Origin of the sequence: Borborobacter arsenicus (assembly GCF_003934165.1) — a bacterium.
GTDB lineage: Bacteria > Pseudomonadota > Alphaproteobacteria > Rhizobiales > Rhizobiaceae > Pseudaminobacter > Pseudaminobacter arsenicus.
Genome location: NZ_RKST01000008.1, coordinates 165,332 through 251,495, shown reverse-complemented (window position 1 = coordinate 251,495; position 86,164 = coordinate 165,332). Strand labels below are relative to the sequence as shown.

The following is an 86,164-nucleotide window of genomic DNA, read 5'->3' as shown; positions in this document are numbered from 1 at the left end:
CGCCCGCGGCGTCGGCCGGACTTGGCCGATGGTCCACATCGGCCGGCGCCGCCCTCCTGGCGGATCGCCTCGCCATCGGACAAACAGAACTGCTTTCGTATAACCATGAAAGGCTCTAGGCCGGCGCAGCCTTGCGATGAATTGAGCTGAGGGCACCGCCACAGGCTTGCTCGGTGGATACACGCCGCCTCGCTGCGAAAGGTGGGGTCAAGGCACTATTATGGACGTAGCTTCGATCCCGTCCTTAGCGGTTTGAAGTGTCGTCAAAGCCGCCCATCCCCATACCCAGGCCACCACCCACACCCATTCCCATGCCGCCACCACCACGGCCGGAGCCTCTTTCTGGACTTTTATTTTTCCCGCCAGCGCCGGACGGCCGTGTCGGGCCTTGCATGGGTATGTCCAGATCGGCGGGAATGGGAGCAAGGTCGAGCGCCTTGCGGATGAAGTCGCGAAGCGAGACGACGAGTTCGGCGGTATGCACCGGGTTGCCGGCAACCAGTTCCCGCGCTGCCCGCTCGGCCAGGCGCACCTGTTCCTCGGTACCAAGCAGAATGATGTCCGAAAGCGCTGCCTCGACTGCGTCCCTGATGCGCCGTGGGCGGTCCGATCCCGGTTCGGCAGTCATTTCGAGGCCTTCGGCCTGCTCTTCCTCGACTGCTGCCTGGTTGCCGCGCCGCAGGTCACGCAGATGGCGCGGATCGACGGTGAGATTGCCGGTAAACGAACCGCCCAGCGTCTTATACGCTGCAATCAGTGTGCGCAGGCGCTCGTTGATCTGCCGATTCATCCGTTCGCGACGTTGCTGGATCGTGAACATCATCAGCAGGCGGATTCCGATGCTGATGAGGGTGAAGAGGGCGACGCCGATCAATGTGACGAGAAGGCTGTGCCAGGATGTGAAATCAAAACCGCGCATGAGGCCTCGCTACTTCGATCTAATCGCCTTCGCTGGCAAATCACAACCGGTTCCGCAGCCGGCAGCAGGGAACGAGGCGGTGAATACCCCGGGGGACTTCGGCGAAGATTTCTTCACGAAACGCCGATATTCACAGAAGCCAATAAGCTTCTGTCCTGAAGTGTCGTTTTTGCTGTTGCTTCCTAACCCCGGAGAATATAGGGCTTCTGGCGGTTCGGAGTGTAGCGCAGCCCGGTAGCGCACTTGACTGGGGGTCAAGGGGTCGTGGGTTCGAATCCCGCCACTCCGACCAAATTTTCCCTTGAAGTCCCCTTCATTTTGGTCAGGGCGTCTGCTCCTATGGGACAGGCATGCGAGGGAGAAGTGCGATGATCAAGACCTGGTTCGAAAGCGCGCCGCGCCTGGTGGACGTGGCCATGGGGCGCACGCCGGCCGATATGGTCATCCGCAATGTGCGCTGGGTCAATGTCCATTCCGGCGAGATCATTCCGCAGACCGACATCGCCATTTCGGCGGGGCGATTCGCCTTTATCGGTCCGGATGCCAGCCATGCGGCCGCCGACACCACGCAGATCATAGAGGGTGCCGGCCGCTATGCCGTGCCGGGTCTGTGCGATGCGCATATGCATGTCGAAAGCGGCATGATCACCGTCAGCGAATTTGCGCGCGCGGTTATTCCGCATGGCACCACCTCGATGTTCATCGATCCGCACGAAATCGCCAATGTACTGGGCATGGGCGGCGTCAAGCTGATGCATGACGAGGCCGTCGGCCTGCCGGTCAATGTCTATGTCCAGATGCCGAGCTGCGTGCCAAGCGCGCCGGGGCTTGAAAATGCCGGCGCCAGTCTTGGCCCCGACGACGTACGCGAAGCCATGACATGGCCGAACATCATCGGCCTGGGCGAGATGATGAATTTCCCGGGCGTCGTGGCCGGCGACCGCAACATGCTGGACGAGATCGGTTTTACCCAGGCGGCGCACAAGACTGTCGGCGGGCATTATGCCTCGCGCGATCTCGGCCTGCCTTTCCACGCCTATGCGGCGGCAGGGCCTGCCGACGACCATGAAGGCACCAGCCTGGAGGATTGCATCGCGCGCGTTCGCCAGGGCATGCGGGCCATGCTGCGCCTCGGCTCGGCCTGGTACGATGTCGCCGCCCAGATCAAGGCAGTTACCGAACTCGGCCTTGATCCACGCAATTTCATCCTGTGCACCGACGACAGCCATTCCGGTACGCTGGTCCATGACGGGCACATGAACCGCGTGGTCCGGCACGCCATCGCTCAAGGACTGAAGCCGATCACCGCCATACAGATGGCCACGATCAACGCTGCGCAGCATTTTGGCCTCGAGCGCGAACTGGGTTCGATCACGCCTGGTCGCCGCGCCGACCTGGTGCTGACTTCCGATCTTGTCGGACTGCCGATCGAAATGGTGATCGGCAGGGGGCAGGTTCTGGCCGAGAATGGCAGGCTTGTCGCCGATATCCCCCGCTACGATTATCCGGCAAAGGCCAAGGATACGATGCGGCTCGGGAAAAAGCTTGGAGCGGCCGATTTCGATATTGCCGCTCCGCAAGGCGCCGCCGAAGTCACGGCGCGCGTCATCGGCGTCATCGAAAACCAGGCGCCGACGCGTGCTCTGGAACATCGGCTGCCGGTCAAGGCAGGTGTTGTTCAGATGGATCGCGCGGCCGATGTCTGCCAGATTGCACTGGTCGAGCGGCATCGGGCGACAGGCAACATCGCCAACGGCTTTGTCTCGGGCTTCGGCTACGACAAGCCATGCGCGATGGCGAGCACCGTTGCCCATGACAGCCATCACATGATCGTCGTGGGCACCGACAAGAAGGATATGGCGCTGGCGGCGAACCGCCTGGGCGAGGTTGGCGGCGGTGTGGTGCTGTTTTCTGGCGGACGCGAACTGGCATTGGTGAAGCTGCCGATCGCCGGCCTGATGTCCGACCAGCCGGCTGAGATCGTGGCAGATGAGGCGAACGCGCTGATAGAGGCCATGCGGCAATGCGGCTGCACGCTCAACAATGCCTATATGCAGCACTCGCTGCTGGCCTTGGTGGTGATACCGGAATTGCGGATTTCGGATATCGGCCTTGTCGACGTCACAAAATTCGTAGCCGTCGATGTGCTGGTGAGCTGAGCTGCCAAGGCCTGCGTTCGTAAGCCTTGCACGCAAAGGTGATGTCTCGCGTGCAAAGCGCCGGCAGTTAAGTTCCGGTTAGGGTCGACGCCTGATAATTCGCCGGGGCTATGCGAACGGGACTGTGGAATATGAAATCTTGTCTGCTCGCGGCATGGCTGACGCTGCTGGCGCCGATGGCGCAGTCGGGCGCGGAAACGTTTCTATGTGTGGGCGAGCGTGCGACCGGGTTCAACTGGACCGGTGCGGGCTGGCAGGTCGGCGAGGTAAACGCATCCGACAGGATCTTCGTCGTCCAGCCATCGAGCACGCTTGACGACTATACGGTGACGCGCATGGGCGACGCAGCACCCAGCCATTATTGCCCCGTGTTGCGGAGGCCCGATGCCTCGCTGCTGCTGTTTTGCGGCGGGCTTGGCAACGGCTTCACTTTTTCCTCGAAAACGCTGCGCTTTCAGGAAAATTACGGCATCGGCTACACCAATGCCGGCGACAGCAACGCCAACAGGCCGTATCTGCTGATCGGCAAATGCATCAGGCTCGAACTGCGCGGATCAGTCCGCTAAACTAGTGCCGTTCGGCCGGCGCGTGCTGCATGTTGGTGGCGGTATTCCAAGCCAATCGCGCCCCAGATCAGACCAAGCAGCAGGTAGAAATGCCGCCAGTGATCGGTATCGATGACGGTGCCGAGCGCGATATGACCGAGGAAAACCACATAGGCGCAGAGCAGATAGGGCTGCCACGGCCGATCACGAAACAGGATGCGGAAGCCGGCCGCCACGGTCCATAAGATCAGGATCAGGTAAGAAGCAAAGCCAAGCCAGCCATAGTCGAGCAAGGTCTTCAGCCAGATATTGTGGGTGTCTTCGCCATAGATCTGGCCGAAGACCAGCGGTCCGATGCCGAATGGTTTTTCCATCGCCAGCAGGAAGCCGATACCGTAGCGCGCGAAGCGACCGAGGCGGGCGCTGTCATAATCCTGGGCGAGTTGGGCGCGAACCGTAAACAGGTCGGACACGCTGGGAATCTGCAGCGCAATCAATAGAGCCAGCGCCAGGAACACGAAGGCTGCTATGCTCATGACGACGATGCGCAGACGAAATGCCCCGCTGCTGCTTTGCAGGAACAGGCCGATGGTCAGCAGCACCGACGAGGCGCCAAACAAGCCCCATGCGCCGCGCGAGAAGGAAAAGAAAATCCCGCCGACGATGATCAGAAGCGGAACGGCGTAGAGCAACATCTTGGCCGGGCGCCCTGTCAGCACTCTGTAAAGCAGGTAGATTCCCGGCAGTGTCAGGAATGGGCCGAAGACGTTGGGGTCCTGAAACGCCCCGGCTGCGCGCTCATATTTGGTGAACATCTCAGCGCCAGGAAAGGCGTGGAAATAGCCGAGGATTCCCAGCATGGAGGTCGCCACGGCGGCAGTGACATAGGCCGGGAAAATCACCCTGTAGAGGCCTGGGCGTGTCTCCGTCACGGCTGCGAAGAACACGGAGGTCAATGCCAGGAACAGCGACACCGCAAGGTAAAGCGGCGTGCTCATGAGGTCCGACATCTGGCTCATCGAGATCATGCCGCCGATGTTGAAGACGATCAGCAGCACCAGGAGCGGCGTCACCGAGCGCGACAGCCGCAGCCCGAACAACCCCCATATGGCAATCAGCCCCGCCATGTAGAGCTCGTAAGGCGCGGGCTCGTTGATGACGAAACCCGAAAGCAGGACGCCCAACGCAATTGCAGCAGCCGAGATCAGCGCGATGCGCTTGGCATTGATCGCCACGGATGGCAGGTCATGAGCAAGCGCGCTCAATAGGCGTTTTCCGTGTCGAGCAGGCGGATGGGCGTCAGTACGAGAATCTTCAGATCGACCCAAAGCGACCAGTTCTCGATATAATCGAGATCGTATTCGGTGCGCATGCGGATCTTTTCGTCGGTATCCATCTCGCCGCGCCAGCCATTGATCTGCGCCCAGCCGGTGACGCCGGGCTTGACCCGATGGCGGGCGAAATAGCCGTCGACGACTTCATTATAGAGCAGGTTGTGCGATTGCGCGGCGACGGCGTGCGGGCGCGGTCCGACCAGCGACAGGCTTCCGAACAGCGAATTGAAGAATTGCGGCAGTTCGTCGATCGAGGTCTTGCGGATGAAGCGTCCGACGCGCGTGACGCGAGGATCGTTCTTCGTTACGGCTTTCTTGGCGGTCGGGTCCGACATTTCCGTATACATCGAGCGGAACTTGTAGACTTCGATGACCTCGTTGTTGAAGCCGTGCCGCTTTTGCCGGAACAACACCGGACCCTTGCTGTCGAGCTTCACCGCAATGGCCGTCGCCAGCATGATGGGTGAGAAAATGATGATGCCAAGTAGGCTGAAGACAATGTCGAAGGCTCGCTTGGCAACCGAATCCCAATCGTTGATCGGCTTGTCGAAGATATCCAGCATCGGCACCGAACCGATGAAGGAATAGGCGCGCGGGCGAAATTGGAGCTGGTTGGAATGTGCCGACAGGCGGATATCGACCGGCAGCACCCAGAGTTTCTTGAGCAGCGATAGCACGCGCTTCTCGGCGGTGATCGGCAGCGAAACGATCAGCATGTCGATATGGGCTATGCGGGCAAACTCGATCAGCTCCGCGATATTGCCGAGCTTGGGATAGCCGGCGATGATCGGCGGGGAGCGCTTGTCGTCGCGATCATCGAAAATGCCGCAGATGCGGATATCGTTGTCGGGCTGGCGCTCAACCGCCCGAATCAAGGCCTCGGCAGCGCTGCCGCCGCCGACGATGACGGCGCGGCGTTCCATTGCACCATTGCGTGCCCAGCGGCGGATCAGGCGTGACATCAGCATCCGGCCGCTGAAAATCAGGATGAATCCGATCACATACCAGGCGCCGAACAGCAGCCGGGAAAAATCTCCGGAGATTTTCAGGAAGAACCCGGCGACAGCGAGAAACGCGAAGGTGCCCGACCATAACAGGAGCATGCGCCCTAGCTTGCCGAGCGGATGGATCAATGCGGGGATTTGATAAAGATCGCTGAGTTCGAACAGGACGACGGTCAGCAACGAGGCCCCGGCGATGATCAACGGGTATTGCCAGAACAGATGTGTCGTCAGGCCGACATGGTAAGCAAACAGACCGATGCCGAGGGCGGCAAGCAGGATGAATTCCACGATGCGCAGGATGCCGCTGACCATTACGGGCGACATCGTATCGCGCCGATATTGCGAAGCGACTTGCAGGGCGACCTTGTTGAGCCGCGCTGGTTTGCTGCCTTTTGCTGACTCGGTTTCGGATTTCCGAATGGCTTCGACCGAAAAACGGTGAGCTGGATTGATCTCGTTCATGAAAATGACCCGTACGCTTACGCGGTCATTACCAGAGATCAGCTAAGAAACTCTTGAAACAACTGATTGCTTTGAAAGGTCTTTGCTTCGGGCATGTCCTTGAAGCGCGGAATAATAAGCTGTTTCAATTTGCGCTGCCATGACATCGGCGCCGAACCGGGCCTTCATGGCGGCCAAGCTCGGCATCCTCTTGCAATAGGCTTCGGGATCAAGCAGTGCATCGCCCATCTTGCCTGCCAATTCGCTTGCAAGTGGGTGGACGAGAGCGGAAGACCCGGTATCGAAGATTTCGGGAATGCCGCCAACCGCCGTCGCAATCATCGGCATGCCTGCGGCCAGTGCCTCCAGAACGATATAAGGCATTGCTTCGGCGCGTGAGGGAACCACGATAAACCTTGCCAGAGCAAAGGCTTTTCTCGCTGGCATTGGGTCGAGAAACTGCACCCGCGCGGCAAGGCCTGCTTGCCTGATCTGTTCGTGATAGCGCGGAAGATCGTCGCCGCTGCCGACCATGACTGCGCTCACCGTGCGGCCGAGGCGATTTTCCACCAGGGCCAGCGCGGCGATGAACAGGTCAGGCCCCTTCAGGTCGCGCATCATGCCGATATAGAGGAAGTCGGCAGCGTTCTCGTCCGGGAGGACCGGGTCGAACTCCGTTGCGCGCAGGCCGTTATAGACAAGGCTGTGGGGGATGGTCGGAAGGCCGATCTTGCGCTGGAAAGTTCGCTGCTCATAGCCGGAGACGAACAACAGATGGTCGGTGAGCCGCTCCATCCATCGCTCCAGCCCGAAGAAGAACTTCCCGGTCGCGGTTGCTTCGTCATAGTGCAGGCTGCCGCCATGCGGCGAATAGAGGCGGGCTACGCGATACCTGGATACCCGCAACAGTGAGCCGAACACACGTGCATAGACGCCACCCTTGGCGCCATGCCCGTGAAGGACATCCGGCTTCAATTCCTTGATGATGCGATAACTGCGCCACGCGGCGGCGATATCGCCGGGGCCGATATGGCGCTGCATCGGCGTGCGCCAGATGCCAAGCGCAAGCAGATGCTGCATGTCGGCGAACAGACGCTCCTCATAATCGCCGCCGGTAGTCGAATCGCAAACGATCCCCACGGCGTGGCCGGCTGCGACCTGTGCTTCGGCGAGGTCACGGACATGACGGAAAATTCCACCGACCGGTGACCGGAAACAATGAACGATGCGAAGTTTTCCGGTCACGGCCTGTTCTGCCACTCAGAAGAGGCGTTCGCGAACATAGATGGTATCGCCCGGCAGCAGTGGGTCGGAGGTCAGCACCCTGCCGGTCATCACCTTGCCGTTGATGTCGCGCGTGATATCGACATTGGCCTGGTTAGCGCGGGGCGAGAAACCGCCGGCAATGGCGATGGCTTTCTGCACCGTGAGGCCGGGGACATAGGAGTATTGTCCGGCGGCGCCGACTTCACCCATCACGAAGATCGGGCGATAGCGGTCGATCTCGACCGACACGTCAGGACTGCGCAGGAAGCCTTGGCGCAGCTTGGCGGCAATGGTCGATTCCATCTGCTGGGCGGTGTTGCCGCGCGCCGGCACTGAGCCGATCAACGGCACGGCGATATAGCCGGACTGGTCCACGCTATAGGTGTTGGTCAGCCCTTCCTGCTCAAAGACGGTGACGCGGATGCGATCGCCAGCGTCGAGTCGGTAAGGCTGGTCGAGCACTTCATGGAACGCCGTCGGCGTCGGCCGGTAACTGGAGCAGCCCGCCAGTAACGTGGCTGCCAGAAGTGCGTGAAAGACAGGGCTCTTCATGACCGTGCGGCACCTTTGGCGTTTCACCGGATGTGCCGGCGAGTCTGTATGGTCGCCGTTATCATCCTGTTAGGGTTAATGGCCGGTAAAGGTGTGCGGCAAGTCCTGTGATATGGCGGGTAGAGATGCCGTGCAGCTCGGGGTTTCTTAACAACCGGTGGTGGCTGATGGGGCAATATTAACGGCTGAGTTACCATAGTTGTTTACCATGTGCCTTAGAACTGGAGCAGGGTGCATGTCGGTTACTCAATCCACTGCCAGCGATATAGATATCGATCTGGGAAAGCTGTTTTCCTCGCTTGCAAGAAACTGGCTGCGCATTCTGGTCGTGGCGCTCGCCATTGCGGGGTTGGTCTTCGTCATGGCCTGGATGGCTACGCCTCACTACAAGGCCGAAACCCGCCTGCTGATCGAAACACGCGAATCGGTATTCACCCGGCCTGATGCGACTGGCGACAACCAGCCCATCCTGGACGAGGAGGGTGTGACCAGCCAGGTGGAAGTGATTTCCTCCACGGACATACTCAAGCGGGTTGCGCGGCAGCTCAATTTGTCGAAATTGCCAGAGTTCGATTCGGCTGCAAACCTGTCGCTGCCAGCCCGGTTGCTGGTGATTGCCGGCCTGAAGAGCGACCCGACGGAAGTGCCGCCGGATGAGCGGGTGCTGAAAGCGTTCCGCGAAAAGCTCACGGTCTATCGTGTCGAGCGCTCGCGCGTCATCGTCATCGAGTTTTCGTCGGAAGATCCGAAGCTTGCCGCCGCGGTGCCCAACGCCATCGCCGATGCTTATCTTGCCGTCAGCCGCGACGCCAAGCTCGCCTCCAACTCCGACGCCACCGAATGGCTGGAGCCCGAAATCGCTGACCTTAGCAAGCGTGTGAAGGAAGCCGAGGCACGGGTGGCGGATTTCCGCGCCAAGTCGGATTTGCTTATCGGCCAGAACAATTCCGTTCTGGCCACGCAGCAACTTTCCGAGCTTTCCACCGAATTGTCGCGGGTTCGTGCGGGCAGGGCGGCTTCCGAGGCCAATGCCCAAAGCATGCGCCGCGCACTGGAAAAGGGTGGCTCGCTCGATGCGCTGCCGGAGGTGATGTCGTCGCCGCTTATCCAGCGGCTTCGCGAACGGCAGGTGCAGCTCAAATCCGACATTGCGGACCTGTCCACGACATTGCTTGAAAACCACCCGCGTATCCGCGCCCTCAAATCGCAACTTACGGATCTCGATGCGCAGATGGTCGTCGAGGCCCGGAATATATTGAAGGGCATCGTGACCGAGGTGCAGACGGCCATGCTGCGCGAGACCCAGTTGACGGCCGACCTGAATCAATTAAAGGCGGCATCGGCGCGCGCCGGCGAGCAGGAGGTGGAGCTGCGCGCGCTGGAGCGTGACGCCGCCTCGCAGCGGCAATTGCTCGAATCCTATATGACGCGCTACCGCGAAGCCGCCTCGCGCCAGGACCGCAACTATCTGCCGGTTGATGCGCGCGTCTTTTCGCGCGCCATTGCACCGTCGGAGCCATATTTTCCCAAGATCGTTCCGATGGTCGGCGCAGCTTTCATCGGCTCGCTGCTGATCATGGCCGTCATCACGCTCTTACAGGAACTGTTCTCGGGCCGGGCCATGCGGGCTGCTCCGGGGGCACGTTTCGAGCCGGTGGAGCAGGTGAAGATGCCGGTGGTGAATGCGCAGGCTGACGATGACAGCGATGCTCCGGCGCCGGTCGCGCCAGATGGCGAAAGTGTCGGGCCCGATTGGATAACCGACGAGATCGGGATCGTACGTGCCGCCGAAAAGCTGATTGCCGAAGGAACCATGCGGGCTGTTTTCGTTTCGCCGCAGGGTGACGAGGCGGCAGCCGCCGCGGTGATGGTTGCGCGCGAGGTATCGGATGCCGGCCTGCGCGTGCTGCTGCTTGACCTCACCACCGGCGGTGCCGCCTCGCAGCCGATGCTGGACAGCGTCAGGTTTCCCGGCATCACCAATCTTCTGGCAACCGGCGCGCAGTTCAACAATGTCATCCACGGCGATCTCTATTCTGATTGCCATGTGATTCCGATCGGCACCGACGATCCCGAGCAGGCGATGCGGGCTGCGGATCGGTTGCCGATCATCCTCGAATCGCTGACCACGGCCTATGATCTGGTGGTGATCGAATGCGGCATCATCGATGCCAACGGTATTCGCCGGCTGGTCGGCGAAAACACCGAGATATTCGTCAGCGTACTCGAGCCGGGCAATCAGGTGACTGCCACAGCCGAGGACCTGAAAGCAGGTGGCTATCAGGGCTTCATCATGGTGACGCCGGCCGGCTATGACGCTCCGGACTTTCCCCGGCCGAGTCGCAACGTGGCGTAACGAAAGGTGGTCAGGTCGTCAGGACATCGGCTTGCCGGGTTTCCCAGCAAGACGCTTCCTGAGTGATTTTGCCAGCCGCCAGGCAATTGGACTGTTTTTTATCGCGGCCTTGAGCCGAGCTGCCGCTTTCAGGCCGGCCGTATAGAGGCGGCCCTTGCCGGAAAGCGGCATGACGATATCGACATGGCGGGTTTCTATATCGCACCAGAGCCGCTTATAGGGCTCGTCGCCGACGCCGAAGTCGTAGATGTCATAGCCGGTTTCGCAAGCTTGCTGGATATTCTCGTAAAAAAGGAATTCGCCCGGGCTGCTTGCGGCAAGCTCATCGTCATATATGCCGCCGAATTCGCAGATGAGGCGTCGGCCGAATCGGCTTGTACCGGTAACCGCGCGCAGCTTTCCCCCGACTTCCAATCCCTCCAGGGTGAATATCGGCGCATCCGCACCAGGGGGCCTGGTGAAAAGGGCGTGGAAGAAATTCCGGATGCCGTCATCTGCGAAGACGTCGGCGACGCCCATTGCGCGAAAGCGCTTTGCCTTCATATCCAGGAAGGCGTCCATTAGCCGGCGTGTGTCGCTGGCAGATTGGGCAACGATCCGTCGGAAGCCGCCTGCGGCCTCGAATTTCCTTGTCTGCGAACGGTGCTTCTTGCGTTTGCGCCGTGCACTGCTTTGTCCGAGCACGGCATCGAAGCCATTCCGAAGGTCGACGCTGAGCGCGATATTGGGGCTTTGCGCATGAGGCAGGAACAGAAGCGGGTTGGCATGGCCATCGAGATCGGTAACGGATCGTTCGAGTACGAGCGCGTCTATGTCCGGCCTTGCCGCAGCTATCGCTTCGGCCAGAGCCTGGACGGCCGACCTGTCGCCTGATGCCAGCCACGCAGGCGAGGCGGCAGGGAAATTGCCATTGGCATGCGACCCGCCCATGAAGCGCGCAATCCGGAACGGTCCGGCTCGCGCAATCTCCAATGCGAGGGCGAAAACCGGCCGTCCTTGTTCGCAAACGCTTGCGATCAGGCTGTCGGATTGCAACTGCTCGACCCAGTTCTGCACCCAATGCGCGCTTTGCGCGGGCGCGTGGAGGGCTTCGCGGCACAGGTTCCGATAGGCTAAAAGAGCTTCGGTGGAAGCTGCGGAAACCACGATGCGAGGGAATGCTGGCATACCGCCTGCCGGTCGGCCCGAGCCGGCCGTTTCACTTTCGCCGGAAAAGGCGGCGTCAATCATACCTCAATCCTTAGCGGCTATGTCTGGCTGCCGACTGGTGATCCAAGCCGCGAACGTAGGGGCAAATGGTGAATTAATGATCGACGCAGGCGACATGATGCGCAGGCTGGCGCTGAATGCCGTGAGCTATGGCGGTCTTGCCCGGCTGGCACGCCCGCTGCTCGGTGGCGCTGGCGTGATCCTGATGCTGCATCGCGTCACCGCCGATCCTGCCAGCGCAACGGGGGCAAACCGCCACCTCGCCATCACGCCTGATTTTCTTGATGCCGTCCTGGGCGACATGAAGGAGGCTGGATTTGAGTTCGTGACGCTTGACGAGGCTCTTGATCGCCTCGCCCAAACACCCGGCAGTCAGCGTTTTGCCACCGTTACTGCCGACGACGGCTACCGCGACAATCTGCTTGAAGCACTGCCCGTGCTGGAAAAGCATCACGTGCCGATGACAATCTATATCGCGCCTGGGCTGATCGACGGGGTGGTCGATCTGTGGTGGGAGGTGGTGGAGGAGATCGTCAATGCCGGTCAGCCGGTGTCGTTGAAGACATCCGACGGGCCGATGCTCCTCGACTGTTCGGAGCCCGCCACGCGCGCTGCCACAAGCCGACGCCTGCAGACCTTCCTGACCACCGAAGTGCGTGAAGAAGATCAAAGGCACGTTCTTCGCGATTTCGCTCGATCCTGCGGCATCGATCCGGATGTGACGCGCCGGCACCTTCTGATGAACTGGGATGAGATACGTACCATCGCCTCGCATCCGCTGATCACCATCGGCGCCCATACCGTTCATCACTACAGCCTGAAGCGACTGGAGGATGAACGGGCTCGTAGCGAGATTGACGAGGCCGGTCATATTCTTGCTGCGCGGCTCGGTGCACAGCCGCGCCATATGGCCTATCCCTATGGCTATGCGGCCGCCGTTGGCGAGCGGGAGGTCGAGTTGGCCGCGGCCGCTGGCTATGCATCCGCCGTGACCACCCGCCATGGCCTGCTTCGGCCGGATCATGCCCGCCATTTGCACGCGCTGCCGCGCCTTTCGCTCAACGGCCGTTATCAGAAACTGACCTATATCCGCGCCATGCTTTCTGGTATCACGACGCCGCTGGCCAATGGTGGGAAGCTCGTGGTTTCCGTGTAACTCCAGCTTTCGCGTTGACTTTGCGCCAAACTTCGCCTAATCAGCCGCCAGCACCGGGCCACGACGCCCGGTGTTTCATTTGACGTGTCCCGTGGACTTTTTCCGCAATGCGTGCGTGGGAAGTCCTGTCAGGCCTGCCGAAAGGTGGCCAGAGGAGGGCGCGTTTCCTTCGCTCGAAACATCGGGTTTCGAGCGTATCGTTTTGAAAGGGAATGCGATGAGCAAGCGCGAATCCGCGAAATACAAGATCGACCGCCGCCTTGGTGAAAATATCTGGGGCCGTCCGAAGTCCCCGGTCAACAAGCGTGAATATGGCCCCGGCCAGCACGGCCAGCGCCGCAAGGGCAAGCTTTCGGACTTCGGGCTGCAGCTGCGCGCCAAGCAGAAGCTCAAGGGCCACTACGGCGATATCTCGGAAAAGCAGTTCCGCAAGATCTATGAGGAAGCCAACCGCCGCAAGGGCGATACCCCGGAGAACCTGATCGGCCTGCTGGAGTCGCGGCTTGACGCGATCGTTTATCGCGCAAAGTTCGTTCCGACCATCTTTGCTGCGCGCCAGTTCGTCAATCACGGCCACGTCAACGTCAATGGCCGCCGGGTCAATATCGGCTCCTATCGCTGCAAGGCCGGCGACGTGATCGAGGTGCGCGAGAAGTCGAAGCAGCTCGCGATCGTGCTGGAAGCCGTGCAGCTCGCCGAGCGTGACGTGCCGGATTACATCGAAGTCGACCACAACAAGATGGTGGCGACCTATGGCCGTGTGCCGAGCCTGTCGGACGTGCCGTTCGCCGTCCAGATGGAGCCGAATCTGGTCATCGAATTCTATTCGCGCTGATTTCGTCTCACATATGCAGAATTCGAAAAGGCCACCTTCGGGTGGCCTTTTCTTTGGCTGCTGCTTTCAGTATTCAAAAGCCGATAACGAACTGGGCGTGACATGACCTTGTTGCTGGAACCGATTGCCGAAGCTGCCGGTGATGCCTGTCATGCCATGTTTCGTGATGTCCCGACCTCGGTCGAATTCAACAAGCTGCGCAAGCGCCTGCTGCGGCTGGCACGGCAGGCCATTGAGGATTTCTCGATGGTGAAGCCAGGTGAACGCTGGCTCGTCGCGCTTTCCGGAGGCAAGGATTCCTACGGCCTTCTGGCCGTTCTGCTGGACTTGAAGTGGCGCGGCGTGCTGCCGGTCGAGCTGATCGCCTGCAATCTCGATCAGGGGCAGCCGAATTTCCCCAAGCACATATTGCCAGATTTTCTCGACCGTTACGGTATCCGGCACAGGATCGAATACCGCGATACCTATTCGATCGTCACCGACAAGATCGGGGAGGGGGCAACCTATTGCTCGCTCTGCTCGCGGCTACGGCGCGGGCATCTCTATCGCATCGCGCGGGAAGAGGGCTGCTCATCACTGGTTCTGGGCCACCATCGCGAGGATATTCTGGAGACCTTCTTCATGAACCTCTTCCATGGCGGCCGGCTCGCGGCGATGCCGCCGAAATTGTTGAATGACGAAGGCGATGTAATGGTGCTGCGGCCGCTCAGCTATTGTGCGGAGGCGGATCTGGCCAAGTTCGCCGAGGCGATGGCGTTTCCGATCATTCCCTGCGACCTGTGCGGCAGCCAGGACGGATTGCAGCGCAATATCATGAAGGCGATGCTGGACGATATCGAAAGGCGCATGCCGGGCCGCAAGGACACGATGATCCGCGCGTTGACCAATGTGCGGCCGAGCCATCTGCTCGACCGCAAGCTGTTCGATTTCGCCAATTTGAGCGCTGGCGGAAACGAGGAGCAGCCGTCTGCCGACTGAGTTATCTGGTCGGCTGGCTGTGCGGTTGGAACAGCTTTCCCTTCTCAGCGATGATCACGAAAATCAGGCCGACAAGTGAAACGCCGAGGAAGCCCGCCCCGAGCGGCGTCGTGGTGCCGTCAAAGGCCTGACCCAGCGCAGCGCCGATCAATCCGCCGCCGGCCGTGCCCATGAAGCCGAGAACCGATGACGCCGTGCCGGCGACATGGCCCAGCGGTTCCATCGCCAGCGCGTTGAAATTCGAGCCGATCAGGCCGAACTGGAACATCGCCAGTGCGAAAAGCAGCAGGAACAGCGCAAACGGGATGGTCCCGAACAGCGACAACACGAACCAGAGACCGCTGACGGTCATGAAACCGATGAGCGCACCATGCGAGATCCTGCGCATGCCGAAACGGCCGACCAGTCGTGAATTGAGATAGGACGACAGCGCCATGAAGGCGGCAACCGCGGCGAAAGCCACCGGGAACCATGCCCCGAGATTGTAAATGCCAACATAGATTTGCTGGGCCGAATTGATGAAGCCGAACAGTGCGCCGAAGATGAAGGCCGAAGCCAGCGTGTAGCACAGCGCGACACGATCACCGAGCACGATACCGAAGGCCTGAAGGATCGACTTGACCGTGAACGGCCGCTTGTCTGCCGGATCTAGCGTTTCAGGCAGGCGCATCCTCATCCACAGGGTGATGGCCAGTCCCATTATCGCCATGAACACGAAGATCAGGTGCCAATCGCCGAAAAGCATGATGACCTGGCCGGTGGCCGGCGCGATCACCGGCACGATCATGAATATCATCATGACCAGCGACATGACTTCGGCCATCTGCCGGCCGCCGAAAACGTCGCGAATAATGGAAACCGTTATCACCCGTGTCGCAGCCGAACCGATGCCGTGGATAAAGCGCATCAGGAGCAGCGTGTCGAAACTTGGCGCGAAGGCGCCGGCAAGGGCGGCGACAATATAAATGCCAAGCCCGACCATCATCGGCAGCCTGCGGCCGAACCGATCGGCCAGCGGCCCATAAAGGAGTTGCGCGATGGCAAACCCCATCAGATAGGCGGAAATGACATATTGGCGATGGTTCTCGCTCTCGACGCCGAGACTGGCGCCGATTTCCTGTAAGCCCGGCAGCATGATGTCTATTGCGAGTGCGTTCAATGCCATCAGCATGGCCATCAAGGCGATGAACTCGGGCTTGCCCATGCCTTGAAGACGTGGCGGCTTGATTGCTAGCGACGATGCATCCATTAGCTCACTCGAAAATATCTATCTCAGAAGACGGCAAAAGGCGCCGGGGCCGCCGGCGCCTTTTGAAAGAGTTCGGATAGTTAGAGAGAATCCGACCCTTGCTGGGGACTATGCGGCCTTGATGGCGACGCCTTTTCCTTCAAACAGGGATTGAAGTTCACCGGCCTGGAACATCTCGCGGACGATATCGCAGCCGCCGACAAACTCACCCTTGACGTAAAGCTGGGGGATGGTCGGCCAGTTGGAATAGTCCTTGATGCCCTGGCGCAATTCGCTCGAGGTCAGCACGTCGATGCCTTTGTAATCGACGCCGATATAGTCAAGAATCTGGACGACCTGCCCGGAAAAGCCACATTGCGGAAAGCCCGGCGTGCCCTTCATGAACAGGACGACGTCGTTGTTCTTGACTTCATTGCCGATGAACTCGCTGATTCCGCTCATTTTTCTGTCCTAGCTGTGCCCTTTGGAGCCCTATGCTCCCCAATTTGGTCTGCTCTATGTATCACTCCGGGGCGCTGGTTTGAAGGGCAAGCGCGTGGAGAGCGCCGCCCATATTGCCCTTGAGCGCGTCATAGACCATCTGGTGCTGCTGTACGCGGCTCTTGCCACGAAAGCTTTCGGCGACCACTTCGGCTGCGTAGTGGTCACCATCTCCGGCAAGGTCGCGAATGGTCACCTTGGCATCGGGGATGCCTTCCTTGATCAAACGTTCGATATCGTGCGGGTCCATTGCCATCGTGCGATTCCTGTTCAATCGCCCATGAACCGTGGAAACCATGATTCGTGGGCTTCGGTCATTGCGGCCAGAGGTATCGCACGGGCCCCGCCGAGTTTCAATTCGCGGCCGCCCGTTGTCCCGATCTGTGGCGCAAGGATGCCGCTGTCCTTGAGGCGCTCGGCATTAAACCATTCCAGGCGCTCGCGCGGGATCGTCACCAGATAGCGGCCCTGATCCTCACCAAAGAAGATAGGTATGGGCGACAAGCCGTTCAATTGGCTGACCTCAGCTCCGATGCCAGAAGCCATTGCCATTTCCGCGAGCGCCACGGCCAGGCCACCGTCGGAAAGGTCGTGAACCACAGTGACGATGCCTTCCGCGATTAGGCCGCGAACGAAGTCGCCGACCTTCTTTTCATGGGCAAGATCGACCGGCGGCGGTGTTCCGTCGGTGCGGCCGTGTATGTCGCGCATATAGACGGATTGGCCCAGATGCGTGCCCCACTCGGCCGGCGCACCGACGAGCAGGATCGCTTCGCCTTCGGCAGCAAAGCCGATCCGCGCCATTTTAGACCAGTCGTGGATGAGGCCGACGCCACCGATGGTTGGCGTGGGCAGAATGGCCTGGCCGTTGGTCTCGTTGTAGAGCGAGACATTGCCGGAGACGATCGGGAAGCCGAGCGTGCGGCAGGCTTCGCCGATGCCTTCGATTGCCTTGACCAGTTGCCCCATGATCTCCGGGCGCTCCGGATTGCCGAAATTGAGATTGTCAGTAGCGGCGAGCGGCAGCGCGCCAACGGCAGTGAGGTTGCGCCAGCACTCCGCCACCGCTTGCTTGCCGCCTTCATAGGGGTCGGCCTCGCAATAGCGCGGCGTGACATCGGAGGAGAAGGCGAGCGCCTTGGTTGCGTGGCCTTCCACACGCACGACGCCTGCGTCACCACCGGGAATTTGCAGCGAGTTGCCCTGAATCAGCGTGTCGTACTGCTCCCAGACCCAGCGGCGGCTGGAAAGATTGGCGCTGCCGAGCAACTTCAGCAAAGCATCGGCGACATCTGCCTGAGGAATATCGTCCTTGGCCAGCGGGGCAGGCTTCTTCGGCTCGATCCACGGCCGGTCATATTCAGGCGCCTGGTCGCCAAGATCCTTGATCGGCAGGTTGGCGACTTCTTCGCCCTGGTGGAGGATGCGGAAGCGCAGATCGTCGGTTGTCTTGCCGACAATGGCGAAATCCAGGCCCCATTTGCGGAAGATCGCCTCGGCTTCTTCCTCTTTTTCCGGGCGCAGCACCATCAGCATGCGCTCCTGGCTTTCCGACAGCATCATCTCATAGGCGGACATCTGCTCTTCGCGCACCGGCACGGTGTCGAGATCGAGTTCGATACCGAGATCGCCCTTGGCGCCCATTTCCACCGCCGAACAGGTGAGGCCGGCGGCCCCCATGTCCTGGATGGCGATGACGGCGCCCGACGCCATCAATTCAAGACATGCCTCCAGCAGGCACTTTTCGGTGAAGGGGTCGCCGACCTGAACGGTTGGCCGCTTCTCGTCGATTTTGTCGTCGAATTCGGCGGACGCCATGGTCGCGCCGCCGACGCCATCGCGGCCGGTCTTGGCGCCGAGATAGACGACCGGCAGGCCGACGCCCTTGGCCTCGGAAAGGAAGATTGCGTTCGTCTTGGCCAGACCCGCCGCAAACGCATTGACCAGGATGTTACCGTTGTAGCGGGCGTCGAAATCGACCTCGCCGCCGACGGTCGGCACGCCAAATGCATTGCCATAGCCGCCAATGCCGGAAACCACGCCGGAAACCAGATGCCGGGTCTTGGGGTGGTCGGGCTCGCCAAAGCGCAGCGCATTCATTGCCGCGATCGGCCGTGCGCCCATAGTGAAGACGTCGCGCAATATGCCGCCGACGCCGGTCGCCGCACCCTGATAGGGCTCGATATAGGAGGGGTGGTTGTGGCTCTCCATCTTGAAGACCACGCAATCGCCATCGCCGATATCGACGACGCCGGCATTCTCGCCCGGGCCCTGGATTACTACTTCGCCTTTGGTGGGAAGGGTGCGCAGCCACTTCTTAGACGATTTGTAGGAGCAATGCTCGTTCCACATCGCTGAGAAGATGCCAAGCTCGGTGAAGGTCGGCTCACGCCCGACCAGATCGAGGATGCGCTGGTATTCGTCCGGCTTCAGGCCGTGCGCGGCGATCAGTTCATCGGTGATCTTGACGGTATTGGAAATGGTCATGGCTCTGTCCGGCCCCAGCAACGGGAAATAGTTTCAGGGTCTAGAAAATGCAGCGACCGGCGAGGGCTGGCCGCAGGTTCATTCGGGTTATATCAGGCGCTTGTGCCGCAGTCGCTACCGCCGGCAGCCCAGCGTTTCACATCCGCGTTGACGCGCGTGCCAAGCGGCTCATCCAACAGAGGGCCGAACATATCGACGCGGCTTGAGTTTCCGCTCGCCTGAACGACGAGCAGCGGCAGGCCGCCATAGTTCCTGGCTGGCACCAGCAGGAAGCGCGGCGTGCCGGTCATCGAGTTCAGTTCATTGGCCATGCGATAGGACTTGAAGGCGGGGTCCTTGCTGGCGAACCAGCATTTATGCGCGGCGATGGCGACCGTTTCCATGCTCCTGAGCGAGGCGCTCTTGCCGGACTGCGAGGTTCCGCTGCTCTTGGAGCCGGATTGACACGCGCCAAGCATCAACAGACACGACAGGGTAGCGGCTAGCGTGGCGACGGTGGTCAGACGCAAATTCTTGATCTCTTCAGCGGCATATGGGAATTTGGCTTGAAATCAGGCCTCGGTCAAAATACGGGACTGCTCTCCCAGAACGCTCTCGAACAGGCCGCGGCCATCGCTGCCGCCATGGGCGTGCTCGATCAGGTTTTCCGGGTGCGGCATCAGGCCGAGCACATTGCCGCCCTCGTTCATGATGCCGGCAATATCGTTGATCGAGCCATTGGGATTGGTGCCTTCGGCATAGCGGAACACCACCTGGCCTTCGCCTTCGAGCCGCGCCAGCGTCTCGGGATCGGCGAAGTAGTTTCCGTCATGATGCGCGACAGGGCAGCGGATGATCTGGCCGGCGCTATAGCTGCGGGTAAAGGCCGTATTGGCATTGGCGACCTGCAGCTTCACTTCGCGGCACACGAATTTCAGCGAGGCGTTGCGCATCAGCGCGCCGGGCAGCATGCCGGCCTCGACCAGGATCTGGAAGCCGTTGCACACGCCGATGACCATGACGCCCTTGGCCGCCTTTTCAGCCACGGCCCGCATTACTGGCATGCGCGCGGCAATGGCGCCGCAACGCAGATAGTCTCCATAGGAGAAACCACCCGGAATGACGATCAGGTCAACGTCGGGGATTTCGGTATCGGTCTGCCAGATGGTGAGCGGCGGCTTGCCGCCGATCTTGGTCAGTGCCGCGATCATGTCGCGGTCACGATTGAGGCCAGGGAGGACAACGACGGCTGATTTCATGAGTTGTGATCGAAAGGTTTCTGGGCTTCGGCGAGTTCGCGCAGTTCAAGACGACGTTCAATGCGATCGAGGCGTTCGTCGTGGCGGGCAAGGATGCCATAGATATTATGAATGTCGGTTTGAATGCCGATCATATGGCCGCGGATGACGTTCAATTCCTTCTTGACCTCGGACACATCCTGTCGAAGCTCGGAAATCTCATGATGCATCCGCTTCATAAGCTCATACATCAGATCATTCGTGACTTCGGTCATTACGCCCTCGCACAACCTCAGGTAATCGTCACACTATAGTTCTCAATCACCGTATTGGCGAGGAGCTTGTCGCACATGGCCTTGAGGTCGGCTTCCGCCTTGGCCTTGTCTGTGCCTTCAAGCTCCAGGTCGAACACCTTGCCCTGGCGCACGGAACCGACGCCGCTGAAGCCCAGGCCATCGAGCGCATGTTCGATCGCCTTGCCTTGCGGGTCGAGAACGCCGTTCTTGAGGGTTACGGTGACGCGGGCCTTGATCATGCTTGCTACGCTTATTTTAGTGATGACCGACAGGTCGTTCAATGCGGCTTGCCCTTCGGCCCTTCGGCCGAAGCGACCAGGATCGGACCCGAGGGCCTTGGCGGCTCGTTCTCGTTCATGATGCCGAGACGACGCGCGACCTCCTGATAGGCCTCGACGAGGCCGCCCATGTCGCGGCGAAACCGGTCCTTGTCGAGCTTGTCCTGGGTGTTGACGTCCCAAAGCCTGCACGAATCCGGAGAAATCTCGTCGGCTACGACGATGCGCATCATGTCGCCCTCGAACAGGCGCCCGCATTCGATCTTGAAGTCGACCAGCTGGATGCCGACGCCGAGGAACAGGCCGGAGAGGAAATCGTTGACGCGGATGGCAAGCGCCATGATGTCGTCGATTTCCTGCGGGCTCGCCCAGCCGAAAGCGGTGATGTGTTCTTCCGACACCATCGGATCGTCCAGCGCATCAGCCTTGTAGTAGAACTCGATGATCGAGCGCGGCAGCACAGTGCCTTCCTCGATGCCGAGGCGCTTGGCCAGCGAGCCGGCCGCGACGTTGCGCACCACGACTTCGAGCGGGATGATCTCGACTTCCTTGATCAGCTGCTCGCGCATGTTCAGCCGCCGGATGAAGTGGGTGGGAATGCCCATGCGGTTGAGATGGTTGAAAATATGCTCGGAGATGCGGTTATTGAGCACACCCTTGCCGTCAACCACGTCATGCTTCTTCTTGTTGAAGGCGGTGGCGTCGTCCTTGAAGAACTGGATCAGCGTTCCCGGTTCCGGTCCTTCATAAAGTATCTTGGCCTTGCCTTCATAAATACGGCGGCGATTTTTCATGTCGTTTTCTCTGAATCCGGAGCAGGCCGTGCGCGGCGGCCTTTGCAACGCGCGCAAAACGCGGCGATTTAAAGTTCAAGCGGTCTCTATCCCAAACGCGCCGGTTGCTCAATCGGCAAATCTTGCCAATCAACCGGATTCCCGTGCGACATAGGCGTCCGGCGCATATTGACCACAGCGCCGCCTTTTGATTTGTGCTTGAAAAGCCACATTCATTGGCCACGAATCGCAATCTCAGCTGGAGACTACGACATGACCAACATGAAAGACCGTCAGGAAGGCTTCGAAAAGAAGTTTGCCATGGACGAGGAACAGCGGTTCAAGGCGATGGCACGTCGTAACAGGCTGCTTGGCCTTTGGGCGGCCGAAAAGCTGGGCAAGACCGGTGACGATGCCGAGGCCTATGCGAAGGAAGTGGTTGCCGCCGACTTCCAGGAGGCGGGAGACCATGATGTGTTCCGAAAGGTTCGCGGTGACTTCGATGCCGCTGGCGTCGAACAGTCCGACCACCAGATCCGCCGCACCATGGACGAATTGCTGGCGACGGCGGTAGAGCAGGTAAAGAACAGCTGAGCCTGCGGTTCGAAGGCGGAAAGCTGTCAATGTGAATGGCAGCTTATCGCGCCTTGGAAGCGGGCGACCGGGGGAACGACCATGACATTTGCATCGCGACTTGCAGCCGGTGAAACGCTGTTCACCTCATGGTCGGGCATTCCTGATGCGATCACGGTGGAAGTGGTCGCCTCCCTCGGCTTTGATGCAGTAACGCTCGACATGCAGCATGGCGGACACCATGAAGACAGCGTGCTTCGTGGAATAGCGCCAATACAGCATGCCAATCGGCATCCCGTCGTGCGCATCCCTGTCGGACGCTGGGATATGGCGAGCCGCGCACTGGATTTCGGCGCGGAGGCCGTGATCGCGCCGATGGTCAATTCCGTGGCGGATGCGCAGCGCTTTGCAGCCGCCATGAAATATCCGCCCGTGGGCGAGCGGTCCTGGGGTCCTACCTTCGCCATGCCACGGGCCGGCGGAGGTGACGCTAAGAACTGGCTACGGGAAAGCAATGCCGGAACCGTCTCCTTCGCCATGATCGAGACGAAGGCGGCGTTGGCCGCACTGGACGGCATATTGGAAACGCCGGGCATTGACGGGATTTTTGTCGGGCCGGCCGATTTCTCTATCGCCTGGACCGATGGCGCAACGGTCGACTCGACCCTTGAGGAGATGATGGAAACCATCACTTCCATTGCCTCGCGCACCAGGGCAGCCGGCAAGCATGCCGGCATGTATGTGGTGGATGCGGGTATGTGTGGGCGTTTTGTCGGGATGGGCTACAACCTGCTGGCGATAGGGGCGGAGCATCGCTACATGGCGCTCGGGGCCGAAGCCTTGCTCAGCGCGGCACGCAACTCGATACGATAGCCGTTTCCTCGCTGCGGAACGCCCGTATAGCCCCTCGGCTAAAGGTTGGTCAGGAAGTTCGCGAACGCCATAGACCCTTCCGGCCATGGCCCATAGCCGGCATCGGAATTGATATGGCCTGCCTCGCCGGCATGGATGAGGCGAGCGCCCCAAGCTTCTGCGATTTCGGCGGCAATCTCCTGCGAACAGAACGGATCGTTGCTGCTTGAGACCACCACGGTGGGAAAGGGCAGTTTCTCGCGGGGATAGGGGCCGAACGTCATCAGATGCTTAGGCCGGATATCGGAATTGGCCACGTCGGGCGGAGCCACGAAAAACGCGCCCGCGATCGGCTTTTCAAAACGCGGAATTGCGTGGATGACAGTCGGCACGCCGAGCGAGTGAGCGATAAACACCACCGGCCGTTCGGCCTCGTTGACCGCCCTGACTACCGCCTCCGTCCAATCTTCGCGCACCGGCTTGGACCATTCGGCCTGTTCCACCCGTCGCGCAGTCGACAGTTTCTGTTCCCAGCGCGTCTGCCAGTGATCCGGACCGGAATTGGTGTAACCCGGAACGATGAGGATATCTGCGTCCTTGACCTTCATGCCGCGCATGTAGCGTTCGTCGTGGCATGCCGCAATACTGAACAGCGTGTTTCCGGTTTGCATGCTTGTGTATTTGCCCTCCCGACATGATGTTAAGCTGGAAAATAACAGCATCCTTTGAGGGCAGGCCTTGCAGGTTACACGACGTCAATTCGCTGTTGCGACCGCGCTGTTGACCGTCGCAACGCCGGGCAAGGGCCGTACGGAGCCAGAGATGAGCCAAATTCCATTTGCCGCCACAAGGCCGGTCAGCGTCGCCCGTGTCGGCTTGAAGGCCTGGGATGCGGAAACCGTCGCATCCTATTATCGGCAGGTCGTCGGTCTCGAAGAACTTTCCCGAGACGCCAGCGCGATCACGCTCGGTGTGGGCAGTCGCGCTTTACTGGAGATCGAGGCGGATAAATCAGCGAAACCGGACGATCCGCGCGGCGCCGGCCTGTTCCACACCGCGTTCCTGCTGCCGTCGCGTGCCGATCTCGGCCGCTGGATCAAACATGCCATTGCCAACAAAATCGGCGTGGACGGCGCATCGGATCATCTGGTCAGCGAGGCGCTTTATCTCACCGACCCGGAAGGCAATGGCATCGAAATCTATGTCGACCGCCCGCATGAGACATGGAACTGGCAGGGCTCGCAGGTCGATATGGCGACCAATCAGCTCGACATTCAAAGTATCGTCGATTCCGTGCCGGCCGGTAGTCCTGACTGGAAAGGCGCGCCGGAAAACAGCGTCGTCGGCCATGTCCATCTGCGCGTCGGTGATCCGGCGGAAGCGGAACGCTGGTGGAATAGCGAGATGGGCTTCGACACCGTCAAGAATTATGGCGCGCAGGCCGTCTTCCTGTCCTCGGGCGGTTACCATCACCACATCGGCGCAAATTCCTGGCAGAGCCAAGGGGCAGGGCGCCGTGACGAGAGCCGCACCGGACTGACTTTCGTAGAAATGCGGTCAGCAAAAGCCACGGCCGAGGAGATTCGCGAAGACCCGTGGGGCACGGTCATCCGCACTGTGCCGGATCGGGCGTAAGTTGGAATAGAGGCTGAGGCCGGATGCCTGCCTCAGCTTTCTCCAAACACGCGCTTGAAGATCGTATCCACATGCTTGGTGTGGTAGCCAAGGTCAAACTTCTCGCGGATTTCATCCTCTGAAAGCGCCGCGGTAACTTCCTTGTCGGAAAGAAGTTCGGCAAGGAAATCAGCGCCTTGTTCCCACACCTTCATGGCGTTTCTCTGCACCAGGCGATAGGCGTCTTCCCGTGACACCCCGGCTTGGGTCAGCGCCAGCAGCACGCGCTGCGAATGCACCAGCCCGCGGAACTTGTTCAGATTCTTCAGCATGTTGTCGGGGTATATCACCAGCTTCTCGATGACGCCGGCGAGCCGGTTCAGCGCGAAGTCGAGCGTGATCGTGGTGTCGGGGCCAATGGCACGCTCGACGCTCGAATGGCTGATGTCGCGCTCGTGCCAGAGCGCCACGTTTTCCATCGCCGGCGTGACGGACATGCGCACGAGGCGGGCAAGGCCGGTGAGGTTTTCGGTCAGCACCGGGTTGCGCTTGTGCGGCATGGCCGAGGAGCCCTTCTGGCCGGGCGAGAAGAATTCTTCCGCCTCCAGCACCTCGGTGCGCTGCATGTGACGGATCTCGATAGCAATGTTCTCCATCGACGAGGCGATGACGCCCAGCGTGGCAAAGAACATGGCGTGCCGGTCACGCGGGATGACCTGCGTGGAAACCGGCTCGGGTGCGAGACCGAGCTTCGCGCAGACATATTCCTCGACGGACGGATCGATGTTGGCGAAGGTGCCGACCGCGCCGGAAATGGCGCCGGTGGCGATTTCGGCGCGCGCGGCGACCAGACGTGCGCGGCTGCGCGCCATTTCGGCATGGAAGCGGGCGAAGGTCAGTCCCATCGTGGTCGGCTCGGCATGGATGCCGTGGCTGCGGCCGATGCGGATCGTGTCCTTGTGCTCGAAGGCGCGGGTCTTCAGCGCGGCCAGCACGCGGTCCATGTCTGCCAGCAGCAGGTCGGCAGCGCGCACGAGCTGAATGTTGAGCGTGGTGTCGAGCACGTCCGAAGAGGTCATGCCCTGATGGACGAAGCGGGCGTCAGGGCCGATGAACTCGGCCAGATGGGTCAGGAAGGCGATCACGTCATGCTTGGTGACGGCCTCGATCTCGTCAATGCGTGCGACGTCGAACTTGGCCGCGCCGCCCTTTTCCCAGATGGTCTTTGCCGCTTCCTTCGGGATGACGCCGATCTCGGCCAGCGCGTCGCAGGCATAGGCCTCGATCTCGAACCAGATGCGAAATTTGGTTTCCGGCGACCAGATGGCCACCATTTCGGGGCGCGAATAGCGAGGGATCATATCGGCGTGTCCATGTCAGCGATGTCTGGCGGCGTCCTATCAGACGACAGCCCATTGCTCAACGCGCTTGGCGCGCAAACCACCAGGCCGCAACAAACAGCGAGAAAAAGCCCACCGGAAAATACAGGCGCAAACCCAGCACCGCAAATTGATAAAGCGCGGCAAGCCCGGTGAAGACGAACTGCAACAGCCAGGTGATGGTGAAGGCCTCGGCATGCCATTCGGCATAATAGGAGCGGTATTGGAGGGCATAGAATGCGCCGGTAGCCGCGATGGTCGTGGCAGCGAAGGCGAGCAGGGCGGCGGCAAATGCGGTTTCGGGCCGCCGGCCTTCAGCAAGCAGCCTGGCAAGAAATAGCCCAAGAGGAAATCCGATAGAACCACCGCCCGCAAACAGCAGGGCGACGGTTCGTATCCGGGCGGGGCTTTCCCAGGCATCTGTCGCCAGCACAATGGCGGCGCTTGTGCTCATCGCGGCCGCCCACAGCACCGCGCCGACAAATGCAATCCGTGCTGGGGGAAGGGCGCGTCGGAAGCGCCCGTGCCCTTTCATGACAAGCGTGAGTGGGGTGCTGCCGGCGCTCACAACTTGCCTGTCACGGCAATCCAGCGATAGTCCGGCCCTTCAAAACCGATGCCTTGGACGGCAACCAGGACCGCATATACGGGGCCGTCCTTTCCGTCGAAGAAGGTCTGTACGCCGCCAATCCGATAGCCGGTCGGGCAATTGCGGCTTTGTGGCAGGGCCTTATCTTCGTGCAGCAATACGGTCCTGCCATTTTCGACCGCATCGATCCGCAGCAAACGGAAACCAGCAAGGTCGCCAAGGCCCTCGCATCGTCCTTCAGCGGCAAGTGGAAATTGCTCCAGCCGGAATTCGACCGGCGCGTCTATTGGCGGAAAGACCGGGCGCGGATTGACGACGACACGATTGGGGTCGGCATTCAGCTCGGTTACTGCATTGAATGCCGCCATGTGGCCGCGATTTTCCGAAAGCTCGGAATCTTCGATGAATATCTGGCTGCCCTCGCGGACCTTGCGACGCACAGCGGCAACTGTTGCGCTTTCATCGTCAATCCGCGCACGGACCGGCGTTCCTTCCAGGAATTTATCCGTCTTCGTGTCGATGTAATAGCGGTTGGCATAGGGAAAGCCCGAACCGTCCTGAACGCCATATTCCTCGAAGGCAAAAATGCCGCCGTCATGGCTGAAGCCGAGGATTTCCAGTTCTGCCACGTCGCCACAATGGGCGGCGGTGAGCGAGGAGAGAAAGGCAATCCCGGCGATGCCGAACAGGGTGGCGAACTTCATGGTTGCTCCATCCTACGAACGATGCTGCCCCGACTATATGCCGTGCAGGTCTTTAGAGCATGTTGCAGCCAAGTGGAATCACTTGGCGTCGCATACATGTGGCAAAATCAATTAGATAGACCATGATGTCGTCCGAAAACCGCTTCACACTTTTCGGCATCATGGTCTAACGCCGTGTTGCATGCATCCAAATCGATGGCCGCGCGTTGCTTTCGCGGATCACCAGGAGGAGACAGGAAGTGGCCAACAGCAGCGAGATCAGGGAGCATATGAAAGTCATTGGCGCCGACGGAGTTCATATCGGCACCGTCGATGGCATGGAAGAACACCGCATCAAACTGACCAAGCAAGACAGTGGGCAAGGATCACATCGAGGTCACCATCACTATATTCCGATGAGCCTGGTTGCTGAAGTGGAGGGCGACACGGTGCGACTTTCGGCCAATTCCAATGTTGCGGTGACCTTCGAGGAGGAAGCCGATGGCGGAGATCCCGGCCACTCAGCGTGAAGTCCAGACCGACATGAGGTCGCCTGCCGCCGGTGTCGCGGCGTAAACGGCGCGTGCGATGGCCCGTGCCATTGTCGCGCCTGCGGCGGCATAAAGATCGGTTGCCTGATCCGAATCGAAGGCAACACTGCTTTTGCCGGTCGCCAGGGAAAACACCAGGTCGCCGTCAAACGGCGTATGCGTTGGCCAGATCGCGCGAGCGAAACCATCATGCGCGGCGATGGCCAGCCGCTTGGTTGCGGCCTTGGTGAGCGCGGCATCGGTGGCAATGACGGCGATGGTTGTGTTCATGCCGGCCTTGGGTGGCTGCCGAAACTTGAGCGAAATGTCGTTGGCCTCCTTCGGCATCGGTGAGGGAAAACCAAGTCCGCCGAACTCATTTCCGATTTCGAAAGGTGCTGCCCAGAAATGCTTGCTCTCACCCACGGTGACCGAACCCACCGGATTGGCCGCGACCAGCGCGCCCACCGTCACACCGTTGTCGAGCACCGTTGATGCCGAGCCAAGACCGCCCTTTAGACCGGCCGTAAGCGCGCCCGCTCCGGCACCAGCCGTGCCGATGGCAAAATCCAACGCGGCCTTCTGGACGGCCTCGTAGCCAAGCTCGCGGTAGGGCGGGTAGCGGCCCCAACCCTTGTCGCCGCCATTGATCAGGTCGAACAATATGGCGGCCGGGACGATCGGGATGCACTGGCCGCCAACCTCGAAGCCGATGCCTTTTTCACGCAGCGCTGCCTGCACGCCGGATGCCGCATCGAGGCCGAAGGCCGATCCGCCGGAGAGAACCACGGCGTTCACTGTCTCGACGGTATTATGCGGCTCCAGAAGATCGGTTTCCCGCGTACCGGGCGCACCACCCAGGACTTGGACACCGGCCACCGCCGGCTCGTCGCATAGCACCACCGTCACACCCGATTTCAGGGTGGCATCATCGGCATTGCCGACGCGAAGGCCGGCAACGTCGGTGATGAGATTTTTCTTGCCGGCCTTGAAGCTCATGGCGCATCCACCGGAATGAACTGCTTGCCGTCGAAACGGAACAGGCGATAGGGATTGTCCGACAGGTCGCCCTTGTCATCAAACCGTACCGGCCCGATCACCGTCTGGAATTCGCGTCCTGAGAGGGTTTTGACCGGTGGCTCGCCGGAATCCGCAGAGGCGGCGAGGGCGGTCCCGGCAATCTCGATGGCAGCATAGGCAGGCAGGACATAGCCTTCCGCGATGATGCCTTCGCCAGCCAGGCGCGCCGCCACCTCCTTGCCGGCACCGTCTGCCCATTCAGGTAGCGCGACCATCAATGTGCCCTGCGCCAACGGCACGTCGCCTGAGGCGGCGCGCAGCGTCTCACCGCCGGCAAACACCATATCCGCGCCGACCTGGCCCGCGTCGCGCGCCATGATGGCGATGTCGTCCCGATCACCCCCGACAAAGACATGCGTGGCGGATGCTTTCTTAAGCCTGCCGACAAGCCCGATCTGATTGTCGAGCTGCGGCCGGAACGTATCGACGAATACCGGCTTCAATCCGGCCTGTTCGGCTGTGGCGCGGAAGCTTTCGGCGAGTTCACGCCCATAGATGGTGCCGTCGTCAATGATGGCGAAAAGCTCTTCCCGCCAGAGCGCCGTCAGCAGGGTACCGGCGGCTTCGCGTTCGTCGTCGGCACGGGGGGCAATGCGAAAGACCGGCCACCCGGTCTTTTCACGGCGGTCAGTCATGCTGTCGGCCCGTACACCAACGGCAATTGCAGGTATGCCAGCATCCTTGAGCAATGGGAGGGCTGCTTCGATGGCTTCCGTGCACAGGAAGCCGACGACGATCTGCGCTTTCTGCGCTATAAAATCCTGTGCTGCCCTGGCACCGCCTTCGGCGCTGCAGGCGTCGTCGGTAATGGCGAGTTCGATCCCTGAAAAAGACGTTGCCGCCTGCGCGCCGGTTTTCACCTGTTCCCCAAGCAGCGATGAGGCCCCGCTCAGCGGCGCAGCCACGCCGACGCGCAGTTCCTGTGCATCGACTGCGCTGTTAAGCGTGAGTGCGGCCAATGCGCCAATGACGAGACCTGCTATTCGCATGCGTGGCAGAATTTCCGTTATGCCGACCAAATGATAAGCCCGATCCAGAGGTAAAGGCTGGATTCGTCCCGTGCAACAATGTAATCGGACCGTGGCTCAAAATGGCACTTGCTTGTGACGCCACGGTGCCCGCCATATATTCCGGACAACTTGTCGTCACGGGGCTTTCAGGTGCTGAAGAAGAACGATATCGAACCCCAGGCCTATCGCGATGCGATGAGCCATTTTGCCGGAGCCGTCCATATCGTGACGACGGACGGGCCGGCAGGCCGCCGCGGCGCAACCGTGATTGCCGCCTGTTCGGTCTCCGATGCCCCGCCGATGGTGCTGGTGTGCCTCAATCGCGAGAACCCCAACAATCGGCTTTATGTCGAAAATGGCAATTTTGCGCTGAACACGCTCTCCGCCCGCCATCAGCCCTTGGCCGCGGCTTTTTCCGGAGCCGCCGGGCTGACGCCCGATGCACGCTTTGCGCTGGGGCAGTGGGACACGCTTTCCAGCGGTGCCCCGACGCTGGCCGACGCGCTTGCCGTGTTCGACTGCGAGTTGATCGACACCAAGGATTTGGCCACGCATCGTGTGCTTTTTGGCAAGGTGACAGGCTTGCGCATTGGCGATAATTTCGAGCCGCTCCTCTACCATGCCCGCAACTACCGCGTGCTTTGAGGTAGTCGGCCAGGGAAGAGCAATGACCAAGACAGCATCGCCGGCACCGCGCAGCATCGATGAAACACTCGATATGCTGACTGCCGCCGACTATGTCGCCGACCGTTCCGTGGCGACGGTACTGTTTCTGAGCCTGCGCATGAAACGGCCACTGTTTCTCGAGGGCGAAGCCGGCGTGGGCAAGACCGAGATCGCCAAGGTACTGGCCAAGGCGCTTGGACGGCGGTTGATCCGGCTGCAATGCTATGAGGGACTTGATGTTTCCTCGGCGGTCTATGAGTGGAACTACGCCGCCCAGATGATCGAGATCCGCATGGACGAGGCTTCAGGCTCGGTCGATCGAAGCCAATTGGAGCGCAACGTCTTTTCGGAAAAATATCTGATCCGGCGACCTGTGCTGGATGCACTGACCGGCGAGGAAGGCAATGCGCCGGTGTTTCTCATCGACGAACTCGACCGCACGGACGAGGCATTTGAGGCGTTTTTGCTCGAAATCCTGTCAGATTTCCAGGTAACGGTGCCGGAATTGGGGACAATCAAGGCAAAAGAGCCGCCAATCGTCGTCATTACCACCAACCGCACCCGTGAAATCCACGACGCGCTGAAGCGGCGCTGCCTCTATCACTGGGTCGACTACCCCGATGCTGCGCGCGAACTCGAGATCGTGCGCCGCAAGGTGCCGGACGCCAATCGGCGACTGTCGGCCGAGATCGTCCGTTTCATCCAGAAGCTGCGCGAACTTGATCTTTTCAAGGTGCCCGGCGTTGCCGAAACGATCGATTGGGCAAGCGCCTTGACCGAACTCGACAAGGTCGCGCTCGATCCGGAGACAATTTCGGACACGATTGGCGTGCTCCTCAAATACCAGGACGACATAGCGCGCATCGAGCAGGGCGAAGGCCGCCGTATCCTCAAGGAGGTAAAGGCAGAGCTTTCGACGGCTGAGTAGAACCGTGGACGCCTTCCAGCCCATTCCTGAATCTGCCAACCCGGAAGGGCGCATCGCCGATAATATCGTCTATTTCGCCCGCAGCCTGCGCAAGGCCGGCATGCGCGTCGGGCCGGCGTCGGTCAAGGATGCGATCGAGGCAGTGCTTGCCGCCGGCATCGGCTCGCGCGACGACTTCTACTGGACGCTGCATGCGGTGTTGGTGTCGCGGCACGAGGACCATGCGGTGTTCGACGAAGCTTTCCGCCTGTTCTGGAAGTCGCGCGAGCTGGTCGAAAAGATGATCGCGATGTTTTCGCCGGTGGCGCCCGCCAATCGCGAGAAGCAGAAGCCGCGCGCCGCCGAAACGCGCGTCAGCCAGGCTTTGTTCGATGGGCAGGAGCAGAATAGGCCGCCGCGCGAGATGCCACCGGAATATGAAATCGACGCGCGCTTTACCACTTCGGGCAGTGAGGTTCTGCACGCCAAGGATTTCGCCCAGATGAGCGCTGCCGAGATCAGCGACGCCAAGCGCGCGATTGCTGAACTGCGATTGCCCTTCGATACGATCAGGACGCGGCGGTTCAAGCCCCATTATCGCGGCCGCATCGATCCGCGCGCCACCATGCGCGCGGCCGCACGCTCCGGCGGCGGGCTTATCCTGCCGAAATTCAGAACCCCTCGCGAAATCCATGCGCCGCTGGTGGTCCTCGCCGATATTTCCGGCTCGATGAGCCAGTACACGCGGATTTTCCTGCATTTCCTGCATGCATTGACCGAAAAGCGGCGCAGGGTTCACACATTCGTCTTCGGCACGCGGCTGACCAACCTGACCCGTCAGATGCGCCATCGCGACCCCGACGAGGCGTTGGCCGATTGCTCGGCCGCCGTTCGCGACTGGTCCGGCGGCACCCGCATCGGTGATACCCTGCATGAGTTCAACAGGCTTTGGTCGCGCCGAGTGCTGGGGCAGGGCGCTATCGTGCTGCTGATCACCGATGGGCTGGAACGCGACGAGGTCGATGACCTGGGCAAGCAGATGGAGCGGCTGCGAAAGTCATGCCGGCGGCTGATCTGGCTCAACCCGCTGTTGCGCTTCGATGGTTTCGAGCCGCGCGCACGCGGCGTCAAGGCCATGCTGCCGCATGTCGACGAGTTCCGCGCCGTGCATAATCTCAATGCGCTTGCCGATCTGTGCGCATCGCTGGACAAGGCGCATACAAGCGATGCCGATCCGCGCCGTTGGCTGCGCATGGAAGCGCTGCATGCCGCCTGAATCAGGAGGACTATCATGGAAACCAATGCCTATCTGGATGAAAGCCGCGATCCGTTGGCCATAGCCGAGCGCTGGATGAGCGACGGCAAGGAAGTGGCAATTGCCACCGTGGTGGAAACCTGGGGCTCGGCGCCCCGGCCGGTTGGCAGTCATCTGGTCATAGATGCTGACGGTAATTTTGAGGGCTCGGTGTCGGGCGGCTGCGTGGAAGGTGCGGTGATTGCCGAGGCAACCGATGTGATCGAAAGCGGCAAGCCACGGATGCTGGAATTCGGTGTTGCTGACGAAACGGCCTGGCGGGTCGGACTGTCCTGCGGTGGCCGCATCAAGGTCTATGTCGAGCGGGTGGGCTGACATGGACCCGTTGCATCTCAAGAAGCTCAATGCCGAGCGCCGTACGCGCCGCGCCGTCATGCTGGTGACTGATCTTGGCGACGGCCGCGACCGCATCGTTCGCGAGGGCGATGTCGTCGGCGGTGCGTTGGGCGAGGCGATCGGCGAGACTTTTCGCAGCGGCCGCTCCGGATCGGTGGAAGTGGAAGGGCGGACATTTTTCCTCAATGTCCATATCCCGCATCCGCGGCTTGTGGTCATCGGCGCGGTGCATATCAGCCAGGCGCTGGCGCCAATGGCGAAACTGGCCGGGTTCGACATGGAGATCATCGACCCGCGCACGGCCTTTGCCAGCAAGGAACGTTTTCCCGATGTTCCGCTGTTTGCCGAGTGGCCCGAGGTGGTGTTGAAGGACCGGCCTCTTGATACTTACACCGCCCTTGCGGCAGTGACGCATGATCCGAAGATCGATGATTTTGCGCTGAAAGCCGCGCTTGAAACCGGCTGTTTCTATGTCGGCGCGCTGGGCAGCCGCAAGACGCATGCCAGTCGGGGTGAGCGGCTTGCAGCCATGGGCGTCGGGGCAGAGGCAATTGCAAGAATCCATTCGCCGATCGGTTTGAACATCGGCGCGGCGAGTCCAGCCGAGATCGCCGTCGCCGTCCTGGCGCAGATCATCCAGGCGCTGCGTTCGCGGGGCATGGCCGAAACGAAGGGGGAAGCGGCGTGAGCGTCCATGCCATCGTTCTGGCCGCAGGGCGGTCGAGCCGCATGGGTGGACCGAACAAGCTGATGGCGCTGTTCAGCGACCGGCCGCTGATCAGGCAGACGGTGGAGCGCGCGCTTGCTGCGCATACGGCCGGAATCATTGTCGTCACCGGCCATCAGGCGGAACGTATCGAAGCGGCGCTGTCGGGGCTCAATGTGCGATTTGCCCACAACCCGGATTTTGCCTCCGGCCTGTCGTCCTCGCTGAAGGCAGGCGTCTCGGCGCTGCCGGTCGATGCCGCCGCTGCCCTGATCGTGTTGGGCGACATGCCGGGGGTCACGACGGATGACCTCAATCGCGTCATTGACGCATTTACGGCAGACTCCACCTTGCCTATTGTGCGGGCCACCCATAATGGCAAGCGTGGCAATCCGGTGCTTCTGCCGCGTTCGGTTTTCCCCGTTATATCCTTGTTGCAGGGCGACACCGGTGCCCGGCATCTGATTGAAAATGAGAGGGAAAATGTCATCGACGTCGAGATCGGTGTTGGCGCTTCCGTCGATGTCGATACCAGGGATGCGATGGCGCGTGCCGGTGGCGTGCTCCAGGAAACCTGACCGGAAATCCGCACGCAGGAAGTCGGCTTCCGTTCTGTCCCGACTGGCTGCCACCATAGTTCTGGCCACCGTCCTACCAGCGAACAGTGCAGGCCAGGCGCTTGCGCCCTACAAGGACGAGCTTTTCGCCTATCCGGACCTAATTTCGACGTCCGATGGTGGTGCCTATACGGTGGTCGATTATCGTGAGATGCGCGATATCAACGGCCGCGACGAGATTCCTGAGCGGCGCGTGCGTGCCAAATATGTTTCGACCAGTGTGCGGCGCGCCCAAAAGGATCTGGTGCTGAAGACAGATAGCGGCGAGATTCGTCACATCGCTGTCGGCACAGGCGAGAAAGCCAAGCTTATTGTCATTTACCTGCATGGGCAGGGCGGCAGCCGCAAGCAGGGCGTCGATGACTACACTTTCGGCGGCAATTTCAACCGCCTGAAGAACCTGATGGCGGCGAATGACGGCCTTTATCTCTCACCGGATTTTTCCGACTTTGGTGAAAAGGGTGCGGCCGAAATCGCGGCCTTGATCGCGCACTACGCCGAGAATTCACCCGGCGCACCGGTTTTCGTTGCCTGCGGCTCGATGGGCGGGATGTTGTGTTGGCAGCTGGCAACGGATCGTCAGGCCAGCCAGCATATTTCCGGGCTGCTGCTGCTCGGCTCGCTCTGGGATGAGAAATTCTTCTCAAGCCCGGCCTTCAAGCGGCGTGTCCCCGTGTTCTTCGGGCATGGCAGCCGCGATACGGTTTTTGCGGTAGACAAGCAGGAAGCCTTCTTCCGTTCCATCGCTGCCAAGGCACCGGGTTACCCGGCCCGCTTCGTGCGCTTCGAGACCGGCACTCACGGCACGCCGATCCGCATGACGGATTGGCGCCAGGCCTTGAATTGGATGCTTTCGGCAACTCCGTGAGTTTAGGGAGCCGTGTTGTAGTCGAGGACGGTCTGCGGATTGACCTCGCCGTCATAGGAGGCATCGACATCGTATTGGACGAGGCTGAAATCGCCGTCGCGAAATAGCCATGTCCCGCTCGATGCCGCATCACCGGTGCCTCGCCACTTGCCATGCGAGGTGATCGTCCTTGTGGTTTCGTCAAAGGATGAGTTGAGCAATTCACCGACGGCGCGATAGCCGACGACATTGATCGCCTCGACCTTGCCCTCGCTGTTGCCGCCCTCATAGTGGATGTCGAGTTCCGGCGTGGCGAAGTGCAGTTCCCGCACCTCGCCGGCATCGTTTGCCAGGTAATAGACATGCACTTCATTATAGGCGCCCGCCGCGCAGAAGAATCGGAAGAGCCGCGCCTTGCGCTCCGGCTCGCTTTCGGCATCGTGGCTGCCGTGGAAGTTGATCGTGTAATCGTCCGGCTCGGTTACGCCATCCTCCTGGCCGGGAGATAGCGAGCCACACTGGGTGGTATGGGTGGCGACGAAGGCAGCTCTTGCCTGTTCGAGCGCGGCATCCTTTGGTGCGGGCGCCGGCCCATCGCCGCAACTTGCGGGCAGGGCCTCCGCCAACGGGCCTTCCACTGGCTTAAGTACGCCTTTTTCGATGTGAAGCCCGCTGAAGGGCGGCTCCTGTACCTGCGGATTGACAAGCCGCGCCGTATAGCAGCCAGCGAACACCGCCTCGCTGCCATCCTTGTTGCGGGCGAGGATGGCGACGGGGATGTTGAAATAGGTGCTACCCGCAGCCCCTTCCACGCCGGCGTCGCCAGTTATCACCTCGACCTCACTGGTCTGTTCATAGCCCGCCACGAAACCATTGAAATCCTTGGCAGGTTTGACGTCGCCGAAATACTCCCAGGCGCGTGAATATTCCTGCCGGTTGATCGCGTTATAGAGCGAGCGGACAAGCGAGGCAGCGTCCGAACGGTCATCCAGATAGGCGGGCTCCGCCGCGGCCGCGGATTGCGCTAGGAGCATTGAGACAGTGGCGGCAAGCAGTGCTTTCATCGCGAATCTCCACGCTACGAATCTAACATGGAATGCGGCGCGGCCATGGCGCTTGCATCTCTGGCTTCGTGGGCGTTAGCTCCGGATGACCATTCCGGTCATGCAAGAGGTTGCCAATGACTTTGTCGATGTATCAGGCCTCGGTGCCTGTATTCCTGTCCATGCTTGAAAATCTGTCCAACATCCTGTCCCGTGCCGAAGCGGATGCAACCGAACGCAGGATCGACCCGAATATCTTCCTCACCGCGCGGCTGGCGCCCGACATGTTTGCGCTTGCACGCCAGGTGCAGATCGCGACCGACCACGCCAAGGGTGCGCCATCGCGGCTCGCAGGGCGTGAAGTGCCCCGATACGAGGATACGGAAGCGACCTTCGGTGAATTGCAGGCGCGTATCGAAAAGACACGGAATTACCTGAAGACGTTCGAGCAGAAAGATATCGACGGCTCGGAAGATCGTGTGATCGAAATCAAGGGCGGCGGACGGCTGTTTTCCTTCAGCGGTGCGCAATATCTGCTGCATTATGCGCTGCCGAATTTCTACTTCCACGTCACCACCGCCTACGACATTTTGCGTCACAACGGAGTGGATCTTCACAAGCGCGACTTCATCGGCGGCAGTTGAACGGCAGGGTGCCCGATGCGGCATCGATAAAATTCTCGCGCTCGCGCCAAGCCATTTTTAACGAGCTTTCCCTAGTATCCGCCTGATACGAAGTTGTCGCGATTTGACGGCAAGGGGGGCTTGATTGGGAACCGGTGCCGATCGCGATTTTGCAGCGCTGCTCGACGATCTTTTTGCCGCGCCGCCGCGCGCGGCGGAAATTGCTCCGTCACCTGTGATCCGCATGGACTATCTCTCCGTTGCTGAAGAACTCCATTCCGGCCGGATCAAGGTTTCCCCCGATCACGCCGCAGCCGAATATCGCGAGGCGGAAACGGGCCATGAAGGCAGCTTCGCAGCACTTCTGGCCAATCTCGAGCGCCTGGCCGAACTTGGTGTTGCCGAGGAGAAGCTGCCTCCTATCGATCCGGACTCAATCGCGGCCGAGCTGGGGCTTGGGACCGGCAAGCCAAGAGTGGATTTCGGTCGGTTGCGCCGGGATTTTGCTTTTGCAAATCATCCCGACCGGGTAGCTCCGCACCTGCAACAGCGCGCCATGGTCCGCATGCAGATTGCCAATATGCTGATCGATGACGCCAAGCGGCGCGCCGCACGCTCGACGAAGCGCTGAGATCGAGCGCCTAGGGCGACTTTCTGCCACTGGACCTTGGCTGATCATCCCGATAAGGTTTTTGTTCAATCGGGTGAAAGGAAAATGCATATGAGTGAAATCTGGTTCCGTACGGGCGAAGCGACTGTTCTGGCGGTGGAAGGGCAGGCGACCGACGCCATGCCGGAGGTGGTGATCGGGTCGGTCAGGGGTCCGGTTGGCCAGGCCTTTGCCTCGATGATGGGGCAGGTGAAGGGCCATACACGCATGTTCGTCGTGCGTGACCTCAACCAGGCGGTAAAGCCGGCGACGCTGATGACCACCAAGGTCACCATCAAGAGCATGGCCTATGCGGAACTGCTCGGCGGCGTGGTGCAGGCAGCCATGGGCGATGCAATCGTCGATTGCCTCGCAGAAAACATCCTGCCGAAGGACCAGGCCGACGAATTGTGCATGATCATCACCGTGTGGCTCGACCCGCGCTGTGCCGAGGACGAAAACCTCGACAAGAAGGACCTTTATCGGACCAATTACGAGGCGACCAAACTTGCCATTACGCGCGCCATGACCGGCAAGCCGACGGTTGATGAACTGATTGCCAACCGCAAGACCATCAAGCACTACGCACTCGATGGCGTAATCGACTACTAAGGTCTTCACGGCATCGCCGAGATCCGGAGCAGTTCGGAAAGGCTATGCCCTGATGTAAAAAGCCACAGCGCCGCTCACCTCAAGGTGATTGCGGCGCTGTGGTCATTGTTTCTGCCCGATATTGGCGATGTTCGCCCCAGTCTGGCCCCCTCATTGGGCTGGCTTGGTAGTGCTTCCATCGCTCGGGAGGCGCTAGAGCATTTTGCAGCCAAGTGGAATCGCTTGGCGTTGCACAAATGCGGCAAAACAAACAGATAGAGCGGCAGCCCGGATTTATCCGGGCATCCGCCGCTCTAATGAAGCGCCTCCTGACCGTTAAAGGCCTATTGCAATATGAGTACCACCGTAGTTACCGCCGCAGCGGTTTCGCGCCCGCAGCGCTGGGCGCTGGCGGCGCTGCTTCTGGGCGGCATCGCCATTGGCTGTTCGCCGATTTTCGTGCGTCTGTCGGAAGTGGGGCCGATGGCGACGGCATTCTGGCGCGTTGGCCTTGCCATGCTGCCCCTGCTGCTGTGGTACGGTTCCAATTCCGCGGGAGCGACCGGCACCGAGACCCGGCCGCGTGGTTTGGCAGACCGTCTGGCGCTTGTCCTGCCGGGTTTGATGCTGGCCGGCGATCTCGCAGCCTGGCATATCGCGCTTTACAAGACGTCGGTGGCGAACGCGACGCTGCTTGCCAATATGGCACCGATCTTCGTGACTCTGGGCGGCTGGCTGATCTTCCGCACGCCGATTACGCGGATCTTCCTGGCCGGCCTGACGCTGGCACTTGCAGGCGTCGTCATTCTGAGGGGCGGGCCGCAGGCTCTTGGCAGCGGCAACCTGGCAGGTGATGCCATCGCCATGGGAGCCTCGGTCTTCTATGCCGGCTATATCCTCTCGCTGGGACGGCTGCGTAGCCGATTCTCCACGCTCACCACGCTGTTGTGGACCACGGGCTCTGCAGCGGTGTTCATGGCCCCGCTGGCGCTTTTGCTCGAAACCGACCTTTGGCCGCTGACATTCTATGGCTGGGCGATCTTGCTGGGGCTTGCCTGGTTCACGCATGCCGGTGGGCAGGGGCTGATAATTTTTGCCTTGGCCTGGCTGCCGCCGGCCTTCTCGTCATTGACGCTCTTGATTCAGCCGGTTGTGGCCGCCATCTTGGCGTGGGTGCTGCTCAGCGAGCCGTTAGGTGCAATGCAGGCGATTGGTGGTATCGTCATCCTGGCCGGCATCATGATTGCCCGAAAAGGTTGAAGCGGGCGGCAAGGAAGGCGCTCGTCCATGAACCACCGCATCATGCTTGGTTCCTATCCCATCCCCAGGTTTGCGGGTATTCCGAACCACAATTTTCTGGTCTGGACCGATTATGACGGGACGCCGCTGTTCGAGATCAATGGCGGCGCCGTCAATCCTGACGGAACCTTCAACTATGCCGCGATTTTCGGCCGCCTGACTGCCGTCGAAACGGATTATTCGAAACGCGATCCGGTGCGTTTCCCGGAATTCCATATTCGGCCGACATCGCGCTCGACCGTGTTGTTGGAGGCTCCCCGCGACGAGATTGCCATGCGCTGGGCGGCAGGCATCGAGCTGGCCGGGCGGATTTCCATTTCCGGCTTGCGCTATTCGATACTGACACGAAACAGCAATTCGGTTGCCACCGCTGTTGCGCACGGCATGGAACTTGCGCTGCCGTCTGCCTCGCTTGGGTTGCTGCGTGCTCCCGGTGCACGGCGGCGCCTGGCGTTGGCGAGCTGATGCGCGGGCCTTCTAATCCGCAGCGCTCAGCCTTCCTCTAGTTCGCATAATTCGGCCAGCGTTGCTTCATTGCTGACGCGGATGGCGCCGCGCCGGGTCTCGATCAGCGCGTGCGCGCGCCAATCATGCAATGTTTTGTTGACCGATTCACGCGTTGCGCCGAGGAAATCGGCAAGGTCGGATTGGGAGATGGAAATCCATCCTTCCGCGTCCGCCATGAAACTCGACAGATAGAGCAGGCGCTTGGCCAGCCGGGCCTCGATCTTCAAAAGCGCCTGGTCGCCGAATTCGCTGCTTACCCAGCGCAGCCTTGCGCATAGAAGGGCGATGACTGCGCGTGCGAGGTCGGGATGCTTTCCGATACGATCGAAAAGCTGTGTCCGGCTGACGGAGACGAGTTCGCATTCGCTCAGGCATGTGGCGGTCGCGGTGCGCGGGCCGCCATCCAACGCGCCGATCTCGCCGACGAGGCTTTGCGGCCGCTCGATATTCGCGACCAGCTTGCGCCCACCAGGGGAGTAGATCGAGATTTCCACCTTGCCGCTGATAACGCCATAAACATGCGTGGCGGCATCTTCCTGCATGAACAGATGCTGGCCTGGTTCGTAGCGCTCAACCGGGCAGCCGGTGAACAGCAGTTCGAAGTTTTGTGCTTCCAGCCGTGCGAAATGCTGCGGCTTTTCGGGATCAGTATCGCCGTCCTGATATTGGAGCATATGGCCTCATAATGACCGCAAGCATAGCACGCCCCGGCGGTGCAGGCGAGACGACCGGCGCGACATGTCTGCGGCCCGCCTATTCCTTATCGTCATCCATCAGGATGCGCTCTGCCGCGCCGTCAAGATCGTCGTACTGGCCGGAGCGCAATGACCACATGAAGGCGCCGAGCCCGGCAAGACCAAGCAGGATGGCAATCGGAATGAGGAAAACCAGATAGCTCATGGCTTTGCCGCTGCTGTACGCAGGGAAACGCCGGAAACTGCGCTGGTGTCGGCGGGAGCCGGCGCTGCCTGTGGTGATCTCAAGCGCATCGCATTGGCAACGACGATTACCGATGAGAGCGACATAGCGACGGCCGCGACCAGCGGCGTGACATAGCCGAACACGGCGACCGGCACTGCGATGGCGTTGTAGCCGATGGCCAGCGCGAAATTCTGGCGAATGAGGACCTTCGCCCGATGAGCGATATCCACCGCCTCCTTCACCGCCGAGAGGTTGTCCTTCAGGAAGACGAAATCGGCGGCATTGCGGCCGATATCGGCGGCGGTCGCCGGCGCCATGGAGACATAGGCGGAAGCAAGGGCAGGGGCGTCGTTCAAGCCGTCTCCCACCATCAGCACCTTGCCACCCGATGCTCCGGCCTTGGCGATATGCGCCACTTTGTCGGCGGGAAGCAGACCGGCCCGGAAGTCATCGACCACCAGCGCAGAGGCGACAGCCTCGACAGAAGGCGCCCGGTCGCCGGAGATTATTCCAAGCGACATGCCAAGCTGCCTTAATCCGTTCACAGCCGCAAGCGAGCCCGGCCTTATGCTGTCTTCAAACGCGAAGCGGGCGAGAATCCTGCCATTCTTTGCAAGGATCGAAATGGAGACGGCATCGGTGTCCGCTTCATCGCCTCCATTATCGAGTGCCCAGCTGGCGCGCCCCAGGCGATAAAGATCGTTGCCCGAGCGAGCCTCGATTCCCAGGCCCGGATGTTCGGAGATCGCGTCGAATGACCGTTGTTCCAGCGTACTGCGGCGCGTGCTGGAAGCAATTGCTGACGCCATGGGATGCCGCGAGCCGGCGGCCATACCGGCGGCGATGGCCAATGCCTCGGGCTTGATCTCCCCGGTATTGATGAGCCTCGGTGTCCCAAGCGTCAGCGTCCCGGTCTTGTCGAAAAGGACGGTGTCGACCTCGGCCAGCCGTTCCAGCGCCGAGCCGTCCTTGACCATGATGCCGCGCTCGAACAGGCGCCGCGCCGCGACCACCTGGACGATAGGCACGGCAAGGCCGAGCGCGCAGGGGCAGGTGATGATGAGGACCGCAATGGCAATGGTGATGGAGTTGTGCCAGTCGCCGGTCAGCACCATCCAGCCGATAAGCGTGAGCAGCGCCAATGTGTGCACGACCGGCGAATAGAGAGCCGCCGCACGGTCGGCCAGCCGACGGTATCGCGCCCGCCCGCCCTCGGCTGCCTCCATCATTCGCACCATTTCGGCGAGGAACGAGTTTTCAGACCGTGTCGTGGCCTCGATCGTCAGCGGGCCGGTGAGGTTCATCAGGCCCGCCTGCACCTTGGCGCCGACGCCGATGCGAAGCGGCGCGCTTTCGCCGGTAACCAGCGAACAGTCGAGTTCGGAGGCGCCTTGCACGACCACGCCGTCGACGGGAATGCGGTCACCGGCTGCGATAAGCATCATCGCGCCCGGCTGGATCTCCGCGATGGGAACGTAGCGCCGCTCGCCGCCCTCGGCGATGATCGTTGTGCCCGCCGGTGAGAGGCGGGCGAGCCCGGCAACCGCCGACCGGGCCCGTTCACGCATGACATGGTCGAGCGTGCGGCCGATCAACAGGAAGAACAGCAGCGAGGTCGCGGCATCGAAATAGGCATGGGGGGCGTTGTAATAGGTCTCGTAGAGGCTGAGACCGACGGCCAGGGAAACACCGATCGAGATCGGCACATCCATATTGGTCCGGCCGCGCCGCAGCACCGACCACGCCGAAAGATAGAAGATGCGCCCCGAATAGGCGACCGCAGGCAAGGCCAGGGCAGCCGAAATCAGGTGGAATGCATGGCGCGTGGCTGCATCGGCTCCCGACCAGACGGATACCGACAGGAGCATGATGTTCATCGCCGAGAAGCCCGCGACCGCCAGCGCCTTGATCAGGCGCGACAGTTCGGGGTCCTTCTCGTCGGTGGCAGAAGAAAACAGATGCGCCTCATAGCCGATGGCGTCGAGTGCTCCGATCAGGTCCGGCGGGGTTTCATCCAGCGCTCGCCATTTGACGGCAACCCGCTTCATGGACAGGTTGACGCGGGCAGATTCCACACCCGGCAGCGCCGACAGGGTTTTCTCCACCGCCGCGATGCAGGCTCCGCAATGGACGCCGGGAACCGAGAGATCGGTCTGGCGGGTGCCGTCGCCGAGATCGCGGCTGGCCAGGCGAAGTTCGTCTGCCGAGACCGGCTGGATACCATCCATTTGCAGCGCCGCTTCGGCGCCGGCCGCGCAACAACTCATGATGCGGTCATCCGCTCCTTATGTTCGCCCGCCCGGATCTCAATGCAACGCCTTGTAGGCATGCCAGGTCGCATGGCCGAGCAGTGGAAACACGATGATGAGCCCGATCATACCCGTAGCCAAGCCGAGGGCGGTCAGCATGAGCACGATCGTGCCCCAGGCAAACATCACCGGCAGGTTGTTCCAGACCAGCGAAATGCTGGTGCCCATGGCGGTGAAGACATCGGTCTTTTTATCCAGCAGCATCGGCACGGAGAAGGCACTGATGGCGAAGGCGAAAGCTGCAAACAGCCCGCCGACAATGGTGCCGGTGATGAGCATTGCCCAGCCGATGCCCGTGGTGAACAGCATCTCGGCAATGTGATCGAGGCCGGGGAATGGCCGCAGGCCGAAGAACAGCGCGTAGAGGATGACGGCGGCACGCATCCACAACAGCGCCAGCCCGCAGAGGATGACACCGGTAAAGATCACCTGTGCACCCGAGGCTGCACGAACAAAGAGCATACGACCCAGGGTGACCGGTTCGCCAGCTTCGATGCGCCGGCTCTTCTCATAGAGCCCGATGGCAACGAGCGGGCCGACGACAAGGAAGGCAGCAATTGCCGGAAACAGGATGTAATCCAGCCCGAGATAGAATAGGCAGGCCACGACCCCGAGCGACACCGCAAATACCGCCACGCCATAGGCGAGGCTCGGACCCGGATGGATGGTCAGGTCATGCCATCCCGCGCGCAACCAGTCGAAGGCGGCGCTTGCCGGCAAGCCCCGGTTACGGCTTCCGACAGGTATCGGTGTGTGCGTTGCATCGACGGTTTCCATGCCGATAATCCTTTTTGTCAAATCCGCCTGTCGCGGCATGTCAACATGATGAGCGGGCGGCCCGATAGACCGTCCTTGCCGGACCGCTTCCCGTTTCCTTGGCATGAGCCACGCAATCGGGTTGGGACGTCACCGAAACATAAACCAGATGGACGTTTGCAGCCACAAACACCGCAAGCCCGACGGCGATGCACGCGCCGACGATGAGCCTGATGCGTGTCCGGCGTTGCGGCGCGGCCATCTTGATGTCGGCATCGATGGTCATTGCTTCTCCTGCGGCAGCGCGAGCACATAGAGCGTCAGGATCTTGCGGTCGGCTGCGGAAAGACGGCCTTCCCAGGCCGGCATATGTCCCTGCCGCCCGGAATAGACGGTCGTGTGCAGCGTCTGGAGATCGCCGCCATAGATCCAGCTTGCATCCGTCAGGTCCGGTGCACCGAGATCGTGCATGCCCTTGGCGTCCTCGCCGTGGCAGGAAGCGCAATTCTCGGCAAAGATCTCGCTGCCCCTGGCGGCGGCTTCCGGCGTTGGCTGTGCCTGTTCCGACGCTGTTCCGATCGACTGCACATAGGCCAGGACATCATCGATCTGGGTGCGGTCGAGCATGCCGTCACGGCCGAAGGCAAGCATCTGCGAAGTCCTCGTTTCCTCATGCGGCGAGTTGATGCCGACGCGGATCGTTTCAGCGATCGCTTCGGGATCGCCGCCCCAGAGCCATGCCTTGGCGGCAAGATCGGGAAAACCCTTGCCGCCGGTGCCGCGCGTTCCATGGCAGACCGCGCAATTGTCACCGAACAGCGTGGCGCCGGCCTCCTGCACGACCCCCATCAGCGCAGAATCCGCCTGGATGGTGGCAAAATCCATCTGTTCGATCTGGTCCATCCAGACTGCACGCTCGGCCTTGGCCTGTTCGACCTGCTGTTCTACCGTCGTGCGCTGGTCGATGCCGAGCAGGCCCTTGGTGTAGGTCCAGCCCAACGGCCAGGCCGGCATGAATATCCAGTAGCCGATGGAAAACAGGATGGTGACGACGAGGAAGAAGATCACCACCCGAGGGATGGGCGTCTCCAACTCCTCGATGCCATTCCACTCATGCCCGGTGGTCATTCGTCCGGTGACGGGATCGCGTTTTTCCAGTGCCACGGCTTTACTTCCCCGGTTTGTCATCTTTGTCGAGAATGCTCTTCTTGGCCCGATCGAACCGTTTCTTGTTCGACGGCCAGAATGTGTAGATCAATACGCCCGCAGCCATGGCCAGCAGGTAGAACAGCCCCCAGCTCTTGGAGAAGGCGACAAGCGTGTCATGGCTGAAGTCCATGTGCTCATTCCTCTGCAGACGCGGTTTTGGGCTGTGCGGCGTCGGTCAGCTTGCCGAGAATCTGGAGATAGGCGACCAGCGCGTCCATCTCGGTCAGCCGTGCGGCATCGCCGTCGAAGGCGCGCACATGGGTGGCTTCGCCGTAGCGTTCAGTGACGCCGCCGGCAAAGCTGCTGTCAGGCGATGCCTGCCCGAATGCATCATTGGTGGCGTTGTCGATCATCTCTTGCGTGTAAGGCACGCCGACCCGGCTCATGGCTTTCAGATGCAGGCCCAGATCGTCGGTGCGCAGCGCATTGCGTGCCAGCCACCCATATTTGGGCATGACCGATTCCGGCACCACGTCGCGCGGGTTGATCAGGTGGGCGACATGCCAGGCATCGGAATATTTGTCGCCGAGGCGGGCAATGTCGGGTCCGGTGCGTTTGGAGCCCCACAGCATTGGATGGTCATATTTGGATTCGACCGCAAGCGAATAGGGGCCGTAGCGTTCGACCTCGTCGCGTAGCGTGCGGATCATCTGGCTGTGGCAGGCATAGCAGCCCTCGCGGATATAGATGTTGCGGCCGGCCAGTTCGAGCGGCGTGTAGACGCGCATGTCGGGTGCATCCTCGACCGTCTCGTCGATGGTAAAGAGCGGCGCGATCTCGACCAGGCCGCCGATGCTGGCGACCGCCACGATCGCCACCACGAAGCCGATGGCGTTGCGCTCAAGTTTGCGATGGAAGAATTCAGCCATTGTTCTACTCCGCCGGCTCGGGGGAAAGCCGGGCCTCCGGCATGTCTTCGGTTGGTTTGGCAAGCGATGCCGACGCGCTGCGGATGGTCATCCAGACATTGTAGGAGCCGACCACGGCACCGGTCAGGAACAGCAGGCCGCCAAAGGCACGCGCGATGTAATAGGGATGCATCGCGACCAGCGACTCGATGAAGGAATAGGTCAGCGTGCCGCTCTCATTGTAGGTCCGCCACATCAGCCCCTGGATGATGCCCGAATTCCACATCGCAAAGACGTAGATGATGGTTCCGGCAAGGGCTAACCAGAAGTGGACTTCGACCAGGCGGGCCGAGTACATGCGCTCGCGTTTCCACAGCCACGGCACAATGCTGTAGATCGAGCCGAAGGTGATCATCGCCACCCAGCCGAGCGCGCCGGCATGGACGTGACCGACGGTCCAGTCGGTGTAATGCGACAGCGAGTTGACCGGACGGATCGCCATGAACGAGCCTTCGAAGGTCGTCAGCCCGTAGAACACTGCTGCAACCATCATGAAGCGCAGCGTGGCGTCGTCGCGCACCTTGTGCCAGGCCCCGTTAAGCGTGGCGAGCGCGTTGCCGGCCGACGCCCAGGACGGCACCAGAAGCACGACGGAAAACGTCATGCCAAGCGTCTGCACCCACTGCGGCAGGGCGGTGTAGTGAAGGTGATGGGAGCCCGCCCACATATAGAGGAAGGTAATGCCCCAGAAACTGATGATGGAAAGCCGATAGGAAAAGATCGGCCGTCCGGCACGCTTGGGCAGGTAATAATACATCATGCCCAGGAAGCCCGCGGTGAGGAAGAACGCGACCGCGTTATGGCCGTACCACCACTGCGTCATTGCATCTTGCACGCCGGAAAAGAGCGAATAGCTCTTGGCGCTTCCAAGCGAGATCGGCACGGCCAGGTTATTGACGATATGCAGGATCGCCACGACCAGGATGAAGGCCATGTAATACCAGTTGGCGACATAGATATGCGGTTCCTTGCGCCGCGCGAGCGTGCGCAGATAGATCGCGAAATAGACGACCCAGACGATGACCAGCCAGATATCGGCGTACCATTCGGGCTCGGCATATTCCTTGGACTGGGTGACACCCATGAAATAGCCGGCAGCGGCGATCACGCAGAAGATATTGTAGCCGATCAGCACGAACCACGGGCTGAACTGATCGGGCAGTCGTGCGCGCGAGGTGCGTTGGAGGACGTGAAAGGAGGTGGCGATCAGCGCGTTGCCGCCAAAGCCGAAAATGACCGCGCTGGTATGGGCAGGCCGCAACCGGCCGAAGCTCGCCCAGCCGGCATCGAAGGTCAGGTCCGGCCAGGCCAGCAGGCTTGCGACCCACACGCCGAGGAACATGCCGATCACCGCCCAGATCATGGTCAGTACGATGCCGACCTTGCTGGGGTCGTCATAATAATGGTCGAGCCGTTCGGGGGACGGCTCCGGCGCATAGAAAGAGGCCATCACCACGAAGGCCAGGCCGGCGGCGATTACCAGCACCATGAGGCCGTGGACGCCGATCGGGTCGCCCCGGCCAGCCACTCCCATGGCGAGGCCGGCAAGGCCTAAAAGGAAGAGCACGACCAGCGAGAGCTGGCGTTCGCCTGATGTGAGTTGAGCGACCATGTGTCGGTTCCTTGCGTTTAGTTCCGGGCCGAAAAGTCTATGCAGCCGATTGTTCCGCGGCGGTTTCCTGGTCGATGCCCAGGATTGTCCGCAGATCGTTGGCGTTCGTCAAAAGATCTGCGAGCGTGTATTTGTCGAAGACCGACAGATAGGCGTCCAGCGCCTCGCAAATGATGGTTTTGAGCCGGCAAGCGGGTGTGAGGATGCAGGCGCCGCCATCGGCCTTCATGCACTCCACCAGCGCAAAATCACTGCCCATGCTGCGTACCAGCATGCCGATTCCGATCTGCTGCGGCTCACACGCCAGGCGTATGCCGCCCGATCGCCCCCTTGTCGTCTTTACCAACCCTAGGTTTTTCAAATGCAATGCCACTTTCAAAAGATGATTGTGTGACAACCCGTATCGTGCCGCAACTTCGCTGACCGTGCTCGATTCTTCTTTGCGCAAGGCCAAATAAATCAGCATCCTCAGCGCATAGTCGGTCTGCAGGCTCATACGCATGGCTAGGGTCAGGACCTGCTGCGTGCGCCCAGGCCGGCAAGGGCGAGGCCGCCGAGCACGCAAAGCAGTATCGCTTTTGCTACTTCGCTGACGGCGTAGAGCATGTGGTGGTAGGTCGGCGACGACGGGTTGCCCGTGACGATCGCCTCGATGCGCGCGTCCAGGACAGGCAGGAGCCAGAGCGACTGAAGGGCAACGATGGCGAGGAGCCCGGTTGCCAGTATCAACCTCGGCCGCGTGAGACTGCCAAGCGCCAGCGAGCCGGCAAGCAGGATGACCATCAGCCATTCGACCCTTGCCAGCAGGGCAAAGGTGACGCGCCCCACTTCCAGTGCCGTCGGCAGATCGAGCGACGGGGCCTGGAACTTGACGGGAGTAGCCAGGAAGGAAACGCCGCACAGCAGCCCCAGCCAGAACAAGGCCACAAAGGCCAGTGCCGCATTGCCAAACCGCTTTTGACGGCGAGCGGAGCTGTCTGAATCAATTGCCATTTTCACCTGCCGCAAGCGCGGCACCTCGTGCGGGGAGTTGGAAGAACATTGCCAGCTTGAGGCTGCGCGCGATCCGTTCGGAACGGTCGATGAAAATCGCGGCAACTTCCGGCGGGCAAAGTTCACGCGCGGTTTCGGCGAATATGCCGAGCCAGATGGCGAAGTCGCCTTCGACCACCTCCTTGAGCTTCAGATGTGCGGGAACCGGGCGCCCCTGATAGGCGCCGGTCTTCAAGATCACCGAACACCAGAAGTCCGTCATCTTTTCCAGATGCGGTTCCCAGTCGCCGGCGATATGGCGAGCAAAGATCGGGCCAAGGCGCTCATTGCGGCGAACGCGAGCATAGAATTCACGCACCAGGCGGCCGATGAAGGCGCGATCCACACCGTCATGGATGAGCGGTTGTTCCGCCGCGGGACGCGCCCGTTCTATGCGTTCCAGATCCATTGTCCCGCTGCCGAAACCTTAATTGGTATTGCAGATACCAGTTAGGCTTCGGGCAAACACAACGGCAAGGGAATTAAATGTCGCACTGCAACACCAAGTTGTCGCAGCGCGGCATTGTGGCGTCAGCGCAAGCGCTTCGGTCGGGGGTCGGCCAGTTCGCCAGCCAGGCGCCGGTCGAGATAGTCGGAGCATTCCGCGATCAGCAATTCGGCGTCATTGGAGAAGAAATGGTTGGCGCCCGAAAGTGTCTTCTGCGTGATGGTGATGCCTTTTTGGGTATGCAGCTTGTCGACCAGCCCTTGCACGTCCTTTGCAGGGGCTACCTTGTCGGCATCGCCGTGAATGATCAGGCCCGATGACGGGCAGGGCGCCAGGAACGAGAAATCATAGGTGTTGGGCTGCGGCGCAATCGAGATGAAGCCCTCGATCTCCGGCCGCCGCATCAGAAGCTGCATGCCGATCCACGAACCGAAGGAATAGCCGGCGACCCAGCAGTTCTTGGAATCCGGGTGCAGCGACTGTATCCAGTCGAGCGCGGCAGCCGCATCCGACAATTCCCCGGTGCCATGGTCGAATTCACCCTGGCTGCGGCCGATGCCGCGGAAGTTGAAGCGCAGCGTGGTGAAGTTGCGCTTCTGGAACATGTAAAAGAGGTCGTACACGATCTTATTGTTCATCGTGCCGCCGAATTGCGGGTGCGGGTGCAGGATGATGGCAATCGGCGCGTTCTTCTCCTTCGAGGGCTGATATCGGCCCTCCAATCGACCGGCCGGTCCGGCAAAAATGACCTCGGGCATGTGTAACTCCACTCGCTGCGTAAAACTGGACTAAAACCTGCAACAATTCCGCCAACAGCCTTGACGCGGGGCCAGCGTCTTTCTAAAAGCTAGTTTAGAATTGTTCAAAACTGGGTGGCAGGCCACCTGTCCGACAAAGCGGCTAAATAGGACGTCTTGCCTTGGAAATTCAAGGAAATAACGTCCGCCCGGCTTTTGCGGCTAAAGAGGAAACCGAGAGAGTGGAAAAGGCTGCTTCACGCGCCTATCTCGACCACAATGCCAGCGCACCGCTTTTGCCAGCGGCGCGCCAGGCAATGCTTGACGCTCTCGATCTGACCGCCAATCCATCCTCTGTACATAGTGAGGGGCGCGCGGCGCGCAAGATCATCGAACAAGCCCGCCGCGATATTGCTGCATTGGTGGGCACGCGACATGATCATGTCGTCTTCACCTCTGGTGCGACGGAGGCGGCATCGACCCTGCTGACGCCTGATTGGCAGATGGGCCGTGCCGCACTTCGAATGTCACAGCTCTATGTTTGTGAGGCCGATCACCCCTGCCTGCTTAGCGGCGGACGTTTCCCGGTAAGCCAGGTTACCCGCTTCGGCGTCGATGGAAACGGCATCCTCGACCTTGAGGCGCTGACGCAAGCTCTGGACCGGCATGACAAGGCGGAAGGCCTGCCGCTGGTCGCCATTCACGCCGCCAACAACGAGACTGGCGTCATTCAGCCGCTGGCCGCAATCGGGGCAGCCGTCAAGGCTGCCGGTGGGGTGCTGATAGCGGACGCAGCGCAAGCGGCAGGCCGCATTGTGCTCGATCTCGCGGACGGCGGCATCGATTTCCTTATCCTGTCTGCTCACAAGATGGGCGGGCCCAAGGGTATCGGCGCGTTTGTCGGCGCATCCGACCTGATGATGCCGCGGCCACTGGTGACGGGCGGCGGCCAGGAGCGGGGTTTTCGCGCCGGCACGGAAAATCTCGCTGCCATTGCCGGTTTTGGCGCGGCTGCGAAGGAGTCTGCGGTGCAGCTTGGCCAGGTCGAACAACTGCGGACGTTGCGCGACAGGCTGGAAGATGCCGTCCTTGCGCTGGCACCGGATGCCACCATCTTCGGCCGGCAGGTGGAGCGGCTTGCAAATACGACTTTTTTCGCTATCCCCGGCGTCAAATCCGAAACCGCGCAGATCGCCTTCGACCTTGCCGGAGTGTCTCTGTCGGCGGGGTCGGCATGCTCTTCGGGCAAGGTGGGGCCCAGCCATGTGCTGAAGGCGATGGGGTACGACAACGCCGATGGGGCGCTGCGCGTTTCCATCGGCCGTATGACGACCGAAGCGGATCTGGCGCTGTTCAAGGCGGCGTTGTCGTCGATCCTGGCGCGGTCCGCCGAAAGAACCAAGGCCGCCTGTGCGGCATAAGGAGCCGGTGTGTCCGGGGTGAATTCGCCCGTGGACACACTATATTGAACTTACGCCGCCACGCGGTGCCATAGTTTGAAAACTGCCGGGCCTTGACCCCGGCGTGGATGGAGAACGCCTATGCCTGCTGTGCAGGAGACGATCGATCAGGTCCGCAAGATCGATGTGGACCAGTATAAATATGGCTTCGAGACCGAAATCGAGATGGACAAGGCCCCCAAGGGGCTGAACGAAGACATCATTCGCCTGATCTCGGCCAAGAAAGACGAACCGGAATGGATGCTGGAGTGGCGCCTTGGGGCTTTCCGCCGCTGGATGACGCTTGAGGAGCCGAAATGGGCTCGCGTCCAATATCCGGAAATCGACTTCCAGGACATTCATTACTATGCCGCGCCCAAGAGCACGCCGGGGCCGACCTCGCTTGACGAAGTCGATCCGGAGCTTTTGAGGACCTATGAGAAGCTGGGCATTCCGCTGCGCGAGCAGGAAATCCTCGCAGGTGTGCAGAAGCCGGCGGCCAGCGAACTCGAAGAAGCCAACGACAATGTCTACAAGTCGGGCCGCGTCGCGGTCGACGCGGTGTTCGATTCGGTTTCGGTCGTCACCACCTTCAAGAAGGAACTGGCACAGGCCGGCGTGATCTTCTGCTCCATCTCGGAGGCGATCCGCGAGCATCCCGAACTGGTGAAAAAGTATCTCGGTTCTGTCGTGCCGACGACCGACAATTATTACGCGACGCTGAATTCGGCGGTGTTCACCGACGGTTCCTTCGTGTTCGTGCCGAAGGGCGTCCGTTGCCCGATGGAACTGTCGACCTATTTCCGCATCAATGAGAAGGGCACCGGCCAGTTCGAGCGCACGCTGATCATTGCGGAGGAAGGTTCCTACGTCTCCTATCTCGAGGGCTGCACGGCCCCGCAGCGCGACGAGAACCAGCTTCATGCGGCGGTCGTCGAACTGATTGCGCTCGACGATGCCGAGATCAAATATTCGACGGTCCAGAACTGGTATCCGGGTGATGCCGAAGGCAAGGGCGGCATCTACAATTTCGTCACCAAGCGTGGCGATTGCCGCGGCGACCGCTCCAAGATTTCTTGGACGCAGGTCGAGACCGGTTCGGCCATCACCTGGAAATACCCGTCCTGCATCCTGCGCGGCGACGACAGCCAGGGCGAGTTCTATTCGATCGCAGTGTCGAACGGCTACCAGCAGATCGACAGCGGCACCAAGATGATCCATCTGGGCAAGAACACCACCAGCCGGGTGATCTCCAAGGGCATTGCCGCCGGCTTTTCGCAAAACACCTATCGTGGCCAGATTTCGGCGCATCGCAAGGCAACGAATGCCCGCAACTTCACCAATTGCGATTCGCTGCTGATCGGCGACCAGTGCGGAGCCCACACCGTTCCTTATATAGAGGCGAAGAACTCGACCGCTCAATTCGAGCATGAGGCGACGACGTCGAAGATCTCCGAGGACCAGAAGTTCTACGTCATGCAGCGCGGCATTCCCGAAGAGGAGGCGATCGCGCTGATAGTCAACGGCTTCGTCAAGGATGTCATCCAGGAACTGCCGATGGAATTTGCGGTCGAGGCGCAGAAATTGATCGGTATCTCGCTCGAAGGCTCGGTCGGCTGATCGGCTCAGCCACCGCCTTTTAAAGCCGCAAGACGAAACAGTTTTAACGGAACGAAAAATGCTTGAGATCAAGAACCTTCATGCCCGCATCGCCGAGGACGGCACCGAAATCATTCGTGGGCTCAACCTGACCGTCAAGGCTGGCGAGGTCGCCGCCATCATGGGGCCGAACGGCTCGGGAAAGTCGACGCTGTCTTACGTGCTGGCCGGTCGTGAGGACTATGAGGTCACCGAAGGCGAGATCCTCTACAACGGCGAGTCGATCCTGGAGATGGACCCTGCCGAACGTGCTGCTTCCGGCATCTTCCTCGCCTTCCAGTATCCGATGGAGATACCGGGCGTGGCGACGATGGAATTCCTGAAGGTCGCGATGAATGCGCAACGCAAGGCGCGTGGCGAAGAACCGCTGACGATCCCCGAATTCCTGAAGCGCGTGAAGGCGGCGGCCGGCACGCTCGACATGGACATGGCCATGCTCAAGCGCCCGCTCAATGTCGGTTTTTCCGGCGGCGAGAAGAAGCGCGCCGAAATCCTGCAGATGAAGCTGCTTCAGCCGAAGCTGTGCGTGCTGGACGAAACCGATTCCGGCCTCGACATCGATGCGCTCAAGATCGTGGCAGATGGCGTCAACGCGCTGCGCTCGCCTGACCGCGCGATCGTCGTCATCACCCACTATCAGCGCCTGCTCGAGCATATCGTGCCCGATACGGTGCACGTGCTCTACAAGGGTCAGGTCATCAAGTCCGGTGACAAGTCGCTGGCGATGGAGCTTGAGGCGAACGGCTATGCCGGGATCATCGAAGAGGCGGCATAGGTGACGATCATGAACATGCACGCAATCCCACAGCGGACGTCGGCCGAGACGGCGCTGATCGATGCTTTCGGCGAGCGCCTGTCGCTTTTGCCGGGCGATGGCGAAATCATGGTCAGGCGCGACGAAGCAATCGAGAGGCTGAAGGCCGGCCTGCCGACCAAGCGGGTCGAGTCGTGGCACTATACCGACCTGCGCCGGCTGCTGACGGCAGTGCCGCAATATGACGGATCGGCCAAGGCAGAAGTGCTTTCGCCTATCCTGGAAGGATCGGCCGTGCTTCCGGTGCTGAACGGTGTCGCTGCCACGAACAAGTTGCCGACGCTCGACGGCGTTACGATCCAGCCCCTGGCCGAAAAGCTCGCCGATGGCAGTTTCGCCGCGGCTGCACTCGATCTTTACGGCAATGACGACGCGGTCGGCGCGCTCAACACCGCCTTCGTGGCTGACGGTTATTTCGTCGACATCGCGGCCGGCACCGAACTTGCCACACCGCTCGAACTCCAGAACGTGCAGGCTGGCGGCCAGACGCATGTGCGTTTTCCGGTGCGCATCGGAAAAGGCGCTCGCGTCACGGTGCTGGAGCGGCAGGCCGGCGAGGGTACGGCACTTGCAAGCTCAGTCTCTCAGCTTCTGGTTGGCGACGATGCCGAGGTGCTTTGGCTGATCGAGCAGGAGCAGGCCGACACGGCGACGCATCTTGCGCAGTTCAAGGCCAGTCTCGGCAAGAACGCCAAGCTCACCCTGTTCGTGATGAATACGGGCGGCAAGCTGGTGCGCCAGGAGATCATAGTCGACGCCGCCGGCGAGGGGTCCGTGTTCACACTGCGCGGGGTCAATCTTCTGGCGGGCGATACCCATACCGACGTCACCATGGTGCTCGACCATTCCGTGCCGCACACCACCTCGACCGAGGTCGTGCGCTACGTCATCACCGACAAGGCGCAGGGCGTGTTCCAGGGGCGCATCAATGTCGCGCAGAAGGCGCAGAAGACCGATGCGAAGATGGCGTGCAACACGCTGCTTCTGTCGGATGACGGCGAGTTCTCGGTCAAGCCGGAACTCGAAATCTTCGCCGATGACGTGCAGTGCGGCCACGGCGCGACGGTGACCGAGATCAACCATGACCATCTGTTCTATCTGATGGCGCGCGGTGTCGATGAGAAGACAGCGCGCGGGCTGCTGGTCAAGGCGTTCGTTGCCGAAGTGATCGAGGAACTGGAAGACGAGGCTCTGGTGGACGCGCTGGAAGCGCGTATCGAGACCTGGTTCGCCACGCATGGGTGAGGAGCGGTCGCATTTTGCAGTCAGATAGAATCGTCTGACGTTGCATAAATGCGGGCAAGGAAACCAGCTGGAGCAGCGGGGACGCGTTCGTCTGAACGCCCGCGGCTCCAGCGACAAAAAGCCGACGATTTGGCTTTTGAGTGACGAACGCTCGGAGCCCTGGCGTAGGGCCGGGGCGATGGCTGATGGCCTCAAGGGGTGTGCCAGAGTTCGGCGCGTGCCGTGGGAAACATGATGGACCAAAAAACCTTTACCATCCCTTATGACGTCGAGGCGATACGCCGCGACTTCCCGATCCTGTCGCGCGAGGTCTATGGCAAGCCGCTGGTCTATCTCGACAACGGCGCGTCGGCCCAAAAGCCGCAAGTTGTGCTGGCCGCCATCCAGCACGCCTATTCGCAAGAATATGCCAATGTCCATCGCGGGCTGCATTTCCTGTCGAATGCGGCCACCGATGCCTATGAGAAGGCGCGCGAATCGGCGCGCCGCTTCCTCAATGCGGCAAGCATCGACGAGATCGTCTTCACCTCCAATTCGACGGCCGGCATCAACACCGTCGCTTATGGCTTCGGCATGCCGAATATCGGCGAAGGCGACGAGATCGTGCTTTCTATCATGGAGCACCATTCCAACATCGTGCCATGGCACTTCATCCGTGAGCGGCAGGGCGCGAAGCTGGTCTGGGTACCCGTTGATGATTCCGGCGCGCTTCATATCGAGGATTTCGAAAGAAGCCTGACAGACCGCACACGGCTGGTCGCGATCACCCATATGTCGAATGCGCTGGGCACCATCACGCCGATCAAGGAGATATGTCGCATTGCGCATCAGCGCGGCATACCGGTTCTGGTTGATGGCAGTCAGAGCGCGGTCCATATGCCGATAGACGTGCAGGATCTCGGCTGCGACTTCTTCGTCTTCACTGGCCACAAGGTCTATGGGCCGAGCGGTATCGGCGTGCTCTATGGCAAGAAGGAGATGCTGGAGCGCATGCGGCCCTTCATGGGCGGCGGCGAGATGATCGAGGAGGTGACCGAAGACAAGGTTACCTATAACGATCCGCCGCACCGCTTCGAGGCTGGCACGCCGCCGATCGTCCAGGCCATCGGGCTAGGTGCAGCACTGGATTATATGGAAAAGGTCGGCCGCGAGGCGATTGCTGCGCATGAGGCTGATCTCAAGATTTATGCGCATGAGCGGCTGCGCGCCATCAATTCGCTGCGCATCATCGGCGATGCGCCCGACAAGGGTGCCATCGTCTCCTTCGAGCTGCAGGGCATCCATGCCCATGACGTGTCGATGGTGATCGACCGGGCCGGCGTGGCCGTGCGGGCCGGCACACATTGCGCGCAACCGCTATTGAAGCGTTTTGGCGTGACCTCCACCTGCCGGGCTTCTTTCGGCATGTACAATACCAGGGCCGAAGTCGATGTCCTGGCTGAAGCGCTTGAAAAGGCACGTAAATTCTTCGGGTGAACATCATGGATGATACAGCGACGAAGCAAACCGCACCGGAAGGGCAAAGCGCAAGCGCACCTTCGGCATCGGCCATTCCTGCCGATGAGCTGGCGCGGCTGACCGACGACATCGTCGCTGCACTGAAAACCGTCTATGACCCGGAAATCCCGGCCGATATTTATGAACTCGGCCTTGTCTACAAGATCGACATCGAGGACGACCGCTCCGTCAAGATCGAGATGACGCTGACCGCACCCGGCTGTCCCGTGGCCGGCGAGATGCCTGGCTGGGTGCAGAATGCCGTAGGTGCGGTGGAAGGCGTTTCGGACGTCGAGGTCACCATGACCTTTGATCCGCCATGGACGCCTGATCGCATGTCCGAGGAAGCGCAGATTGCGGTCGGGTGGTATTGACGCCGACAGACGGACGACTTGCGCCCTCGGCAAATATTCACCATCTTAGGGCAGAGTCATTCCGCAGGCCTTTAACCTGCGCAGAGTGGAGCAGGATATGGGACGTTTTGCCGTCATCAGCATGACAGAAAAGGCCGCCGAGCGCGTGCGCGAGATTATGGCTGCACGCGACAATGCCGCCGGCATCCGCCTGGGCATCAAGAAGGGCGGCTGCGCGGGGATGGAATACACCGTAGACCTGGTCACCGAACCCAATCCCAAGGACGACCATATCGAGCGCGACGGCGCGCATGTCTATGTCGCGCCTGAGGCGGCGTTGTTTCTTTTCGGCACCGTCATGGATTTCGAGGCGACCCAGCTTCGCACCGGCTTTACCTTCACCAACCCCAACCAGAGCTCGGCCTGCGGCTGTGGCGAATCGGTTGAGTTGAAGCCTGCTGACCTCAAGCAGCTTGCAGAGGCGAGGGCTGCCGGCGCGGCTTGAGCAGGCGTCGGGATCAGTCCACCCACAGCCCCATACGCTTGTGCCAATCAGCAATCGATTCCGCCGGATAGAGATCGAAAGCCTTGTCGCCGGGCCTGATCTCGGGCTCGACCCACGAGGCCTTGTACTTCAGCATTAGGTGGACACGGTCGGGTGCGATAGGCAGTTCTGTATCGATTGCGGAAGCAAAGGGGTGCACGAGATCAGGCCAGGTCGGATCATAGAGCCACAGCGCGCTTCCGCATTCCCGACAAAACCGCCGCTCGCCGCTCGATATTTCGCAAACCGGCCGCTCGTCATCCTGGATGGTGGCTTGGAACAACCCAAGATGTTCTTCGCCATCGATCTGCAACGTTTCCGCATCGGCGCCAAGATTGATGGCGTAGCCACCGCCGCCCTGCTGCTTGCGGCAGATAGAGCAATAGCAAAGCTGGTACGGCACTGGCGTATGGCTCTCGACGCTGAAGTGAACGGCGCCGCAACGACATGAACCCTTGAGAAGCATTGTCATAGGTGCTTACCTTTTCATGTCCGGCAGTCACGCAAGCAACCGCGCCTCGCTTGGGAAATGCCGGATGACTAATTTGTATGAATGCAAGGGCCAGGCAATGACCGAAGCCGATATTGCCGATCTTTTTGCCGGCCTTGGGCCAGTCAGCGTTCGAAAGCTATTCGGTGGCAAGGGCATCTATTTTGACGGCGTCATCGTGGCGATCGAACTGCGCGGCGAATTGATGCTCAAGGCCGATCAGGAAAGCACACCGGATTTCCTGGCCGCCGGTTGCAGGCAATGGACCTATACGGGATCGCGGCATGGCAAGAACGTCGCCATGCCCTATTGGAGCGTCCCGGACAGTGCCCTCGACGATCCTGACGAGATGGCGGTCTGGGCCCGCAAGGCCTATGAGGCCGGGTTAAGGGCCGGAAAATAGGATTTGCCCTGTCGCTGCAGGCGGCACGGGCCTGCAAGGCCGGGGCTCGACGGGCGATTCGTTGCCTGGCGAGAAGAAAAACTCCCCCAATGATCACTGGATACATGCCCCGCACTCATTGGAATAAAAGCAGAACAAAATTTGAAAGATGTTATTTTTCAATAACTTGCTCCTCTTGTAAGGAAGGAACAAAAAGAGTACATATTGAACGATATTCCGGTGCGCCCGGCCTTCATTGACGTCCAAGGGGTAATGTATCATGGCTCAGAATTCACTGCGGCTTGTAGAGGATAAATCGGTGGACAAATCAAAGGCTCTGGATGCCGCGCTTTCCCAGATAGAGCGCGCTTTCGGCAAGGGCTCGATCATGCGCCTGGGCGCAAACGAGAAGATCGTCGAGATAGAAACCATCCCGACCGGATCGCTGGGCCTCGACATCGCGCTCGGCGTGGGCGGGTTGCCGCGCGGCCGCATCATCGAGATTTACGGCCCGGAAAGCTCGGGCAAGACCACGCTTGCCCTGCATACCGTGGCGGAAGCGCAGAAGAAGGGCGGCATCTGCGCCTTCGTCGATGCCGAACATGCGCTGGACCCGGTCTATGCCCGCAAGCTGGGGGTCGATCTCGAAAACCTCCTGATCTCGCAGCCCGACACGGGCGAGCAGGCGCTGGAGATCTGCGACACGCTGGTCCGCTCGGGCGCCGTTGATGTGCTGGTCGTCGATTCAGTTGCAGCACTGACCCCGCGTGCCGAGATCGAGGGCGAGATGGGCGATTCCCTGCCTGGCCTGCAAGCTCGCCTGATGAGCCAGGCATTGCGCAAGCTGACGGCGTCCATTTCGCGCTCCAACACCATGGTCATCTTCATCAATCAGATCCGCATGAAGATCGGCGTCATGTTCGGTTCGCCCGAAACCACGACGGGCGGCAATGCGCTGAAATTCTATGCCTCGGTGCGGTTGGACATTCGTCGCATCGGTTCGGTCAAGGATCGCGACGAGGTCGTCGGCAACCAGACCCGTGTGAAAGTGGTCAAGAACAAGCTGGCGCCCCCGTTCAAGCAGGTCGAGTTCGACATCATGTATGGCGAGGGTGTTTCCAAGACCGGTGAACTCGTCGATCTGGGCGTGAAGGCCGGCGTCGTCGAAAAGTCGGGCGCTTGGTTCTCCTACAATTCACAGCGTCTCGGCCAGGGCAGGGAGAATGCCAAGATGTTCCTGCGCGACAATCCTGACACGGCTCAGGAGATTGAACTGGCGCTGCGGCAGAATGCCGGGCTGATCGCCGAGAAGTTCCTCGAAGGCGGTCCTGACAGCGGCTTCGAGGATGAAGCCGGCGCAGTTTAGAGCATTTTGCAGTCAGACGGAGTCGTCTGACGTTGCACAAATGCGGCTAAAGAAGCCAACTGGAGCAGCGGGGCACGCGTTCGTCAGAACGCCCGCTGCTCTAGGCCTCGCTCCTTCGCGCAATTTTGACCGCCGGCCCAAGGGTCGGCGATTTTGCGTTTGAATGATGAAGAAATTCCAGCCTTTGCCGGCTTTTGCCGTTATGGACAGGGTAGGGCGCGGCGGCTAAAAGGCTCTGTCAATTTTCTGCTAGAGCGTTGGATCGAAAAGTGCGAAGCGGGTTTCAGCCCGATGCTTGAACAAGGAATGGGGCAGCCAAAAGCGATCCGTCAGAGCTTCGGCGTTCTGGCGGTATCAGCAGGTATCTCGCAAGGGCAATGATATGAGTGGCGTAAACGAAATCCGGTCGACATTCCTCGATTACTTCCGAAAGGACGGCCATGAGGTCGTGCCCTCAAGCCCGTTGGTGCCGCGCAACGATCCGACGCTGATGTTCGTCAATGCCGGAATGGTGCAATTCAAGAATGTCTTCACCGGGCTTGAAAGCCGCAGCTATTCGCGCGCCACGACCTCGCAAAAATGCGTGCGTGCCGGCGGCAAGCACAATGACCTCGACAATGTCGGCTACACAGCACGCCACCACACATTCTTTGAAATGCTCGGCAATTTCTCCTTTGGCGACTATTTCAAGGAGCATGCCATCGAGCTTGCCTGGAACCTGATTACCAAGGAGTTCGGCCTGGATCGTGAAAGGCTGCTGGTTACCGTCTATCACACCGACGACGAGGCGGCGGGTTTCTGGAAGAAGGTCGCCGGCCTGCCGGAAGAAAAGATCATCCGTATCGCGACCAGCGATAATTTCTGGGCGATGGGCGATACCGGCCCCTGCGGTCCCTGCTCGGAAATCTTCTACGACCACGGCGAACATATTCCCGGCGGGCCTCCAGGAAGCCCGGATGAAGACGGCGATCGTTTCATCGAGATCTGGAACCTCGTCTTCATGCAGTATGAGCAGGTGACGAAGGAGGAGCGCATTACCCTGCCGCGCCCCTCGATCGACACTGGCATGGGGCTCGAGCGCATCGCCGCCGTCATGCAGGGCGTGCATGACAATTACGACATCGACCTGTTCAGGGCGCTGATCCGCGCTTCCGAAGAGGCAACCGGCGTCAAGGCCGAAGGCAAGAATCGCGCCAGCCACCGCGTCATTGCAGACCATCTGCGCGCGTCAAGCTTCCTGATCGCCGATGGTGTGCTGCCCTCGAATGAGGGCCGTGGCTATGTGCTGCGCCGTATCATGCGCCGTGCGATGCGCCATGCACAATTGCTGGGTGCCTCCGAGCCGCTGATGTGGCGCCTGGTTCCCGCCCTCGTTCGCGAGATGGGCCAGGCCTATCCGGAACTCGTGCGCGGCCAGCCGTTGATCACCGAGACGCTGAAGCTTGAGGAAACCCGCTTCCGCAAGACCCTGGCGCGCGGTCTCACCTTGCTGTCCGATGCCACCGAAACGCTCGGCAGCGGGGATCGCCTCGATGGCGAGACCGCCTTCAAGCTCTATGACACTTACGGTTTCCCGCTCGATCTCACCCAGGATGCGCTGCGCCAGCGTGATATTTCGGTTGATCTCGACAGTTTCAATGCGGCCATGCAGCGCCAGAAGGCCGAAGCCCGCGCAAGCTGGGCTGGTTCGGGCGAAGCTGCCACTGAAACCATCTGGTTCTCGGTCAAGGAAAAGACCGGCGCTACGGAATTCCTGGGTTACGACACCGAAGAGGCCGAGGGCATCGTCCAGGCTCTGGTGAAGGATGGGGCCGAAGTGGACGCTGCCGAGGCCGGCGACGAGGTCCGCATCATCGTCAACCAGACGCCGTTCTATGGCGAGTCCGGTGGCCAGATGGGCGATACCGGCACCATGTCGGGCGAGGGTTTCGCAATCGAGATCACCGACACGCAGAAGAAGGGCGACGGGCTTTTTGTCCATTCCGGCCGCGTCACCAAAGGCAAAGTAACGACGAATGCATCGGTTGCCATGCAGGTCGACCACGCAAGGCGGGCACGGCTTCGCTCCAACCATTCTGCGACACATCTTGTGCATGAAGCGCTGCGCGAGGTGCTTGGCACCCATGTTGCGCAGAAGGGGTCTTTGGTGGCGCCCGAGCGGCTGCGTTTCGACTTTTCGCATCCAAAGCCGATTTCGGCCGAGGAGCTTGAGCGCGTCGAAGCGATGGCCAATGAGATCGTCGTGCAAAACACCCCGGTCACGACCCGCCTGATGAGCGTCGACGACGCCATCGCCGAGGGCGCAATGGCGCTGTTCGGCGAAAAATATGGCGACGAGGTGCGCGTGGTTTCCATGGGAACCGGGCTGCATGGCGACAAACAGGGCAAGCCCTATTCGGTCGAGCTCTGCGGCGGCACGCATGTGAACGCGACCGGCGATATCGGTCTTGTCCGCGTGGTATCGGAAGGTGCGGTGGCCTCTGGAGTGCGCCGGATCGAAGCGCTGACCGGCGAGGCCGCGCGCCGCCATCTGGATGAGCAGGACCGGCGGTTGAAGGCAGTAGCGGCGGCACTCAAGGTTTCGCCGGCCGATGCAGTGGCACGCTTGGAGGCTGTTCTGGAAGAGCGCCGCAAGCTGGAGAAGGATTTGGTCGACGCGCGCAAGAAGCTGGCGCTCGGCGGTTCCTCCCCCAACGGCGCTGCAGGCGAGGGCGAGACGGTTGCCGGCGTCGGTTTCCTTGGCAAATCGGTTTCCGGGGTATCGCCGCGCGATCTCAAGCCGCTGGCGGATGCCGGCAAGAGCTCGCTCGGCTCCGGCGTCGTCGTATTCGTTGGGGCAGGCGAGGATGGCAAGGCAAGCGTCGTCGTCGGCGTCACCGATGACCTGACCAAGCGCTTCAGCGCTGTGGACCTGGTCCGCGTCGCCTCGGCCGCGCTCGGCGGGCAGGGCGGCGGCGGTCGCCCCGATATGGCCCAGGCTGGCGGACCGGATGCCGGCAAGGCCGACGCTGCCATTGCCGCGGTCAAGGCTGCAATGCAGGCTGCCTGACGCAGGGCGGCGAAATTTTATAGAACTGCATTGGAGACGAAAAATTTCGGCCCCCGGACACAAAAAAGCCCGCCTTGCAGCGGGCTTTTCTTTGTTTTGACTTGAGCCTGAAACTGCTCAGGCGGCCATCGCCTTTTGCAAATTCTCGTCGATCTTGTCGAGGAAGCCGGTGGTCGAAAGCCAAGGCTGGTCCGGGCCGATCAGCAGCGACAGGTCCTTGGTCATGTGACCGGATTCCACCGTCTGGATGCAGACGCGCTCTAGCGTATGCGCAAACTTGTCCAGTTCTGTATTGCCGTCCAGCTTGGCGCGATGGGCAAGGCCACGCGTCCAAGCAAAGATCGAGGCGATAGAGTTGGTCGAGGTTTCTTCACCCTTCTGGTGCTGGCGATAGTGACGCGTCACCGTGCCGTGGGCAGCTTCGGCTTCCACCGTCTTGCCGTCCGGCGTCATCAGCACCGAGGTCATCAGGCCGAGCGAGCCGAAGCCCTGCGCCACGGTGTCGGACTGCACGTCGCCGTCATAGTTCTTGCACGCCCAGACGTAACCGCCCGACCACTTCAGGCTGGAGGCCACCATATCGTCGATCAGGCGGTGTTCGTACCAGATCTTCTTGGCCTTGAACTCCTGCTCGAATTCCTTCTCGTAGACTTCCTGGAACAGGTCCTTGAAGCGTCCGTCATAGGCTTTCAGGATGGTGTTCTTGGTCGACAGATATACCGGATAGCCACGCAGCAGACCGTAATTCAGCGAGGCGCGGGCAAATTCGCGGATCGATTCGTCGAGATTGTACATGGCCATGGCAACGCCGGCGCCCGGCGCGTCGAACACTTCATGTTCGATGGTTTGGCCGTCATCGCCAACGAACTTGATCGAAAGCTTGCCCTTGCCCGGATACCTGAAGTCGGTGGCCTTGTACTGGTCGCCGAAGGCGTGGCGACCGACGATGATCGGCTGGGTCCAGCCGGGCACCAGGCGCGGTACGTTCTTCATGATGATAGGCTCGCGGAAGATGGTTCCGCCCAAAATGTTGCGGATGGTGCCGTTGGGCGACTTCCACATCTTCTTGAGGCCGAATTCCTCAACGCGGGCTTCGTCCGGGGTAATGGTGGCGCATTTTACGCCGACGCCATACTGCTTGATCGCATTGGCTGCATCGATGGTGACCTGATCATTTGTGGCATCGCGATGTTCCACGCCAAGGTCGTAATATTTCAGGTCGATGTCGAGATAGGGATGGATCAGCTTGTCCTTGATGAACTGCCAGATGATACGGGTCATCTCATCGCCGTCGAGTTCAACGACCGGATTGGCCACCTTGATCTTGGTCATAAAAAGTGCCTCATTCTGGAAAGGAAACCGAGCTGTTCCGCAGGCCCTGCTGGAAGTTGAGGCCCGTATAGCAAAGCCTCAAACGGTGCGCAAACACTACGAATTGGGACTCTGTCCGGTTTTGTTTCATAGCGAACTGTGCGAGGAAGCCGCCAGGCAAAAATGGTTGCGGACATGGCAGGCACAAATCGCGATAACCCGATGATTGCGGAGGGACCGGCGGTCATTCTCGTCGAGCCGCAGCTTGGCGAAAATATCGGCATGGTGGCGCGCGCCATGGCCAATTTCGGTCTTTCGGAATTGCGGCTGGTGACGCCGCGCGACGGCTGGCCGAGCGAAAAGGCGAGGGCGGCGGCCAGCAAGGCCGACCACGTCATCGATGGTGTCGTGGTCTTCGATGATCTGCCTTCCGCCCTGACCGACCTCAATTTTGTGGTTGCCACCACGGCACGACCGCGCGACGGTTTCAAGCCCGTGCGCGGCCCGGTGGAGTCCGGGCGCCAGTTGCACGCCCGCCATGCCGGCGGCCAGCGGGTCGGCATCATGTTTGGCCGCGAACGGTTCGGCTTGTCGAACGAAGAGATCAGCCTTGCCGACGAGATCGTCACATTCCCCGTCAATCCGGCTTTTGCCTCGCTGAACATCGCCCAGGCCGTCCTGCTGATGTCCTATGAATGGATGAAGTCAGGGCTGGAATCCGAAACCGATACGGCTTTTTCCGGTCCGGAATTGACGCCAGCCTCGAAAGAGCACCTCCACGGTTTCCTGGACCATCTGGAGGCGGCACTTGATGTGCGCGGCTATTTCCGGCCGCCCTCCAAAAAGCCAAAAATGCTCGACAATGTGCGCGCAGTGCTGACCCGCCCGGGCTTTACGGTAAAGGAGATCAAGCTGCTGCGCGGAATATTGTCCTCGCTCGACTATTTTTCGCCAAAGCAGCCGCGTGGGTCGGCCTATCCCGACCGCAAGGCCATGGCCGATCGAATTATCCATGGTGAGGGCGATGCGGGGAATGACGTAAATGAGTGAGCGTCCGGTGCTGGTGTTCGATTCGGGCATCGGCGGCCTCACAGTGCTTCGAGAGGCGCGCGTGCTCATGCCGGACCGGCGCTTCGTCTATGTCGCCGACGATGCGGCCTTTCCCTACGGCGCCTGGGACGAGCCGGGCTTGCGAGGGCATATCCTCAATCTGTTCGGCAGGCTGCTTGACCGCTTCCAGCCGGAAATCTCCGTGATTGCCTGCAACACCGCATCCACACTGGTGATCGACGCGCTGCGCGAGGCCTTTCCCGGCCATCCTTTCGTCGGCACCGTGCCGGCGATAAAGCCGGCGGCGGAGCGGACTCGCTCAGGCCTGGTGTCGGTCCTGGCCACCCCCGGTACGGTCAAGCGCCAATATACCCGCGACCTGATCCGGCAATGGGCGACGAAGTGCCATGTCCGCCTCATCGGCAGCGATCGACTTGCCGGTTTGGCCGAAATCTACATGCGCGACGGCTTCGTCAATGAAGACGCGGTGAGGGCGGAGATCACCCCCTGTTTCGTGGAGCATGAGGGGCGGCGCACCGATATCGTCGTGCTTGCCTGTACGCACTATCCTTTCCTGGTCAACCGCATGCGCAAGACGGCGCCCTGGCCGGTGGACTGGCTGGACCCGGCGGAGGCGATAGCCCGGCGCGCGCTGTCACTCATCGGAGCAAAGGAGAACAGAGAAGAAGCCAATCCATCTTCAGGCGAAAAGGATCTGGCTGTGTTCACCAGCGGCAAGGCCGATTTTCCAACCCGCCGGCTGATGCAAGGGTTCGGTCTGTCGATCGCCTGAGCGCAGGGAACATCCGCAGATGCACGACGTTTCTTGCGAAAGGAGAAATGGTCATGCCTGCAATATCCAAAGCCCAGCAAAAGGCCGCCGGGGCAGCCCTTTCGGCCAAGCGCGGCGACACGAAGAAGAGCGAGCTCAAGGGTGCATCGAAGGAGATGTATGACTCCATGAGTGAAAAGCAGCTTGAGGAATTCGCCGAAACGAAGCGCAAGGGCCTTCCGGAAAAGAAGAAATCCTGATCGTTCAGGGTTTTGTAGGCTTCCGCTCCAGGATCAGCCATTTGATGATACCCATGGCCGGCAGGATCCAAAGCAGTCCGCTAAGCAGGAAGAACAGGAAATGCGCAAGCGGGCCTGACTCAGCCAGTTGCGCCACCGCCACGATGGTAGCGACCACCGCATAGGTGATCACCAGCACGATCAGCAGGACGGTTCCGATAAGCTTCTTGAGACGGATGGGCATGGCGCTTCCTATGCTTTCCGCTCCATCCGTGCAAGCCGGCTCATTCAAGCCCGGCAAAGCGCGACGGCGTGTCGCGCGCCTTGCTGGCTTGCCACCACGGCGTCTATGGTCCACCAATCGGCGCGAATTTGGGAATGCGAAGACCATGGTTGCCACCGTCAATGCCGATACTCCGCTTGCGCTGCACGACAAGCAGCTGCGCGATCGTGCGCTTTTACGCGGGTGGCTCTATGTCGTGCTTCTGGTGCTGTTTGCCCTGGTGGTCGTGGGTGGAGCGACGCGGCTTACCGATTCCGGCCTATCGATTACTGAATGGAAGCCGATCCACGGCGTCGTGCCGCCGCTTTCAGAGGCGGAATGGCACGAGGAATTCGATAAATACCGGCAGATTCCGCAATACCAGCAGATCAACAAGGGCATGAGTCTTGAGGAATTCAAGACCATCTTCTGGTGGGAATGGGCGCACCGCATCCTTGCGCGCGGGGTCGGTTTCGTCTTTGCGCTGCCGCTGCTGTTTTTCTGGGTCACCGGACGTGTCGAGCGCGGCTTGAGCCCCAAGCTCGTCGGCATCCTGGCGCTTGGCGGTCTGCAGGGTGCGGTCGGCTGGTGGATGGTGTCGTCGGGGCTGGTCGAGCGCACCGATGTCAGCCAGTATCGGCTGGCGACACATCTAACCATCGCGGTGCTGATCTTTGCCGCCACCATGGTGGTAGCGCGCGGGTTGGCGCCGCATTCCGAGCCCGCGGCCGATCGCGACACGCAGCGCATCGCCGGCCTGATCGTATTTTTCTCGCTCTTCCAGATTTTCCTTGGCGGCCTGGTTGCCGGCCTGAATGCCGGTTTGAGCTATAACACCTGGCCGCTCATGGACGGCGCTATGGTGCCGGGAGGCCTACTGGTCATCGATCCCATTTGGCACAATTTCTTCGAAAATCCCAAGACGGTCCAGTTCATTCATCGCATCGGCGCCTATGTGCTTTTCGCCCTGGCACTCTGGCACATGATTGCGGTGCGCCGGCGCCAGCCCGGCACCACGCATGGCAGGCGCGCACTTGTGCTTTTCCACCTGGTGCTCGTGCAGGCGGCAATCGGCGTCGCCACACTGTTGATGCAGGTGCCCTTGCATTGGGCGTTGCTGCATCAGGGTTTCGCACTGGTGGTTCTGGGCTTTGCCGCCGCTCACTGGCGCGGCACCAAGGGCGCTTATCCGCTGCCGACCGAGATCGCGGTTACGCGCTGAGGCGCCTGACCGCGCAAATGGCGCGTGCGACGGAAAGCTCGCGCTCTTCATCGACTGAATTGCTGTCTTCTGCATGCCATGCAGCCGAGAGGCAACCATAGGCTATGGCATGGTCGAGAATGGCCGGCACGTTCCGGCCAAGCGTGCGAGCGAAGGTTTCGGCCATGAAGGCTATGCGCTCGGGATCGAGACAAAGATCGGTGCGCTCGAGCGGGTTGTAGAACAGGTTTGCGGCATCGAAACAGGTGTCGCCGAGGACGCCTTTCGGATCGATTGTCAGCCATCCGCGCGGCCCATGCATGATGTTTTCATGATGCAGGTCACCATGAAGCGGTCGCACATCGCGCTGGTTCGCAAGCAGCCGCTCGGCAATTACCGCTGCCTCGACATAAGGACTGTTCCGACCGCCCTCGCGGTCTGCGGCAGCTTTCGCAAACAGGCTGTCGAAGCGTCCCTTAAAGGTTGGAGATCGCCGGGAACGGGATAATCTGACGGCCCATGCAGCCTTGCCATTGCCTCGGCAGCGATTTCGGTTGCGGCCTGATCGCCGTACGCCGCAAGATCATCCGATAGGTGTCGCTCGCCTGCATATTCGAGCAGCATGCGGTTTCCCTCGCGATCGAGCAGGTGGACTGCGCCATGACCGCGCCGCCATTCCAGCAGATGCGCGCCGCGCAACTCGTCTTCGATGTCCTTTATCGGCTTGAGGTCCTTGATGACGGCAAGGGTGCCGCCATCAAGATGCACTTTCCATATCCGACTCGAGAACGTATCGGCGATGAGAACGGGATCGGCAATCATCCACTGGTCGGGGAAGGGCGGTGCAGGCGTCAATGCGCCTGGCCGAGCATCAGATCCATATTCTGCACTGCCGCTCCCGATGCGCCTTTGCCGAGATTGTCGAGGACCGCCACGAGATTCACCTGGCCCTGGCCTTCGGTGCCGAAGACATAGAGCTTGAGCAGGTCGGTATCGTTGAGCTCGGTCGGGTCGATGCGCGCGAGCTTGGCGCTTTCGGCAAGCGGTACGACCTGCACGATGTCCTGGCCGGCATAATGCGCGGCAAGCGCTGCATGGGTGTCACCCAGCGACGGCGCGCCGTTCATTTCGGAAAGATGCAGTGGCACCTGCACGATCATGCCCTGGGCGAAGCGGCCAACGGATGGCGAGAAGATCGGCCGCCGGTCAAGCAGCCCATGCTGCTTCATCTCCGCGACATGCTTGTGCATCAGCGTCAGCCCGTAGAGGAAATAGGCCGATGCGATATGATCCGGATTGGCTGGGTCTTCCATCTGCGCAATCATCTGCTTGCCGCCGCCCGTATAGCCAGACACCGCATTGACGCTGACCGGATAGTCGGCCGGCAGGATGCCGGCTGCCACCAGCGGGCGTGTGAGCGCAATCGCTCCGGTCGGATAACAACCCGGATTGGCCACCAGCCGCGATTTGGCGATAAGGGCGCGCTGCGCGCCGTCCATTTCGGCAAAGCCATAGGTCCAGTCGGGATTGACGCGATGGGCGGTCGATGTGTCGATGACGCGGGTGGAATTGACGCCTTCCAGAATACCCACCGCCTCGCGCGACGCATCGTCCGGAAGGCACAGAATGGCGATATCGGCCGATTTGAGGAAGTCAGCGCGCATGTCCCTGTTGCGCCGCTCCGCTTCCGGGATCGACAGCACATCCAGGTCGTCGCGCTTGGCAAGGCGTGCGCGAATCTGCAGACCGGTCGTGCCGTGTTCGCCATCGATGAATATTTTCGGTTTCATGTCGTGCCGTCCGTAATTTCTGTCAAGTCGTCAGGCGGTTTCACGCGCCTTTTTCTCGGCAAGCAGCCCGAGATAGTGCATGGCCACCGTCGCGCCGGCGATGGCGGTAATATCGGCGTGATCGTAGGCTGGTGCAACCTCCACGACATCGGCGCCGACAATATCGATCTGCGTCATTTGTCGTAGCACTGAAAGGATCTTGGCCGTGGAGGGGCCTCCGGCTACTGGCGTACCGGTTCCCGGCGCATAGGCTGGGTCGAGGCAGTCGATATCGAAGGTGACATAGGTTTTTTTGCCACCGGTGCGCTCGGCAATCGCATAGGCAATATCGGAAGCGCGCATCTCTTCCACTTCATGGCCGTAGAGTATCTTGATACCGAACGTGTCTGGCGCATGGGTCCGGATACCGATCTGGATCGAGCGATCGGGGTCGATGACGCCTTCGCGCACCGCGCGGGCGACAAAGGAGCCATGGTCGATGCGCTTGCCGTCATCGGGCCAGGTGTCCTGATGCGCATCGAACTGCACCATAGCCAGCGGCCCATGGATTGCCGCATGTGCCTTGAGCACCGGCCAGGTGACGAAGTGATCGCCGCCAAGAGTAAGCAGGAAGGCTCCTGATTTCAGGATTTTCGACGCCTCACGCTCGATCGCCCCCGGTGTCTTTTGATGATTGCCGCTGTCGAGCAGGCAATCGCCATAGTCGATCACGCCAAGCTGGTCGAACAGGTCGAGATGGAAGGGATATTGCGGGTCGCAGTCGAAGATCGCCGAGGCGCGCCGGATTGCCTGCGGGCCGAAGCGCGCGCCTGATCGATTGGTGACGGCGGCGTCAAACGGAATGCCCCAGACAACCGCATCGGTACCCTTCAAGCTCTTGGTGTAACGGCGGCGCATGAAGGACAGCGCGCCCGCATAGGTCGGGTCGCTGGAGCGGCCGGTGTTCCTGTTGGCCATGAAGGCATGGTCGATGGAATGTGCAGGCATCGCGATTTCCTAAAACAGGGCTGACAGGGGAGGTCGAGCAGCTTGGAATTGCCGCCAGGCGAGTGAGAACCGGATTTCTTCGGCTCTATATCATCTCCGGATGAAATGTGGACTACCGTGGCGCGGACAATATTGCTTGAGTACAAGTGCGGCGCCATAGCGTCGGCGTGATAAGGTTTCCTAGCCGGCTCCATTCACTTAGCCGTCACAGGCACAAGCTATTTCCTCGCGCGTCACATCGGCGAGGGAACGATTCTCATGCGCAATGTTACTCTGGGCGCTGCCCTTCTGGCTTTTCTCGGGCAGGCGGTCGCGCCCGTGTCGGCCCAAGGCTCTGACATTGCGCAGATCATCGAACGCTTCGAAAACGCCAATCAGTGGCGCGACCATGTCATGATCGTCGCCCACCGGGCCGGCTGGAAACAGGGTGGTCTCGTTCGCCGCGCCGAGAACTCATTGGCCGCGATCCACCACTCGATCGATCTCGGTATCGAGATGGTGGAGGTCGATGTCCGCAGGACCGGCGATGGTGCGCTGATCATTATGCATGACAGCTGGCTCGATCGCACCACCACCTGCAAGGGCGAGGTGATCAAATACTCGCTGGAGCAGATCCGCTCCTGCCGGCTCGTCATCGAGGGCTCGGGGGTAGCGACGGATGAGACGGTGCCCACCTTCCGCGAGATGCTGGAGGCGGCGAGGGGACGGATCATGGTGAATGTGGACAACAAGCTTGATGTCCACGACCTGCCTGAAATCGTCGCGGTCGCCCGTGATCTCGGCATGGAACGGCAGGTGGTGATCAAGCAAAATCTGTGGAGCAGCGCCAAGATCGCCGAAATGAAGATGGTGATGAGCAAGGTCGGCGAGGGGGCGCACTTCATGCCGATCCTGGCGGACGATGCCGTTAAGGAGGCCCGTTTCATGGAAGCTGCGTCCAGCGGCCTCTCGGCCGATGCAGCGGAATTGATCGTCTGGCGTGGCGACGGACAAGAAATGGTCCGTGCGAATGGGGCCTTGTTCAATGCACGCGCGCGGGCGGCGGCGGTTCGCGGTGACTGGCATCTGTGGGTCAATACATTTTCCATCGTCAACAAGCCCGGCGGCATGCTGGCGGGCGGGCGTGGCGATGAACTGGCAGTGCTGGCCAGCTTTCCGGAGGAAACCTACGGCTTTTGGGCCGAGCAGGGCGTAACCATGATCCAGACGGACGAGCCGGAAGCGGCCCTCGACTGGCTGACCGTAAATGGCTATCGCGTTCCCTATGATCTGACCAACTGACCTCTGGGCCGAGTTCCATGAAAAAGGCCGCCCGAAGGCGGCCTTTTTATTTGTATGCGAGTGAGCAGACGGTCGCTGCTTAGCGCTTCGAGAACTGGAAGCTGCGGCGAGCCTTGGCCCGGCCGTACTTCTTGCGCTCGACGGTGCGGCTGTCGCGGGTCAGGAAGCCGCCCTTCTTGAGCACGCTACGCAGGCCCGGCTCGTAATAGGTCAGCGCCTTGGAAATACCGTGGCGAACGGCACCGGCCTGGCCCGAAAGCCCGCCGCCGACGACGGTGGCAACGATGTCGAACTGGCCTTCACGGTTGGACGCCACGATCGGCTGCTTCAGGATCATCTGCAGCACCGGGCGCGCGAAGTAAGCCGAGAATTCCTTGTCGTTGACGATGATCTTGCCGGAGCCGGGCTTGACCCAGACGCGAGCGATAGCGTCCTTGCGCTTGCCGGTGGCATAGGCGCGACCCAGGCTGTCCAGCTTCTGGACATGGGCGGGAGCAGCCGGCTGCGCTGCCGGGGCAACGGTTCCGAGTTCTGCGAGCGAGTTGAGCTCAGCCATGTTTAGGAGACCTTCTTGTTCTTGGCGTTCAGCGCGCCGACGTCGAGCGTCTCGGGCTGCTGAGCGGCATGCGGATGTTCGGTACCGGCATAGACACGCAGATTCTTCATCTGGCGACGGCCGAGCGGGCCGCGCGGGATCATGCGCTCGATGGCCTTCTCGAGCAGGCGCTCGGGGAAGCGCCCCTCAAGCAGCTGGCGCGCGGTGCGCTCCTTGATGCCGCCGGGATGGCCGGTGTGCCAGTAATACATCTTGTCGGTGTATTTCTTGCCGGTCAGCACGACCTTGTCGGCATTGATGATGACGACATTGTCGCCGTCATCGACATGCGGCGTGAAAGTGGGCTTGTGCTTGCCGCGAAGACGGTTGGCGACGATGGAGGCGAGACGGCCGACGACGAGACCCTCGGCGTCGATCAGCACCCACTTCTTCACCACGTCCGCAGGCTTCTGCGAAAAAGTTTTCATGGATCGGTTGCTTTCTACAGGACCTTCGCGGGGAAGGCGTTTCTTGTTGCTTGCATTGATCGACGCAGCTCCGCCAATCAAAATTAAAACGGCGACCCGGAGGCCGCTGTTTCAAGCGTGGCTTATAGGGGCAGGCATAAGGCGGGTCAAGTCATGGTAGATGCCAGATGAAAGAAATAGTCATTACAAAACAGTATGTTAAATATAAGGTATTATTTTACCGCATTATTTATCGCGTTTCGGCGGGATCGAATAGGTCCCGGTGGCATTCGCGACTGTCTGTCCGTCCGGGCCGGCAACCATGTCGATCTCGAACACCATGAGGCTTTTACCAAGCTTCAGGATGCGGCAATGGCCTTCGATGGGCCCTGGTTCCGCTTTGCGCATGAAGTTGATGGTGAGGCTGACCGTTACCGAAAGCGCATCCGGCCCGGCATGCGATAGAACGCAGGCATAACCGCCTATGTCGGCAAGCGTGAACAGCGACGGCCCGGAAACCGTGCCGCCGGGGCGCAGATGCCGGTCATCCGCATTGAGCCTGACGGTGCAGCCGCCCGCAAACACGTCGACGGTTTCATAGGCTTTGTAGTCATTGTTGAGCTGCGGATAGACGGAGGTGATCAGCTCATTGACCTCGCGTGCCGTCATGACTGGTTTGAGATTGGCCTGTATCGGCATGTCGACGTCCTATTCTACCCGTAAATAAATTGCATATGCCGACAACGGCTGCTGTGCTCGCTTCAAATCGTCGCCAGACAACACGTTTGTCGAATGTTCTTCAAGCCGCTGCGTGCTAGATATTGGAAAAGTCGCTGAAGGAGAAAACCGTTGGCCGAAATCGTCGCCATCAAACCCGTTCCGGAAGGTCCGGTCACAACTACGTTGGACAACGGTGTCCTGCGCATCGTCTTGTCCAATCCACCGGCCAACGCATTGTCGCTTGCGGTTCTGGCGGCGCTCCAGGCGGAGTTCGACCGGGCGCGCGACGACAAGGCGGTTCGGGTCATCATCCTGTCAGCGACGGGAAAGGTGTTCAGCGCCGGGCACGATCTCAAGGAAATCAGCGCCCATCGCGGCGAGGCAGATCGGGGCAGGGCGTTTTTCGAGCGTATCATGGGTGAATGTGCCCGGCTCATGCAGACGATCGTGCGCCATCCCAAGCCGGTAATTGCTGAAATCAACGGTCTGGCGACCGCTGCGGGGCTGCAATTGGTGGCAAGCTGCGACCTTGCCATCTGTACGCAGGATTCGACCTTCTGCACGCCCGGCGTCAATATAGGGCTGTTCTGCTCCACGCCTATGGTGGCATTGTCACGCAACGTCTCGCGCAAGCAGGCGATGGAAATGCTGCTGACCGGCGAGACGATCGACGCGACCACGGCGCGCGAATTCGGGCTCGTCAATCGGGTGGTGCCACGCGAATATCTAAATCAGATTGTCAGCAAATACGCACAAGCCATTGCATCGAAATCGCCCTTGACGTTGAAAATAGGCAAGGAAGCCTTCTACGCGCAGGCTGAAATGGGCCTCGAACAAGCCTATGAATATGCCTCGCGCGTGATGGTGGAGAACATGCTGGCGCGGGACGCGGCCGAAGGCATCGGCGCCTTCATCGAAAAGCGTGATCCGCAATGGAAGGGCGAATAGTTTGGACAGCGTCCGCCCGCATATGAACCATGACACCTATGACGATGCCTATATCTCCGGCATCCTCAACTCGGTAAGGACGGTGGCCATCGTCGGTGCTTCGGCCAACGACATACGGCCGAGTTTCTTCGTGGCCAAGTATCTGATCGACAAGGGGTATGAGGTCTATCCCGTCAATCCTGGCCAGGCAGGCAAGGAGATCCTCGGCAGGATGACCTATGGTAGCCTCGCTGACATCCCTGTGCCGATCGATATGGTGGATATTTTTCGTGCATCGAGCGCGGTGCTCCCCGTGGTGGAACAGGCGATGGCGCTTCGCCCTCTGCCGAAAGTGATCTGGATGCAACTCACCATCCGTCATGACGAGGCGGCGGCGCGTGCGGAAGCTGCTGGCATCAAGGTGGTGATGAACCGCTGCCCGAAGATCGAATATGCAAGACTGTCGGGCGAGATTGGCTGGAACGGCATCAATTCACGGGTTTTGTCGTCCAAGAAGCCGATCATGCGCAGCGGGTTCCAGAGCTTCGGGGTGCGGCAAAAATAGGCGGAAGAATATTCTACGGGAGCCGCGGTTTGCGACAGGTTTGTTCCAAAGCCCCTGGGCGTAGAGCATTTTCCCCTTTGCAATTGCGGACACGCTCCTCCAAACATAGCACGGGATTTCAGGATCAGCCTTTTCGGAGAATAAAATGTCGCAACATACACCAGGCTTCGACACGCTCGCCGTCCATGCCGGCGCAAAACCCGACCCGGCCACCGGCGCCCGGGCCACGCCGATCTACCAGACGACTTCGTTCGTGTTCGAGGACGCCGATCATGCGGCATCGCTGTTCGGGTTGAAGGCGTTCGGCAATATCTACACCCGCATCATGAACCCGACGCAGGCTGTGCTGGAAGAGCGCGTGGCCGCACTTGAGGGCGGCACGGCAGCCCTTGCCACAGCTTCCGGCCAGGCGGCGCATCTGCTCGTCTTCCACACTTTGCTGGAGTCTGGCGACAATTTCGTCGCCGCCAGCAAACTCTATGGCGGCACCATCAACCAGTTCGGCCATGCCTTCAAGAATTTCGGCTGGGAAGTACGTTGGGCCGACATCAATGATCTGGCGAGCTTCGAAAAGCAGATCGATGACAAGACCAAGGCGATCCACATCGAAAGCCTGGCCAATCCGGGCGGCGAATTCGTGGACATCGCGGCGATCGCCGAGGTGGCGCACAAGCATGGCCTGCCGCTGATCGTCGACAGCACGCTCGCTTCACCCTATCTGGTGCGCCCGATCGAGCATGGCGCCGACATCGTCGTGCATGCGCTGACCAAGTTCATCGGCGGCCACGGCAATTCCATCGGCGGCATCATTGTCGATGGCGGCACGTTCGACTGGTCGAAGTCCGGCAAATATCCGATGCTTTCGGCTCCTCGCCCCGAATATGGCGGCATGGTGCTGCACGAGACATTCGGCAACTTCGCCTTCGCTATCGCCGCGCGCGTACTTGGCTTGCGCGATCTCGGGCCGGCAATCTCACCCTTCAATGCGTTCCTGCTCCTGACCGGACTGGAGACCCTGCCGCTTCGCATGCAGCGTCATTGCGACAATGCGCTGGCGGTGGCGGAATGGCTGTCGAAGCACCCGAAAGTGTCGTGGGTTTCCTATCCCGGCCTCGAAAGCGACAAGAATCACGCCCTCCAGAAAAAATACTCGCCGAAAGGCGCCGGCGCGGTGTTCACCTTCGGTCTCAAGGGCGGCTACGATTCTGGTATCAAACTCGTGGAGGGCCTGGAGCTCTTCTCGCACCTGGCAAATATTGGGGACACCAAGTCGCTGGTCATTCACCCGGCCTCGACCACCCATCGCCAACTCTCGGACGAGCAACGCGCAGCAGCGGGGGCGGGCAACGAGGTGGTGCGGATTTCGGTCGGCATTGAAGACGTCAAGGATATCATCGCCGATCTGGAACAGGCTCTGGCAAAGGCTTGATCCCTTCGGCGTGAAAGGTACGCAAATGCGGAGCTTTTCATGACAGAGCCGAGATTCGTCTCAGTGGATATTGTCGCCGGCGCTGCCGAAGAGGGCACGCCGGCTCCCGACCGGATCATTTCCGGCAATCCGCAATTCAGGACATGGAATGTGGAGGAGGCCGAAGGCGGCCTCTATGCCGGAATCTGGGAATCGACGCCCGGCAAATGGCGGATCGAATATGACGAATGGGAATTCTGCCATATCCTCTCCGGCGTCTCGGTCATAACCGAGGATGGCGGCGAGGTCCGCAGGGTCGAGGCGGACGACAGTTTCATCATCCGCCCTGGCTTTAAGGGAAGCTGGGAAGTGCTTGAAACCACACGCAAAGAATATGTGATCCGGGCTGCCTGAACTCTGAACGTCACCACCTGCAGATCAGCCGTTCCAGGCCGTGGAAATGGTAGCTGTCGCGAAAGAGTGGCGGTTCGGCCAGGCGAAGTCCCGGCAGCCGGTCAAATAGCGTCTTTAGCGAAACCTGCAGTTCCAGCCGCGCCAGCGGCGCGCCGATGCAGAAATGGATGCCCGCGCCGAAACTCACATTCTTCTGGTCATCGCGTCCGGGTGAGAAACTGCGCGGGGTCTTGAATGCCAGCGGGTCATGATTTGCGCATGCCAGCAGCAGACCCACTTGTTCGCCGGGTTTTACGCGGACGCCGTCGCCAGCTTCCATGTCCTCGTAGGCATAACGGGTGAACATATGCAGCGGAGCATCGAAGCGCAGGCATTCTTCTACAGTCGCCGCGGTGTCTTGCACTATTGTGAAAAACCGGCGCGGATCGCCGCCTTGCGCCAGGATCGTCTTCACCGCATTGCCGGTCTGGTGGACGGTCGCTTCATGGCCGGCATTGAGCAGCAGGATGACTGACGAGACCAACTCGTCTTCACTCAGCTTCTGCCCGTCTTCCTGAGCCGAGATCAGCAGGCTCAGCAGGTCGTCGGCCGGTTTCCTGTGGCGCTCGGCGATATAGGTGCGAAGGAAGTCGGCGAACGCGCCAGCGGCGGCATTGGCCCTGTCTTCTGCCTCGCGATCGCGCCCATGCATATACATGGCAACCATGTCATGCGACCAACCGAGCAGTTGCGGTCCCATATCGACGGGCACGCCAAGCATTTCGGCGATGATGGTGATCGGCAGCGGGGCGGCATAGGCGGGCAACAGGTCCGTCCGGCCTTGCGGTTCGAAACGGTCGATCAACTCATGCGCCAGTTGCTCCACACGCGGCCGCAGCCGTTCCACCTGTCGTGACACGAAGGCGCGATTGACCAATGTGCGCAGGCGCGTATGCACCGGCGGCTCCAGTTCCAGCATGGAATTGGCTTCGATACCGTCGAATGCCGTCAGATGACTGCGATCACCAAGTTTGCGCTGGTTGTCTGCGGCACTTTGCGGCTTCTGGCGACCGAAGCGACGGTCGCGCAAGATGCGGTTGACATCGTCATAGCCGCCGAAACACCAGAATCCGTAATCTTCCCAGTAGAAAGTGGGCGATGCCGCATGCAGCCAGCCATAGGCTTCATATGGGTTTTGCACGAAGCGCGGCTCATGCGGGTTGAGCCGCAGCCTCCGTGTGGCGGTGTCGAAATGGAGATAGGCGGGCGCCTGCGGGTATTCCTGCATGTGCGTTCCGTTTGATCAGGAAGAGCTGTCCCAACCGTAAAGCCAGTCGAGATCGCTCGCCAGCTTGTCGGAGGGAAGCGCCTTCAGCACCAGGTTTCGTGCGAAAGCGACCGGCCCGCGTGCGTGCCAGGCGAAGTGGTTGAGCGCACCGCGTCGCGCTACTTTGGCTAGCCGTGGCCGTCGCGAGGCTTCCCAATTGGCGAGCGCGGCCGGAAGATTTTCTGAAGCCGAGGCGACACGGGCAGCAAGCGTATAGGCATCTTCGATGGCCATGGCGGCACCTTGCGCGGCAAAAGGTGGCATGGCATGCGCGGCGTCGCCGATCAGCGCCATGCAGGATGTGGTCCAGCGCTCTTGTAGGGCGACCGTATGGATCGGCCACGTTGTCCAGGCGGTGCCATGATCGGCGAGCGACGCCAGCGCCGGCACAATGCCATGCATGGCACGCTTCAATTGCGAGATGTCGGAATAATTGTTCCAGTCCTCCGCAATACGCCCGCCGGGCGTGAATGCCACGAGATTGAAGGCATCGCCGCTCCGAACGGGATAGGCGACAAGATGGAATCCGGGATGCAGGAAAGCGGTGACGACCTTGGAGGCACCGAGATTGGCAAGGAGCCGGCCCTGGGAACTGTCACGCTGGACGACACTGCGCCAGGCGAGTTCTCCGGTGAAGCGGCTGCCGCCCCTCGTGCCGACAAAAGAGCGCAAGCCCGACCAGACGCCATCTGCGCCGACCAACAGCATACCGGAGATCTCCTGAGCGCCATTGGCAGTCTCCACCGTGGCCGTTACCTCCCGGCCATCATGGCGCGTGTCGGTGATGCTTGAACCGGTCACGAGGCGGATTGTCTGGCAAGCCGCGACGGCCGCCAGCAAGGTGCGCTGCAAATCCGCGCGATGCGCAACCAGATAAGGTGCCCCCCATCGCGCCTGGGCGATCCGGCCGAGCGGCACACGCGCCAGTTCCGAAAGCGTTCCGGCCGCGCGCAGAATCACCGCCTCCGGCTGCACGGCCAAGGGCAGAAGATCCGGCAAGACGCCGAGACGGTCCAGGATATGTGTGGCGTTAGGCGAAAGCTGGAAGCCTGCGCCGACTTCTTCGAGTTTCGGCGAGCGTTCGAAGACTTCGACATGGAAGCCGTGTCTGGCAAAGGCAAGCGCGGCTGTCAGCCCGGCGACGCCCGCACCGGCAATGATGACCTTTCCCGCCGGCAATTTGTCCACCAGCGAAGTGGTCAGGCCGCCTTGACGATGTAGAGGCAGCCATCCGGACGGGTCTCATCGGCCTTCAGTTCGGGGTTGAACCGATAAAGCGTCGAGCAATAGGGGCAGACCTTTTCAGAATCGGCGCCCATATCGAGATAGACATGCGGATGGTCGAAGGGTGGATTGGCGCCAACGCATTTGAATTCCTTCACGCCGATCTCGATCGCAGCGTGACCCGCATCGTTCTGGAAATGGGGAATGGAACCGCCGGCCATGGGTTTCTCCTGTCGCTTCTGGCCGGGTCATAGCAGCCAGTTGCGGCCTAGCCAACTGCTTTGAGCTTGACTGAAATCAAACTGTCGCAAAACCCTGTCAGGAGGTAATCTAAGCCGCATAAATGCAAGGAACGAGCAGGGCATGAACGAATTCAGGCCGGTCCAAACCGAATTCACCAGCATGAGCACAGCCGATGGCGATGTTTCGGCGGGCAATCCCGACCGTTTCGTCAATCGGGAGTTCTCCTGGCTCCAGTTCAATCGCCGCGTGCTCGAAGAATCGCAGAACGAGCGCCATCCGCTGCTGGAACGGGTGCGCTTCCTGTCGATCTCGGCCACCAATCTGGATGAATTCTTCATGGTGCGTGTGGCCGGACTTGCCGGCCAGATTCGCGAGAACATAGCCATCAAGAGCCCTGACGGGCGCACGCCCGAACAGCAGCTTGAACAGCTTCTGGTGGAAGTCGGCCGTCTGCAGGAAGATCAGCAAAAAAGCCTCGCCAACCTGGCGGTTTTGCTCAAAAAACAGGGCATCGAAACCATAATGGGCGATGCGCTGACCAGGGATGAGCGGATCTGGCTCGAAAATCACTTTCTGGAGCAGATTTTCCCGGTGCTGACGCCGTTGTCGATCGATCCGGCGCATCCGTTTCCGTTCATTCCCAATCTGGGCTTCTCGAAGGCCCTGCAATTGCGCCATCTCAAGGATGGCGAGGAAATGACGGCGCTGCTGCGCCTGCCGACTGCGCTCAAACGCTTCATCCGCCTGCCGGATCGCAAGGGACTGGTGCGCTTTATTCCTACCGAGGAGACGGTGGCACTTTTCATCGGCCATCTGTTTCCGGGCTACGAGGTCAAGGGTTCCGGTTCGTTCCGCATCATCCGCGACAGCGATATCGAGGTCGAGGAAGAGGCCGAAGATCTGGTGCAGCTCTTCGAAACGGCTCTCAAGCGGCGCCGGCGCGGGTCGGTCATCCGCATTGAATTCGATGACCAGACGCCTGATGAGCTGAGAGATTTTGTCGCCGGCGAACTCGGCGTGCCTTCCTCGCGCGTCAGCGTGCTCAGCGGGCCGCTGGCGCTCAGCCAGATTTCTGAAATCGTGGCAGTGGCGCGCGATGACCTGAAGTTCACACCCTACAATCCGCGTTTCCCCGAACGGGTGCGCGATCACCGCGGCGATTGCTTCGCGGCCATCCGCGAGAAGGATTTCATCGTCCACCACCCCTATGAATCCTTCGACGTGGTGGTGCAGTTCCTGCGCCAGGCGGCGGCCGACCCCGAGGTGGTGGCAATCAAGCAGACACTCTACCGCACGTCCAACGACAGCCCGATCGTGCGTGCGCTGGTCGATGCGGCCGAAGCGGGCAAGTCGGTTACTGCGCTGGTTGAATTGAAGGCGCGCTTTGACGAAGAGGCCAATATCCGCTGGGCGCGCGACCTGGAACGCGCCGGCGTGCAGGTGGTTTTCGGTTTCATCGAGTTGAAGACCCATGCCAAGATGTCGCTGGTGGTGCGCCGCGAGGAGGGCAGGCTGCGCAACTATGTCCATCTGGGCACCGGCAACTACCATCCGGTCACCGCGCGCATCTATACCGATCTGTCGTTCTTCACCACCGACCCGCAGATTGCCCGCGATGTCGCCCAGCTTTTCAATTTCATCACCGGTTATGCCGAGCCGACCGAAAAGATGGCGCTGGCGATGTCGCCGCTGACTTTGCGTAGCCGCATTCTCAAGCATATCGCCCAGGAGATCGAGCATGCCGCGCATGGCGAGCCCGCGCAGATCTGGATGAAGATGAATTCGCTTGTCGATCCGCTCATTATCGACGCGCTTTACGATGCCAGCCGCGCCGGTGTGGAGATTGATCTGGTCGTGCGCGGCATCTGCTGCCTGCGGCCGCAGGTACCGGGCCTGTCGGAGAATATCAGGGTCAAGTCGATCGTCGGCCGCTTTCTCGAGCACAGCCGCATCTATTGCTTCGGCAATGGTCACGGCCTGCCATCGGACGATGCGATCGTCTATATCAGCTCCGCCGACCTGATGCCGCGCAACCTTGATCGGCGCGTCGAAACCATGGTGCCGATCACCAATCCGACGGTGCATGAACAGGTGCTTGGCCAGATCATGCTGGGAAACATTATGGACAACCAGCAAAGTTTCGAAGTATTGGCTGACGGAACCTCGCGGCGCGTGGCGCTGGACGAGGGCGAAGAACCGTTCAACGCGCAGGAATATTTCATGACCAATCCGAGCCTGTCTGGACGCGGAGATGCGCTCAAGTCGCATGCGCCGAAGCGGATTGCGCAGTTCAAGCGCCGCAAGAAAACCGAAGCAGCAAGCGGCACGGTCGGGTGATTTCTCAATCTCAGGGCCGGCTTCAGGATCGCCGGCCGATCTCCGTCATAGACATTGGATCGAACTCGATCCGCCTGGTAGTCTATGAAGGTGTCGCACGCTCGCCCACTGTACTGTTCAACGAAAAGATGCTCGCCGGTCTCGGGCGCGGTATCGTTTCCACCGGCAAGCTTGATCCGGAAGCGGTGACGCGCGCCATAGAGGAATTCGGCCGCTTCCGTGCGCTTTCCGATCAGGCAGGCGCCGCAGAGCTTCATGTCATCGCAACGGCTGCGGCGCGCGAGGCCGAAAACGGCCCCGATTTCATTCATCGTGCCGAAAAAATCCTGGGCACCGAAATCCGCGTGCTTAGCGGACGGCAGGAAGCAGGTTATTCGGCGCTGGGGGTCATTTCAGGCTTCCACGCACCTGACGGCATTGCCGGCGACCTTGGCGGTGGCAGCCTGGAACTGATCGATATTCGTGGCGATGAAATCGGCGATGGCGTGACCCTGCCGCTGGGCGGGTTGCGGCTGCAGGACATGGCGAAGAACTCGCCGCTTGCCGCCGCCAAGATCGCCCGGACCGAAATCGCGCGCGCCAATCTGCTCAAGGGCGGGCAGGGCAGGACATTCTACGCCGTCGGCGGCACATGGCGAAACCTCGCCCGGCTCCACATGAACATGACGAACTATCCGCTCAGCGTCATGCATCACTATCGGATGGATGTCGAAAGCTCGATGGGCTTCCTGCGGCAGGTTGCCAAGGGCGACATCAACAAGATGAAGGGCATCGAAGGCGTTTCCAAGAATCGCCGCACCCTGCTGCCTTACGGTGCTGCCGTGCTGCTTGAGATCATCGCCGCAGCCAAACCATCTCAGGTCGTGATTTCAGCCTTTGGCGTCCGGGAAGGGTTTCTCTATTCGCTGCTGACGCCTGAGGAACAGCGCACCGATGCGCTTATCTCCGCGGCCAGCGAATTGGCTCTGCTCCGTGCCCGCTCGGTCACCCATGCGCGCGAATTGGTCGACTGGACCAACCGCTCATTCGCCGCCTTCGGCATCGATGAGACCGAGGAAGAAACCCGCTATCGCCATGCCGCCTGCCTGCTGGCCGATATAGGCTGGCGTGCCCACCCGGAATATCGCGGCACGCAATCGCTCAACATCATCGCCCACGCCTCTTTCATCGGCGTCGATCATCCCGGTCGCGCCTTCCTGGCACTCGCCAATCTTTTTCGCCACGAAGGCGTGTTCGATGACGGGCTGGCTCCGGAACTGCGCACAATGGCGACGCCCCGCTATGTAGAGCGCGCGCGGCTTCTGGGCGCGATGATGCGCGTCGTCTATCTGTTTTCAGCCTCGATGCCCGGCGTCATCCCGACGCTCCGCTGGCAGCGGCGGGGCGATGATGAGCTTTCGCTGGTGATTCCTGCTGCCCACGCTGCCCTGAACGGCGAACGCCCAGCGGGGAGGCTAGCCCAGCTTGCACGGTTGACCGGGCGCAAGCTGAGCTTCGTGGTGGAAGGCGCAGCCGATCTATCGGCAAGCGCCTGATCAGGGGCCGGATGGGCCGCTGGCCTCGGAGTTTGGTGTCTAGCCGCGCTTGGCGTCGATGGAAAGGGAGCCCGGACCAAAAGCCGCCAGAACCAGGAAACCACCTGCCATGGCCAGGTTCTTCTGGAAATGGATGAGTTGCATGCCGTCCGCCCAGTCCATATGGGCAATCAGCGCCGTGACGATACAGAAGAGCGCAAGCAAATAGGCGGCAATGCGAGTCTGGAAACCAATCAGGATCGCGAGTCCGGCAAGCAGTTCCAACAACCCGGCAAGAACGGCCAGGACAGTCGGTGCCGGCAAGTTGTAGCTTGCGAAATATTGCGCGGTTCCGGCGATTGCTGTCAGCTTTTCAAAGCCGGCAAGAATGAAGATGATCGACAGCAGGATGCGGCCGACAAGAACGATAGCGCTGTTGGACATTGTGATTCCCCACATTATCGACGGGGGAAGGATAGCCATTTTTGGCTGGAGCGGGATAAGGAAAAAGGCGGGAGGCCGGGCTCACCCGTCCCTTGCGTTTCAGTAAAATAAAAAAAGCCCGGCCGATGAAGGCCGGGCTTTAGCTGATGTGACTATCTCAACGGCGACGGTTATCGATCGACAGAGCACCGGCGCCAAAGGCTGCGACGATAAGCAAGCCACCGACGATCGAGATGTTCTTCTGGAACAGCAGCACCTGCATCTGATCGGCGAAATCGAGATGCGCGATTGCCGTGGCTGCGAGGGTGAAGATTGCCAGTGCAATCGCGGCAATGCGCGTCTGGAAACCGACCAGAATGGCCAGGCCGCCAAAGAACTCGAGCAGACCCACGACAACCGCCGTGACCATCGGCATCGGCAAGCCGATGCTGCCGAACCAGCCGGCGGTGCCGGCAAGGCCGGTCAGCTTCGCATAGCCGGCAAGAATGAAGAGCGAGGATAAAAGGACACGCCCGACCAGGACAACGGCGGACGAAGTAGCAACGCCGGGCTTTACGACGACGGCGGTTGAATCGGTGGACATTGACATTCTCCGTGAGGGGTTGATGCCCCTCACTTAGAGAATTTCGACTGTTCACCAAAGATGGTTTTTCAGCGACACATTGTTCACAGGATGAAGGGATCCTCAGCCTGGATGTGTCATTTCCTCCGGCCGCACCAGGCGATCGTAATCGGCCTCGCTGACCAGGCCGGTCGCCAGAGCTTCTTCGCGCAGCGTGGTGCCGTTCTTGTGCGCCGTCTTGGCGATCTTGGCGGCGTTGTCATAGCCGATGGTCGGCGCAAGCGCCGTAACCAGCATCAGCGAACGTTCCAGTGCCGCCTTGATATTGTCCTCGCGCGCCTCGATGCCGACCACGCAATTGTCGGTGAAGGAGACGGCCGCGTCAGACAGGAGCTGCACCGACTGCAGGAAGTTGTAGGCCATCAGCGGATTGTAGACGTTGAGCTCGAAATGGCCCTGGCTACCGGCAAAGGTAAGCGTGGCTTGATTGCCGAAGACCTGCGCGCAAACCTGCGTCAGCGCTTCACATTGGGTCGGATTGACCTTGCCCGGCATGATCGACGAGCCGGGTTCATTCTCCGGCAGGGCCAGTTCGCCGAGGCCCGAACGCGGCCCCGAGCCGAGGAAACGGATGTCATTGGCGATCTTGAACAGGGCGGCAGCGGTCGCATTGATTGCGCCATGCGAAAACACCATCGAATCATGGGCAGCCAGCGCTTCGAACTTGTTGGGTGCGGACACGAAGTCGATGCCGGTAATCGCCGCAATGCGCGCGGCGACTTTCTCGGCAAAGCCGACCGGTGCGTTGAGCCCGGTGCCGACCGCCGTGCCGCCCTGGGCCAGTTCGCACAGGCCAGGCAGGGTGAGCTCGATGCGCTTGATCGAGGACGCGACCTGCGCCGCATAGCCGGAAAATTCCTGGCCGAGTGTCAGCGGGGTCGCGTCCTGCGTATGGGTGCGGCCGATCTTAACGATATGGTCGAAGGCCTTGGCCTTGGCATCCAGCGCGGCGTGCAGGTGCTTGAGCGCGGGGAGGAGGTCGTGAACGATGCGCTCGGCGCAGGCGATGTGCATTGCCGTCGGATAGGTGTCGTTCGACGACTGGCTCATATTGACGTGGTCGTTGGGGTGAACCGGCTTCTTGGAGCCCATCTCGCCGCCCAGCATCTCGATGGCGCGGTTGGAGATCACTTCATTGGTATTCATGTTGGACTGGGTGCCCGACCCAGTCTGCCACACCACCAGCGGGAAATGATCGTTGAGCTTGCCGTCGATGACTTCCTGGGCAGCCTTGACGATGGTTTCACCAATGGCGGGATCGAGCCGCTTCAGTTCCATATTGGCTTCCGCGCAGGCGCGCTTGACGATGCCGAGCGCCCGCACCACTGAAAGCGGCTGCTTTTCCCAGCCGATCTTGAAATTGCCGAGCGAGCGCTGCGCCTGCGCGCCCCAATAGCGATCGGCAGCTACTTCGATCGGCCCGAACGTATCGGTTTCGGTTCTTGTCTTCGGCGTAGTCACGGGCACCGTCTCCAGAAAAAGCTTTGAGGTTCGGGGACGGGCCTACCCCTTTGCATCACCGGCTTCAAGCCATGAGTGACGCCGCCTGGCGACCAAATCGGTTCAATCCGGGGAAGGGGACTTCGGCAGGCGCCAAATGCAGTGGCGGAGGCGGAATTCCTGCTCCCACCTCCGTGCACTTGCAGCTTTGCTTACAGCGCCTTCTTGACCTTTTCCTTGGCGTCGCCATAGCCCTTCTGGACCTTGCCGGCGAGCTTTTCGGTCTTGCCCTCGGCCTCGGTCTTCTTGTTGCCGGTTACTTTTCCGGCCGCTTCCTTCACGGCGCCCTTGGCCTGATTGGCCACTCCCTTCACCTGGTCCTTAT

The 86,164-nt window shown here is 60.6% G+C and carries 94 protein-coding genes, 1 tRNA gene and 1 pseudogene (1 of these 96 only partly in view); 45 read left to right on the top strand and 51 right to left on the bottom strand.

The window, feature by feature from the left end; translation table 11 throughout:
- Positions 1-244: 244 nt before the first annotated feature.
- Positions 245-919, bottom strand: coding sequence for a hypothetical protein (locus EET67_RS14825; protein WP_128626953.1), 675 nt, complete (start codon positions 917-919; stop codon positions 245-247).
- Positions 920-1,134: 215 nt separating this feature from the next.
- Here EET67_RS14825 and EET67_RS14820 point away from each other — a divergent pair.
- From EET67_RS14820 to EET67_RS14810, 3 genes are all read left to right on the top strand, one after another.
- Positions 1,135-1,211: transfer RNA gene (locus EET67_RS14820), tRNA-Pro, on the top strand.
- 76 nt (positions 1,212-1,287) lie between these two features.
- The gene (gene ade, locus EET67_RS14815) at positions 1,288-3,078 is read left to right on the top strand and encodes an adenine deaminase (RefSeq protein WP_128626952.1); all 1,791 of its coding nucleotides are present in this window, start codon (positions 1,288-1,290) and stop codon (positions 3,076-3,078) included.
- Between the two features lie 131 nt (positions 3,079-3,209).
- The gene (locus tag EET67_RS14810; protein WP_128626951.1) at positions 3,210-3,644 is read left to right on the top strand and encodes a hypothetical protein; all 435 of its coding nucleotides are present in this window, start codon (positions 3,210-3,212) and stop codon (positions 3,642-3,644) included.
- On the opposite strand, the gene EET67_RS14805 is transcribed toward EET67_RS14810, so the two are convergent.
- The 4 genes from EET67_RS14805 to EET67_RS14790 are packed head-to-tail and all read right to left on the bottom strand — an operon-like array spanning position 3,641 to position 8,220.
- Positions 3,641-4,888, bottom strand: coding sequence for an O-antigen ligase family protein (locus EET67_RS14805; protein ID WP_128626950.1), 1,248 nt, complete (start codon positions 4,886-4,888; stop codon positions 3,641-3,643). The genes EET67_RS14810 and EET67_RS14805 overlap by 4 nt on opposite strands.
- Positions 4,885-6,423: an undecaprenyl-phosphate glucose phosphotransferase gene (locus EET67_RS14800; RefSeq protein WP_128626949.1), complete on the bottom strand. Its 1,539-nt coding sequence runs from the start codon at positions 6,421-6,423 to the stop codon at positions 4,885-4,887. Before EET67_RS14800 ends, EET67_RS14805 begins: the two co-directional genes overlap by 4 nt.
- Positions 6,424-6,465: 42 nt before the next feature.
- The gene (locus EET67_RS14795; RefSeq protein ID WP_128626948.1) at positions 6,466-7,647 is read right to left on the bottom strand and encodes a glycosyltransferase family 4 protein; all 1,182 of its coding nucleotides are present in this window, start codon (positions 7,645-7,647) and stop codon (positions 6,466-6,468) included.
- 15 nt (positions 7,648-7,662) lie between these two features.
- Complete coding sequence (locus tag EET67_RS14790; RefSeq protein WP_128626947.1) at positions 7,663-8,220, bottom strand: polysaccharide biosynthesis/export family protein; 558 nt, start codon at positions 8,218-8,220, stop codon at positions 7,663-7,665.
- Positions 8,221-8,455: 235 nt separating this feature from the next.
- Between EET67_RS14790 and EET67_RS14785 the strand changes: the two genes are divergently transcribed.
- Complete coding sequence (locus EET67_RS14785; protein ID WP_128626946.1) at positions 8,456-10,576, top strand: GumC family protein; 2,121 nt, start codon at positions 8,456-8,458, stop codon at positions 10,574-10,576.
- Positions 10,577-10,594: 18 nt separating this feature from the next.
- On the opposite strand, the gene EET67_RS14780 is transcribed toward EET67_RS14785, so the two are convergent.
- The gene (locus tag EET67_RS14780) at positions 10,595-11,806 is read right to left on the bottom strand and encodes a GNAT family N-acetyltransferase (protein WP_128626945.1); all 1,212 of its coding nucleotides are present in this window, start codon (positions 11,804-11,806) and stop codon (positions 10,595-10,597) included.
- 76 nt (positions 11,807-11,882) lie between these two features.
- On the opposite strand from EET67_RS14780, the gene EET67_RS14775 reads away from it, so the two are divergent.
- From EET67_RS14775 to ttcA, 3 genes are all read left to right on the top strand, one after another.
- Positions 11,883-12,941 (top strand): polysaccharide deacetylase family protein, encoded by a 1,059-nt coding sequence (locus tag EET67_RS14775; protein ID WP_128626944.1) that lies wholly within the window; start codon positions 11,883-11,885, stop codon positions 12,939-12,941.
- 217 nt (positions 12,942-13,158) lie between these two features.
- The gene (gene rpsD / locus EET67_RS14770; protein ID WP_128626943.1) at positions 13,159-13,776 is read left to right on the top strand and encodes a 30S ribosomal protein S4; all 618 of its coding nucleotides are present in this window, start codon (positions 13,159-13,161) and stop codon (positions 13,774-13,776) included.
- A 102-nt stretch (positions 13,777-13,878) separates the two neighbouring features.
- Positions 13,879-14,754, top strand: coding sequence for a tRNA 2-thiocytidine(32) synthetase TtcA (gene ttcA / locus EET67_RS14765; protein ID WP_128626942.1), 876 nt, complete (start codon positions 13,879-13,881; stop codon positions 14,752-14,754).
- Position 14,755: 1 nt separating this feature from the next.
- Here the strand turns inward: ttcA and EET67_RS14760 are convergent, their stop codons facing one another.
- The 9 genes from EET67_RS14760 to purC all read right to left on the bottom strand — a co-directional run bounded on the left by EET67_RS14760 (position 14,756) and on the right by purC (position 21,555).
- Complete coding sequence (locus EET67_RS14760) at positions 14,756-15,958, bottom strand: multidrug effflux MFS transporter (RefSeq protein WP_128626973.1); 1,203 nt, start codon at positions 15,956-15,958, stop codon at positions 14,756-14,758.
- A 153-nt stretch (positions 15,959-16,111) separates the two neighbouring features.
- Positions 16,112-16,444, bottom strand: coding sequence for a Grx4 family monothiol glutaredoxin (gene grxD, locus EET67_RS14755; protein WP_128626941.1), 333 nt, complete (start codon positions 16,442-16,444; stop codon positions 16,112-16,114).
- Positions 16,445-16,505: 61 nt separating this feature from the next.
- Complete coding sequence (locus tag EET67_RS14750) at positions 16,506-16,739, bottom strand: BolA family protein (RefSeq protein ID WP_128626940.1); 234 nt, start codon at positions 16,737-16,739, stop codon at positions 16,506-16,508.
- 14 nt (positions 16,740-16,753) lie between these two features.
- Positions 16,754-18,970: a phosphoribosylformylglycinamidine synthase subunit PurL gene (gene purL / locus EET67_RS14745; protein WP_128626939.1), complete on the bottom strand. Its 2,217-nt coding sequence runs from the start codon at positions 18,968-18,970 to the stop codon at positions 16,754-16,756.
- A gap of 92 nt (positions 18,971-19,062) precedes the next feature.
- Positions 19,063-19,428 carry a hypothetical protein gene (locus tag EET67_RS14740; RefSeq protein ID WP_128626972.1) on the bottom strand — a complete coding sequence of 122 codons (366 nt, stop codon included), beginning with the start codon at positions 19,426-19,428 and terminating at the stop codon, positions 19,063-19,065.
- 93 nt (positions 19,429-19,521) lie between these two features.
- The gene (purQ, locus tag EET67_RS14735; protein WP_128626938.1) at positions 19,522-20,208 is read right to left on the bottom strand and encodes a phosphoribosylformylglycinamidine synthase subunit PurQ; all 687 of its coding nucleotides are present in this window, start codon (positions 20,206-20,208) and stop codon (positions 19,522-19,524) included.
- The gene (locus tag EET67_RS14730; RefSeq protein WP_128626937.1) at positions 20,205-20,462 is read right to left on the bottom strand and encodes a hypothetical protein; all 258 of its coding nucleotides are present in this window, start codon (positions 20,460-20,462) and stop codon (positions 20,205-20,207) included. Before EET67_RS14730 ends, purQ begins: the two co-directional genes overlap by 4 nt.
- Positions 20,463-20,479: 17 nt before the next feature.
- Complete coding sequence (purS, locus tag EET67_RS14725) at positions 20,480-20,722, bottom strand: phosphoribosylformylglycinamidine synthase subunit PurS (RefSeq protein WP_128626936.1); 243 nt, start codon at positions 20,720-20,722, stop codon at positions 20,480-20,482.
- 38 nt (positions 20,723-20,760) lie between these two features.
- On the bottom strand, positions 20,761-21,555 hold the full coding sequence (gene purC / locus EET67_RS14720) for a phosphoribosylaminoimidazolesuccinocarboxamide synthase (protein ID WP_128626935.1): 795 nt from the start codon (positions 21,553-21,555) through the stop codon (positions 20,761-20,763).
- A gap of 252 nt (positions 21,556-21,807) precedes the next feature.
- Here purC and EET67_RS14715 point away from each other — a divergent pair, with 252 nt between their 5' ends.
- The gene (locus EET67_RS14715) at positions 21,808-22,128 is read left to right on the top strand and encodes a DUF1476 domain-containing protein (protein WP_128626934.1); all 321 of its coding nucleotides are present in this window, start codon (positions 21,808-21,810) and stop codon (positions 22,126-22,128) included.
- Between the two features lie 81 nt (positions 22,129-22,209).
- Positions 22,210-22,980: an HpcH/HpaI aldolase family protein gene (locus tag EET67_RS14710; protein WP_128626933.1), complete on the top strand. Its 771-nt coding sequence runs from the start codon at positions 22,210-22,212 to the stop codon at positions 22,978-22,980.
- A gap of 38 nt (positions 22,981-23,018) precedes the next feature.
- On the opposite strand, the gene EET67_RS14705 is transcribed toward EET67_RS14710, so the two are convergent.
- Positions 23,019-23,567 carry an RBBP9/YdeN family alpha/beta hydrolase gene (locus EET67_RS14705; RefSeq protein WP_210211129.1) on the bottom strand — a complete coding sequence of 183 codons (549 nt, stop codon included), beginning with the start codon at positions 23,565-23,567 and terminating at the stop codon, positions 23,019-23,021.
- A gap of 214 nt (positions 23,568-23,781) precedes the next feature.
- On the opposite strand from EET67_RS14705, the gene EET67_RS14700 reads away from it, so the two are divergent.
- Positions 23,782-24,594 (top strand): VOC family protein, encoded by an 813-nt coding sequence (locus EET67_RS14700; RefSeq protein WP_128626932.1) that lies wholly within the window; start codon positions 23,782-23,784, stop codon positions 24,592-24,594.
- A 32-nt stretch (positions 24,595-24,626) separates the two neighbouring features.
- Here EET67_RS14700 and purB read toward each other — a convergent pair whose 3' ends face one another.
- The 3 genes from purB to EET67_RS14685 form a co-directional block, all read right to left on the bottom strand.
- Entirely contained in the window at positions 24,627-25,934 is a 1,308-nt protein-coding gene (gene purB, locus EET67_RS14695) for an adenylosuccinate lyase (RefSeq protein ID WP_128626931.1), read from the bottom strand.
- A 58-nt stretch (positions 25,935-25,992) separates the two neighbouring features.
- Entirely contained in the window at positions 25,993-26,406 is a 414-nt protein-coding gene (locus EET67_RS14690) for a hypothetical protein (RefSeq protein WP_128626930.1), read from the bottom strand.
- Positions 26,407-26,516: 110 nt separating this feature from the next.
- Positions 26,517-27,245: a DUF2259 domain-containing protein gene (locus EET67_RS14685; RefSeq protein ID WP_128626929.1), complete on the bottom strand. Its 729-nt coding sequence runs from the start codon at positions 27,243-27,245 to the stop codon at positions 26,517-26,519.
- A 269-nt stretch (positions 27,246-27,514) separates the two neighbouring features.
- Here EET67_RS14685 and EET67_RS14680 point away from each other — a divergent pair, with 269 nt between their 5' ends.
- Positions 27,515-27,754, top strand: a complete 240-nt coding sequence (locus tag EET67_RS14680) for a DUF2171 domain-containing protein (RefSeq protein WP_128626970.1) — start codon at positions 27,515-27,517, stop codon at positions 27,752-27,754.
- On the opposite strand, the gene EET67_RS14675 is transcribed toward EET67_RS14680, so the two are convergent.
- Positions 27,746-28,753 carry a P1 family peptidase gene (locus tag EET67_RS14675; protein ID WP_128626928.1) on the bottom strand — a complete coding sequence of 336 codons (1,008 nt, stop codon included), beginning with the start codon at positions 28,751-28,753 and terminating at the stop codon, positions 27,746-27,748. The two genes, EET67_RS14680 and EET67_RS14675, sit on opposite strands and share 9 nt — an antisense overlap.
- The gene (locus EET67_RS14670; RefSeq protein ID WP_128626927.1) at positions 28,750-29,823 is read right to left on the bottom strand and encodes a branched-chain amino acid ABC transporter substrate-binding protein; all 1,074 of its coding nucleotides are present in this window, start codon (positions 29,821-29,823) and stop codon (positions 28,750-28,752) included. Before EET67_RS14670 ends, EET67_RS14675 begins: the two co-directional genes overlap by 4 nt.
- A 171-nt stretch (positions 29,824-29,994) precedes the next feature.
- Between EET67_RS14670 and EET67_RS14665 the strand changes: the two genes are divergently transcribed.
- Genes EET67_RS14665 through EET67_RS14635 form a run of 7 tightly spaced genes read left to right on the top strand, consistent with a single transcriptional unit; the run spans position 29,995 to position 35,259 of the window.
- Complete coding sequence (locus EET67_RS14665) at positions 29,995-30,489, top strand: flavin reductase (protein ID WP_128626926.1); 495 nt, start codon at positions 29,995-29,997, stop codon at positions 30,487-30,489.
- Between the two features lie 22 nt (positions 30,490-30,511).
- Positions 30,512-31,438, top strand: a complete 927-nt coding sequence (locus EET67_RS14660; RefSeq protein ID WP_128626925.1) for an AAA family ATPase — start codon at positions 30,512-30,514, stop codon at positions 31,436-31,438.
- A 4-nt stretch (positions 31,439-31,442) separates the two neighbouring features.
- Positions 31,443-32,693, top strand: coding sequence for a vWA domain-containing protein (locus EET67_RS14655; protein ID WP_245450934.1), 1,251 nt, complete (start codon positions 31,443-31,445; stop codon positions 32,691-32,693).
- 15 nt (positions 32,694-32,708) lie between these two features.
- Positions 32,709-33,047 carry an XdhC family protein gene (locus EET67_RS14650; protein WP_128626924.1) on the top strand — a complete coding sequence of 113 codons (339 nt, stop codon included), beginning with the start codon at positions 32,709-32,711 and terminating at the stop codon, positions 33,045-33,047.
- Between the two features lies 1 nt (position 33,048).
- Positions 33,049-33,756 (top strand): XdhC family protein, encoded by a 708-nt coding sequence (locus tag EET67_RS14645; protein ID WP_128626923.1) that lies wholly within the window; start codon positions 33,049-33,051, stop codon positions 33,754-33,756.
- Complete coding sequence (locus EET67_RS14640; protein ID WP_245450932.1) at positions 33,753-34,352, top strand: nucleotidyltransferase family protein; 600 nt, start codon at positions 33,753-33,755, stop codon at positions 34,350-34,352. The genes EET67_RS14645 and EET67_RS14640 overlap by 4 nt, the downstream gene beginning before the upstream one ends.
- A gap of 43 nt (positions 34,353-34,395) precedes the next feature.
- The gene (locus tag EET67_RS14635; protein WP_128626967.1) at positions 34,396-35,259 is read left to right on the top strand and encodes an alpha/beta hydrolase family protein; all 864 of its coding nucleotides are present in this window, start codon (positions 34,396-34,398) and stop codon (positions 35,257-35,259) included.
- Positions 35,260-35,261: 2 nt separating this feature from the next.
- Here the strand turns inward: EET67_RS14635 and EET67_RS14630 are convergent, their stop codons facing one another.
- On the bottom strand, positions 35,262-36,302 hold the full coding sequence (locus EET67_RS14630; RefSeq protein WP_128626922.1) for a DUF1176 domain-containing protein: 1,041 nt from the start codon (positions 36,300-36,302) through the stop codon (positions 35,262-35,264).
- A gap of 116 nt (positions 36,303-36,418) precedes the next feature.
- Between EET67_RS14630 and EET67_RS14625 the strand changes: the two genes are divergently transcribed.
- The 5 genes from EET67_RS14625 (at position 36,419) to EET67_RS14605 (ending at position 39,908) form a co-directional block, all read left to right on the top strand.
- Positions 36,419-36,925, top strand: a complete 507-nt coding sequence (locus EET67_RS14625) for a DUF1993 domain-containing protein (RefSeq protein WP_128626921.1) — start codon at positions 36,419-36,421, stop codon at positions 36,923-36,925.
- Between the two features lie 124 nt (positions 36,926-37,049).
- Positions 37,050-37,535, top strand: a complete 486-nt coding sequence (locus EET67_RS14620) for a hypothetical protein (RefSeq protein WP_128626920.1) — start codon at positions 37,050-37,052, stop codon at positions 37,533-37,535.
- 90 nt (positions 37,536-37,625) lie between these two features.
- Complete coding sequence (fae, locus tag EET67_RS14615) at positions 37,626-38,165, top strand: formaldehyde-activating enzyme (RefSeq protein ID WP_128626919.1); 540 nt, start codon at positions 37,626-37,628, stop codon at positions 38,163-38,165.
- 333 nt (positions 38,166-38,498) lie between these two features.
- Complete coding sequence (locus EET67_RS14610) at positions 38,499-39,404, top strand: DMT family transporter (protein ID WP_128626918.1); 906 nt, start codon at positions 38,499-38,501, stop codon at positions 39,402-39,404.
- A 27-nt stretch (positions 39,405-39,431) separates the two neighbouring features.
- Positions 39,432-39,908: a hypothetical protein gene (locus EET67_RS14605; RefSeq protein WP_128626917.1), complete on the top strand. Its 477-nt coding sequence runs from the start codon at positions 39,432-39,434 to the stop codon at positions 39,906-39,908.
- Positions 39,909-39,934: 26 nt separating this feature from the next.
- Here EET67_RS14605 and EET67_RS14600 read toward each other — a convergent pair whose 3' ends face one another.
- The 13 genes from EET67_RS14600 to EET67_RS14540 all read right to left on the bottom strand — a co-directional run bounded on the left by EET67_RS14600 (position 39,935) and on the right by EET67_RS14540 (position 49,903).
- Positions 39,935-40,624, bottom strand: a complete 690-nt coding sequence (locus tag EET67_RS14600) for a Crp/Fnr family transcriptional regulator (RefSeq protein WP_128626916.1) — start codon at positions 40,622-40,624, stop codon at positions 39,935-39,937.
- Between the two features lie 79 nt (positions 40,625-40,703).
- Positions 40,704-40,850, bottom strand: coding sequence for a cbb3-type cytochrome oxidase assembly protein CcoS (gene ccoS / locus EET67_RS14595; RefSeq protein ID WP_128626915.1), 147 nt, complete (start codon positions 40,848-40,850; stop codon positions 40,704-40,706).
- The gene (locus EET67_RS14590; RefSeq protein WP_128626914.1) at positions 40,847-43,138 is read right to left on the bottom strand and encodes a cation-translocating P-type ATPase; all 2,292 of its coding nucleotides are present in this window, start codon (positions 43,136-43,138) and stop codon (positions 40,847-40,849) included. Before EET67_RS14590 ends, ccoS begins: the two co-directional genes overlap by 4 nt.
- A 39-nt stretch (positions 43,139-43,177) precedes the next feature.
- Entirely contained in the window at positions 43,178-43,957 is a 780-nt protein-coding gene (locus tag EET67_RS14585) for a DUF2189 domain-containing protein (protein ID WP_128626913.1), read from the bottom strand.
- Positions 43,958-43,997: 40 nt separating this feature from the next.
- Entirely contained in the window at positions 43,998-44,222 is a 225-nt protein-coding gene (locus EET67_RS14580) for a hypothetical protein (protein ID WP_245450930.1), read from the bottom strand.
- Complete coding sequence (gene ccoP, locus EET67_RS14575; protein WP_245450928.1) at positions 44,219-45,100, bottom strand: cytochrome-c oxidase, cbb3-type subunit III; 882 nt, start codon at positions 45,098-45,100, stop codon at positions 44,219-44,221. Before ccoP ends, EET67_RS14580 begins: the two co-directional genes overlap by 4 nt.
- A gap of 4 nt (positions 45,101-45,104) precedes the next feature.
- Positions 45,105-45,275: a cbb3-type cytochrome c oxidase subunit 3 gene (locus EET67_RS14570; RefSeq protein WP_128626911.1), complete on the bottom strand. Its 171-nt coding sequence runs from the start codon at positions 45,273-45,275 to the stop codon at positions 45,105-45,107.
- Positions 45,276-45,279: 4 nt separating this feature from the next.
- Positions 45,280-46,014: a cytochrome-c oxidase, cbb3-type subunit II gene (gene ccoO, locus EET67_RS14565; RefSeq protein WP_128626910.1), complete on the bottom strand. Its 735-nt coding sequence runs from the start codon at positions 46,012-46,014 to the stop codon at positions 45,280-45,282.
- Between the two features lie 4 nt (positions 46,015-46,018).
- Positions 46,019-47,665, bottom strand: coding sequence for a cytochrome-c oxidase, cbb3-type subunit I (gene ccoN, locus EET67_RS14560; RefSeq protein WP_128626909.1), 1,647 nt, complete (start codon positions 47,663-47,665; stop codon positions 46,019-46,021).
- 37 nt (positions 47,666-47,702) lie between these two features.
- Positions 47,703-48,161 carry an RrF2 family transcriptional regulator gene (locus EET67_RS14555; RefSeq protein WP_342634668.1) on the bottom strand — a complete coding sequence of 153 codons (459 nt, stop codon included), beginning with the start codon at positions 48,159-48,161 and terminating at the stop codon, positions 47,703-47,705.
- 14 nt (positions 48,162-48,175) lie between these two features.
- Positions 48,176-48,658: a hypothetical protein gene (locus EET67_RS14550; protein WP_128626907.1), complete on the bottom strand. Its 483-nt coding sequence runs from the start codon at positions 48,656-48,658 to the stop codon at positions 48,176-48,178.
- Positions 48,648-49,106: a group III truncated hemoglobin gene (locus tag EET67_RS14545; RefSeq protein WP_128626906.1), complete on the bottom strand. Its 459-nt coding sequence runs from the start codon at positions 49,104-49,106 to the stop codon at positions 48,648-48,650. Before EET67_RS14545 ends, EET67_RS14550 begins: the two co-directional genes overlap by 11 nt.
- A gap of 122 nt (positions 49,107-49,228) precedes the next feature.
- The gene (locus EET67_RS14540; RefSeq protein WP_128626905.1) at positions 49,229-49,903 is read right to left on the bottom strand and encodes an alpha/beta hydrolase; all 675 of its coding nucleotides are present in this window, start codon (positions 49,901-49,903) and stop codon (positions 49,229-49,231) included.
- Positions 49,904-50,124: 221 nt separating this feature from the next.
- Between EET67_RS14540 and EET67_RS14535 the strand changes: the two genes are divergently transcribed.
- From EET67_RS14535 to sufA, 7 genes are all read left to right on the top strand, one after another.
- Complete coding sequence (locus tag EET67_RS14535) at positions 50,125-51,303, top strand: cysteine desulfurase family protein (protein WP_128626904.1); 1,179 nt, start codon at positions 50,125-50,127, stop codon at positions 51,301-51,303.
- A 120-nt stretch (positions 51,304-51,423) separates the two neighbouring features.
- Positions 51,424-52,941 (top strand): Fe-S cluster assembly protein SufB, encoded by a 1,518-nt coding sequence (sufB, locus tag EET67_RS14530; protein ID WP_128626903.1) that lies wholly within the window; start codon positions 51,424-51,426, stop codon positions 52,939-52,941.
- A gap of 58 nt (positions 52,942-52,999) precedes the next feature.
- Positions 53,000-53,755 (top strand): Fe-S cluster assembly ATPase SufC, encoded by a 756-nt coding sequence (gene sufC / locus EET67_RS14525; RefSeq protein ID WP_128626902.1) that lies wholly within the window; start codon positions 53,000-53,002, stop codon positions 53,753-53,755.
- A 9-nt stretch (positions 53,756-53,764) separates the two neighbouring features.
- Positions 53,765-55,039: a Fe-S cluster assembly protein SufD gene (gene sufD, locus EET67_RS14520; RefSeq protein ID WP_128626901.1), complete on the top strand. Its 1,275-nt coding sequence runs from the start codon at positions 53,765-53,767 to the stop codon at positions 55,037-55,039.
- Between the two features lie 234 nt (positions 55,040-55,273).
- Positions 55,274-56,515 (top strand): cysteine desulfurase, encoded by a 1,242-nt coding sequence (locus EET67_RS14515; protein WP_128626900.1) that lies wholly within the window; start codon positions 55,274-55,276, stop codon positions 56,513-56,515.
- A 5-nt stretch (positions 56,516-56,520) separates the two neighbouring features.
- Complete coding sequence (locus EET67_RS14510) at positions 56,521-56,910, top strand: SUF system Fe-S cluster assembly protein (protein WP_128626899.1); 390 nt, start codon at positions 56,521-56,523, stop codon at positions 56,908-56,910.
- A 97-nt stretch (positions 56,911-57,007) separates the two neighbouring features.
- Positions 57,008-57,394 (top strand): Fe-S cluster assembly scaffold SufA, encoded by a 387-nt coding sequence (gene sufA / locus EET67_RS14505; protein WP_128626898.1) that lies wholly within the window; start codon positions 57,008-57,010, stop codon positions 57,392-57,394.
- 13 nt (positions 57,395-57,407) lie between these two features.
- Here sufA and EET67_RS14500 read toward each other — a convergent pair whose 3' ends face one another.
- The gene (locus tag EET67_RS14500; protein ID WP_128626897.1) at positions 57,408-57,905 is read right to left on the bottom strand and encodes a GFA family protein; all 498 of its coding nucleotides are present in this window, start codon (positions 57,903-57,905) and stop codon (positions 57,408-57,410) included.
- A 97-nt stretch (positions 57,906-58,002) separates the two neighbouring features.
- On the opposite strand from EET67_RS14500, the gene EET67_RS14495 reads away from it, so the two are divergent.
- The 4 genes from EET67_RS14495 (at position 58,003) to alaS (ending at position 62,720) form a co-directional block, all read left to right on the top strand.
- Positions 58,003-58,326: a TfoX/Sxy family protein gene (locus tag EET67_RS14495; RefSeq protein ID WP_128626965.1), complete on the top strand. Its 324-nt coding sequence runs from the start codon at positions 58,003-58,005 to the stop codon at positions 58,324-58,326.
- 259 nt (positions 58,327-58,585) lie between these two features.
- Positions 58,586-59,671 (top strand): recombinase RecA, encoded by a 1,086-nt coding sequence (gene recA / locus EET67_RS14490; protein WP_128626896.1) that lies wholly within the window; start codon positions 58,586-58,588, stop codon positions 59,669-59,671.
- Between the two features lie 159 nt (positions 59,672-59,830).
- Positions 59,831-60,052 (top strand): hypothetical protein, encoded by a 222-nt coding sequence (locus EET67_RS14485; RefSeq protein WP_128626895.1) that lies wholly within the window; start codon positions 59,831-59,833, stop codon positions 60,050-60,052.
- Between the two features lies 1 nt (position 60,053).
- Positions 60,054-62,720 (top strand): alanine--tRNA ligase, encoded by a 2,667-nt coding sequence (gene alaS, locus EET67_RS14480; protein WP_128626894.1) that lies wholly within the window; start codon positions 60,054-60,056, stop codon positions 62,718-62,720.
- A gap of 117 nt (positions 62,721-62,837) precedes the next feature.
- On the opposite strand, the gene EET67_RS14475 is transcribed toward alaS, so the two are convergent.
- Positions 62,838-64,052, bottom strand: a complete 1,215-nt coding sequence (locus EET67_RS14475; RefSeq protein WP_128626893.1) for an NADP-dependent isocitrate dehydrogenase — start codon at positions 64,050-64,052, stop codon at positions 62,838-62,840.
- Positions 64,053-64,226: 174 nt separating this feature from the next.
- Here EET67_RS14475 and EET67_RS14470 point away from each other — a divergent pair, with 174 nt between their 5' ends.
- Genes EET67_RS14470 through EET67_RS14460 form a run of 3 tightly spaced genes read left to right on the top strand, consistent with a single transcriptional unit; the run spans position 64,227 to position 66,113 of the window.
- Positions 64,227-65,081 carry an RNA methyltransferase gene (locus EET67_RS14470; protein ID WP_128626892.1) on the top strand — a complete coding sequence of 285 codons (855 nt, stop codon included), beginning with the start codon at positions 64,227-64,229 and terminating at the stop codon, positions 65,079-65,081.
- Positions 65,074-65,874: a glutamate racemase gene (gene murI, locus EET67_RS14465; protein WP_128626891.1), complete on the top strand. Its 801-nt coding sequence runs from the start codon at positions 65,074-65,076 to the stop codon at positions 65,872-65,874. The genes EET67_RS14470 and murI overlap by 8 nt, the downstream gene beginning before the upstream one ends.
- 53 nt (positions 65,875-65,927) lie before the next feature.
- Positions 65,928-66,113 carry a DUF3008 family protein gene (locus EET67_RS14460; RefSeq protein ID WP_128626890.1) on the top strand — a complete coding sequence of 62 codons (186 nt, stop codon included), beginning with the start codon at positions 65,928-65,930 and terminating at the stop codon, positions 66,111-66,113.
- Between the two features lie 4 nt (positions 66,114-66,117).
- Here EET67_RS14460 and EET67_RS14455 read toward each other — a convergent pair whose 3' ends face one another.
- Positions 66,118-66,336 carry a DUF2842 domain-containing protein gene (locus EET67_RS14455; RefSeq protein ID WP_128626889.1) on the bottom strand — a complete coding sequence of 73 codons (219 nt, stop codon included), beginning with the start codon at positions 66,334-66,336 and terminating at the stop codon, positions 66,118-66,120.
- Positions 66,337-66,481: 145 nt separating this feature from the next.
- Here EET67_RS14455 and EET67_RS14450 point away from each other — a divergent pair, with 145 nt between their 5' ends.
- Positions 66,482-67,576, top strand: coding sequence for a COX15/CtaA family protein (locus tag EET67_RS14450; protein WP_128626888.1), 1,095 nt, complete (start codon positions 66,482-66,484; stop codon positions 67,574-67,576).
- On the opposite strand, the pseudogene EET67_RS14445 reads toward EET67_RS14450, so the two are convergent.
- The 3 genes and pseudogenes from EET67_RS14445 to speB all read right to left on the bottom strand — a co-directional run bounded on the left by EET67_RS14445 (position 67,566) and on the right by speB (position 70,332).
- Positions 67,566-68,377, bottom strand: a pseudogene (locus EET67_RS14445) (aminoglycoside phosphotransferase family protein). The gene EET67_RS14450 and the pseudogene EET67_RS14445 overlap by 11 nt on opposite strands.
- Positions 68,378-68,406: 29 nt before the next feature.
- Positions 68,407-69,345, bottom strand: a complete 939-nt coding sequence (argC, locus tag EET67_RS14440; RefSeq protein ID WP_128626887.1) for an N-acetyl-gamma-glutamyl-phosphate reductase — start codon at positions 69,343-69,345, stop codon at positions 68,407-68,409.
- Between the two features lie 30 nt (positions 69,346-69,375).
- Positions 69,376-70,332 (bottom strand): agmatinase, encoded by a 957-nt coding sequence (speB, locus tag EET67_RS14435; RefSeq protein WP_128626886.1) that lies wholly within the window; start codon positions 70,330-70,332, stop codon positions 69,376-69,378.
- A 258-nt stretch (positions 70,333-70,590) separates the two neighbouring features.
- On the opposite strand from speB, the gene EET67_RS14430 reads away from it, so the two are divergent.
- Positions 70,591-71,613 (top strand): glycerophosphodiester phosphodiesterase family protein, encoded by a 1,023-nt coding sequence (locus EET67_RS14430; protein WP_128626885.1) that lies wholly within the window; start codon positions 70,591-70,593, stop codon positions 71,611-71,613.
- A gap of 79 nt (positions 71,614-71,692) precedes the next feature.
- Here EET67_RS14430 and rpsI read toward each other — a convergent pair whose 3' ends face one another.
- The 3 genes from rpsI to EET67_RS14415 all read right to left on the bottom strand — a co-directional run bounded on the left by rpsI (position 71,693) and on the right by EET67_RS14415 (position 73,314).
- Positions 71,693-72,169 carry a 30S ribosomal protein S9 gene (rpsI, locus tag EET67_RS14425; RefSeq protein ID WP_128626884.1) on the bottom strand — a complete coding sequence of 159 codons (477 nt, stop codon included), beginning with the start codon at positions 72,167-72,169 and terminating at the stop codon, positions 71,693-71,695.
- A 2-nt stretch (positions 72,170-72,171) separates the two neighbouring features.
- Positions 72,172-72,636: a 50S ribosomal protein L13 gene (gene rplM, locus EET67_RS14420; RefSeq protein WP_128626883.1), complete on the bottom strand. Its 465-nt coding sequence runs from the start codon at positions 72,634-72,636 to the stop codon at positions 72,172-72,174.
- 225 nt (positions 72,637-72,861) lie between these two features.
- Positions 72,862-73,314: a PaaI family thioesterase gene (locus tag EET67_RS14415; RefSeq protein WP_128626882.1), complete on the bottom strand. Its 453-nt coding sequence runs from the start codon at positions 73,312-73,314 to the stop codon at positions 72,862-72,864.
- Positions 73,315-73,464: 150 nt separating this feature from the next.
- Between EET67_RS14415 and EET67_RS14410 the strand changes: the two genes are divergently transcribed.
- The 4 genes from EET67_RS14410 (at position 73,465) to EET67_RS14395 (ending at position 76,649) form a co-directional block, all read left to right on the top strand.
- Positions 73,465-74,283 carry an enoyl-CoA hydratase gene (locus tag EET67_RS14410; RefSeq protein ID WP_128626881.1) on the top strand — a complete coding sequence of 273 codons (819 nt, stop codon included), beginning with the start codon at positions 73,465-73,467 and terminating at the stop codon, positions 74,281-74,283.
- Between the two features lie 22 nt (positions 74,284-74,305).
- A complete protein-coding gene (locus EET67_RS14405; RefSeq protein WP_128626964.1) occupies positions 74,306-74,827 on the top strand; it encodes a CoA-binding protein in 522 nt (173 codons plus the stop codon).
- Between the two features lie 145 nt (positions 74,828-74,972).
- Positions 74,973-76,256, top strand: coding sequence for an O-acetylhomoserine aminocarboxypropyltransferase (locus EET67_RS14400; protein ID WP_128626880.1), 1,284 nt, complete (start codon positions 74,973-74,975; stop codon positions 76,254-76,256).
- Positions 76,257-76,295: 39 nt separating this feature from the next.
- Positions 76,296-76,649, top strand: coding sequence for a cupin domain-containing protein (locus tag EET67_RS14395; RefSeq protein WP_128626879.1), 354 nt, complete (start codon positions 76,296-76,298; stop codon positions 76,647-76,649).
- A 10-nt stretch (positions 76,650-76,659) separates the two neighbouring features.
- Here the strand turns inward: EET67_RS14395 and EET67_RS14390 are convergent, their stop codons facing one another.
- Genes EET67_RS14390 through EET67_RS14380 form a run of 3 tightly spaced genes read right to left on the bottom strand, consistent with a single transcriptional unit; the run spans position 76,660 to position 79,400 of the window.
- Complete coding sequence (locus tag EET67_RS14390; RefSeq protein WP_128626878.1) at positions 76,660-77,916, bottom strand: cytochrome P450; 1,257 nt, start codon at positions 77,914-77,916, stop codon at positions 76,660-76,662.
- Positions 77,917-77,931: 15 nt separating this feature from the next.
- A complete protein-coding gene (locus EET67_RS14385; protein ID WP_128626877.1) occupies positions 77,932-79,143 on the bottom strand; it encodes an FAD-dependent monooxygenase in 1,212 nt (403 codons plus the stop codon).
- An 11-nt stretch (positions 79,144-79,154) separates the two neighbouring features.
- Positions 79,155-79,400, bottom strand: a complete 246-nt coding sequence (locus EET67_RS14380) for a zinc-finger domain-containing protein (protein WP_128626876.1) — start codon at positions 79,398-79,400, stop codon at positions 79,155-79,157.
- 142 nt (positions 79,401-79,542) lie between these two features.
- Between EET67_RS14380 and EET67_RS14375 the strand changes: the two genes are divergently transcribed.
- Entirely contained in the window at positions 79,543-81,759 is a 2,217-nt protein-coding gene (locus EET67_RS14375) for an RNA degradosome polyphosphate kinase (protein WP_128626875.1), read from the top strand.
- Entirely contained in the window at positions 81,756-83,294 is a 1,539-nt protein-coding gene (gene ppx / locus EET67_RS14370; protein ID WP_128626874.1) for an exopolyphosphatase, read from the top strand. Before EET67_RS14375 ends, ppx begins: the two co-directional genes overlap by 4 nt.
- Before the next feature lie 39 nt (positions 83,295-83,333).
- On the opposite strand, the gene EET67_RS14365 is transcribed toward ppx, so the two are convergent.
- The 4 genes from EET67_RS14365 to EET67_RS14350 all read right to left on the bottom strand — a co-directional run.
- On the bottom strand, positions 83,334-83,717 hold the full coding sequence (locus EET67_RS14365) for a DoxX family protein (protein WP_128626873.1): 384 nt from the start codon (positions 83,715-83,717) through the stop codon (positions 83,334-83,336).
- Positions 83,718-83,874: 157 nt separating this feature from the next.
- Positions 83,875-84,300: a DoxX family protein gene (locus EET67_RS14360; protein ID WP_128626872.1), complete on the bottom strand. Its 426-nt coding sequence runs from the start codon at positions 84,298-84,300 to the stop codon at positions 83,875-83,877.
- Positions 84,301-84,402: 102 nt separating this feature from the next.
- Positions 84,403-85,800, bottom strand: coding sequence for a class II fumarate hydratase (gene fumC, locus EET67_RS14355; protein ID WP_128626871.1), 1,398 nt, complete (start codon positions 85,798-85,800; stop codon positions 84,403-84,405).
- 191 nt (positions 85,801-85,991) lie between these two features.
- A protein-coding gene (locus EET67_RS14350) for a CsbD family protein (protein ID WP_128626870.1) crosses the window boundary here: on the bottom strand, positions 85,992-86,164 show its 3' portion. The gene runs 7 nt beyond the window's last position; 173 of the gene's 180 nt are visible here — the last part of the coding sequence; its start codon lies off the right edge, out of view — the gene reads right to left on this strand; the stop codon is at positions 85,992-85,994.

Bases quoted from the DNA above. Each gene is read 5' to 3' on its own strand.
- EET67_RS14825 (WP_128626953.1), bottom strand. From the start codon at position 919: ATGCGCGGTTTTGATTTCACATCCTGGCACAGCCTTCTCGTCACATTG.
- ade (WP_128626952.1), top strand. From the start codon at position 1,288: ATGATCAAGACCTGGTTCGAAAGCGCGCCGCGCCTGGTGGACGTGGCC.
- EET67_RS14810 (WP_128626951.1), top strand. From the start codon at position 3,210: ATGAAATCTTGTCTGCTCGCGGCATGGCTGACGCTGCTGGCGCCGATG.
- EET67_RS14800 (WP_128626949.1), bottom strand. From the start codon at position 6,423: ATGAACGAGATCAATCCAGCTCACCGTTTTTCGGTCGAAGCCATTCGG.
- EET67_RS14790 (WP_128626947.1), bottom strand. From the start codon at position 8,220: ATGAAGAGCCCTGTCTTTCACGCACTTCTGGCAGCCACGTTACTGGCG.
- EET67_RS14785 (WP_128626946.1), top strand. From the start codon at position 8,456: ATGTCGGTTACTCAATCCACTGCCAGCGATATAGATATCGATCTGGGA.
- EET67_RS14780 (WP_128626945.1), bottom strand. From the start codon at position 11,806: ATGATTGACGCCGCCTTTTCCGGCGAAAGTGAAACGGCCGGCTCGGGC.
- EET67_RS14775 (WP_128626944.1), top strand. From the start codon at position 11,883: ATGATCGACGCAGGCGACATGATGCGCAGGCTGGCGCTGAATGCCGTG.
- rpsD (WP_128626943.1), top strand. From the start codon at position 13,159: ATGAGCAAGCGCGAATCCGCGAAATACAAGATCGACCGCCGCCTTGGT.
- ttcA (WP_128626942.1), top strand. From the start codon at position 13,879: ATGACCTTGTTGCTGGAACCGATTGCCGAAGCTGCCGGTGATGCCTGT.
- EET67_RS14760 (WP_128626973.1), bottom strand. From the start codon at position 15,958: ATGGGCAAGCCCGAGTTCATCGCCTTGATGGCCATGCTGATGGCATTG.
- grxD (WP_128626941.1), bottom strand. From the start codon at position 16,444: ATGAGCGGAATCAGCGAGTTCATCGGCAATGAAGTCAAGAACAACGAC.
- EET67_RS14750 (WP_128626940.1), bottom strand. From the start codon at position 16,739: ATGGCAATGGACCCGCACGATATCGAACGTTTGATCAAGGAAGGCATC.
- purL (WP_128626939.1), bottom strand. From the start codon at position 18,970: ATGACCATTTCCAATACCGTCAAGATCACCGATGAACTGATCGCCGCG.
- EET67_RS14740 (WP_128626972.1), bottom strand. From the start codon at position 19,428: ATGCTTGGCGCGTGTCAATCCGGCTCCAAGAGCAGCGGAACCTCGCAG.
- purQ (WP_128626938.1), bottom strand. From the start codon at position 20,208: ATGAAATCAGCCGTCGTTGTCCTCCCTGGCCTCAATCGTGACCGCGAC.
- EET67_RS14730 (WP_128626937.1), bottom strand. From the start codon at position 20,462: ATGACCGAAGTCACGAATGATCTGATGTATGAGCTTATGAAGCGGATG.
- purS (WP_128626936.1), bottom strand. From the start codon at position 20,722: ATGATCAAGGCCCGCGTCACCGTAACCCTCAAGAACGGCGTTCTCGAC.
- purC (WP_128626935.1), bottom strand. From the start codon at position 21,555: ATGAAAAATCGCCGCCGTATTTATGAAGGCAAGGCCAAGATACTTTAT.
- EET67_RS14715 (WP_128626934.1), top strand. From the start codon at position 21,808: ATGACCAACATGAAAGACCGTCAGGAAGGCTTCGAAAAGAAGTTTGCC.
- EET67_RS14710 (WP_128626933.1), top strand. From the start codon at position 22,210: ATGACATTTGCATCGCGACTTGCAGCCGGTGAAACGCTGTTCACCTCA.
- EET67_RS14705 (WP_210211129.1), bottom strand. From the start codon at position 23,567: ATGAAGGTCAAGGACGCAGATATCCTCATCGTTCCGGGTTACACCAAT.
- EET67_RS14700 (WP_128626932.1), top strand. From the start codon at position 23,782: ATGAGCCAAATTCCATTTGCCGCCACAAGGCCGGTCAGCGTCGCCCGT.
- purB (WP_128626931.1), bottom strand. From the start codon at position 25,934: ATGATCCCTCGCTATTCGCGCCCCGAAATGGTGGCCATCTGGTCGCCG.
- EET67_RS14690 (WP_128626930.1), bottom strand. From the start codon at position 26,406: ATGAGCACAAGCGCCGCCATTGTGCTGGCGACAGATGCCTGGGAAAGC.
- EET67_RS14685 (WP_128626929.1), bottom strand. From the start codon at position 27,245: ATGAAGTTCGCCACCCTGTTCGGCATCGCCGGGATTGCCTTTCTCTCC.
- EET67_RS14680 (WP_128626970.1), top strand. From the start codon at position 27,515: ATGAAAGTCATTGGCGCCGACGGAGTTCATATCGGCACCGTCGATGGC.
- EET67_RS14675 (WP_128626928.1), bottom strand. From the start codon at position 28,753: ATGAGCTTCAAGGCCGGCAAGAAAAATCTCATCACCGACGTTGCCGGC.
- EET67_RS14670 (WP_128626927.1), bottom strand. From the start codon at position 29,823: ATGCGAATAGCAGGTCTCGTCATTGGCGCATTGGCCGCACTCACGCTT.
- EET67_RS14660 (WP_128626925.1), top strand. From the start codon at position 30,512: ATGACCAAGACAGCATCGCCGGCACCGCGCAGCATCGATGAAACACTC.
- EET67_RS14650 (WP_128626924.1), top strand. From the start codon at position 32,709: ATGGAAACCAATGCCTATCTGGATGAAAGCCGCGATCCGTTGGCCATA.
- EET67_RS14645 (WP_128626923.1), top strand. From the start codon at position 33,049: ATGGACCCGTTGCATCTCAAGAAGCTCAATGCCGAGCGCCGTACGCGC.
- EET67_RS14630 (WP_128626922.1), bottom strand. From the start codon at position 36,302: ATGAAAGCACTGCTTGCCGCCACTGTCTCAATGCTCCTAGCGCAATCC.
- EET67_RS14625 (WP_128626921.1), top strand. From the start codon at position 36,419: ATGACTTTGTCGATGTATCAGGCCTCGGTGCCTGTATTCCTGTCCATG.
- fae (WP_128626919.1), top strand. From the start codon at position 37,626: ATGAGTGAAATCTGGTTCCGTACGGGCGAAGCGACTGTTCTGGCGGTG.
- EET67_RS14610 (WP_128626918.1), top strand. From the start codon at position 38,499: ATGAGTACCACCGTAGTTACCGCCGCAGCGGTTTCGCGCCCGCAGCGC.
- EET67_RS14605 (WP_128626917.1), top strand. From the start codon at position 39,432: ATGAACCACCGCATCATGCTTGGTTCCTATCCCATCCCCAGGTTTGCG.
- EET67_RS14600 (WP_128626916.1), bottom strand. From the start codon at position 40,624: ATGCTCCAATATCAGGACGGCGATACTGATCCCGAAAAGCCGCAGCAT.
- ccoS (WP_128626915.1), bottom strand. From the start codon at position 40,850: ATGAGCTATCTGGTTTTCCTCATTCCGATTGCCATCCTGCTTGGTCTT.
- EET67_RS14590 (WP_128626914.1), bottom strand. From the start codon at position 43,138: ATGAGTTGTTGCGCGGCCGGCGCCGAAGCGGCGCTGCAAATGGATGGT.
- EET67_RS14585 (WP_128626913.1), bottom strand. From the start codon at position 43,957: ATGGAAACCGTCGATGCAACGCACACACCGATACCTGTCGGAAGCCGT.
- EET67_RS14580 (WP_245450930.1), bottom strand. From the start codon at position 44,222: ATGACCATCGATGCCGACATCAAGATGGCCGCGCCGCAACGCCGGACA.
- EET67_RS14570 (WP_128626911.1), bottom strand. From the start codon at position 45,275: ATGGACTTCAGCCATGACACGCTTGTCGCCTTCTCCAAGAGCTGGGGG.
- ccoO (WP_128626910.1), bottom strand. From the start codon at position 46,014: ATGGCTGAATTCTTCCATCGCAAACTTGAGCGCAACGCCATCGGCTTC.
- ccoN (WP_128626909.1), bottom strand. From the start codon at position 47,665: ATGGTCGCTCAACTCACATCAGGCGAACGCCAGCTCTCGCTGGTCGTG.
- EET67_RS14555 (WP_342634668.1), bottom strand. From the start codon at position 48,161: ATGAGCCTGCAGACCGACTATGCGCTGAGGATGCTGATTTATTTGGCC.
- EET67_RS14550 (WP_128626907.1), bottom strand. From the start codon at position 48,658: ATGGCAATTGATTCAGACAGCTCCGCTCGCCGTCAAAAGCGGTTTGGC.
- EET67_RS14545 (WP_128626906.1), bottom strand. From the start codon at position 49,106: ATGGATCTGGAACGCATAGAACGGGCGCGTCCCGCGGCGGAACAACCG.
- EET67_RS14540 (WP_128626905.1), bottom strand. From the start codon at position 49,903: ATGCCCGAGGTCATTTTTGCCGGACCGGCCGGTCGATTGGAGGGCCGA.
- sufB (WP_128626903.1), top strand. From the start codon at position 51,424: ATGCCTGCTGTGCAGGAGACGATCGATCAGGTCCGCAAGATCGATGTG.
- sufC (WP_128626902.1), top strand. From the start codon at position 53,000: ATGCTTGAGATCAAGAACCTTCATGCCCGCATCGCCGAGGACGGCACC.
- sufD (WP_128626901.1), top strand. From the start codon at position 53,765: ATGAACATGCACGCAATCCCACAGCGGACGTCGGCCGAGACGGCGCTG.
- EET67_RS14515 (WP_128626900.1), top strand. From the start codon at position 55,274: ATGGACCAAAAAACCTTTACCATCCCTTATGACGTCGAGGCGATACGC.
- EET67_RS14510 (WP_128626899.1), top strand. From the start codon at position 56,521: ATGGATGATACAGCGACGAAGCAAACCGCACCGGAAGGGCAAAGCGCA.
- sufA (WP_128626898.1), top strand. From the start codon at position 57,008: ATGGGACGTTTTGCCGTCATCAGCATGACAGAAAAGGCCGCCGAGCGC.
- EET67_RS14500 (WP_128626897.1), bottom strand. From the start codon at position 57,905: ATGACAATGCTTCTCAAGGGTTCATGTCGTTGCGGCGCCGTTCACTTC.
- EET67_RS14495 (WP_128626965.1), top strand. From the start codon at position 58,003: ATGACCGAAGCCGATATTGCCGATCTTTTTGCCGGCCTTGGGCCAGTC.
- recA (WP_128626896.1), top strand. From the start codon at position 58,586: ATGGCTCAGAATTCACTGCGGCTTGTAGAGGATAAATCGGTGGACAAA.
- alaS (WP_128626894.1), top strand. From the start codon at position 60,054: ATGAGTGGCGTAAACGAAATCCGGTCGACATTCCTCGATTACTTCCGA.
- EET67_RS14475 (WP_128626893.1), bottom strand. From the start codon at position 64,052: ATGACCAAGATCAAGGTGGCCAATCCGGTCGTTGAACTCGACGGCGAT.
- EET67_RS14470 (WP_128626892.1), top strand. From the start codon at position 64,227: ATGGCAGGCACAAATCGCGATAACCCGATGATTGCGGAGGGACCGGCG.
- murI (WP_128626891.1), top strand. From the start codon at position 65,074: ATGAGTGAGCGTCCGGTGCTGGTGTTCGATTCGGGCATCGGCGGCCTC.
- EET67_RS14460 (WP_128626890.1), top strand. From the start codon at position 65,928: ATGCCTGCAATATCCAAAGCCCAGCAAAAGGCCGCCGGGGCAGCCCTT.
- EET67_RS14455 (WP_128626889.1), bottom strand. From the start codon at position 66,336: ATGCCCATCCGTCTCAAGAAGCTTATCGGAACCGTCCTGCTGATCGTG.
- EET67_RS14450 (WP_128626888.1), top strand. From the start codon at position 66,482: ATGGTTGCCACCGTCAATGCCGATACTCCGCTTGCGCTGCACGACAAG.
- argC (WP_128626887.1), bottom strand. From the start codon at position 69,345: ATGAAACCGAAAATATTCATCGATGGCGAACACGGCACGACCGGTCTG.
- speB (WP_128626886.1), bottom strand. From the start codon at position 70,332: ATGCCTGCACATTCCATCGACCATGCCTTCATGGCCAACAGGAACACC.
- EET67_RS14430 (WP_128626885.1), top strand. From the start codon at position 70,591: ATGCGCAATGTTACTCTGGGCGCTGCCCTTCTGGCTTTTCTCGGGCAG.
- rpsI (WP_128626884.1), bottom strand. From the start codon at position 72,169: ATGGCTGAGCTCAACTCGCTCGCAGAACTCGGAACCGTTGCCCCGGCA.
- rplM (WP_128626883.1), bottom strand. From the start codon at position 72,636: ATGAAAACTTTTTCGCAGAAGCCTGCGGACGTGGTGAAGAAGTGGGTG.
- EET67_RS14415 (WP_128626882.1), bottom strand. From the start codon at position 73,314: ATGCCGATACAGGCCAATCTCAAACCAGTCATGACGGCACGCGAGGTC.
- EET67_RS14405 (WP_128626964.1), top strand. From the start codon at position 74,306: ATGAACCATGACACCTATGACGATGCCTATATCTCCGGCATCCTCAAC.
- EET67_RS14400 (WP_128626880.1), top strand. From the start codon at position 74,973: ATGTCGCAACATACACCAGGCTTCGACACGCTCGCCGTCCATGCCGGC.
- EET67_RS14395 (WP_128626879.1), top strand. From the start codon at position 76,296: ATGACAGAGCCGAGATTCGTCTCAGTGGATATTGTCGCCGGCGCTGCC.
- EET67_RS14390 (WP_128626878.1), bottom strand. From the start codon at position 77,916: ATGCAGGAATACCCGCAGGCGCCCGCCTATCTCCATTTCGACACCGCC.
- EET67_RS14380 (WP_128626876.1), bottom strand. From the start codon at position 79,400: ATGGCCGGCGGTTCCATTCCCCATTTCCAGAACGATGCGGGTCACGCT.
- EET67_RS14375 (WP_128626875.1), top strand. From the start codon at position 79,543: ATGAACGAATTCAGGCCGGTCCAAACCGAATTCACCAGCATGAGCACA.
- EET67_RS14365 (WP_128626873.1), bottom strand. From the start codon at position 83,717: ATGTCCAACAGCGCTATCGTTCTTGTCGGCCGCATCCTGCTGTCGATC.
- EET67_RS14360 (WP_128626872.1), bottom strand. From the start codon at position 84,300: ATGTCCACCGATTCAACCGCCGTCGTCGTAAAGCCCGGCGTTGCTACT.